This window comes from Calditerricola yamamurae, from assembly GCF_054654135.1.
This window is the reverse complement of sequence record NZ_BAAIFH010000006.1, coordinates 792,485-906,383: the sequence shown is the minus strand read 5'-3', so window position 1 is coordinate 906,383 and position 113,899 is coordinate 792,485. Positions and strand designations below refer to the sequence as shown.

General features: G+C 62.7%; 104 protein-coding genes, 2 other RNA genes and 3 riboswitches (2 of these 109 cut by a window edge). Of the genes, 85 read left to right on the top strand and 21 right to left on the bottom strand.

Annotated elements, in window-relative coordinates:
• Positions 1-1,019, bottom strand: partial view of a phytoene desaturase family protein gene (locus ACYQ0Z_RS10820; RefSeq protein WP_459867926.1) — the 5' portion only. Its footprint begins 262 nt before the window's first position; the window shows 1,019 of its 1,281 coding nt (coding positions 1-1,019); its start codon is at positions 1,017-1,019; its stop codon lies off the left edge, out of view.
• Positions 1,020-1,234: 215 nt separating this feature from the next.
• On the opposite strand from ACYQ0Z_RS10820, the gene ACYQ0Z_RS10815 reads away from it, so the two are divergent.
• From ACYQ0Z_RS10815 to ACYQ0Z_RS10770, 10 genes are all read left to right on the top strand, one after another.
• Positions 1,235-1,513 (top strand): hypothetical protein, encoded by a 279-nt coding sequence (locus tag ACYQ0Z_RS10815; protein WP_459867923.1) that lies wholly within the window; start codon positions 1,235-1,237, stop codon positions 1,511-1,513.
• Between the two features lie 9 nt (positions 1,514-1,522).
• Entirely contained in the window at positions 1,523-1,924 is a 402-nt protein-coding gene (locus ACYQ0Z_RS10810) for a hypothetical protein (protein WP_459867920.1), read from the top strand.
• 292 nt (positions 1,925-2,216) lie between these two features.
• A complete protein-coding gene (locus ACYQ0Z_RS10805) occupies positions 2,217-2,756 on the top strand; it encodes a hypothetical protein (RefSeq protein ID WP_459867917.1) in 540 nt (179 codons plus the stop codon).
• Positions 2,728-3,180, top strand: a complete 453-nt coding sequence (locus ACYQ0Z_RS10800) for a hypothetical protein (RefSeq protein WP_459867914.1) — start codon at positions 2,728-2,730, stop codon at positions 3,178-3,180. Before ACYQ0Z_RS10805 ends, ACYQ0Z_RS10800 begins: the two co-directional genes overlap by 29 nt.
• 292 nt (positions 3,181-3,472) lie before the next feature.
• On the top strand, positions 3,473-4,015 hold the full coding sequence (locus ACYQ0Z_RS10795; protein ID WP_459867911.1) for a helix-turn-helix domain-containing protein: 543 nt from the start codon (positions 3,473-3,475) through the stop codon (positions 4,013-4,015).
• Positions 4,016-4,049: 34 nt separating this feature from the next.
• A complete protein-coding gene (locus ACYQ0Z_RS10790; protein ID WP_459867908.1) occupies positions 4,050-6,092 on the top strand; it encodes a hydantoinase/oxoprolinase family protein in 2,043 nt (680 codons plus the stop codon).
• Between the two features lie 26 nt (positions 6,093-6,118).
• Positions 6,119-7,867, top strand: coding sequence for a hydantoinase B/oxoprolinase family protein (locus ACYQ0Z_RS10785; protein WP_459867905.1), 1,749 nt, complete (start codon positions 6,119-6,121; stop codon positions 7,865-7,867).
• Positions 7,864-8,199 (top strand): cupin domain-containing protein, encoded by a 336-nt coding sequence (locus ACYQ0Z_RS10780; RefSeq protein ID WP_459867902.1) that lies wholly within the window; start codon positions 7,864-7,866, stop codon positions 8,197-8,199. Before ACYQ0Z_RS10785 ends, ACYQ0Z_RS10780 begins: the two co-directional genes overlap by 4 nt.
• A 99-nt stretch (positions 8,200-8,298) precedes the next feature.
• Positions 8,299-9,654 carry an MFS transporter gene (locus ACYQ0Z_RS10775; RefSeq protein WP_459867899.1) on the top strand — a complete coding sequence of 452 codons (1,356 nt, stop codon included), beginning with the start codon at positions 8,299-8,301 and terminating at the stop codon, positions 9,652-9,654.
• A gap of 53 nt (positions 9,655-9,707) precedes the next feature.
• Positions 9,708-10,457: an aspartate/glutamate racemase family protein gene (locus ACYQ0Z_RS10770; protein WP_459867896.1), complete on the top strand. Its 750-nt coding sequence runs from the start codon at positions 9,708-9,710 to the stop codon at positions 10,455-10,457.
• A gap of 117 nt (positions 10,458-10,574) precedes the next feature.
• Here the strand turns inward: ACYQ0Z_RS10770 and ACYQ0Z_RS10765 are convergent, their stop codons facing one another.
• On the bottom strand, positions 10,575-11,804 hold the full coding sequence (locus ACYQ0Z_RS10765) for an MFS transporter (protein WP_459867893.1): 1,230 nt from the start codon (positions 11,802-11,804) through the stop codon (positions 10,575-10,577).
• A gap of 596 nt (positions 11,805-12,400) precedes the next feature.
• Here ACYQ0Z_RS10765 and glpK point away from each other — a divergent pair.
• From glpK to ACYQ0Z_RS10750, 3 genes are all read left to right on the top strand, one after another.
• On the top strand, positions 12,401-13,912 hold the full coding sequence (gene glpK, locus ACYQ0Z_RS10760) for a glycerol kinase GlpK (protein ID WP_459867890.1): 1,512 nt from the start codon (positions 12,401-12,403) through the stop codon (positions 13,910-13,912).
• A 241-nt stretch (positions 13,913-14,153) separates the two neighbouring features.
• Entirely contained in the window at positions 14,154-15,875 is a 1,722-nt protein-coding gene (locus ACYQ0Z_RS10755) for a glycerol-3-phosphate dehydrogenase/oxidase (RefSeq protein ID WP_459867887.1), read from the top strand.
• 2 nt (positions 15,876-15,877) lie between these two features.
• A complete protein-coding gene (locus ACYQ0Z_RS10750) occupies positions 15,878-16,447 on the top strand; it encodes a glycerol-3-phosphate responsive antiterminator (protein WP_459867884.1) in 570 nt (189 codons plus the stop codon).
• Between the two features lie 140 nt (positions 16,448-16,587).
• Here ACYQ0Z_RS10750 and ACYQ0Z_RS10745 read toward each other — a convergent pair whose 3' ends face one another.
• Positions 16,588-17,262 carry a protease complex subunit PrcB family protein gene (locus ACYQ0Z_RS10745; RefSeq protein ID WP_459868926.1) on the bottom strand — a complete coding sequence of 225 codons (675 nt, stop codon included), beginning with the start codon at positions 17,260-17,262 and terminating at the stop codon, positions 16,588-16,590.
• A gap of 162 nt (positions 17,263-17,424) precedes the next feature.
• On the opposite strand from ACYQ0Z_RS10745, the gene tkt reads away from it, so the two are divergent.
• Positions 17,425-19,434: a transketolase gene (gene tkt / locus ACYQ0Z_RS10740; RefSeq protein WP_459867881.1), complete on the top strand. Its 2,010-nt coding sequence runs from the start codon at positions 17,425-17,427 to the stop codon at positions 19,432-19,434.
• A gap of 149 nt (positions 19,435-19,583) precedes the next feature.
• Here tkt and ACYQ0Z_RS10735 read toward each other — a convergent pair whose 3' ends face one another.
• Positions 19,584-20,867, bottom strand: coding sequence for a cation:dicarboxylate symporter family transporter (locus ACYQ0Z_RS10735; RefSeq protein WP_459867878.1), 1,284 nt, complete (start codon positions 20,865-20,867; stop codon positions 19,584-19,586).
• Between the two features lie 221 nt (positions 20,868-21,088).
• Here ACYQ0Z_RS10735 and ccpN point away from each other — a divergent pair, with 221 nt between their 5' ends.
• The 8 genes from ccpN to ACYQ0Z_RS10695 all read left to right on the top strand — a co-directional run bounded on the left by ccpN (position 21,089) and on the right by ACYQ0Z_RS10695 (position 32,804).
• Positions 21,089-21,727 (top strand): transcriptional regulator CcpN, encoded by a 639-nt coding sequence (gene ccpN / locus ACYQ0Z_RS10730; RefSeq protein WP_459868923.1) that lies wholly within the window; start codon positions 21,089-21,091, stop codon positions 21,725-21,727.
• A 69-nt stretch (positions 21,728-21,796) separates the two neighbouring features.
• Positions 21,797-22,597, top strand: coding sequence for a pyruvate, water dikinase regulatory protein (locus ACYQ0Z_RS10725; protein WP_459868920.1), 801 nt, complete (start codon positions 21,797-21,799; stop codon positions 22,595-22,597).
• Positions 22,597-25,257 carry a pyruvate, phosphate dikinase gene (gene ppdK, locus ACYQ0Z_RS10720; protein WP_459867875.1) on the top strand — a complete coding sequence of 887 codons (2,661 nt, stop codon included), beginning with the start codon at positions 22,597-22,599 and terminating at the stop codon, positions 25,255-25,257. Before ACYQ0Z_RS10725 ends, ppdK begins: the two co-directional genes overlap by 1 nt.
• A 322-nt stretch (positions 25,258-25,579) precedes the next feature.
• A complete protein-coding gene (dnaG, locus tag ACYQ0Z_RS10715) occupies positions 25,580-27,412 on the top strand; it encodes a DNA primase (protein ID WP_459867872.1) in 1,833 nt (610 codons plus the stop codon).
• 21 nt (positions 27,413-27,433) lie between these two features.
• On the top strand, positions 27,434-28,561 hold the full coding sequence (gene rpoD / locus ACYQ0Z_RS10710) for an RNA polymerase sigma factor RpoD (protein WP_459867869.1): 1,128 nt from the start codon (positions 27,434-27,436) through the stop codon (positions 28,559-28,561).
• Between the two features lie 425 nt (positions 28,562-28,986).
• Positions 28,987-30,135, top strand: coding sequence for an acyl-CoA dehydrogenase (locus ACYQ0Z_RS10705; RefSeq protein WP_459867866.1), 1,149 nt, complete (start codon positions 28,987-28,989; stop codon positions 30,133-30,135).
• A 63-nt stretch (positions 30,136-30,198) separates the two neighbouring features.
• Complete coding sequence (locus ACYQ0Z_RS10700) at positions 30,199-31,884, top strand: AMP-binding protein (protein WP_459867863.1); 1,686 nt, start codon at positions 30,199-30,201, stop codon at positions 31,882-31,884.
• 158 nt (positions 31,885-32,042) lie between these two features.
• Complete coding sequence (locus tag ACYQ0Z_RS10695) at positions 32,043-32,804, top strand: tRNA (adenine(22)-N(1))-methyltransferase (protein ID WP_459867860.1); 762 nt, start codon at positions 32,043-32,045, stop codon at positions 32,802-32,804.
• 21 nt (positions 32,805-32,825) lie between these two features.
• Here the strand turns inward: ACYQ0Z_RS10695 and ACYQ0Z_RS10690 are convergent, their stop codons facing one another.
• Positions 32,826-33,341, bottom strand: coding sequence for a hypothetical protein (locus tag ACYQ0Z_RS10690; protein ID WP_459867857.1), 516 nt, complete (start codon positions 33,339-33,341; stop codon positions 32,826-32,828).
• A gap of 103 nt (positions 33,342-33,444) precedes the next feature.
• On the opposite strand from ACYQ0Z_RS10690, the gene ACYQ0Z_RS10685 reads away from it, so the two are divergent.
• The 12 genes from ACYQ0Z_RS10685 to ACYQ0Z_RS10630 all read left to right on the top strand — a co-directional run bounded on the left by ACYQ0Z_RS10685 (position 33,445) and on the right by ACYQ0Z_RS10630 (position 44,646).
• The gene (locus ACYQ0Z_RS10685) at positions 33,445-34,563 is read left to right on the top strand and encodes a Nif3-like dinuclear metal center hexameric protein (RefSeq protein WP_459868917.1); all 1,119 of its coding nucleotides are present in this window, start codon (positions 33,445-33,447) and stop codon (positions 34,561-34,563) included.
• Positions 34,564-34,604: 41 nt separating this feature from the next.
• Positions 34,605-36,422 carry an oligoendopeptidase F gene (pepF, locus tag ACYQ0Z_RS10680; RefSeq protein ID WP_459867854.1) on the top strand — a complete coding sequence of 606 codons (1,818 nt, stop codon included), beginning with the start codon at positions 34,605-34,607 and terminating at the stop codon, positions 36,420-36,422.
• Positions 36,423-36,578: 156 nt separating this feature from the next.
• Entirely contained in the window at positions 36,579-37,145 is a 567-nt protein-coding gene (locus tag ACYQ0Z_RS10675; protein WP_459867851.1) for a DJ-1/PfpI family protein, read from the top strand.
• 164 nt (positions 37,146-37,309) lie between these two features.
• Positions 37,310-37,738 carry a hypothetical protein gene (locus ACYQ0Z_RS10670; protein ID WP_459867848.1) on the top strand — a complete coding sequence of 143 codons (429 nt, stop codon included), beginning with the start codon at positions 37,310-37,312 and terminating at the stop codon, positions 37,736-37,738.
• Between the two features lie 42 nt (positions 37,739-37,780).
• Entirely contained in the window at positions 37,781-38,011 is a 231-nt protein-coding gene (locus ACYQ0Z_RS10665; RefSeq protein WP_459867845.1) for a hypothetical protein, read from the top strand.
• Positions 37,990-39,246 carry a sodium:solute symporter family transporter gene (locus ACYQ0Z_RS10660; protein WP_459867842.1) on the top strand — a complete coding sequence of 419 codons (1,257 nt, stop codon included), beginning with the start codon at positions 37,990-37,992 and terminating at the stop codon, positions 39,244-39,246. The genes ACYQ0Z_RS10665 and ACYQ0Z_RS10660 overlap by 22 nt, the downstream gene beginning before the upstream one ends.
• 38 nt (positions 39,247-39,284) lie before the next feature.
• Positions 39,285-40,880 carry an acyl-CoA synthetase gene (locus ACYQ0Z_RS10655; protein ID WP_459867839.1) on the top strand — a complete coding sequence of 532 codons (1,596 nt, stop codon included), beginning with the start codon at positions 39,285-39,287 and terminating at the stop codon, positions 40,878-40,880.
• 44 nt (positions 40,881-40,924) lie between these two features.
• Complete coding sequence (locus ACYQ0Z_RS10650) at positions 40,925-41,287, top strand: carboxymuconolactone decarboxylase family protein (RefSeq protein WP_459867836.1); 363 nt, start codon at positions 40,925-40,927, stop codon at positions 41,285-41,287.
• A 203-nt stretch (positions 41,288-41,490) separates the two neighbouring features.
• Positions 41,491-42,750: a CaiB/BaiF CoA transferase family protein gene (locus tag ACYQ0Z_RS10645; protein WP_459867833.1), complete on the top strand. Its 1,260-nt coding sequence runs from the start codon at positions 41,491-41,493 to the stop codon at positions 42,748-42,750.
• 117 nt (positions 42,751-42,867) lie between these two features.
• Positions 42,868-43,587 carry a 3D domain-containing protein gene (locus tag ACYQ0Z_RS10640; RefSeq protein ID WP_459867830.1) on the top strand — a complete coding sequence of 240 codons (720 nt, stop codon included), beginning with the start codon at positions 42,868-42,870 and terminating at the stop codon, positions 43,585-43,587.
• 102 nt (positions 43,588-43,689) lie between these two features.
• Positions 43,690-44,112: RNase P RNA component class A (rnpB, locus tag ACYQ0Z_RS10635), an RNA gene on the top strand.
• A gap of 234 nt (positions 44,113-44,346) precedes the next feature.
• Positions 44,347-44,646 (top strand): LysM peptidoglycan-binding domain-containing protein, encoded by a 300-nt coding sequence (locus tag ACYQ0Z_RS10630; protein ID WP_459867827.1) that lies wholly within the window; start codon positions 44,347-44,349, stop codon positions 44,644-44,646.
• Between the two features lie 80 nt (positions 44,647-44,726).
• Here ACYQ0Z_RS10630 and ACYQ0Z_RS10625 read toward each other — a convergent pair whose 3' ends face one another.
• Positions 44,727-45,491, bottom strand: coding sequence for a flagellar motor protein MotB (locus ACYQ0Z_RS10625; protein WP_459867824.1), 765 nt, complete (start codon positions 45,489-45,491; stop codon positions 44,727-44,729).
• Positions 45,457-46,269, bottom strand: a complete 813-nt coding sequence (locus ACYQ0Z_RS10620; RefSeq protein ID WP_459867821.1) for a flagellar motor protein — start codon at positions 46,267-46,269, stop codon at positions 45,457-45,459. The genes ACYQ0Z_RS10625 and ACYQ0Z_RS10620 overlap by 35 nt, the downstream gene beginning before the upstream one ends.
• A 194-nt stretch (positions 46,270-46,463) precedes the next feature.
• Here ACYQ0Z_RS10620 and ACYQ0Z_RS10615 point away from each other — a divergent pair, with 194 nt between their 5' ends.
• The 3 genes from ACYQ0Z_RS10615 to ACYQ0Z_RS10605 are packed head-to-tail and all read left to right on the top strand — an operon-like array spanning position 46,464 to position 49,203.
• On the top strand, positions 46,464-47,240 hold the full coding sequence (locus ACYQ0Z_RS10615; protein ID WP_459867818.1) for a GDSL-type esterase/lipase family protein: 777 nt from the start codon (positions 46,464-46,466) through the stop codon (positions 47,238-47,240).
• 29 nt (positions 47,241-47,269) lie between these two features.
• The gene (locus tag ACYQ0Z_RS10610; protein ID WP_459867815.1) at positions 47,270-48,220 is read left to right on the top strand and encodes an ABC transporter ATP-binding protein; all 951 of its coding nucleotides are present in this window, start codon (positions 47,270-47,272) and stop codon (positions 48,218-48,220) included.
• The gene (locus tag ACYQ0Z_RS10605; RefSeq protein WP_459868914.1) at positions 48,220-49,203 is read left to right on the top strand and encodes a DUF2705 family protein; all 984 of its coding nucleotides are present in this window, start codon (positions 48,220-48,222) and stop codon (positions 49,201-49,203) included. The genes ACYQ0Z_RS10610 and ACYQ0Z_RS10605 overlap by 1 nt, the downstream gene beginning before the upstream one ends.
• 12 nt (positions 49,204-49,215) lie before the next feature.
• Here ACYQ0Z_RS10605 and ACYQ0Z_RS10600 read toward each other — a convergent pair whose 3' ends face one another.
• Entirely contained in the window at positions 49,216-49,554 is a 339-nt protein-coding gene (locus ACYQ0Z_RS10600; RefSeq protein ID WP_459867812.1) for a hypothetical protein, read from the bottom strand.
• Positions 49,555-49,703: 149 nt separating this feature from the next.
• Here ACYQ0Z_RS10600 and ssrS point away from each other — a divergent pair.
• A non-coding RNA gene (gene ssrS / locus ACYQ0Z_RS10595) (6S RNA) lies at positions 49,704-49,886 on the top strand.
• A gap of 26 nt (positions 49,887-49,912) precedes the next feature.
• Here the strand turns inward: ssrS and ACYQ0Z_RS10590 are convergent.
• On the bottom strand, positions 49,913-51,133 hold the full coding sequence (locus ACYQ0Z_RS10590) for an ISL3 family transposase (protein WP_459863420.1): 1,221 nt from the start codon (positions 51,131-51,133) through the stop codon (positions 49,913-49,915).
• 173 nt (positions 51,134-51,306) lie between these two features.
• A riboswitch (SAM riboswitch) is annotated at positions 51,307-51,429 on the top strand.
• A gap of 89 nt (positions 51,430-51,518) precedes the next feature.
• Between ACYQ0Z_RS10590 and ACYQ0Z_RS10585 the strand changes: the two genes are divergently transcribed.
• Genes ACYQ0Z_RS10585 through ACYQ0Z_RS10570 form a run of 4 tightly spaced genes read left to right on the top strand, consistent with a single transcriptional unit; the run spans position 51,519 to position 54,717 of the window.
• Entirely contained in the window at positions 51,519-52,736 is a 1,218-nt protein-coding gene (locus tag ACYQ0Z_RS10585; RefSeq protein ID WP_459867809.1) for a 2,3-diketo-5-methylthiopentyl-1-phosphate enolase, read from the top strand.
• The gene (locus ACYQ0Z_RS10580; protein WP_459868911.1) at positions 52,736-53,461 is read left to right on the top strand and encodes a 2-hydroxy-3-keto-5-methylthiopentenyl-1-phosphate phosphatase; all 726 of its coding nucleotides are present in this window, start codon (positions 52,736-52,738) and stop codon (positions 53,459-53,461) included. The genes ACYQ0Z_RS10585 and ACYQ0Z_RS10580 overlap by 1 nt, the downstream gene beginning before the upstream one ends.
• A complete protein-coding gene (locus ACYQ0Z_RS10575) occupies positions 53,458-54,108 on the top strand; it encodes a methylthioribulose 1-phosphate dehydratase (RefSeq protein ID WP_459867806.1) in 651 nt (216 codons plus the stop codon). Before ACYQ0Z_RS10580 ends, ACYQ0Z_RS10575 begins: the two co-directional genes overlap by 4 nt.
• 54 nt (positions 54,109-54,162) lie before the next feature.
• Positions 54,163-54,717 (top strand): 1,2-dihydroxy-3-keto-5-methylthiopentene dioxygenase, encoded by a 555-nt coding sequence (locus ACYQ0Z_RS10570; protein ID WP_459867803.1) that lies wholly within the window; start codon positions 54,163-54,165, stop codon positions 54,715-54,717.
• Between the two features lie 9 nt (positions 54,718-54,726).
• Here ACYQ0Z_RS10570 and ACYQ0Z_RS10565 read toward each other — a convergent pair whose 3' ends face one another.
• From ACYQ0Z_RS10565 to ACYQ0Z_RS10555, 3 genes are all read right to left on the bottom strand, one after another.
• Positions 54,727-55,623 carry a hypothetical protein gene (locus ACYQ0Z_RS10565; protein ID WP_459867800.1) on the bottom strand — a complete coding sequence of 299 codons (897 nt, stop codon included), beginning with the start codon at positions 55,621-55,623 and terminating at the stop codon, positions 54,727-54,729.
• Between the two features lie 68 nt (positions 55,624-55,691).
• A complete protein-coding gene (locus ACYQ0Z_RS10560; protein WP_459867797.1) occupies positions 55,692-56,534 on the bottom strand; it encodes a YqhG family protein in 843 nt (280 codons plus the stop codon).
• 4 nt (positions 56,535-56,538) lie between these two features.
• Complete coding sequence (locus ACYQ0Z_RS10555; protein ID WP_459868908.1) at positions 56,539-58,242, bottom strand: DEAD/DEAH box helicase; 1,704 nt, start codon at positions 58,240-58,242, stop codon at positions 56,539-56,541.
• Between the two features lie 102 nt (positions 58,243-58,344).
• Positions 58,345-58,448: riboswitch (glycine riboswitch) on the top strand.
• A gap of 3 nt (positions 58,449-58,451) precedes the next feature.
• Positions 58,452-58,539, top strand: a riboswitch (glycine riboswitch).
• A 109-nt stretch (positions 58,540-58,648) separates the two neighbouring features.
• Here ACYQ0Z_RS10555 and gcvT point away from each other — a divergent pair.
• The 4 genes from gcvT to ACYQ0Z_RS10535 all read left to right on the top strand — a co-directional run bounded on the left by gcvT (position 58,649) and on the right by ACYQ0Z_RS10535 (position 64,015).
• Positions 58,649-59,755 carry a glycine cleavage system aminomethyltransferase GcvT gene (gene gcvT, locus ACYQ0Z_RS10550; protein WP_459867794.1) on the top strand — a complete coding sequence of 369 codons (1,107 nt, stop codon included), beginning with the start codon at positions 58,649-58,651 and terminating at the stop codon, positions 59,753-59,755.
• A gap of 44 nt (positions 59,756-59,799) precedes the next feature.
• Complete coding sequence (gene gcvPA / locus ACYQ0Z_RS10545; protein WP_459867791.1) at positions 59,800-61,146, top strand: aminomethyl-transferring glycine dehydrogenase subunit GcvPA; 1,347 nt, start codon at positions 59,800-59,802, stop codon at positions 61,144-61,146.
• Positions 61,143-62,627 (top strand): aminomethyl-transferring glycine dehydrogenase subunit GcvPB, encoded by a 1,485-nt coding sequence (gene gcvPB, locus ACYQ0Z_RS10540; protein WP_459867788.1) that lies wholly within the window; start codon positions 61,143-61,145, stop codon positions 62,625-62,627. The genes gcvPA and gcvPB overlap by 4 nt, the downstream gene beginning before the upstream one ends.
• A gap of 98 nt (positions 62,628-62,725) precedes the next feature.
• On the top strand, positions 62,726-64,015 hold the full coding sequence (locus tag ACYQ0Z_RS10535; protein ID WP_459867785.1) for an MFS transporter: 1,290 nt from the start codon (positions 62,726-62,728) through the stop codon (positions 64,013-64,015).
• A 75-nt stretch (positions 64,016-64,090) separates the two neighbouring features.
• Here the strand turns inward: ACYQ0Z_RS10535 and ACYQ0Z_RS10530 are convergent, their stop codons facing one another.
• The 5 genes from ACYQ0Z_RS10530 to coxB all read right to left on the bottom strand — a co-directional run bounded on the left by ACYQ0Z_RS10530 (position 64,091) and on the right by coxB (position 69,391).
• Positions 64,091-64,696 carry an SCO family protein gene (locus ACYQ0Z_RS10530; RefSeq protein WP_459867782.1) on the bottom strand — a complete coding sequence of 202 codons (606 nt, stop codon included), beginning with the start codon at positions 64,694-64,696 and terminating at the stop codon, positions 64,091-64,093.
• Between the two features lie 355 nt (positions 64,697-65,051).
• On the bottom strand, positions 65,052-65,666 hold the full coding sequence (locus tag ACYQ0Z_RS10525) for a DUF420 domain-containing protein (RefSeq protein WP_459867779.1): 615 nt from the start codon (positions 65,664-65,666) through the stop codon (positions 65,052-65,054).
• Positions 65,667-65,699: 33 nt separating this feature from the next.
• Entirely contained in the window at positions 65,700-66,665 is a 966-nt protein-coding gene (gene cyoE, locus ACYQ0Z_RS10520) for a heme o synthase (RefSeq protein ID WP_459867776.1), read from the bottom strand.
• 79 nt (positions 66,666-66,744) lie between these two features.
• Complete coding sequence (gene ctaD / locus ACYQ0Z_RS10515; RefSeq protein WP_459867773.1) at positions 66,745-68,391, bottom strand: cytochrome c oxidase subunit I; 1,647 nt, start codon at positions 68,389-68,391, stop codon at positions 66,745-66,747.
• A gap of 55 nt (positions 68,392-68,446) precedes the next feature.
• Positions 68,447-69,391 (bottom strand): cytochrome c oxidase subunit II, encoded by a 945-nt coding sequence (gene coxB, locus ACYQ0Z_RS10510; protein ID WP_459867770.1) that lies wholly within the window; start codon positions 69,389-69,391, stop codon positions 68,447-68,449.
• Between the two features lie 256 nt (positions 69,392-69,647).
• Between coxB and ACYQ0Z_RS10505 the strand changes: the two genes are divergently transcribed.
• The 10 genes from ACYQ0Z_RS10505 (at position 69,648) to ACYQ0Z_RS10460 (ending at position 82,866) form a co-directional block, all read left to right on the top strand.
• Positions 69,648-70,541, top strand: coding sequence for a polysaccharide deacetylase family protein (locus ACYQ0Z_RS10505; protein ID WP_459867767.1), 894 nt, complete (start codon positions 69,648-69,650; stop codon positions 70,539-70,541).
• A gap of 100 nt (positions 70,542-70,641) precedes the next feature.
• Positions 70,642-70,983, top strand: a complete 342-nt coding sequence (gene ytxJ / locus ACYQ0Z_RS10500) for a bacillithiol system redox-active protein YtxJ (protein ID WP_459867764.1) — start codon at positions 70,642-70,644, stop codon at positions 70,981-70,983.
• Between the two features lie 207 nt (positions 70,984-71,190).
• Positions 71,191-73,014, top strand: a complete 1,824-nt coding sequence (locus tag ACYQ0Z_RS10495; RefSeq protein WP_459868905.1) for a sigma 54-interacting transcriptional regulator — start codon at positions 71,191-71,193, stop codon at positions 73,012-73,014.
• 263 nt (positions 73,015-73,277) lie between these two features.
• Positions 73,278-74,054, top strand: coding sequence for a 3-hydroxybutyrate dehydrogenase (locus ACYQ0Z_RS10490; protein ID WP_459868902.1), 777 nt, complete (start codon positions 73,278-73,280; stop codon positions 74,052-74,054).
• A gap of 67 nt (positions 74,055-74,121) precedes the next feature.
• Positions 74,122-75,582 carry a CoA-acylating methylmalonate-semialdehyde dehydrogenase gene (locus ACYQ0Z_RS10485; RefSeq protein WP_459867760.1) on the top strand — a complete coding sequence of 487 codons (1,461 nt, stop codon included), beginning with the start codon at positions 74,122-74,124 and terminating at the stop codon, positions 75,580-75,582.
• 64 nt (positions 75,583-75,646) lie between these two features.
• On the top strand, positions 75,647-76,834 hold the full coding sequence (locus tag ACYQ0Z_RS10480) for an iron-containing alcohol dehydrogenase (RefSeq protein WP_459867757.1): 1,188 nt from the start codon (positions 75,647-75,649) through the stop codon (positions 76,832-76,834).
• 41 nt (positions 76,835-76,875) lie between these two features.
• Positions 76,876-78,177, top strand: a complete 1,302-nt coding sequence (locus ACYQ0Z_RS10475; protein ID WP_459867754.1) for an MFS transporter — start codon at positions 76,876-76,878, stop codon at positions 78,175-78,177.
• Between the two features lie 185 nt (positions 78,178-78,362).
• Positions 78,363-79,196 carry a lipoate--protein ligase family protein gene (locus ACYQ0Z_RS10470; protein ID WP_459867751.1) on the top strand — a complete coding sequence of 278 codons (834 nt, stop codon included), beginning with the start codon at positions 78,363-78,365 and terminating at the stop codon, positions 79,194-79,196.
• Positions 79,197-79,292: 96 nt separating this feature from the next.
• Positions 79,293-81,521 carry a DEAD/DEAH box helicase gene (locus tag ACYQ0Z_RS10465; RefSeq protein ID WP_459868899.1) on the top strand — a complete coding sequence of 743 codons (2,229 nt, stop codon included), beginning with the start codon at positions 79,293-79,295 and terminating at the stop codon, positions 81,519-81,521.
• Positions 81,505-82,866 (top strand): ribonuclease H-like domain-containing protein, encoded by a 1,362-nt coding sequence (locus ACYQ0Z_RS10460; protein WP_459867748.1) that lies wholly within the window; start codon positions 81,505-81,507, stop codon positions 82,864-82,866. The genes ACYQ0Z_RS10465 and ACYQ0Z_RS10460 overlap by 17 nt, the downstream gene beginning before the upstream one ends.
• Here ACYQ0Z_RS10460 and dat read toward each other — a convergent pair.
• Positions 82,863-83,723 carry a D-amino-acid transaminase gene (gene dat, locus ACYQ0Z_RS10455; RefSeq protein ID WP_459867745.1) on the bottom strand — a complete coding sequence of 287 codons (861 nt, stop codon included), beginning with the start codon at positions 83,721-83,723 and terminating at the stop codon, positions 82,863-82,865. The genes ACYQ0Z_RS10460 and dat overlap by 4 nt on opposite strands.
• A 290-nt stretch (positions 83,724-84,013) precedes the next feature.
• On the opposite strand from dat, the gene ACYQ0Z_RS10450 reads away from it, so the two are divergent.
• From ACYQ0Z_RS10450 to ACYQ0Z_RS10400, 11 genes are all read left to right on the top strand, one after another.
• Positions 84,014-86,578: an adenosylcobalamin-dependent ribonucleoside-diphosphate reductase gene (locus tag ACYQ0Z_RS10450; protein WP_459867742.1), complete on the top strand. Its 2,565-nt coding sequence runs from the start codon at positions 84,014-84,016 to the stop codon at positions 86,576-86,578.
• Positions 86,579-86,718: 140 nt separating this feature from the next.
• Positions 86,719-87,504 (top strand): GTP-sensing pleiotropic transcriptional regulator CodY, encoded by a 786-nt coding sequence (codY, locus tag ACYQ0Z_RS10445; protein WP_459867739.1) that lies wholly within the window; start codon positions 86,719-86,721, stop codon positions 87,502-87,504.
• 102 nt (positions 87,505-87,606) lie between these two features.
• Complete coding sequence (locus ACYQ0Z_RS10440) at positions 87,607-88,173, top strand: O-acetyl-ADP-ribose deacetylase (RefSeq protein ID WP_459867736.1); 567 nt, start codon at positions 87,607-87,609, stop codon at positions 88,171-88,173.
• Between the two features lie 203 nt (positions 88,174-88,376).
• A complete protein-coding gene (mntR, locus tag ACYQ0Z_RS10435; protein ID WP_459868896.1) occupies positions 88,377-88,838 on the top strand; it encodes a transcriptional regulator MntR in 462 nt (153 codons plus the stop codon).
• Between the two features lie 27 nt (positions 88,839-88,865).
• Positions 88,866-89,786, top strand: a complete 921-nt coding sequence (locus ACYQ0Z_RS10430; protein ID WP_459867733.1) for a patatin-like phospholipase family protein — start codon at positions 88,866-88,868, stop codon at positions 89,784-89,786.
• A gap of 193 nt (positions 89,787-89,979) precedes the next feature.
• Positions 89,980-90,987, top strand: a complete 1,008-nt coding sequence (locus ACYQ0Z_RS10425) for a sugar-binding protein (protein WP_459867730.1) — start codon at positions 89,980-89,982, stop codon at positions 90,985-90,987.
• Entirely contained in the window at positions 90,984-92,537 is a 1,554-nt protein-coding gene (locus ACYQ0Z_RS10420) for a sensor histidine kinase (protein WP_459867727.1), read from the top strand. Before ACYQ0Z_RS10425 ends, ACYQ0Z_RS10420 begins: the two co-directional genes overlap by 4 nt.
• Entirely contained in the window at positions 92,480-94,075 is a 1,596-nt protein-coding gene (locus tag ACYQ0Z_RS10415; RefSeq protein WP_459867724.1) for a response regulator transcription factor, read from the top strand. Before ACYQ0Z_RS10420 ends, ACYQ0Z_RS10415 begins: the two co-directional genes overlap by 58 nt.
• Positions 94,076-94,316: 241 nt before the next feature.
• Positions 94,317-95,432, top strand: coding sequence for a D-xylose ABC transporter substrate-binding protein (gene xylF, locus ACYQ0Z_RS10410; protein WP_459868893.1), 1,116 nt, complete (start codon positions 94,317-94,319; stop codon positions 95,430-95,432).
• 116 nt (positions 95,433-95,548) lie between these two features.
• Positions 95,549-97,075 carry a xylose ABC transporter ATP-binding protein gene (locus tag ACYQ0Z_RS10405; protein WP_459867721.1) on the top strand — a complete coding sequence of 509 codons (1,527 nt, stop codon included), beginning with the start codon at positions 95,549-95,551 and terminating at the stop codon, positions 97,073-97,075.
• Positions 97,072-98,253 (top strand): sugar ABC transporter permease, encoded by a 1,182-nt coding sequence (locus tag ACYQ0Z_RS10400; RefSeq protein ID WP_459867718.1) that lies wholly within the window; start codon positions 97,072-97,074, stop codon positions 98,251-98,253. Before ACYQ0Z_RS10405 ends, ACYQ0Z_RS10400 begins: the two co-directional genes overlap by 4 nt.
• 150 nt (positions 98,254-98,403) lie before the next feature.
• On the opposite strand, the gene ACYQ0Z_RS10395 is transcribed toward ACYQ0Z_RS10400, so the two are convergent.
• Together ACYQ0Z_RS10395 and ACYQ0Z_RS10390 are read right to left on the bottom strand one after the other, a co-directional pair.
• Positions 98,404-98,709: a hypothetical protein gene (locus tag ACYQ0Z_RS10395; RefSeq protein WP_459867715.1), complete on the bottom strand. Its 306-nt coding sequence runs from the start codon at positions 98,707-98,709 to the stop codon at positions 98,404-98,406.
• 7 nt (positions 98,710-98,716) lie between these two features.
• Positions 98,717-99,661, bottom strand: coding sequence for a DUF1385 domain-containing protein (locus ACYQ0Z_RS10390; protein ID WP_459867712.1), 945 nt, complete (start codon positions 99,659-99,661; stop codon positions 98,717-98,719).
• Positions 99,662-99,823: 162 nt separating this feature from the next.
• Between ACYQ0Z_RS10390 and ACYQ0Z_RS10385 the strand changes: the two genes are divergently transcribed.
• From ACYQ0Z_RS10385 to ACYQ0Z_RS10365, 5 genes are all read left to right on the top strand, one after another.
• Entirely contained in the window at positions 99,824-100,330 is a 507-nt protein-coding gene (locus ACYQ0Z_RS10385; protein WP_459867709.1) for a YqhR family membrane protein, read from the top strand.
• Between the two features lie 118 nt (positions 100,331-100,448).
• Complete coding sequence (gene aroQ / locus ACYQ0Z_RS10380; RefSeq protein ID WP_459867706.1) at positions 100,449-100,907, top strand: type II 3-dehydroquinate dehydratase; 459 nt, start codon at positions 100,449-100,451, stop codon at positions 100,905-100,907.
• Positions 100,904-101,992 carry a M24 family metallopeptidase gene (locus ACYQ0Z_RS10375; RefSeq protein ID WP_459867703.1) on the top strand — a complete coding sequence of 363 codons (1,089 nt, stop codon included), beginning with the start codon at positions 100,904-100,906 and terminating at the stop codon, positions 101,990-101,992. Before aroQ ends, ACYQ0Z_RS10375 begins: the two co-directional genes overlap by 4 nt.
• A 34-nt stretch (positions 101,993-102,026) precedes the next feature.
• A complete protein-coding gene (gene efp / locus ACYQ0Z_RS10370; protein ID WP_459867700.1) occupies positions 102,027-102,584 on the top strand; it encodes an elongation factor P in 558 nt (185 codons plus the stop codon).
• A gap of 50 nt (positions 102,585-102,634) precedes the next feature.
• Entirely contained in the window at positions 102,635-103,078 is a 444-nt protein-coding gene (locus tag ACYQ0Z_RS10365; RefSeq protein WP_459867697.1) for an OsmC family protein, read from the top strand.
• A gap of 188 nt (positions 103,079-103,266) precedes the next feature.
• Here the strand turns inward: ACYQ0Z_RS10365 and ACYQ0Z_RS10360 are convergent, their stop codons facing one another.
• Positions 103,267-103,899 carry a nitroreductase family protein gene (locus tag ACYQ0Z_RS10360; protein ID WP_459867694.1) on the bottom strand — a complete coding sequence of 211 codons (633 nt, stop codon included), beginning with the start codon at positions 103,897-103,899 and terminating at the stop codon, positions 103,267-103,269.
• 276 nt (positions 103,900-104,175) lie between these two features.
• Here ACYQ0Z_RS10360 and ACYQ0Z_RS10355 point away from each other — a divergent pair, with 276 nt between their 5' ends.
• The 13 genes from ACYQ0Z_RS10355 to ACYQ0Z_RS10295 form a co-directional block, all read left to right on the top strand.
• A complete protein-coding gene (locus ACYQ0Z_RS10355; RefSeq protein ID WP_459867691.1) occupies positions 104,176-104,379 on the top strand; it encodes a tautomerase family protein in 204 nt (67 codons plus the stop codon).
• Positions 104,380-104,419: 40 nt separating this feature from the next.
• Positions 104,420-105,184: a 2-keto-4-pentenoate hydratase gene (locus tag ACYQ0Z_RS10350; RefSeq protein ID WP_459867688.1), complete on the top strand. Its 765-nt coding sequence runs from the start codon at positions 104,420-104,422 to the stop codon at positions 105,182-105,184.
• A gap of 26 nt (positions 105,185-105,210) precedes the next feature.
• Complete coding sequence (locus ACYQ0Z_RS10345) at positions 105,211-106,650, top strand: aldehyde dehydrogenase (protein WP_459867685.1); 1,440 nt, start codon at positions 105,211-105,213, stop codon at positions 106,648-106,650.
• A gap of 29 nt (positions 106,651-106,679) precedes the next feature.
• Positions 106,680-107,156: a flavin reductase family protein gene (locus ACYQ0Z_RS10340; protein ID WP_459867681.1), complete on the top strand. Its 477-nt coding sequence runs from the start codon at positions 106,680-106,682 to the stop codon at positions 107,154-107,156.
• The gene (locus tag ACYQ0Z_RS10335) at positions 107,153-107,962 is read left to right on the top strand and encodes a 2-keto-4-pentenoate hydratase (protein WP_459867678.1); all 810 of its coding nucleotides are present in this window, start codon (positions 107,153-107,155) and stop codon (positions 107,960-107,962) included. Before ACYQ0Z_RS10340 ends, ACYQ0Z_RS10335 begins: the two co-directional genes overlap by 4 nt.
• Before the next feature lie 3 nt (positions 107,963-107,965).
• A complete protein-coding gene (locus ACYQ0Z_RS10330; RefSeq protein ID WP_459867675.1) occupies positions 107,966-108,850 on the top strand; it encodes an acetaldehyde dehydrogenase (acetylating) in 885 nt (294 codons plus the stop codon).
• A gap of 35 nt (positions 108,851-108,885) precedes the next feature.
• On the top strand, positions 108,886-109,914 hold the full coding sequence (gene dmpG, locus ACYQ0Z_RS10325) for a 4-hydroxy-2-oxovalerate aldolase (protein WP_459867672.1): 1,029 nt from the start codon (positions 108,886-108,888) through the stop codon (positions 109,912-109,914).
• 5 nt (positions 109,915-109,919) lie between these two features.
• A complete protein-coding gene (locus ACYQ0Z_RS10320; protein ID WP_459867669.1) occupies positions 109,920-110,150 on the top strand; it encodes a tautomerase family protein in 231 nt (76 codons plus the stop codon).
• A gap of 147 nt (positions 110,151-110,297) precedes the next feature.
• A complete protein-coding gene (locus ACYQ0Z_RS10315; protein ID WP_459867666.1) occupies positions 110,298-111,851 on the top strand; it encodes a 4-hydroxyphenylacetate 3-hydroxylase N-terminal domain-containing protein in 1,554 nt (517 codons plus the stop codon).
• 28 nt (positions 111,852-111,879) lie between these two features.
• Complete coding sequence (locus ACYQ0Z_RS10310; protein ID WP_459867663.1) at positions 111,880-112,317, top strand: GlcG/HbpS family heme-binding protein; 438 nt, start codon at positions 111,880-111,882, stop codon at positions 112,315-112,317.
• Entirely contained in the window at positions 112,310-112,645 is a 336-nt protein-coding gene (locus ACYQ0Z_RS10305; RefSeq protein WP_459867656.1) for a 2Fe-2S iron-sulfur cluster-binding protein, read from the top strand. Before ACYQ0Z_RS10310 ends, ACYQ0Z_RS10305 begins: the two co-directional genes overlap by 8 nt.
• Before the next feature lie 40 nt (positions 112,646-112,685).
• Positions 112,686-113,612: a catechol 2,3-dioxygenase gene (locus ACYQ0Z_RS10300; protein WP_459867653.1), complete on the top strand. Its 927-nt coding sequence runs from the start codon at positions 112,686-112,688 to the stop codon at positions 113,610-113,612.
• Positions 113,613-113,746: 134 nt separating this feature from the next.
• Positions 113,747-113,899: the 5' portion of an FAD synthetase gene (locus tag ACYQ0Z_RS10295; RefSeq protein ID WP_459867650.1), read on the top strand. Its footprint extends 390 nt past the window's final position; only the first 153 of its 543 coding nucleotides appear in the window; it begins with the start codon at positions 113,747-113,749; its stop codon lies beyond the right edge, outside the window.

Here is a 113,899-nt window from a genome sequence, read left to right as displayed (position 1 = left end):
ATGCGCTCCTTGTTGCCCACGTCCTCGCGGTTGAGGTAGAGGATGGCCTGCAGAAGCTGGCCGCCTTCGGGTACGGACGTCTCGTCGTAGTAGGAGATGTCGGTGATGAAGCACTTGTGAGCCTTATCGTAGATGTAGGTGTAGGGCACGTCGATCCGCTCGCGCAGCCCCACGTCGTACACCAGGGCGTAGGTGGGGTGGTACTGGGCGTACTGGGCCACGAAGTGCTCGATGTGGGTTCCCTGGAAGATGGTGAGCAGCTCCTTCGGCGGAATACAGAAGAGGAACAGGTCGGCCGTGTAGGTCGCGTTGGCCGTGTGGACGGCACGCACCCGGTCGCCCTCCACCGTGACCCGCTCCACCTTCGCCTTCGTGTGGATGGTGCCGCCGTGGGACTCGATCACGCGCACCAGCTCGTCGATGAGCGCCTGCCAGCCGCCGCCGATGTAGGTCACCGGCTTGCGGGTGGAGAAGATCGTCTTGTAGTAGCGGAAGAAGACATCCGACGGGATCTTTTCCGGCTCTCGGGTGAAGAAGTTCGATGAGGCCAGGGTGAGCATCATGTCCTTGACGTCGGGGTCGAGCTGCTTTTCGTCCATCCACCGCCCGATCGAAAGGTGCGGATGCCCTGTCTCCACGCCAAGGAGCGTCTTGAGGACCTCGAACGCAAACTTTACTTTGTCCGGATAGGTGAGCAGCTTGGTTTTGAACAGCCCGCGGATGTTGGCCGGCAGGTCGGTCAGCCCGTTGCCGACGTCGTACTTGGCCCGTTCGGGGCTGAAGTCACGCCAGTCGATGGACAAGCCTAGCTCCTGCTCCAGTGTGGTGAGCACCGAGCGGTCACGGCCGTAGATGGCGTGGGCGCCAAAGTTGAAGGCGAATCCCTTGATGCGCAGCGTCACGGCCCGGCCGCCGAGAGCCCCGCGTTCCAGAACGGTGACAGGGAGCCCGTGCTTGGCCAATCGCGCCGCGGCGGACAAGCCGGCCAGGCCGCCGCCGACGACGACCACGGATGCCATGAACGATCACCTCGAGTGTCCGTTTTGATGGGCGGATTTCGTTTGGGAGCCTTCCTTATTGTAAATGAAGAGCGGAGAATTTGACAGATTGGTGACCGACAAGGATGAGGATCTCACCATTCGAAATTGTTTGTGTTGCGTTGAAACGGTTGTGTCCTCCGGATAGAATGGGATCGAGAGGCTGAAATGGTCTGTCTGTTCGAGGAGGGATTCCCATGCGTTGGGTGGCGGTCGGGTTGGTTGCGGCGGCGTGGGTCCTGGGTGTGGCGACGGTGTGGACAGGAGGGTGGGGCGACTGGTTTCCGGACGGTACCGGATACTGGACGGCCAACCTTCTCGCCATCGCCCTGGCGGCAGGTGGCGTGATTGTCGCGGCATGGCAATACCTGCGCCGCCAGTGGTCGACGGTTGCGCTGCTCCTTCTCGGCATCTCCGCGGCGCTGTTAGCGGTGCCCCTCGCGTTCTGGATGCTGCTTGTGTCAAAGGGGGTGTGAGGGTTGGGGATGGGATGGAAGTGGGGGCGGCTCATCGCATTGGGCTTGGTCATCGGTGTGGTTGGCTGCCAGGCTCCGGTGAATTCGCAGGTTGGTGGCGATGCGAAAGGCCAATGGATCGATGTGCCGCTGGATCCGGATCAGGCGCGGAAGCTGCAGGAAGAGGTGGACAACGGGCATCGCGTGGGGTTAATGGATCCGTCGCAGGTGGCGTTGGAGTTTTTGGACCACGTTTTGAAGGCCAAAAGTGCTCGTTCCGAGGTGGTGGAGGTGCGGGACAAGGACATACGAGTCGAGCGCCACACGTTAGAGGACGGCCGCGTCGTCGAGCTCCGGTTGGTGCAGCCCGTGCGCAAGGATGCCACGGGAATCTGGGTGGTGGAGAACTACCGGTTTGTTACAGGAAAATAGGTAGGACGAACGAGAAGGTTTCATTATGAACCGTCTGCCGGTGGGTAGGCGGTTTTTATTTATCTTGTAACAGAATGGTGAAGTTTTAGCAAAACCCAATGGAAAAATTGAAATCTAACTTTGGAATAACAATTGGTTATGTCGAATGATGTCGAGATAAAAGAATAGACAAGTTAACTAACAAAAAGTTATAATCAGTATAAATCTATTGAATAATCCATTAAGTAGGTGAAAATGAAATATTTCTTCTCATCGTTCTAGGTAAAAGAAAAAGGAAAAGGGAGGGATTATCATGAGAAGAAAAACGAATTCCCTTCTGTTGGCGGTTTTTCTTGTACTTGCTGTAGCGTTTGTTCCGAGTCATTTCGCTCTGGCTGTACCGAGCAACTCAGCGTTGAGTAACGAGGAAGATCCCTGGGGACAAAAAGAAGTCCTCAACTATCTGTTGTGGACGGCGGATGAGAAGCTTGAGGCCGATGTCAAAAAGTTGCAATCGGATTTGGGCTTGACGGATGAGCAAATGGAAAAATTAAAGGAACTGGCGTTGCAAGAACACCAGCAAGTTGCAAAGACTAAACATCACAAAAATACGGCAGTTTTTAACCAGAACGTTAACGAAATTTTCGCAGGTATCGACAAAGAAGTCAAAGTTCTGTTAGGGAAAAAGTACAATGAATTCCGCAAATGGATCAAAGCGTGGTGGAAAGATGAGAAAACATATCGCCTAAATTGGTTGGCGGAAAAGCGAAAGAAAGTAAAGGAAGAAATAGGAATAATGGCTACGGACGATCGTGAGCTGGTCTATGCGACACAATATAACGGATATTACTGAAAATGAGATTGCACTGCCCGACAAATATGTGAAGTTTGCTAATCTCGGGTGGTGGGGCAACATTCCCGATACCATTGAACCTTATTACAAGAACCCGCCGTATACGGCGAATGTTTATTACGAACCGACGAATAAAGCTGTTCTTGATGTGCTGGTTCGGGAAGTAGGCCCGTGGAATGAAGACGACAATTATTGGGATGCAGCGGACGACGCCAATCCCCGACGAAAGTTTACGGATTTGGCATTGGGTGAACCGGAGGCTGAAGCGGCTTATTTCCGAGGATACAATGGCGGGAAAGACCAATTTGGCCGAACGGTAACCAATCCGGCGGGCGTTGATCTTACCCCGCAAGTTGCGGCCAAGCTTGGGTTGGGTTATTTGCAGAATGCGTGGGTGTGGGTTCGTTACAGTGACTTGCCATAAGAAAAAAAGCCCCGCAGCGGAAGGGCAACGGTGGCCTTTCCTGCGGGGCTTAGTTTTTCGTAAGCGCTCTTTCCTGTCGGTGTCCTTACCTGCGGTGCAGAAGGTGGCCCATGCCCATTGGAGGTTGTCCTGGGGGGATGTGCCGAGATTGATGGCGTGCCGAATACCGTGATTGCTCGGCCTCGTGAATGGCCGAGTTTTTTTTCCTCTTGACATAATCCTCTTTTCCGTCTAATAATTTAGTCAAACTAAAATGGTTTTACTCATATCAAAATCCATTCAGGAGGACCGAATGGAGGAGATCAGCCGTAAGATTCGCACGCTGCGCCGAGCCAAGAACATGACGCTGAAGGAGTTGAGCGAGCGCACCGGGCTGTCAATTGGCTTTCTGTCGCAGGTGGAGCGCGGAACCAGCTCGCTGGCGATCACCTCGTTGCAAAAAATCGCCGAGGCCCTTGGGGTTCCCATTGTCACGTTCTTTCAAACCGAAGAGAATCCGAGCTACGTGGTTCGGGTCGGAGAGCGCAAACCGTTTCGCATTGAGGGATCGCCGGCGAGCTACGTGCGGTTGAGCGGCCGATTTTCCGGCTGTGCCTTGGAGCCCCTGTTGGTAGAATTGGCGCCCCGTCAAGCGCAAGAGATGCCCTTTTCCCACCCCGGAGAAGAATTCTACTTTGTGCTCGAAGGGCGCGTCGTCCTGGAGGTAGAGGGAAAATCTTATGAGCTTTCGGCCGGCGATTCCATCCACTTTCCCTCTACCCTTCCCCACGCCTGGCGGAACGATTCCGACCAGCCGGCACGGGTCCTGTGTGTGTTGACGCCCGCCATTTTTTAACCAATTGCAGGAACGCAAAGGGAGGGATTGTAGCATGCGCGTGGCGACGGACATTGGTGGCACGTTTACCGATCTGGTGTACCTGGATGAGCAAGGCCGGGTGGGGATGGCCAAGGCGGACACCACGCCGTCTGATTTTGAGGAAGGGGTGGTGAACGTCCTCCGCCATTCGGGCATTGACCCGCGTTCCGCCACCACGTTGATCCACGGGACGACGGTCATCATCAATGCCCTGACCGAGCGCAAGGGGGTCAAGACGGGGCTGCTCACCACCAAGGGTTTCCGCGACGTGCTGGAAATCGGCCGGGGGAACCGCCCGGATCTGTTCAACCTGCGCTACCAAAAACCCGTTCCCTTTGTGCCGCGTTATCTCCGCCTCGAAGTGGAAGAGCGCATCAATGCCAAAGGGGAAGTACTGGTTCCGCTCAACCGTGAAGATGTTCTTCGCGCGATTGAATTTTTCAAACGTGAAGGCGTGGAGGCCATTGCGGTGGTGTATCTCCATGCCTACGCCAATCCGGAGCACGAACGCGAGACCGTGGCGCTGATCCGCGAGCGGTGGCCTGAGGTGGCGGTTACCGCGTCGCACGAGGTGACGCGCGAATGGCGTGAGTATGAGCGGACGAGCACGACCGTGTTGAACGCTTATGTCAAGCCCATTGCGGCCAACTATGTGGACCGCCTGGAACAAAAACTGCGGGACATGGGTGTTCCTGGAAAGTTGTACATCATGCAATCCAACGGTGGAACGACCACCTTTGCCCAGGCAAAGGAAACCCCCATTAACATGGTGGAATCGGGGCCGGTGGCCGGCATTTTCGGTGCTGCCATGTTGGGGAAACTGCTGGGCCAGCCCAATGTGATCGCCTTTGACGTGGGCGGTACGACGGCCAAGTGTTCGCTGGTGGACAACGGCGAGGTGACCATCACCACCGAATACCGTATCGAACGGGACGAGCGGCACGCCGGGTACCCGATTAAGGTACCGGTAGTGGACATTGTCGAGATTGGCAACGGCGGCGGGTCCATCGCCTGGATTGACGAGGCCGGGGCGTTAAAGGTGGGACCGAAATCGGCAGGGGCCAATCCGGGGCCGGTAGCCTACGGGAGGGGCGGAACGGAGCCCACCACAACGGATGCCAATTTGGTCACCGGCCGCCTGAATCCGGCGAACTTCCACATGCCCGTGGACATGGACGCGGTGCGCCGGGCCATTGACGAGAAGATCGCCCGCCATTTCGGCGTCTCGGTGGAGGAAGCGGCGCTGGGGATCCTGCGTATCGCCAACGCCAACATGCTGAACGCGCTGAAGTTGATTTCCGTCCGCAAAGGGTACGACCCGCGCGACTTTGCCCTGGTTGCCTTTGGCGGTGGCGGGGCCCTGCATGCCACAGCCCTGGCCCGGGAACTGGGCGTGAAGAAGGTGATCGTTCCCGTGGCTGCCTCGGTCTTCTCCGCGTGGGGCATGCTCATGACCGATTTGCGCCGCGACTGGTTGCGCACGGACATCCGGCGCGTGCAGGATCTGGATTTGAACAAATGGAACGCCTTGTGGAACGAAATGGAACGCGAGGCGCTCCAGTGGTACCGTGAACAGGGCTTTGCCGACGACCAGGTGGTGTTCGTGCGCCATGCGGACATGCGGTACCTGGGCCAAGAGCACACGGTGAAGGTGCCGGTTCCGGGCGGCAACCTGACCCCGGACGATGTGGAAGAAGTGGTGCGGCGCTTCCATGCGGCCCACGAGAAGCGGTACTCCTTTAAGCTCGAACACATGGCAACGGAGATCGTAAACATCCACGTGGTGGCCTTTGGACGGGTGCAAAAGCCTGAACTGGCCAAGCTTCCGCCCGCTTCCGGAAGCGTAGAGGAAGCCAAGAAAGGCGTTCGTCCCGTGTATTTCGAGGAGGTCGGCTGGGTGGAGACGGCGCTCTACGAGCGCGACCGCCTGGGCCCGGGGATGATGGTTGAAGGGCCGGCGATTGTGGAAGAACCCACAACGGCGACGGTGCTCTATCCCGGCCAGACGCTGCACGTCGATCCGTACGGCAACCTGATCGTGGAAACGGGCGCCTAAGGCGAAGCAACAGGAGGTGTTGAGCTGTGGCGAAGACGCACGTGGATCCGTTTACGCTGGAAATCGTGAAAGACTCGCTGATCGCCATCGGCGAGGAGATGTTTTACACCTTGGCCCGCACGTCGATGAGCCCCATCATTTACGAGGTGCTCGACTTTGCCAGCGGGCTGACCGACGCCAAGGGGCAGCTGCTCACCCAAGGCAACGGCGTTACCGGTTTCATCGGCATGCTTACCTTCATGGTGAAGGAAACGCTGGCTAAGTACGGCGCGACGGGGAACATCAAGCCGGGTGACGTGTTCCTCATCAACGATCCTTACGGTGGAGGCGGGTCGCACCTGTCGGACGTCGGGCTGGTTCTGCCCATCTTCGTCGACGGCGAGCTTCTTGCCTTTGCTGCCAACAAGGCCCACTGGACCGAAGTGGGCGGCAAGGACCCCGGCTCGTGGACGACCGATTCGACGGAGATTTACCAGGAAGGGCTGCAATTCCCCTGTGTCAAGCTGTACGAGGAAGGCAAATTGAACCAGGCGATTGTGGAGATCATTGCTGCGAACGTCCGCTTCCCGGATCTGTCGCTGGGCGACATGTGGGCCCAAGTGGCGGCGTTGCGGACCGGGGAGAAGCGGTTTCAGGAGCTGTGCGCCAAATACGGGAAAGAAACGGTGAAGGCGTCGATCGACTACCTCCTTGACTACGGTGAGCAGATGGCCCGCCGGGAACTGGCCAAGCTGCCGAAGGGCGTCTTTGAAGCGGAAGACTTCATTGATGACGACGGGCTGGGCAACGGACCGATCCGCGTCAAGGTGAAGGTCACGATCACCGATGACGAATTCATCTGCGACTTTACCGGGACCGATCCGCAGGTACCGGGCCCCATAAATTGCTCGTATACGGGACTGGTTTCCGCCGTGCGCACCGTGTTTTTGGCGGTCACCAATCCGTCTCAGGACGTGAACGACGGCGTGTTTCGCCCCCTCAAGGTGATCGCACCGGAAGGGACGGTGCTCAATGCCAAGCGGCCGGCGCCCGTGTCGACGTATTGGGAATCGATGATCTTTGGGGCGGATGTGATCTGGAAGGCACTCGCTCCGGTTCTTCCCGATCGCCTTACCGCCGGCCATCTCTTGTCGGTTTGCGCCGTCATTCTCGGCGGCACGCATCCCGACACCGGTGAGCCCTTCCTCATTGTCGAGCCTTCTGTCGGCGGATGGGGGGCCGGCCGGGGCATGGACGGGCAAAGCGGCCAATTCTGCATCGGCGACGGCGAGACCTATAACGTCCCGGTGGAGGTGGCCGAAACGCGGTACGGCGTGCTGGTGGAGGAGTATGCGCTGCGCACCGACGGGGCGGGGGCCGGCGAGTGGCGCGGCGGCTGTGGCGTCGTTCGTGCCTACCGCGCGCTGACGGACGGGCAGTTTCTGACGGCCACCTTTGGCCGCCACAAGTACGTGACGTGGGGTGCCGGCGGCGGCCATAACGGGTCTCGCAACGAGATCGTGGTGATTCGCGCTGACGGCACCGTCGTTGGACCGTTTGGCAAATGCGCGCGGCTTCCCTTGAACAAGGGCGATGTGGTGCGGCTCATCACCGCGACGGGCGGCGGGTACGGCGATCCCTTCAACCGTCCGCCGGAGCGGGTGGCCGAGGACGTGAAAAACGGATACATCACCGTGGAGCAGGCCCGCGACCTGTACGGCGTGCGGGTCAACCCGGAGACGTTTGCCGTGGAAGGCGTGACGCCACAGCGCGCCGCACGGGAGGCGAATGGATGATGCGCATCGCGCGAAAACCCGAGAAAGATGCAGATGCGCCGGTGACCACGCTGTTTGCGGAAGGAGACGTGCCGGGTGGACGAGCCTCCTTTGGGATCGCGGTACTCCCCCCTGGCGACCGGATTCCCGCAAGCGGCGTAAGCGTGCACGCCGACTGTGACGAGTACACCTATGTGGTGAAAGGGACGGCTCTTGTTCACGTTCAAGGGGAAACCGTTCGTCTTCATCCCGGGGACGGACTGCTCATTCCCGCCGGAGCGGCCCATTGGGCGCTCAACGACGGCGATGCACCTTTGGAAGTTGTGTGGGCGTTGGTTCAGCGGGGACGTTAAGGTTGTCTGCGGGGGCAATGGAAGGGGCAACCTGGCAGGGGTTGCTCCTCCATCCGATCATCTTTCCTAAAATTCTGTGAATAGAGAGGGATTTTGAACATGGTGTTGTCCAAGGCGTACGGGCAAAAAGGACAAGGTGAGCACGTCCAGATTCCGGTTGGACGCTTGTTTGCGCAAATGCCGCTAACCAAGCGGCATTGGCAAGCAGGGTTTGGCCTGTTTTTCACGTTTGTCATTGAAGCGTGGGAATTGATGGTCATTGTTTATGTGGCGGGGATGATTGGCCAAGATTTCGGTTTGAATCAGGTGCAGATTGGCTCCCTCATGGGCGTGATCTTTCTGGGGATGATCCCGGGGTGTTTGTTGTGGGGGCTTCTTGTTGACCGCCTGGGGCGAAAGCGGACCGTGATGTGGTCGTTGATCTTGTACGGGATTTTGTCGGGCATCAGTGCCTTTTCCGTCAATTATGCCATGCTTATGGCGACGCGGTTTTTGTCCGGTTTGGCCATCAGCGGCTGCTTCATTACCGTTTTTCCCTACTTTGAGGAGCTTCTGCCGGTGAAACAGCGCGGCCGTGCCACCGTATACCTGGCCTCCGGTTGGCCCATCGGGACGCTTCTGGCGGTGGCGGTCAGCTATTTGGGGATGAAGTTGGACTGGTCGTGGCATGCCATTCTGTTTGTCAGTTCCCTTGCGGCACTGTGGTTTCTGGTTGTCTGGCGTTATGTACCCGAATCGCCGTATTGGCTGGTGGCGAAAGGAAAACAAGAGGAGGCGAAGACCGTTTTGGCCGATTTGTCGGCCGGGCGTATGGCGGTTGAGGACGGCGTAACCCTTGTTGTTGAGGGGAAACAAACCGGCAACTATCTGTCCATTTTCCGGCGCAATGTGCGCAATACCACGCTGTTGCAAACGCTTATCAATTTTTGCTACTCGTGGGGGTATTGGGCTCTCTTTATGTGGATGCCCTACATGCTTGCTGAATCCAAAGGGATTGCCTTTGTGAACAGCCTGGGTTTTGTTGTCGTGTCGGCCTTGTTCCAGTTCCCCGGCTACATCGCGTCGTCCTCTTTGACCGGAAGATTTGGCCGCAAAAAAGTGATGATTGCCTTTGTGCTGGGGGCGGCCGTCGGGACTTTCGGGTTCGCGGCGTCGGATACGACTGCGGTGCTGCTGGCGTGGTTGGCCATGCTCTCCTTCTTTAATCTGGGCGGTTGGGGCGTCTGGGACACCTGGATGGGTGAGCTGTATCCTACGGAAACGCGGACTGCAGCCTATTCATGGGGAGCGATGTCTCAGCGCGTGGCCAACTGGCTGGCACCGTCGGTGATTGGAGCCTTTTTGGCGTCGAACCAAAGTTTCCTGGTGACCAACGCCTTTATCGCTTTGTTCCTCGTGGTGACCGCTATCGCTGCCCTGTTCCTGCGGGAAACCGAGGGCGACATCTTGCATTGACCGTTGTTGCAGGCTGACAAGACGTGATGCAAGCAAGTATGGAGGTGAAGGCTGTGAAACTGCTGTGGATCAATCCCATCGCGACGAATGTGTACGACGAGCCGATTCGCATCTATCTCGAATCGGTCAAAGAACCGGGCACGGAAATTAACGTCGTCTCCTTTCCCCCGCCCGGCCCTACGCATTTGGAGTACAATTGCTACGAAATGTGGATGATGCCCCAGTTGCTCAGAACCGTGCGCTGGGCGGAGCAACAGGGTTACGACGCGGCCGTGATCGGGTGCTTCTACGATCCCGGCCTGCGGGCCGCGCGGGAGCTAACCCAGCGGATGGTCGTCACGGCTCCCGCGGAAGCCTGCCTCCGCATTGCCGCTACCCTGGGTGAATCGATGGCCATCTTGGTGGGGCGGCAGAAATGGATCCCGGAGATGAAGGAAAACGTGCACAAATACGGGTACAAAGAGAAATTAGCCGCATTTAAGGTCCTCAATATGGGCGTCCATGATTTCCAGACGTGTCCGTCCGAAACGAAACGGCGGATTGTGGAAGCGGCCCGCGAGGCGGTTGAACGGGACGGCGCCGACGTGATCGTATTGGGTTGCACGGCGGAATTCGGGTTTTACCAGGAGATTCAGCAGGAAATCGGCGTACCGGTCGTGGACGCGGTCGTGGCTCCGGTTAAGTTTGCTGAGTTTTTGGTGAAACTTCGTCAGTTGGGCTGGGGGCATAGCAAGCGAATGGGCTATGAAGGGCCTCCGGAGAGTGAACTGAATTCCTGGGCTATCCTTGGGCCCTGCCGATGAACAACGCTGTCTACCGGCGCGCATGGGTGTGGAAGAGGGGCGCGTCTCGCAAAAAAAGAAAAAGGGGCGACGGGCGCCCCTTTGAGATGGGTGGCAAATCCCTGTGCGTAAAAGCGATCAGCCTTGGTCCTTCGATGGGAAGGTTTCCGGTGCATTGGCCGCGGCCGGCAACCGAATCATCGGCAATAGGAACAGGGAGCCGAGGAAAAAGAGCAGCGCGGACAAAACATAAATGACCTCAATCGGCAGCTGAGCCTTGAGGACCCCGGCAATGCTCATCGTGGCCACCATTCCCCCCATGAAGAGGGGGTTGAGGATGCCGTTTACCCTTCCGACAAAGGCTTCTTCTGTGAATTGCAGAATCATGGTGCTAATGGCGATATGGAGCGACGGGATGGCAATTCCGACGAGCACTTCAAGCAGTAGGGTAAGCCAGAGCATGGTGGAGAGACCCGCCCCTGCAATGCCCACTGCGATGAGGGCCATGGCGAGCATCAGCAGCCGTTGCGGGGCGAGCGCCTTCGACACCGCCATTGCCACCGCGCTTCCGAGAATCATCCCGATTCCATTGGCGGTCAACAGCCATTGCAAGGCCTCCTTTTCGAGCCCCAGCCGTTCGGTTACCAGGAAAACGGCCAGCGGTTGCGTCAACCCCAGCGCCAGCCCTGCAGACAAAAAGCATCCGCTGAGCAGCGTCAACGGCTTGTGGGAGAGCACGTAGCGAATCCCAGCAGCCAAGTCTTGTAAAATCGACTGGTCTTCGGTCTTCTCCTTCTTGCGGTCTTCCGGCAGCCCAAACAGGACCGCCGCAGACAAGGAAAAGGCGACCCCCATGATGGCGATGGCCACGTGGATGCCGAACGTTTCGTAGACGACCGTGCCCAGGATCGGACCAAAAATCATGAACACGGCGATGACCGTTTGATACAACGACATCCCCATCTGCGTCAGTTCCGCCGGAACATGCATCTTAAACAGCTTCATTCCCGAAGGTTGGGAGAACTGGGAGAGAATAGAGGAAATGAGGGTCGCAAAGAATACGGCTTTCCACGAAAAGAACAGGATCGCGATCAGCACGAGGAGGGTGGTTACGGCACTCAACGCGTCACACCAGATCATTGTCCGTTTTGGTCGCCAGCGGTCCGCGTAGGCGCCACCGATAAAGGAAAAAAGGAAAATCGGCAAAAACTCGGCAATGGAGATCATCGAAACGGCGATCGGGTTTCCGTCGGTCTGGTCAACAACAAACAGGAGAATGGCGAAGTTCCGTACCCAAACCCCGATCTGCAAGAATAACGTGGACAGGACGGTAACTTGAACGACGCGATTGCGAAGCAATTGTTCCATCTTACAATCCCCCTGGGTGTCTGGTGAAAGGGAAATCTCAGCTGAGCCCGAGTTGCGTGATGGCCTCTCCGGTTGAGCGAAAGCGCCATGTCGGAAGGAAGTATGGGGGTCTCAAACTCATCTATTTTAACATGGAACTTGGAAAGAGTAAATGCCCCGTATAAACGGGTGTGGAAACCGCTTTGAATGGTACAAGACATTACATTTCGTAATGGGGCCGCTATCGAAGCATGAATGCAGAAGAGAGGATAAAGCCCTCTTGACATTTCTGTGACAAGGGGTTACACTAATTGTTGAAAAGTTCAGATGGGCGGAGACGTGGAGAGAAGACCGGATCCCTGCGCAAGGAGAGGGGAGGTCTTCTCTTTTTCGTTTGAAGCCGCAAGGAGGGTGAGAGCGCGACGCGACGAAGGCGATCAGCAGCATCCCGCGTGCACAAGTCTTGCGCAGGTTGAAAGCGCATACATATGAACAATCTGGCGGTGGTTCTCGCCGGTGTTAGGCAGGAGCGGACAGCCCGGCGCGTTATCCAAACGGACGCGATTTCGTCACGGTAACGGCAACGGATACCAGATCTGTGCACGGGAGGCGATCGCATGCGGTACCTGCTGGCCCTTGACCAAGGCACCACCAGCTCGCGAGCCCTCTTGTTCGACGAAGATGGCAGGCTTGTGGGCATGGCCCAGCGCGAGTTTGCCCAGCTCTTTCCCCAGCCGGGATGGGTCGAGCACGATCCGCTGGAAATCTGGGAGACGCAGATCGGCGTGGCCCGGGAGGTGTTGCTGCAGTCCGGCGTAGACCCGCGCCAGGTGGCGGCCATCGGCATCACCAACCAGCGGGAGACGACGGTGGTCTGGGAGCGCAAGTCTGGCCGCCCCATCTACAATGCCATCGTGTGGCAGGACCGTCGGACTGCGCCAATCTGCGATGCCATCAAGTCCGACGCCGACCTGTCGGACCACATCCGCGCGCGGACCGGGCTGGTGGTCGACGCCTACTTTTCGGGCACCAAGGTGAAATGGCTGCTGGATCACGTGGAGGGGGCGCGGGAGAAGGCCCGGAACGGTGAACTGGCCTTTGGTACCATCGACACGTGGCTGATCTGGAACCTCACCGGTGGTCAGGTGCACGTGACCGACGTGACCAATGCCGCACGGACAATGCTCTTTGACATTCACACCCGCGCCTGGGACGAGCGGTTGCTCAACGCCCTCGACCTCCCGCCGTCCCTGCTGCCAGAGGTGAAGCCGTCGAGCGCCGTGCTGGCCCACACCCGTCCTGACCTGTTCGGTGTCCCCATTCCCATCGCCGGCGTGGCCGGAGACCAGCAAGCCGCCCTGTTCGGTCAGGCCTGTCTTCGGCCGGGGATGGCCAAGAACACCTACGGTACGGGCTGTTTCCTGCTCATGAACACCGGCGACCGGCCCGTCCCGTCGCAGGCCGGGCTCCTGACCACCATCGCCTGGGAGGTAGGGGGGCGGGTGACCTACGCCCTCGAGGGCAGCGTCTTTATCGCCGGGGCGGCCATCCAGTGGCTGCGCGATGGGCTGCGCATCCTTGATGCGGCGGCCGACTCGGAATACTTTGCCGCCAAGGTGCCCGACTCCGGAGGGGTGTATGTGGTGCCGGCCTTTGCCGGGCTGGGTGCGCCGTACTGGGACATGTATGCCCGCGGGGCCATCTTCGGCCTGACGCGCGGCACGCGCAAGGAGCACCTTATCCGCGCCACGCTGGAGGCGCTGGCGTACCAGACCAAGGACGTCCTGGACGCCATGGAGCAAGACGCCGGGGTGCCCCTTGCCGCGCTGCGCGTTGACGGCGGGGCGGCGGCCAACAACCTGCTCATGCAGTTTCAGGCCGACATTCTGGGCGTGCCGGTGGAACGACCGGCCATCGTGGAGACGACGGCCTACGGCGCCGCGGCGCTCGCCGGGGTGGCGGTTGGGTTGTGGGATGTGGCGGAGCTGGGAGCGCGGTGGACGGCCGAGACGCGCTTTGTCCCGGCCATGGGCGAGGCGGAACGGAAGAAGCGCTACGCCGGGTGGAAAAAGGCCGTGGAGCGGGTGATGCGCTGGGCAAGCGAAGAGGACGGGGAGGCGCGCTCCTAGCCTGGAGTGCTGGGCAAGGGGCAGGCGCGTCGGGGCAGGCCGGCTGGCCCGGTGCGGAATTCTCGCCCCGGCGCGTTGACAGCCTGCCGTCCCCTCGCGTATCCTGAAAAGGCAGAGGACAACATAATCGTGTGGAGACGTGGAGAAGGCCACAGCGCTCTCACACCGGGGGCGATTGTGGCCTTTTTTGCATGGAGACCCATGGTGTATCCCATTCGGCCGATCCTTGGGAGGGAGGACCATGCGCGTTCGTTTGGCGGCAACGGAACGGACGGCGATTTTGCAGGAGATGGCGGCCAAGCCCCTCGATCTCCTCGTCATCGGCGGGGGGATTACCGGTGCCGGCATTGCCTGGGATGCGGTGCTGCGCGGGCTGCGGGTGGGGCTGGTGGAAAAGCAGGACTTTTCCGCTGGAACGTCGAGCCGCTCGACCAAATTGATTCATGGCGGGCTGCGGTACCTCAAGCAGGGGGAGTTCAGGCTTGTGCGCGAGGTGGGGCGGGAACGGGCCATTGTATACCGCAACGCCCCCCACGTGGTGTACCCCGAACCGATGCTCCTGCCGGTGGTCAAGGGCGGGTCCCTGGGACGCTTCAGCGCCTCCTTCGGCGTGTGGCTGTATGATCGGCTGGCGGGTGTGAACAAGGCCGAACGGCGACGCGTGCTGTCGCGCGAGGAGGCCCTGGCCGTCGAGCCGCTGCTCCCTGCCGAGCGGCTGAAAGGGGCCATCCTGTACACCGAGTACCGCACCGACGATGCGCGGTTGACCCTGGAGGTGCTCAAGGCGGCCGCAACCCGGGGAGCACTGGCCGTCAACTACGCCGAGGCGGTGGACTTTCTCTACGAGAAAGGGCGCATCGCCGGCGCCGTGGTGTGCGACCGGCTGAGCGGTCAGTACTACGAGCTGCGCGCCGCATGTGTGGTCAACGCGGCCGGGCCGTGGGTGGACCGCTTGCGCGAAAAGGACGGCTCACTGGTGGGCAAGCGCCTGCACCTGACGAAGGGCGTCCACCTGGTGGTGCCCCATGAGCGCTTTCCCGTGCGCCAGGCCGTCTACTTCGACGTCTTCGACGGCCGGATGGTCTTCGCCATCCCCCGTGACGGCAAGACGTATATCGGGACGACGGACACCGACTACCACGGCCCCCTGGAACACCCCGAGGTGACGCCGGAAGATCGCGACTACCTGCTGCGGGCGGTGGGGGACATGTTTCCCACCGTCCACCTGCGCCCCGAGGATGTGGAGTCCTGCTGGGCGGGCCTCAGGCCGCTCCTGCACGAGGAGGGGAAGGCGCCGTCGGAGCTGTCCCGCCGCGACGAGATATTCCTCTCCCCGACGGGGCTGATCACCATTGCCGGGGGCAAGCTGACCGGCTTCCGCAAGATGGCCCAGCGCGTTGTCGACCTCGTGTGCCGGCGGCTTGCCGAAGCCGACGGCCGCCGGTTTGGCCCGTGCATCACCGACCGCATGCCCCTGTCCGGTGGCGACGTGGGTGGGCCCGAGGGGCTCTCTGCCGCCGTCCGACGCTGGGCCCGCGACGGGGAAACGCAGGGGCTGTCTCCTGCGGAGGCCGAACGTCTGGCACGGCGGTACGGGTCCAACACGCCGGCGGTGCTAAAGGGCATTGGCCGGGCCCGGGAAGCGGCTGCCCGCCACAACCTTCCGCTCGACCTGGCCCTGGAAGTGTTGTACGGGGTGGAGGAGGAGATGGCCGTCACGCCGGTCGACGTGCTCCTCCGCCGCACGAGCCTGCTCCTGTTTGACCGGCCGCGCTGTGAGGTGGTGGCCGACGGCGTGGTGCGGTGGATGGCCGAACTGCTCGGGTGGTCGGCAGAGGAGGTCGCGCGCCATCGCCGGGAGCTGGCGCGCGAGCTGGACCACGCGCGGCGTGCAGGAATGGCCCAAGAGGCGTCGAAGAAGGAGGGAGAGGAAGGGGCAACGCCAACGAAGGGGGCGCAATGAGGATGCAATGGACGCAGCGGCTGGTGCCGGCCATCCGGAAGCTGAAGGACTTTGAGCGCCTGATGGATATGGAGTACCGCTACCTCATCTTGCTAGAGGCCCATCTCGGCCATGTGAAGCAGCTGGTGGCGTATGCCCGAAAGCGGGGCAAGGAGTTGCTTCTCCATGCCGACCTGATCGCCGGCCTCAAGCCCGACGAGGCGGCCGCCGTGTTTCTCGCCCAGCAGGTCAAGCCGGCGGGGATCATCTCGACGCGCAAGCAGGTGGTGCAGGCGGCAAGAAAGCATGGCGTTTTGGGCATCCAGCGCATCTTCCTTCTCGACTCGATGGCCCTGGAAACGAGTTTTCAGCTTCTGGAACACGCCCACCCGGATTGTGTGGAAGTGCTGCCCGGCGTGATTCCCCGCGCCATCCGCCGCATCGCCGAGCGCGCGAAGGTGCCCGTTTTTGCCGGCGGGCTCATCGAAACGGAGGAAGACGTCGAGCGTGCCCTGGCCGCCGGGGCCACGGCGGTGACGACGTCGAACCGCGAGATGTGGGAGGCGTACCGCCACCGCGCATTCGGCACGTAATGCAAGTCGACCTCGACCTACAGCCCGCATGCCCTTTCCTTTCGCAGCTTGTCATGAGTCCGCGGCCAGAGGAGTTTCCCTCTGGCCGTTGATTCCGATTAGGGGACGACCGGTTCGGTTCCCTTCCCGTGCCGTCGGCTTCACCGGAGCGGGATTTCCCGTCCGTCGGTGGTGGTGACGCGCACCGGTTGCGAAGAGGGCTCCAGCTCCACCACCACGTGCGGATAGGTGATCACTTCGGCGACGATGTCACCCGGTTGGGGATCGGTGGTCCGCACTGTCACCACGACTCCCCGGTCATCGCGGGCCACCGTTTGGACGGCGATCCCGTAGCCGGCCGTCGGCTTTTCCCCGCGGGAAATGAGGACGTAGAGGGCGTTGGCGGTGCGATAGGTATACGTCCCTTCCTCCCGGAAATGGCGGTCGATCCACTGCTGGACGTTCGGCGGTGCCTCGTGGCGCGGAATCACACGGCAGGAAATGGCTTCCGCTCCCCCTCGCTTCGTGTCGATGGCGATGGTTTTCGTTTGCGGGTCGTAGGTAACCGTATGGCCGAGCAGCTCGCTCACGAAACGGATCGGCACGTAGGTGGTGCCGTTGTACAGGAAGGCGCTCGGCACGTATGCGGTTCCGTTATAGATGAAGTTCGGGCGGTCACTCGGCTGCACCGGCTGTCCGTCAACCCGCCATTGGAATGCCGGAATGGTCACCGGGAGATGGATGACGTTTTCGCCGGCGGCAAAGGCCAGCCCGCCTACGAGCAAGCTGCCGGCCAAAAACCCGGTCACCATGCTTCGTCTCGATGGACGCGTCATGCGGGGCACGGCGGTTCCTCCTTTCTCCGTGACGGATGTTCACCCTTACAGACGGGTGGGAGGTGAAAAAGGTTTCACCTTCATCGCGTTGTCCCCTTGCCCTTTGTGGTCGATTTGTGAGACAAAATAAAGGAGGATTCGTGGCAAAGGAGGAAGCGCCGAATGATAGCATCCCGTTCAATCGAACAGCTGGCCGTCACCACCCTTCGCACCTTGTCCATCGACGCCATCGAACAGGCCAAGTCGGGCCATCCGGGCATGCCAATGGGCGCGGCCCCCATGGCCTATGTGCTGTGGACAAAGTTTTTGCGCCACAATCCGGCCAACCCGAAGTGGTTTGACCGCGACCGTTTCGTGCTCTCGGCCGGTCACGGGTCGATGCTGCTCTACAGTTTGCTCCATTTGTGCGGGTACGATTTGCCCCTGGAGGAGCTGAAAAACTTTCGTCAGTGGGGCAGCCGCACGCCGGGGCACCCCGAGTACGGCCACACGCCCGGTGTGGAGGCGACCACCGGTCCCCTCGGTCAGGGCATTGCCATGGCCGTGGGCATGGCCATGGCCGAACGTCACCTGGCTGCCCGCTTCAACCGCGACGGGCACGCCATCATCGACCATTACACCTACGTCATCTGCGGTGACGGCGACCTGATGGAAGGGGTGGCGGCGGAAGCGGCCTCGCTGGCCGGCCACCTCAAGCTGGGCAAGCTGATCGTGCTCTATGACTCCAACGACATCTCCCTCGACGGCGAAACGGCGCTCGCCTTTACCGAGGACGTGCGCCGGCGCTTTGAGGCCTACGGCTGGCAGGTGCTGCGCGTCGACGACGGCAACGACCTGGAGGCGATCGCCCGAGCCATCGAGGCGGCGCGGGCCGAAACGACGCGGCCGAGCCTGATCGAGGTGAAGACGGTCATTGGGTACGGGAGCCCCAACAAAGGCGGAAAGGCGGCCGCCCATGGCGCTCCCCTTGGTCCCGATGAGGTGAAGCGAGTCAAGGAGTTCTACGGCTGGCCGCAGGAACCCGCCTTCTACATTCCCGATGAGGTGCGCGCCCATTTTGCCGAGGTGAAGGAACGGGGGCAGGCCCTTGAAGCCGAATGGAACGCGCGCTTGGCCGCGTACGAGGCGGCCTATCCGGAACTGGCCGCCGAGCTGAAGCGGGTGATGGCCGGTGAGCTGCCCGCGGACTGGGACGCAGACCTGCCGTCCTACAAGCCGGGCGACCAGTTGGCCACGCGGGCGGCGTCGGGACAGACCCTCAACGCCGTAGCCAAGCGCATGCCGGAGCTGATCGGCGGATCGGCCGACCTGGCCAGCTCCAACCAGACGACGCTGAAGGGGTATCCGGTCTTTTCCGCCGATGACTATGCCGGTCGCAACATCTGGTTCGGTGTGCGCGAGTTCGCCATGGCCGCCGCGCTGAACGGAATGGCCCTCCACGGCGGGCTGAAGGTGTACGGCGGGACGTTCCTTGTCTTCTCCGACTACCTGCGCCCGGCCATCCGCCTGTCGGCCCTGATGAAGCAGCCGGTGGTGTACGTCTTGACCCACGACAGCATCGCCGTGGGGGAAGACGGGCCGACGCACCAGCCCATCGAGCACATCCCGTCACTGCGGCTCATTCCCGACCTCACCGTGATCCGCCCGGCCGACGCCAACGAGACGGTGGCCGCGTGGCGCTATGCCCTGGCCCACGCGCGGGGACCGGTGGCCCTCGTGCTGTCGCGGCAAAACCTTCCCGTTCTGCCGGGGACGGCGGAGCGGGCCGCCGACGGCGTGAGGCGCGGTGCCTACGTGCTGGCCGACGCCGAGAGCGGGACGCCCGACGCGATTCTCATCGCCACGGGGTCCGAGGTCAGCCTGGCCCTGGAGGCCAAGGAGCGCCTTGCCGCGGAGGGCGTTGCCGTCCGCGTCGTCAGCATGCCGAGCTGGGAGCTGTTTGAAGCCCAGCCCGAGGAGTACCGCCGCGCGGTGCTGCCGCCGGAGGTGACGGCGCGCGTGGCGGTGGAGGCGGCCCACCCGATGGGGTGGGAGCGCTACGTCGGTCCGCAGGGGGCGGTGATCGGCATCGATCGCTTCGGCGCCTCGGCGCCGGGGGCGCGGGTGATGCAGGCGTTCGGTTTCACCGCGGACAACGTGGTGGCGACGGTCAAGCGCGTTCTCGGTCGCTGAACAACGGTTTGCCGCGGAGACCGGCCCAAACGACTGCGGGAGAACACGGCACGAAGAGGACATGCGAAACGGCGCGTCTGCCGCGTGAGGCAAGACGCGCCGTTTTGTTGTGGGCATGTGGCGGCTGTGCTGCCAGTCGTAATGGTGTTTTAGGAATGGGCAGGCCCTGCGGGTTCCGACGCCACCGCGTGGGCCGCCGGCGGGTGGAACTGGCCCTCCCACTTGGCAATCACCACGGCGGCCAGGGCGTTGCCGATCACGTTGACGGCGGTGCGGGCCATGTCCAGCACGCGGTCGATGGCGGCGATGAAGGCCACGCCTTCCACCGGAAGCCCGACAGAGCCCAGCGTGGCCAGCAAGACGACCAGCGAGGCGCCGGAGACGCCGGCGATGCCCTTTGACGTCACCATCAGGACGAGGACGACGAGAATCTGCTTGCTCAAGGGCATGTCCACGCCGAACATCTGGGCGATGAACAGGGTGGCGAGGGCCTGGTACAGCGTCGAGCCGTCCAGGTTGAAGGTGTACCCGGTGGGAATGACGAAGGAGGTGATGCCGCGGGGGCATCCGAACCGCTGCATCTTGTCGATCAGCCGCGGCAGCACCGTTTCCGAGCTGGCCGTGGAGAAGGCGAGGAGCACTTCGTCCTTCAGGAGCGCCAGCAGCTGGCGCAGCCGGATGCCGCACCAGCGGGCGACGGCGCCGAAGACGACGAGGACGAAGAAGGCCATCGTGACGTACACGGTGAGCACGAGCTTGCCCAGCGGCAGGAGCGAGGCGATGCCGAACTGGGCCACGGTTACCCCGATGAGGGCGAAGACGCCAAGAGGGGCCAGGGCCATGATCCGGTTCGTCATCCAGAACATCGCTGCCGACACGCCTTCAAAGACGCGCAGCACCGGTTTCCCTTTCTCGCCGACGGCCGCTACGCCCAGGCCGAACATCACGGAGAAGAAGACAATCGCCAGCATGTTGCCGTCGGCCAGAGCCTCCACGATGTTTGTCGGCACGATGTTGAGGAAGGTGTCGACCATGCTGTGGCGCGCCGTTTCCGCCGTGTCGACGTATTTCTGGATGTCGGTCTTCGTCAACTGGGACAGGTTGATGCCCGATCCGGGCTTGACCAGGTTTGCGGCCAGCAGGCCGACGACGATGGCGATGGTGGTGATGATTTCAAAGTACAACAGGGTTTTGACGCCCAGCCGGCCCACATTTTTCAGGTTCCCCGAACCGGCGATGCCCACCACGAGGGTGGAGACGACGATAGGGACGACGATCATCTTGATGAGCCGGAGAAACAGGTCTCCGATCGGTTTCAGGATGGCGATGGCCGTGGCGTTTTGGTAGAACACGGCCCCGACCGCAATGCCGAAAGCCAGTCCGACCGCGATTTGCGCGGCCAAGCCAAAGGATTTGCGCGTTCGTTGTGCCACGTGCGGTTCCTCCTTTTGGTGCGGCATAGTTCGGCAGAATAGGTGCGGCATGCGTTCTGCAAGACGATACCATGCTCTGTGGCGTCTCGTCAAGGTGCAAGCGGTTTCCGAACGCGAACCAAGCATTGATTGGGTGGGGGCGTTATGTTATATACTAAAAGTGGTTTGGAGCGATATAGTATGACACATTTTCACGCGGTAACGCAAGGGGGTGACCCGCCATCGAGCTGACCAAGCGCCAAGAGCAGATCCTGCAAATTGTCAAGGACGAAGGGCCCATTACCGGCGAAAAGATTGCCGAGAAACTCAACCTGACCCGTGCCACGCTGCGGCCCGACCTGGCCATTCTCACCATGGCCGGCTACCTGGATGCCCGGCCACGGGTGGGCTATTTCTACGCCGGCAAAACGGGCAACCAGCTCCTGGCCGAGCGCCTGCGCAAAATGAAGGTGGGCGACTACAAGGCGCGCCCCGTCGTGATCCGAGAGGCGTCGTCGGTCTACGACGCCATCACGATGCTGTTTCTCGAGGACGTGGGTACCCTGTACGTGGTGAACGAGGAGGGGCTTTTGGCCGGCGTCGTCTCCCGGAAGGACCTGCTCCGCGCCGCGCTGGGTGGCAAGCGGCTGGAGGATTTGCCGGTGGGGGTGATCATGACGCGCATGCCCAACATCATCACCGTGACGCCGGAGGATTCGCTGTACGACGCGGCCAAGAAGCTGATTGACTACGAGGTCGACTCCTTGCCGGTGATCGTCGAGGTGAAGGAAAAGGGGCCGCGCGCCTTCGAAGTGGTGGGCCGTGTCACGAAGACGACGATCACCCGTGCCTTTGTCGAACTGGGGCAATCCGATCGCTAGCGGCGGGGATGCTGCCATTTCCGAATTGACACGGGGGAGGGATCTGCCATCGACGGGAAAAACCCAACCATTGTGTATGTTGTCTCCGATTCTATCGGGGAAACGGCCGAGTTCGTGGTGCGTGCCGCGGCGAGCCAGTTTAACGGGATGAGCGTTGACATCCGGCGTGTGCCGTACGTTGAGGACCAGGAGATGCTGCTCGACGTCGTGCAGATGGCCAAGGATGCGCAGGGGCTCATCGCCTATACGCTGGTGGTCCCGGAAATGGCCGCCTTTTTGCGGGAGAAAGCGCGGGAGGCGGGTGTCCCCGTAGTCGACATCATGGGGCCGATGCTCGAGGCCCTGGAGAACGTGATGCGTATGCCGCCCAAACGGCAGCCGGGACTGGTGCGCAAGCTGGACGAGGACTATTTCCGCAAGGTAGAGGCCATCGAATTCGCCGTGAAGTATGACGACGGCCGCGACCCGCGGGGGCTGTTGCGCGCCGATGTGGTGCTCATCGGCGTGTCGCGCACGTCGAAAACGCCGCTGTCGATGTACCTGGCCCACAAGCGCCTGAAGGTGGCCAACGTTCCCCTCGTCCCAGAAGTGGAGCCACCGGAAGAGCTGTTCCGCATCTCGCCGAAAAAGGTGGTGGGCCTGACCATCAGCCCGGAAAAACTGAACGAGATTCGCCGGGAACGGCTCAAGGCCCTGGGCCTGGACGCCCAGGCCAACTACGCCAGCATGTCGCGCATTCTGGAAGAACTGGCGTATGCCGAGAAGATCATGAAGCGCATCGGCTGCCCGGTGATCGACGTGTCCAACAAGGCCATCGAAGAAACCGCTACGATTATTCTCGACCTTTTCCGGGGCAGGAGGAATGGATAATGGTAGACAAACTGGTCTACTTGTTCGAGGAAGGCCACGGCGGTCTGCGCAACCTCTTGGGCGGCAAGGGCGCCAATCTTGCCGAAATGACCAGAGCTGGGCTGCCCGTACCGCCGGGCTTCACCGTGACCACGGAAGCGTGCAACCGGTACTATCAAGCGGGGCGCACCCTGTCCGAGGAGCTGAAGGGGCAGATCGAAGCAGCCCTCGCGAAGCTGGAGGCGAAGACGGGCAAGCGCTTTGGCGATCCGGAACGACCCCTTCTCGTCTCCGTCCGCTCCGGCGCGCCCGTCTCCATGCCCGGCATGATGGACACCATCCTGAATCTCGGCCTCAACGACGTGACAGTGGAGGGGCTGGCCCGCCTGACGAACAACGCACGTTTTGCCTACGACTGCTACCGCCGTTTCATCCAGATGTTCGGAGACGTGGTGCTGGGCGTGCCGCACCACCGCTTCGAGCAGGTGATCGACGAGGTGAAGCAGCGGCGCGGCGTGCGCCACGACCCCGAGCTTACGGCCGACGACTGGCGGGCGGTCATTGAACGGTATAAGGCCTTGATCCAGCGCCACACCGGCGAGCCGTTTCCCCAGGACGTCAGGGCCCAGCTGTTTGCCGCCGTGCAGGCGGTGTTCGACTCGTGGAACAACCAGCGGGCGATCATCTACCGCAAAATCCACAACATCCCCGACCATCTCGGCACGGCGGTTAACGTGCAGCTGATGGTGTTTGGCAATATGGGCGAGGATTCGGGTACCGGCGTCGCTTTCACGCGTGATCCCAACACCGGCGAAAAGCGGCTGTATGGCGAGTACCTCATCAACGCCCAGGGTGAGGACGTGGTGGCGGGCATCCGCACGCCGCAGCCGATCGCGGCCCTCCGCGAGGCGATGCCGGCGGTGTACGAGCAGTTTGCCGCCATCTGCGAGCGACTGGAACGCCACTATAAAGACATGCAGGACATCGAGTTCACCATCGAGCGGGGGAACCTGTACGTGCTGCAGACGCGCAGCGGCAAGCGCACGGCCCAGGCGGCGGTGAAGATCGCCGTCGACCTGGTGAAGGAAGGCATCCTCACCCGCGAAGAGGCGCTTATGCGCGTCGACCCCGACCAACTGACCCAGCTTCTACACCGGCGCATCGACCCGAAGGCGCCGCGTCTCGTGCTGGCCAAGGGCCTGCCCGCGTCGCCGGGCGCGGCCACGGGCCGGGTGGTGTTCGACGCCGACGATGCCGAGGCGTGGTCGAAGCGTGGGGAACGGGTCATTCTCGTGCGGCCGGAAACGACGCCGGAGGACATCCACGGCATCGTCGCCGCCCAGGGGGTCCTCACCAGCCGTGGGGGCATGACGAGCCACGCTGCCGTGGTGGCCCGCGGGATGGGCAAGCCCTGCGTGTGCGGGTGCGAGGCGCTGCAGATCGACCTGCGTGCACGGACGTTCACGGTCGGTGAACGCGTTGTGCGGGAAGGGGACGTGATCACCATCGACGGAGCGACGGGCGAGGTGCTTGCCGGAGAGGTGCCGCTTGTCGATCCAGAGTTGTCACCAGAGTTCCACGAACTCCTCGCCTGGGCCGACGCGGTTCGCCGCCTCGCCGTGCGGGCCAACGCCGATACGCCGGAAGACGCGGCCAAGGCGCGCGCCTTTGGTGCCGAGGGCATCGGGCTGTGCCGGACCGAGCACATGTTCATGGCCCCCGACCGCGTCCCGGTGGTGCAGGAAATGATCCTCGCCGAGACACCCGAAGAGCGGCAGGCAGCGCTGAAGAAGCTGCTGCCGATGCAACAGGGGGACTTCTACGGCATCCTCAAGGCGATGGCGGGTCTACCGGTGACGATTCGCCTCCTCGATCCGCCGCTGCATGAGTTTTTGCCCAACCTGGAAGAGCTGATCGTCGAGGTGACCAAGCTGCGCCAGGATCCGCACGCCGATCCGGAGCGCCGGATGGAGAAGGAAGCGCTTCTGGCCAAGGTGCGCAAGCTGCACGAATTCAACCCCATGCTGGGTCATCGCGGGTGCCGCCTCGGCCTGGTGTTTCCCGAGATCTACGAGATGCAGGTGGAGGCGATCTTCCGCGCCGCGGCGCAGCTCGTAAAGGAAGGGATCGACGTGCGGCCGGAAGTGATGATCCCCCTCGTTGGCCACGTTAACGAGCTGGCGCGGTTGCGCAAGGTGGTGGAAGAGGTAGCCCGCCGGGTCATGGCGGAAACGGGCACCCGCGTGGCCTACACCGTAGGGACGATGATCGAAGTTCCGCGGGCGGCTCTCACCGCCGATGAGATTGCCCGTGAGGCGGACTTCTTCTCCTTCGGCACCAATGACCTGACGCAGATGACCTTTGGGTTCAGCCGTGATGACGCCGAAGGGAAGTTTCTGCCGCACTACCTGGAACACGGCATCCTGCCGGACAACCCCTTCATCACCCTTGACGAGCGCGGTGTGGGCAGGCTGATTGCCATGGGCGTCGCCGAAGGGCGCAAGACCCGCCCCGACTTGAAGGCGGGCATTTGCGGCGAGCACGGCGGGGAAAAGCGTTCAATCGACTTTTGTCACCGTGTCGGCCTCGATTACGTCAGCTGCTCGCCGTACCGCGTGCCGCTGGCACGTCTGGCGGCGGCGCAGGCCCGGCTGCGCTACGAGAACGGATCGACAACGTGAGGCGGTTTGCCGGATTGGCGCACCGAGACGTCGTGCCGGTTCGACAAACGCGGGGGAAGCGCCCGACAAAATGCGGGCGCTTCCCCCTCTATATTATGGAAAATTGAAAACATTGAAACTTATATCGGTCAGGAGGTAATCGGGCGGGGGACGTAGAATAACCTTATAACCTAAAGCCCCTGGATTTGGTTGTGGGGTGTGTTTTTGAGGATCTTCCCGCGTTGGAAACGGTTTTCAGCAGGAGTTTCCCGTGTTGCGCCGAATTGTATGGGTACGGTTTTGATGTGTTCGCTCCCCTTCCAGCACGAGAGGGGGGAAACCGGTGCCGCGCATTCCCGAGTCGTTCCTTGACGAAATCCGCAACCGTGTGGACATTGTCGAGCTGGTCAGCGAATACGTGCACCTCAAACGGAGCGGGCGGAACTATTTCGGCCTGTGTCCCTTCCATGCCGAGAAAACGCCCTCTTTCTCCGTGTCGCCCGAAAAGCAGATCTTTCACTGTTTCGGGTGTGGCGTCGGTGGGAACGTCATTACCTTCATGATGGAGATCGAGAACCTCGACTTTGTCGAGGCGGTGCGCGTGTTGGCGCGCAAGGCGGGCCTGCCCTTTCCGGAGCCGGAAGGGACGGAAGGGGAAACACGCGCCGACCGGGAACGGGCGTCCATGCGCGAGGCATACCAGTTTGCCGCCCGGTTCTATCAGTATCTCCTCATGCATACAGATTATGGGGAACGTGCACGTACCTATCTGCGCCAGCGCGGTGTGGCGGATGACACGATCACGGCGTTCCAGTTGGGGTACGCGCCGGATGCGCCGGACGCCGTGGCCAAGTTCCTTGCCCGCCGAAAGTTTTCTCTGCCGCTCATGGAAAAGGCGGGGCTGGTGTTCCGCTCGGCTTCGCGCGGAACCTACGTCGACCGCTTTCGCCGCCGGGTGATGTTTCCCATCTGTGACGGGAAAGGGCAGGTTGTCGCTTTTGGCGGCCGGATCATCGGGGAGGGGGAGCCGAAATACCTGAACAGCCCGGAGACGCCGCTGTTTCAAAAGAGCGCCCTGCTTTTTAATTTGCATCGGGCGCGCAAGGCGATCCGCAAAAAGCAGCAGGCGGTGCTGATGGAAGGCTACCTCGATGTTGTCGCCGCGCACCAGGCCGGTGTCGAAAACGCCGTAGCCACGCTGGGCACCGCGCTTTCCCCGGAGCAGGCGCGCATCCTGCGACGCAATGCCGAGCAGGTGGTAATCTGTTATGACGGGGACGACGCGGGGATGGAGGCGGCGCGCAAGGCCGGCCTTCTCCTGCGTGAAGCGGGGTGCTTGGTCAAGGTGGCTCTCTTGCCGGATGGCATGGACCCCGACGACGTCATCCGGGAACGCGGGGCGGCGCATTTTCGGGACCGCATCTTGGGAGAAGCTGTCTCCTTTATGGCGTTCACCCTGCGTTACCTGCGCAAGGGTCGCGATCTGCGCGACGAGGTTGAGCGAATGCGATACATCCGGGACTGCTTGGCGGAACTCGCCCAGGTACCGAGCGCGGTCGAGCGCGACCACTACCTCCGCCAACTGGCGGAGGAATTCCATCTCTCACTGGACGCCCTGAAGCGCGAGCAGTGGCAAGTGTACAAGCGCCTGAAAGCGAAGGCGCAAAGGGTTAATCTTGCTAGTGAAGGGAATACTAGTAGAAATCCTGGTGGTTCTTTGGTCGTCAAACCGACCTATCCGGCTTTCCAAAACGCCGAACGGATGCTTCTCGCCCTCATGATGCGGGATGCGTCGGTTGCGCGTCTCGTGCAGGAGAAAATCGGCGATGCGTTTAATTTGGATCAACACGCGGCGCTTGCAGCGTATTTGTACGCGTATTATGCGTCCGGCAACGAACCCGATCCCGGACGCTTCCTGCAGACGCTTCGCGACGAGGCGCTGCTTGAACTCGCGTCGGAACTGGCCATGCTGGAGGGTGTCGAAACCGTTGACGAGCGCCAGGTTCACGATTGCATCCGTCGCGTGTTGGATTACCCCCTTGAACGCGAAATTGCCCGGCTCAAGGAAGCGCAGCGGGAAGCCGAGCGGGCGGGGGATCCTGCACGGGCTGCGGCCATCGGGACGGAGATTATTGCCCTTAAGCGGCGGATGAAATCGGGCGAAGCGCTTGCATAAACCCGGGAAGGAGGGAGTATCATGGCGAAAGGGAAAGAGAAGAAACAACGGGACGAAGAACTAACCCTGGAGCAGGTCAAAGAGCAGCTGGTCGAATTAGGGAAAAAGCGCGGCGAGCTGACCTACCAGGAAATCATGGATCGGCTTTCTCCTTTTGAACAGGACCCCGACCAGATCGACGAGTTTTTTGAGTACCTGAACGAACAGGGTATTGAAGTGGTCGGCGAGGGGGACGGGCCGATCGATCTGGAAGGCAGCGAAGAAGCACTCGATCTTGACGAGTCCTTTGATTACGACGATTTGAACTTGCCGGCTGACATCAAGATCAACGATCCCGTTCGCATGTACCTGAAGGAGATCGGACGTGTGCCGCTTCTGACCGCCGAGGAGGAAATCGAGCTTGCGAAGCGAATTGAACAAGGAGATGAGGAAGCGAAGAAGCGGCTGGCGGAAGCCAACCTGCGGCTAGTCGTTTCCATTGCCAAGCGATACGTGGGACGCGGCATGCTCTTCCTCGATCTCATTCAGGAGGGGAACATGGGCCTGATCAAGGCCGTGGAAAAGTTCGACTACCGCAAGGGCTACAAGTTTAGCACCTACGCAACGTGGTGGATCCGGCAAGCCATCACGCGGGCCATCGCCGATCAGGCACGTACCATCCGCATTCCCGTGCACATGGTGGAGACGATCAACAAGCTGATTCGCGTCTCCCGCCAACTGCTGCAGGAACTCGGGCGCGAACCCACGCCGGAAGAGATCGCCAAGGAGATGGGGATGACGCCGGAAAAGGTGCGGGAGATCATGAAGATTGCCCAGGAACCGGTTTCCCTCGAGACGCCGATCGGCGAAGAAGACGACTCGCACCTCGGCGATTTTATTGAGGATCAGGACGCACCGGCACCCGCCGATGCCGCCGCGTATGAACTCCTCAAGGAACAATTGGAAGAAGTGTTGAGCACGCTGACCGAGCGCGAGGAGAACGTGTTGCGCCTGCGTTTTGGGTTGGACGACGGGCGAGCGCGGACGCTAGAGGAAGTGGGGAAGGTCTTTGGCGTCACGCGCGAGCGCATTCGCCAAATCGAGGCCAAGGCGCTGCGGAAACTGTGCCATCCAAGCCGAAGCAAGCGCTTGAAGGATTTCCTGGAGTAAGCAATCGCCCGGCGACGGGCGCGCCGCCGATGTGTCCTTCCGGCGCGTTGGCGGCCTTTCTTCTTGCGTTTTCCTCGGTTGTCGGTGGATCCGTGCGGACGGACGTGAGGTTCCGTCCGTTTTTGTTTGTCTTGCCAGATTTCTTCCGTTTTGGTTCTCATTTTACCGGGTTTTGGTCGCTATTGCAAATCTCAATTGTGACGGGGAGGGGAAAAATTCGCCCGTCTGTGGGCAGATTGAAGCGTTTACACCGCCTAGCGGAAAATTGACAGAATCGGCGATTCGCCCATGTAGTTTTGAATATTCTTGAATACACGAACTTACGGAATTATAATGGTATTGTAAGCGATTGCCGCGAGGGTGGGAACCGTTTCTGAGCAAACGCTCAGTCAGGCAGGACCGGCGACGGAAAGGAGGAGACCCGGATGAATTTCGAGCTTACCCCCGAACAGAAGATGATCCGCAACCTGGTGCGGGATTTTGCGGAAGGAGAGGTGGCCCCCGGGGCCGACGAGCGGGACCGGACGGGACGGTTTCCCCGCGAGATCTTCGCGAAGATGGCCGAGCTGGAGCTGATGGGGCTGCCGTTTCCGGAGAAGTACGGAGGAGGCGGGGCCGACACGATCAGCTTTGCCATCGTGGTGGAAGAGCTTGGCCGGGCCGACGCCTCGGTGGGCATCACCTATTCGGCGCACATTTCCCTCGGGGCGGCCCCCATCTACCAGTTTGGCACGGAAGAGCAGAAGCAGCGGTACCTGGTTCCCCTGTGCCGCGGCGAGACGCTCGGCGCCTTTGGCCTGACCGAGCCGGGTGCCGGGTCCGACGCGGGGGGAACGCGCACGACGGCGGTGCGCGAAGGCGATGAATGGGTCATCAACGGGACGAAGTGTTTCATCACCAACGCCAGCTACGCCAAATTCCTGGCCCTGACGGCGGTGACCGACAAGGCCAAGGGCAAGCGGGGCATCAGCGCCATCATCGTGCCCACAGACGCGCCCGGCTTCCGCGTCCTCGCCAACTACGAGAAGATGGGCCTCAAGTCGTCCAACACGACGGAGCTGGTCCTGGAAAATGTCCGCGTCCCCGTCGAGAACCTGCTGGGCAAGGAAGGGGAAGGGTTCAAGCAGTTCCTCGCCACCCTTGACGGCGGGCGCATCGGCATCGGGGCCATGGCCGTGGGTATCGCCCAGGCAGCCTTTGAACGCGCGCTGGCCTACGCCAAGCAGCGCCGCCAGTTCGGTCAGGCGCTCTCACGGTTCCAGGCCATCCAGTTCAAGCTGGCCGACATGGCCATGAAGATCGAACTGGCGCGGAACATGGTGTACAAGGCGGCATGGCTGAAGGATCAGGGGCGGCCCTTCACCAAGGAGGCGGCGATGGCCAAGCTGTATGCCTCGGAGATCTGCACCGAGGTGTGCCACCAGGCCATCCAGATCCACGGCGGCTACGGGTACATGCGCGACTATGAGGTGGAGCGTCTCTACCGCGACGCGCGCTTGTTGGAAATCGGCGAGGGGACATCAGAAGTGCAGCGCATGGTCATTGCCCGGGAAATCGGGTGCTTCGACGACTGAGGGCGGCCCGTACACGGGGCGGTGTGGGCGGGACCTTCACGCGTAGAGGAGGAGGTTCGAAAGATGACGGAGTTGGTGCACAAGACCATCGGCCAATTGCTCGACGAGACGGCGGAGCGGTTCGCCGACCGCGAAGCGCTCGTTTATCCGGAGCTGGGGTTGCGCCTGACCTACCGCCAGTTTCGCGAGCGTGTGCGCGAGGCGGCCAAGGGGCTTTTGCGGTTGGGAATCCAAAAGGGCGAGCATATCGCCGTCTGGGCGCCAAACGTTCCCGAGTGGGTGATCCTGCAGTTTGCTTCGGCCACCATCGGCGCCGTGCTGGTCACGGTGAACACCAACTACCGCACGTCCGAACTGGGGTATTTGCTTGAACAGTCGGACAGCGTGGCTCTCTTTTTGACCAACGGCTTTAAGCGTAGCAACTACGTGGCCATGCTGGAAGAGCTGTGCCCCGAGCTGGCCGCGGACGCACAGCCACCGGAGGGAGTTGCCGGCGGTGCCGTCCGGTGCCGGCGCCTGCCCAAACTGCGCCATGTGGTGCTCCTTGACGAGCCACGTCGCCCCGGTTACCTGCACTGGTCGGACGTGGTGGCCCTCGGCGCGGACGTTTCCGACGTGGAGCTTGAGGCGCGCGCCGCCCAGCTCGACCCCGATGACGTGATCAACATGCAGTACACGTCGGGGACGACGGGATTTCCCAAGGGCGTGATGCTCACCCACGTCAATATCGTCAACAACGGGCGCCTCGTCGTTGCTCAGATGCGCCTGACCCACGAGGATCGGCTGTGCATTCCCGTGCCCTTCTTCCACTGTTTCGGCTGTGTCATGGGTACGCTGGGCTGCGTTTCCGTCGGGGCGACGATGGTGCCGCTCATCACCTTCGACGCGCAGAAGGTGCTGGAGGCGGTGGAAAAAGAGCGCTGCACGGCCCTCTACGGTGTCCCGACGATGTTCATTGCCGAGCTGGCCCATCCCGACTTTGATCGCTACGATTTGTCGTCACTGCGCACGGGCATCATGGCCGGGTCGCCGTGCCCGATCGAGATCATGCGCCAGGTGGTCGAGCGAATGGGCTGTCGGGAGATCACCATCGCCTACGGGCAGACCGAGTCTTCGCCGGTCATCACCCAAACGTCGGTTGACGATCCGCTGGAGCGGCGCGTTACCACCGTCGGGCGGCCGCTGCCGCACACCGAAGTGAAGATCGTCGACCCGCAGACGGGCCAGACGCTGCCACCGGGCGTGCCCGGGGAGCTGTGCACGCGGGGGTACCACGTCATGAAAGGTTATTACAAGATGCCGGAGCAGACGGCCCAGGCCATCGACGCCGAGGGGTGGCTGCACACGGGCGACATCGCTGTGATGGACGAGGAGGGCTACGTCAACATCACCGGTCGGCTGAAGGACATGATCATCCGCGGTGGGGAAAACATCTATCCGCGGGAGATCGAGGAGTTTCTCTACACAAACCCGAAAATTCTGGACGTTCAGGTGGTGGGGGTGCCGGATCCCGTCTACGGCGAGCAGGTGATGGCCTTCATTCGCCTCAAGCCGGGGGAGACGATGACGGAGGACGAGGTGCGTGCCTACTGCGAGGGGAAGATCGCCCATTACAAGATCCCCAAATACATCAAGTTTGTCAACGAGTACCCGATGACCGCGTCAGGAAAGGTGCAAAAGTACAAACTGCGCGAGATGGCCATTCGCGAATTGGGCCTGGAGGCGGCAAGCGACATCGAGACGGCGTGAACGCGAAGGGGCCAGATTCGCGCGCCACCGGGGTGTTCCGTGGGGAGGCTGGCGTCCCGCCTTGGCAGCGGGGCGCTTTTTTCGCGCCCCGCTTCCGCGCTGCGGTCTGGAACCCGACATGCTATAATGGGAGCGGAACAGGAAAAAGGAGGATGGTCATGGCCGCCGTTACCCTCTCGAAACGCCTCCAGACCCTTGCTCGCTTTGTGCCCGCCGGGAGCAGAGTGGCCGACATCGGCACCGATCATGCGCTGCTCCCGGTGTATCTGGTGCAGACGGGACGCGCGACAAAGGTTGTGGCTACCGACGTGCACCGCGGCCCCTGGGAGGCGGCCCGCGCGCAAGTGGCGCGCCACGGCCTGGAGGGGCGCATTGACGTGCGGTTGGGTGACGGCTTGTCCGTGCTGTTGCCGGACGAGGCCGACGTCATCGTCCTGGCCGGCATGGGCGGAATGCTCATCGAGCGCATCCTGTCCGCCCACCCCGATCGCCTGCGCGGGGTGACGCGCCTCGTGCTGCAGCCCAACACCGATGCGGCTAGGGTACGGCGGTGGCTCCGCGATCACGGTTTCTGCCTGGTGGACGAGGAGCTCCTTGAAGAGGACGGCCGGCTCTATGAGGTGTTGGTGGCCGAACCGGGCGACGGCCGTGCACCATACCGGGATGGGGAGCTGCCCGAGGAGGAGCTCCTCGAAGTCGGCCCGCACCTGTGGCGCAAAGCCGCGCCGCTTCTCTTGCGCAAGTGGGAGGCGGAGCGGGACCATCTGGCCCGCATCTGCGCGCAGTTGGCGCGAGCGGAAAGCGCGGCAGCGGTGGCCAAGCGGGCCGAACTGGAGCGGCAGCGGTCGGCCCTCGACCGTTGGATGGCCCTCCTGCAGCAAAAAGAAGCGGCCCCGCCCGGGCGGGATGCCCTCCCCTGAACCGGAAGGGTACCCGATGGACTAGGGGCCGTATATCCGTTCAAAATGGGTAACCAGCTGGCGCGCGATTTCGATCGATCGGCGCAAGCCGAGCTCCTGCCCCAACAACACCTGATGCTCGCCCGCCGTGCGCGCCGGTGTGCGGCGGACCTGTTCCTGTTCCTGCTCCAGGTACTGGATGAGGATGGCCAGCTGTAGCTTCCCCAGGTTCTGGTCGCCACGTTTTTCTTGCTCCGCGGCTTGCTTCTGCGCCAGGGCCGCTTCCACGTACTTGTCAATGTCGGCTTCGGCAAAGCGTCGGCCGGTGCGGAGGATGCGGCCGTAATCGTTGGTGCGGTTGGGCAGCAGGCGCACCAGGTGTCCGGTATGGGCAAGCAGGAAACGGCACAAAAGCTCGGTGCTTTCGGTGAAGGCGTTGTGGAGGAGGGAATACTCCCCGCGGAAGCGCCCAGCTTTGGGATCGAAATCATGAAGCAGCGTGTACTCGTCGCAGGAGGGGCAGAACATCAGGTATTCCGTTTTCAGGGGCTGCGCCATGGTTGTCCCTCCCCGAGGATAGGGTTCGGTGCAGGTACCGTTACCCTATGCAGGGGGAAGGGGAAATGTGCAGACGCGAGTCTACACGAAGGAGGCGATGCCGATGGCCGTCTGCCACGGACAAACCGTGGTCCAATACCTCGAGGCGTTTGCGCCCAAGCACCTGGCCGTGCCGGACGATCGCATCGGGCTGCAGGTGGGGACGCTGGACAAGGACGTGAAACGGGTGATGATCGCCCTCGACGTGCTGGAGCCGGTTGTCGACGAGGCCATCGCCAAGGGTGTGGACCTGATCATCGCCCACCACGCGCCGATTTTCCGCCCACTTTCCTCCTTGCGCACCGATCTGCCCCAGGGGCGGCTCTTGGCGAAGCTGCTCCAGCACGACATCGCCGTGTACGTGGCCCACACCAACCTCGACGTCGCTCCCGGCGGAATCAACGACCTCATGGCCGAGCGACTGGGGCTTGTGGAGACGGAGGTGCTCGACCCGCTCCATGAGGAGAAGCTGAAGAAGATCGTGGTGTTCGTGCCCAAAACCCACCACCGTCAAGTGCTCGATGCCATGGCCGACGCCGGGGCGGGATGGATCGGCAACTACAGCCACTGCACGTTCAACGTGGAAGGGACGGGCACGTTTCTTCCGCGGGAGGGGGCCAACCCCTTCATCGGGCAGCCGGGGAAGCTGGAGACGGTTGAGGAGATTCGCCTAGAGACGATTGTGCCCGAGCCGCTTCTCAAACGCGTCATCCAAGCCATGCTGAAAGCCCATCCCTATGAGGAAGTGGCGTTCGACGTCTACCCGGTGGAAAACGCCGGACGCGTCTATGGACTGGGCCGTATCGGCAAGCTGCCCAAGCCCCTTTCCCTGCGTGCCCTGGCGGAGAAGGTGAAGGCGGTCTTTGATGTGCCCGCCGTGCGCGTTGTCGGCGACCTCGACCGCCAAGTGGAAACGGTGGCCGTTTTGGGCGGCGACGGGAATAAATTTGTGGCGAAGGCGGCCCGGCGCGGCGCCGACGTGCTCATTACCGGTGATGTCTACTACCACACGGCCCATGATGCGCTGGCCCTGGGTCTTTCCCTCATCGACCCGGGACACAACGTGGAGCGCATCATGAAGGACGCCTTGCGCGCGTACCTTGCCGAGCAGCTCCGGCGCGCGGGTTATGACACCGAGGTGATTGCCTCGGAGGTATCCACCGAGCCGTTCCAGTTTGTGTGAACGGCGGCGGTGGCGACGCATGGTCAAGGGGGGGACCGTTCATGGCCAAGGAGGCGGCCAAGTCCAAAACACTACCCAAACGGGAAGAGATTCCCGAACGGTACAAGTGGCGGCTGGAAGACCTGTTTGCCAGCCGGGAAGAGTGGGAGCGCGTGTTTCGGGAAGCGCAGGCGCTCATCGACCAAATCGCCGCCTACAGCGGGACGCTGGGCCAGTCGGGGCAGCGTCTCCTCGAGGCGCTCAGGCTGCGCGACGAGCTGGAAGTGCGGGTGGAGCGGCTGTATGCCTACGCGCGCATGCGCCGCGACGAAGACGCCACGCGGGCCGAGCACCAGGCCTTGAGTGACCGGGCGACCACGCTTCTCGTGCAGGCAGAGGCGGCCCTTTCGTTTCTCGAACCGGAGATCCTGAGCATCCCTGAAGAACGGCTGCGGACGTGGCTCGAGGAAGTGGAAGGCCTGGCCCTTTACCAGACGGCGCTGGAAAACCTGCTCGTGCTCAAACCCCACGTGCGTTCGGCGGAGGTGGAGCGGCTCCTGGCCGAGGCCGGCGAGCTGGCCGACGCGCCACGTACGGTGTACGGCATGCTGTCCGACGCGGATCTGCGCTTTCCGACCATTCGCGATGAACGCGGCGACGAGGTGGAGCTGACAAAGGGGCGCTACCTCACCTTTCTGGAAAGCGCCGACCGGCGTGTGCGCCGGGAAGCCTTTACCGCCCTCTACCGGGTCTACGAGAGCAAGATCCACACCTTTGCCGCCTTGTTTGCGGCCAGCGTCAAGAAGGATGTCTTTTTCGCCCGCGCCCGTAACTACCGCTCCGCCCTCGAGGCCGCGCTCACGCCGAATCGCATTCCGGTGGCCGTCTACACGCAGCTCATCGACACCGTGCGCCGCCACCTGCCGCTTCTCCACCGCTACCTGGCGCTGCGCAAGAAGGCCCTTGGCCTTGATGAGCTCCACATGTATGACCTGTACGTCCCCCTGGCGCGCCTGGAGCGGACCGTGCCATACGAGAAGGCGGCCGAGCTGGTGACGCGGGCGCTGGCGGTGCTGGGGAACGACTACGTGCGGGTGCTGAAAGAAGCCTTTGCCTCGCGGTGGATTGATGTTTACGAAAACCGCGGCAAGCGTTCCGGGGCCTATTCTTGGGGCGCCTATGGCACGCACCCCTACATCCTTTTGAATTACCAGGGAACGCTGCACGACGTGTTCACGCTGGCCCACGAGATGGGTCACGCTCTCCACAGCCACTACTCGTGGACACACCAGCCCTACGTGTATGCCCACTACCGCATCTTTGTCGCCGAAGTGGCGTCCACGGTGAACGAGATCCTGTTGGTTCGCTACCTGCTGGAACGGACCACGGATCCCACCGAGCGCCTGGCCCTTCTTCACCACCAGCTGGAACAGTTCCGCACGACGGTGTTTCGCCAGACAATGTTCGCGGAATTCGAAAAATGGGCCCACGAGCAGGTAGAGGGCGGCCAGCCGCTGACGGCCGAGACGCTCTGCGCCCGGTACCGGAAGCTCAATGAGGAATACCACGGCCCGGCGGTGACGGTGGATCCGCAGATCGCCTACGAGTGGGCGCGCATTCCCCACTTCTACTCGCCCTTCTACGTGTACCAGTACGCCACCGGCTATGCGGCGGCCATCGCCCTGGCGCAGGGGATCCTGGAGCGGCCGAAGGAGGCTGTGCCGCGCTACCTCGCGTTTCTCAAGGCGGGTTCGTCCGACACGCCCATTGCCCTTTTGCAGCGCGCCGGTGTTGATATGACGCGTCCCGAGCCTATCGAGAAGGCCTTGGCCGTGTTTGCCGGCCTTGTCGATGAGTTGGAGCGGCTCGTGGGTGCCTAGCAGATGCGATCCGGCGACGCGATACCGTTCGAGCACGTTTCGCGGTTGAAGATGTACCGTCCGTTTTTTTACAATGATATAATGGAGTCCGCGACGGGTGTGTGACCGTCTGGCTGGTCATCCACCGTCGAATTGTGTCGGAGGAGGGGATGGTTCATGGCCAAGGTCTTGATTCTCACCGGTGACGCCGTTGAGGCGCTGGAAGTTTTTTACCCGTTGTACCGCCTGAAGGAAGCGGGACACGAGGTTCATGTGGCGGCGCCGACCAAGAAAACCCTGCGCACGGTTGTGCATGACTTCGAGCCTGAGTGGGAGACCTTTACGGAAAAACAAGCGTATCGCCTGGAAGCCGATATCGCCTTTGCCGATGTCAAGCCGGAGCAGTACGACGGCCTGATCCTGCCCGGCGGCCGGGCGCCGGAATACATCCGGCTGAATGAACACGTGCCGCGCATCGTGGGCCACTTCTTTGAGGCCAACAAGCCGATCGGGGCCATTTGCCATGCTGCGCTGATCTTTGCGCGGCTCAAGGAACATTTGGCCGGCCGGAAACTGACGGCGTACACGGCTTGCCGCCCGGACGTCGAGGCCCTGGGCGCGTCCTACGTGACCGAGCCGCTCCATGTCGACGGCAACTTGGTGTCGGCCCACGCTTGGCCCGACCTTCCCGGGTTCATGAGGGAGTTCCTGCGGCGGCTTGACGAATCTGTCGCCAACCGATAAGGCGAGCACGTCCTCACCTGCACGGGTGAGGACGTTTTTTTTCGATATCTGCCGGGCGGCAGAGCGCCTTGTCCTTTCTTTCCGAGCTCGAAGCTGGTCTATTTTTGTCACACGGCGAATACATGAACCTACACAAGGCTACGGACGGCCAAATGGCAAAGCGGATGACGGGATGGGAGGGATGTGCTGGTGCGTGCGGCCGACCGAGCGATGTTGCGCTCCTTGTCCTCATGGTTGTGATGCTCATCGGCATGCTTACGGGATCGTGGCGGGCGGTGCTGTACCCCTACCTCGTCGTGATCGGCCTCTGCCTGGCTGTCGGGTTGGTCAAGGCGATCTGCCGGTGGAAGCACCTCATCGCCCTGCCGGTGGCGGTGCCGGTGCTGTATCTGGCGCTCTTTGTCGTCCTCGATGTGTTGACGGTGAAGGAGCCGACCGGCGGGAGCGGCACCGTTTTTGGCCTCGTGCCAAGCACCGCCTTGTATTTGCTGGGCATCTGGCCTCTTGCCCTCGTCCTTACCTTGCTCTATGCGTGGACGTTTGACCACGCCAGCCGGGCGGCGGAGATGTCCGACATATGCAAAGACGATTGACAACACCTCGCCATTCTTTTGGAGCAATGCGGGGGGAACCGGATGGAGATAACGATTTTTCTCGTCGGCACGGTGTACTTGCTGATCTGCATCCTGATCGGCGCATGGGCGACGAAACGAACGAAGTCGAGCCGCGATTTTTACATTGCCGGTCGCGACTTGGGGATGTTTGTCATGGCCATCGCCGCCTTCTCATCGGTGCAAAGCGGTTTTGGCCTCATTGGCGGCACGGCGCTGACATTCAAGGGGGGGTGGGTTTTGTCGCCGGTGTGATGGTGGCTGCACCCCTTGGTTTTGCCTTGACGTGGTACCTCGTGGGCCGCCGCATCTGGGCGCTGGGCGGCCGCGGGGATGTTTATACACTGGGGGATATCGTGGAACGGCGCTACCACAGCAAGGCGGCGCGCGGATGGATCGCATCGGCTGTCGCCCTGGGCGTCATCGGCTACCTCGGCACACAGGTACAGGCCATGGGCGTGGTGATGAACACGATCTTCGGCGTGTCTCCGGAGGTTGGAGCAATCATCGGTCTGGTCATTCTCGCCTTTTATTGCGTAGGCGGCGGGATGATTGCCGGGGTGTATACCGATCTCTTTCAAGGGGTTTTGATGATTGTGGTGTCGGTGCTCGTCTTTTTTGCGGCTCTCCAAGCAGGGGGAGGAATGGCGGCGATCACTGAGACCCTTGCGCAGAAAGATCCGCTTCTGGTCTCCCCCTTCGGTACATTTCCATTGCTGACGATCGCCTGCTGGTTCTTCCTATTTAGCCTGGGCGCAGCCGGTCAGCCGCATTTGATCACCAAGTTTTTGATGGTCCGCGACACGAAGGAGCTCAAGTGGGGAGCGTTCACGGCCAGCCTGGCGTACATGATCACAACACTGCTCGTTATCGGCATTGGCCTGGCCGCGGCAGCGCTTTCCGCCCAAGGAACGCTTCCCGCTCTCCCGTCGGCCGACGATGCCTTGATCGTTTTCCTCATGCGTTACACTTCGCCGATCGTTGCCGGATTGGTAATTGCCGGGCTGCTCGCCGCCATCATGTCAACGGGCTCAAGCTTCGTAACCCTCAGTGCGGCCAGCCTCGTGCGTGATCTGCCGAAGGCCTTCGGCCGGGAAGTGAAACGGGAGCTCCTCTGGAGTCGTGTCGCCGTTGCCGCGTTGCTTGTCCTCTCGACCTTGTTTTCGTTTTACATGGACACGTTGGTGGCACTGCTTGGCGTCTTTGGCTGGGGGACGTTTGCCGCGGCGATCGTTCCTGCCGTCGTACTCGGTCTGGTGTGGCGGAAGGCAACCAAACAGGGAGCCGTGGCCAGCATCGTCATCAGCCTCGTTTTGAATTTTGTTTTGGAAGTGGGGGCCAAGCATGGGCTACACCTGCTTCCGGAAGACGTGGTGAACGGCGCCTTCGCCCTGGCGGTTTCCATCGCGGTTTTCATCGTTGTGTCGCTCGTTACCCATCGCGCGACGGAAGAGTCGAGTGTCGAACTGCGCGGGATTCTCGATGGATAACGGCTACAAGGAAAAATCCAACCAAAGGAGGACGGATCGTGGTGGACGTCGGTTACCTGACACGTCGCGTTCGCAGTCCCTGGGGGACACTGGATCCGCACAAGTGGGCCATCAAGCTGGAACGCGAGCGAGCATGGACCTATGCGGAGTTGCACCAGCGCTCGAACGCGTATGCCAATGCCCTTCGCCAACTCGGTATCGGCAAGGGAGACCGCGTGGGGATCTTGCTTTACAATAGCCTCGAGTACTGGGGGCTGTACTTTGCCGCGGCGAAACTGGGCGCGATCGCCGTGCGGCTCAACTTTCGCCTCTCGAGCCCGGAATTCGCGTACGCCCTGAGCGACTCCGGCACCAAGGTGCTTTGCTTCCACACCAGCCTCGCTGAGCGGCTGGCGCCGATTCGCGCCGACGTTCCCGTGATAACGTATGTGGGCCTGCCCCATGATGGTCATCCCGTTCCCGCCTGGGCGCTGCCGTGGGACGTTCTCGAGGCGGGAGACCCTGGCGAGGTGGAAAACGTTTCGATTTCCCCGAACGATCCCGTCATGCTCATGTATACCTCGGGGACGACCGGACGACCCAAAGGGGCATTATGGACCCATGCGAACACGATGTGGTTTTGCGCCATGCAGGTCATGAAATGGCGCCTAGATGCAGATACGGTGGCGATGACTACCGGTCCGCTTTACCACGTGGGAGCTTTGGAAGATCTCGCCCTCCCCACCCTCCTTGCCGGCGGTACGGTGGTGATGACAAAAAGCAGGGGCTTTTCCATCGAGCGCGTGGTGGATGTCATCGAGCGGGAAGGCGTGACCGACTGCCTGCTTTACCCCTTCATGATCTACGACCTGCTCCGGTCGCCTCGCCTTGACGACTTCCGGCTGACGTCCCTGCGTCGCATCTTGTCCGGCGGCGACCCGGTAATGCCATGGGCCATCGAGCGATTGCGCGAGCGGTTCCCCCACATCGGCCTGGTGCAGATTTACGGTCTCACCGAAGGGACGCCCATCGCTGCGTGCCTTGATCCGCAAGACGCGGTGACCAAGGGGCACACGGTCGGCAAGCCGATGCCACTGACGGAGATCGCCATTGTCAACGACGACGGGCGAAGGGCGGAGGTAGGGGAAGTGGGCGAGATTTGCGTACGGAGCCCTGCCGTGTCGCAAGGATATTGGCGGAAACCCGAGGACACGGCGGCCACGTTTCTCGACGGCTGGTGCCGTACCGGCGATCTGGGCCAAATCGACAAAGACGGGTACCTCATCGTTGCGGGACGCAAGAAGGACATGATCCGCAGTGGTGGGGAAAACATCTACCCTGCCGAAATCGAAGACGTGCTGATCCGTCATCCGGCCATTAAAGATGTGGCTGTCATCGGCGTGCAAGACCCGAAGTACCTCGAGGCAGTATGTGCCGTTGTCGTCAAAGCGGAGGGTGCCCAGCTAACCGAAACCGATGTCATCGCGTACTGCAAGGAACACCTGGCCAGCTACAAGAAGCCGAAGAAAGTGGTGTTCGTCGACCGCATTCCGCGTACGCCGTCCGGCAAGATCCAGAAATACCTCCTGCGCGAGCAATTCGGAACCGTCTTGTTGGAAGAGGGGAAAACGGAACAATCCGGCGGGGCAACCTAAGGGGGCAGCATCATATCTTCCAGACGAACAAGGGGGATTTGTGCATGAATCCGTTTGAAGCGGCGATCCGCGACTATCGCGAGGGGCTGGGGAGCCTCCGCGAGCGGATGCCCGAGGTCGTGGACGCCTACCACACCTTTACTGGCGCCTGTTTTGCCCCGGGTGCGCTCGATCAGAAGACGAAGCACCTGATGGGGCTGGCCATCAGCCTGTGCACGCAGGACGAGTACTGCATGATTTACCACACCGATCAGGCCGTGCAGCACGGGGCCACGCGTCAGGAGATCGAGGAGGTCGTTGCCGTGGCCGCAGCCCTCGGAGGCGGCGTGGCCCTGTCGCAGGGTGTTACCCTCGTGCAGGATTTGCTCAACCACCTACAGGGCGCCCGTGGAAAGGCGGTGCAGTGAGGGCGGGGCCGTTCCCGGTCTCGCGGCAAAACGGGAACACCGGTGCGCGCCGCTCTGCCGGCGGAAGGAGTTCTCCGGGCGGGGAACTCCTTTTTTTATCGCGCACAAACTGGAAAAACGGGAGCTTCGCTTGTTTCCGCGGGCGATTGCCTCCATAATGGCGGTAGAGGCAATCACAACTACAGCGTGCAAGGGGGATGGAAATGACTGAACATTCGGTCCAATTGCAAACGAGGCCTTCCCGGAAGGGGCTGCTGAGCGGCATTCGCGTGCTCGATTTTTCCCGTCACCTGCCGGGGCCCTTTGCCACGCGACGCCTGGCCGAAATGGGTGCGGAGGTGGTGAAGGTGGAGCAGCCCGGCGGCGACCCGGGGCGCCACATCGGACCTCGCGTCGGTGAAGTGGGCGCGCTGTTTGCGGTTAGCCACCTCGGGAAGAAGAGCATCTGTCTCGACTTGCGGAAGAAGGCGGATCGCGATACGGCCCTGCGCCTGGCAGCTGCGGCCGACGTGGTGGTAGAAAGCTTCCTCCCCGGGAAGATGGCCGAATGGGGCCTTGATTATGCCGCCGTCCGGGCTGTCAATCCGGGCGTGGTCTATTGCTCGGTCACCGGGTACGGGCAATCTGGTGAATGGGCGGATCGCCCGGGTCATGACCTGAATTTTCTGGCGGCAAGCGGCCTCCTGGCGGCCTTGGGCGGCCCGGGGGCGCCGCCGTCGGTGCCGGGTCTGCCGCTGGCCGATCTGATTGGTGGGATGGCGGCGGCGGAGGCCATTGTGGCGGCCCTGGTGCGCCGTGAACGCACGGGGGAAGGGGCCCATCTGGACATTGCCGTGACCGACCACCTGATGGGGCTGGCAGCATTGCCCATCCTGCTGGCGCAAAGCGGGGGTTCCGAGGCGCTGGCGCGGTTTTTGCGCGGCACGGTGTGCTACAACGTGTACGCGACGCGCGATGGACGTCACGTCGCGTTGGCCGCGTTGGAAGAAAAATTTTGGCGTGCCTTTTGCGAGGCGAATGGCCGTCCGGAATGGCTGCCCCACCAATTTGCCCCGGCCGATCCCGACAATCCCGTGTACCGTGCCGTGGCGGAACTATTTGCCGCGCGCACACGGGATGAATGGGCGGCCTTCGCGCGCGGGGTGGATTGTTGTCTGACGCCCGTCTATGCGCCGGAGGAGACGCTGGACGGCGAATATGCAACCTCGCGGCGTCTGGCCGTGCGGGTCATGCCGGATGGGAACGCGTCCGCCCGCGGGGCGAGGGCGGAAGGGACAGGAGGAGGCATGCGCATGCCGTGTACGGCTGCCGGGCGACTGGTTGAAGGGAGGGAAGAGGAAAGCGGCCGGTGGCCCGGTCTGCACGAACACGCCGAGGCGGTACTGCAGGCATGGTTGGCGTGGGGGAACGGTTCGGCCGAACCCGAACAGCGGGCAACGCCTTCTGCGCGACGCCCCGGTTGACGCCGGGGCGTTTGGCATTTTCGGACAGACGGGCGATCGGAAGGAACAGAAAACGGTATAGTTTTCGCACAAATTGGACATGGTATGTAACAAAGCCCAGAAGAGGTGATGCATACCATGTTCAAGATGCGTGTGTTTCGGCTGCTTCTGGTTGCAACGCCCTGCATGGCGCTGGTGTTGGGAACGGTCGCCTATGGCGCGCCGGCTCCCTATGTGGAGGGAGGATGCGTGGAAGAGGTCGGCCTGGCCACAGGCGAGCGTTCCCAAACGTCCGATGCGGCTGTCGTGCACGTTGTGCAGCCGGGGGAGACGGTGTTTCGGCTGTCCCGGATGTATGGCGTGACCGTTGAGACCCTTGTGGCAGCCAACCACCTGTCGTCCGACGCCTTGATCCGTGTTGGCCAGAAACTGCGTATCCCGAACCCGGAAGGTGGCGTAACGCCTCAGCCGCGGCTAGAGGAAAAAGGGGATCGGCATACCGTTTGGGCCGCTTCGTTGCCTGCCCCGTCGAGATCCGGTGGCGAGAAGGCCAAAGTGTACACCATGACGCTGACGGCCTATACCGCCGGACCGGAGTCGACCGGTAAACGTCCCGGCCATCCGGCGTACGGGATTACGGCCAGCGGGGAACGGGCGGTTGAGGGGGTAACCATCGCCGTCGATCCGCAGGTGATTCCGCTGGGATCGCTGGTGTACATCGAAGGCCTGGGGTATCGCGTTGCCCAGGACACGGGGAGCGCGATCAAAGGGAACCGCATCGACGTGTTCATGGACGACGTGGGAGAAGCCCTTGCGTTCGGCGTGAAGAAAAATGTTCGGGTGTACGTGATCGAGTGACCCCTTCCATAACCCCCCTCTTGTTCGACGGCCTGCTTTATGGTAAGCTAATCATGGCGCGGTGACGAGAAAGACCGCGCTTTTGTTCTTGTGAAAATCGGGAAAGCAATCCGGGCAACCGCTGGCGGAGTGGCGCAAGCCCCCGCTGGAGGAAAGTCCGGGCTCCACAGGGCAGGGTGCTGGGTAACACCCAGTCGGCGCGAGCCGAAGGATAGTGCCACAGAAACCAGACCGCCGATGGCGACCGGTTTCGGTCGCACAGGCAAGGGTGGAACCGTGAGGTAAGAGCTCACGAGGTCGACTGGCGACTGTCGACCTGGTAAACCCCACCCGGAGCAAGGCCTAGTAGAGGGACAGCCGCGCATTCCGCGCGGCACACGTGGCCCGCGTGGTCCCTGGGTAGGCCGCTTGAGCCGTTCAGCAATGGACGGCCCAGATAGATGGTTGCCGCCCCAAAGGGTGGGAGGCTTGCAGGCCGTTGAACCACTCGGGGAACAGAACCCGGCTTACAGGATTGCTTTCCCGTTTCCATACCCTTCGAATAATGGGGGGCGCGCGTGGCGAGAACGCGCGCTCTTCTTTTATTTTTCGTTCACTCCGGGATTATGCCTTTTGTTTCTTTTCCGCGGGGCGAAACCGATGTGGGTGATCAACCATTTTCCTTGAATTAGGTAAACAACCATCAATACGAACCGGCCGAGGCCATACAGTAAAAGGGAACAAGGCGGTGGAACCGCCCAGACCAAGGAGGGAATACACGTGATCGAGCATATTGTGCAACCCGGTGAAACCCTGTGGGCGATTGCCGCGCAATACGGAGTGCCGGTGGAGGTGATTCTGGAAGCGAACCGCCTGCTCGACCCGTATGCGCTGTCGGCCGGCCAAATGCTGTATATTCCCCCTGCCCATTCTTTCGTTCCCGTTCAGCAGCCGCCCTTTTTCCCCGGTTTTCCCGGCCTCGAACGCCGCGTGACACGGTTGGAACGAGAGGTCAACCGGCTGAATCAACGTGTCAACCGGCTGGAGGAACGCGTGCGGCGCCTCGAACAGCGACGTTAACGGGCGGAAGACGCCGCCGTCCATCCCTACGCACAACCCCGGGCTTGGCCCGGGGTTGTGTGTTCGCGTTTGCCTTTTCGTTACCGGAGGATGACGATTTCTACGCGCCGGTTCATTTGCCGGTTGTGGTCGGATGTGTTGGGGACGAGGGGACGGTATTCCCCGTACCCGACGGCGACAAATTTGTGCGGGTCTAACCCTTTGGTTTCTGTGAAATACCGGACGACAGACAGGGCTCGGGCGGTGGACAGTTCCCAGTTGTCACGAAAAGGGGAGCGCGGGCCGATGGGGATGTTGTCCGTGTGGCCCTCCACGCTGATGGTGCCGCGGATCCGGGCGAACAGCCGGGCCATCTCGTCGAGCAGCGGACGCGCTTCTGGACGCAAATCGGCCTTTCCCAATTCGAAGAGCACGAGGTCGTTGAGGCGCAGGACGATGCCCCGCGGGGTGTTGGCGACGGAAACCTGTCCTTCCAGGCCGTGGGCACGGATGGCTTTCTCGAGCTCCGCCTGGGTCTCTTGCAGCTCCCGTTCCCGCTGGAGCAGGCGCTGTTTCCGCTCCGACGGGATCGAATCGGGACCTTCTCCCGTTAGGGGAGTCGGCGCAACATCCACCGGGCTGGTTGGCAGAAACGCGGAGGCCGAGGGGGCTTCCATGATCGCGTCCGACCTCTGGAATTCGGCCTGCAGGGACTGGGCGAACACGGCATATTTGTTTTGGTCAAGCTTGCTCAGCGCGTACATCACGACGAAAAAGATCATGAGCAAAGTGATGAGGTCGGCATACGTGATCAGCCAGCGCTCGAGGTTTTCATGCGCTTCGGGAGCTCTGCGCTTGCGCCGCATAGGTCTTCTCCTCCGTCTCTGCTTTGGACGGGATGTGTCCTTGCACGAACGCCGCCAGCTTCGTCTGGATGAGCTGCGGATGTTCGCCGGCTTGCAGGGAGAGGATGCCTTCCAACATCATTTCCAGTTCCAGCCGTTCTTCCTGCAGGCGGGCTTTGAGTTTGTTGGCGATGGGCAGATACAGCACGTTGGCGCTGGAGACGCCATACAGCGTGGCGATGAACGCCATGGCGATTGCCGGGCCGAGGTTGCTGGGGTCGTTGATGTTGCTGAGGACGTGGACAAGCCCCATCACCGTGCCGATGATGCCCATGGTAGGGGCGAACCCGCCGGCCGCCTCGAAAATGCGGACATAGCGGAGTTTTTCCTCTTCCTTCGTGTCGATGGTGAGCTCGAGAATCTGCTTCAGCGCTTGCGGATCGACGCCGTCAACGGCCATCATCAACCCTTCGCGCAGAAACGGGTGGGGATGTTCCATGGCGCGCGACTCGAGCGCGAGCAGCCCTTCGCGCCGCGCCACGGTGGCCAGCTCCACCAACTCCTCGATGAGTTGATGGAGATCCCGCTTGGGTTCCGTAAAGGCCTCTTTCAACACGCGCGGGATGTTTTTGAGCTGGGACCAGGGGAAGCTGACCGTGACGGCCCCGATCGTTCCGCCGAAGACGATGAGCGCTGCGGTCAGCTGAAAGAGTGAACTGACGTGACCGCCCTCGAGCACGAAACCGAGGACCAGCGAGGTGATACCAATGACAATGCCGAGCAGTGTGGTGCGATCCATTCCTGTCTGTTCCTCCCCTTGTTGCTGGTGATGTTGGGAAGGGCAGGCATCCCGATGCGGTCGGACGCTGTCGTACCTGCGAAGAAGGCCTTACTCTTTATATCGGTTTGCGAGGAGAAAAATTTTACGGGAAAATGGGGACACGGGAAAATGAGGACGATGACCCGATTGCGTGCTGCAGGAGGAGGGAAACCGTGTATCGTCCAGGGATCATCGCGTTGGGGATGGTTGCGCTGGTGCTGACCCTCGTTTGGGCAGGTGGCTTTGCCTTTGCCGTGTACGATGTGGTTTCCGCGCATCCGCCGGCGGCTCCGCCCGAGCGCCCCTCGTCGGCCATCTCGCCGGGTTCCGACACAGCTATTCGCCTGGTGGGGCTGGGGGACTCCCTGACGCGCGGGGCCGGGGATCCCGAAGGCCTCGGGTACCTCGGACGGTTGCGCCAGCAGGTGGCCGAGGCGCGAAAGCAGCCCGTGTACGTCCACAACCTGGCCGTCAACGGATACCGGTCGGACCAGCTTCTCAACCGTCTGCGGACGGAACCCGCCTTCCGCCAGACGGTCGCCCGGGCCGACCTGATCACGTTGTCCATCGGCGGCAATGATTTGCGCGTGGCCGCCCAGGAGACGGGGGTTGACCTGGCCCATGCCCAACGCGTTTTCGACGAAACTTTGGTGCGTGTGGTACAGATTGTGACGGAGCTGCGGGCGATCAATCCCCGCGCCCCGATTGTCTACGTCGGCCTGTACAATCCGTATGCGCGTTGGCCGGAGGGAGAGGCGATCACGGCGCTGATCGAGCGGTGGAACGCCGAAGTGGCCGCGCGGACGGCCCATATTCCCAACGTGGCCGTCGTGCCGCTCGTGGACGTGTTCCGGTTTCACCTCGACGAGTACCTGGCTGTTGACCGCTTTCATCCGAATGACGCCGGTTACGCCGCCATCGCCGAACGCCTCTGGCAGGTGGTGCGGTGAGAAGCATCGGCCAGCGAGGAGGGGAGTCCATGAACGCAGGCAAATCGCGAACCCCCGTTCTGTCCGTGCGGGGGTTGTCCAAGCGGATTGGCCGGCGCCCCCTTGTGGAGGGCGTGGAATTTGATGTGTACCCGGGGGAGGTGCTCGGGTTCCTCGGGCCCAACGGAGCCGGGAAGACGACGACCATCCGCATGCTGGTCGGGCTGATCCGTCCGTCAAGCGGATCGGTGACGATCGCCGGCTATGACGTGCACCGGCAGCCGGAGGAGGCCCTTCGCCGCATCGGATGCATCGTGGAGAACCCGGAACTTTACCCCTTCTTGACGGGGCGGGAAAACCTGCTCCACTTCGCGCGCATGATCGGCGACGTGTCCCTTGCGCGCATCGATGAGGTGGCGCGCATTGTGGGCCTGGAGCGGCGCCTTGACGACAAGGTGAAGACCTACTCCCTGGGCATGCGCCAGCGCCTCGGCATCGCACAGGCCCTCCTGGCCCGTCCGGAACTGCTCATCCTCGACGAGCCGACCAACGGCCTGGATCCGGCAGGGATCCGCGAAATGCGCGAGCTGATCCGGTCGCTGGCGGCCGAAGGCTTGGCCGTCTTCGTATCGAGCCATCTCCTGTCCGAGGTGCAGCTGATGTGCGACCGGGTGGCCCTCATTCACCGCGGGCGGATCCTGCGCGTCGGCCGGGTGGACGAGCTGTTGGCCGGAGAGGAAGGACGCGTGGTGTGGCACGTGGACAACGCCGAGGAAGCGCGGCGGGTACTGGCCGCTGTTCCGGAGGTGCAGGTGCTCGAAGGGGATGAGGGAGCGGCGGGCGGCGAGCAGGCCGTCGTGTGCCACATGCCCTATCACCGCATTCCGGAGGCCAACTGCCGGCTTGCCAATGCGCACGTGGCGGTTTACGGGATCGTGCGCAAGATCCCGTCGCTGGAAGAATGGTTCTTGCGCCTAACGGAGGGAGAGGGAATCGCGTGATGCTCGGTCTGGTGTACAACGAAATCCTGAAGGTGGTGCGGAAGAAGCGGTTTTATGTCGTGCTGGCCATCTTGGCCGTCCTGATTCCCGTGTTTACGTACGCCCAATACAAGACAACGGTGGAGCAGCAGGAGCGCCTGGGGACGAAGGACTGGCGGATCATCGTGCAGCAGGAGATCGTCGATCTGCAAAACCGGCTCACCAGCGCCCGCCTGTCGGACGAATGGCGGCGCCTCCTCCAGATTCGGCTCCAGCAACGGCAGTACTACCTGGAGCACGACATCAACCCCCTCGCCCCCGGGGCGGTGACCTTCGCCCGCGTCTTTTTGGAGCGTTCCGCGTCCCTCTTCGTTCCGCTCCTCGTCGTTGTTGTCGCGGCGGACATGGTTTCGGGCGAGCACACCGGGGGGACGATCAAGCTGCTGCTCACGCGCCCGGTGCGGCGGTGGAAAATCCTGTTGAGCAAATACCTGGCCCTGCAGCTTTTCGTGTCGTTGATCATCGCCGTGACGGTGCTGTTGGCGTACCTCATCTCCGGTGTGGTGTTCGGGTACGGCGGTTGGACGATGCCCGTTTTGACCGGTTTTCAAGTCACCGGCGAGGGGGTGCTGACCGATCGGGTCCACGTCCTGCCGCAGGGGCTGTACCTGCTGATGCAGGCGGGGCTGGTGTGGTATGCCACGGCCGTCGTGGCCACGCTGTCGTTTCTCTTGTCCGTGCTGCTGCGCAGCACAGCGGCGGCCATGGGAACGATGCTGTCCGCCCTCATCGCCGGTGTCATCCTGACGGAGATGGTCTCCTCGTGGCAGACGGCCAAATACCTGTTTGTGGTCAACCTGCAGCTGACGGACTACCTGGCGGGGAACGCCCCGCCCATTGAGGGGATGACCCTGCCCTTCTCCCTCGCCGTGCTCGGTGTTTGGGGGGCAGCCGCACTTCTTGCCGCGTTCTGGGTGTTCACCCGGCAGGACATGCTGACCTAGGCGGGCGCGGCATCATTTCTCCCGCTCGCGGTGTTCGGCGGCGATGTCCGGGTCCGGTTCGACGTCGGGCTGGGTACGGTACCAGTTGTTCAGATCGTTGATGCGGCTGGCGTAGTCGCACACCGCCGCCCACAGGCGGTCGATCTCCTCTTCCCGGTCGGCTGCGTGAAGCTGCGCCTGCAAGGCCTCGATTTTGGCTTCCAGCTCCTTGATGCGGTCGGGAATGGTACCGCGAATGCGTTCCCACTTTTCAAGAATGGCCTCGCGCTCTTCTCGGGTGTAGGCGGCCCACGGCTTTTCGAGGGCCGGCACTTCAATGCCCAGGCGTTTGTCTACCCGAAACACGTGCACGGTCGGTCACCTCACTTGGTTTCCCTCTCAGTGTACCAAATACCCCCACCGGTGGGGACGGCCGAAAACCGGCCGGCATATGGCCCAAAACGCACATTTATCCTTGACGCGCAGCCGTTCTCCGTGCCATACTAGTAACACGCACAAGGCGCTTCCTGCGATGTGCGTCACACCATTGTGTGTCTCGAACCACAGCCATGACAAAGGGAGTCTTACATCCGCTGGTGGACGCTATGCCGCCTTCGAGTGGACAGCGGAAGCCAGCGTGCGGACACCCACCTGCGGGAGAGCAGGTTCGGAGACAACAAGGTGGACGGCATGCGCGGGGGCGCCCGCCTTGTTTTGTTTCCTCTCGGCTCTAAGTCAATAACTGTGGATGGGAGGTCAACCAAGCCAAGGGTATAAAAGCGAGGAGCATCTTCCGCACATAGATTTCGCGGTTGCGGAACCCGTAGCTGATTCGTTTGAGCAGCTTGATCTTGGTGTGCACGCCTTCCGTGTAGCCGTTCGAAACACGCCAGGTGTGGTAAGCCAGAATCGCCTCGCGCCAGCGGCGGAGCGTGCGTCCCCACTGCAGGAGCGCGGCATCGCTTGCCGACTGGGCCTCAAAGATCACGCGGTCCAGGATGGCTGCGGCTTCGTCTCGATTGGAAGCACGGTAAACGTCTCGCAGCTGCTCTTTGACCCAGTGAAAGTGGGCCACGTTCTTGTGATGCTTCCGAATGGCGGCAAGCTGGGCAGCTTGGCGTTCGGTGAGGTCGTCCTCGTTCTTCAAAAGCGGCCATCGAGGCAGGCGTACCCCGGTCACCTGCTGTTCCACAAGCCGTGCTTCGTCAACCCGCCGATTCGCGTCCTGGATGACGTGAAACGGATCCGCCACGATGACAGCGCCGGGCAAAGCGCGCTTCACGGCATGGCGCCAAGCATCCTTCAGGTCGATGCACACGGCCCGAATCCGCCGACGAACCGTCTCCGGCAGCTGGCGCAAAAAGCGCTCCAGTGTTTTCATGCGGTCATCCGGCAAGATGGCCAAAAGGCACCGTTTTGGCCACACGCATGTGACCGTAACCATCATGTCACGGCCACGATAGCTGTGTTCATCAATGCTAAGCACGAAGGCATCGACATCCCGGAGGGCTTCCTCGAGATTTACCTGCTGGTCTACGTACCGAAGGAGCAGACGGCGCAAGGTGCTGCTGCTTGTTCCGCTTTCCTGGGCGGCACGACGGAAACTGCCCGCTTTCAGGCGCTGGAGCAAAAGGGCTTCGGCCCGTTCGGTCCTGCGTGCCCAGGGGCGAATACCAGGAAAGCGTTCGGTGAACACTTTTCGACAGGCCGTGCACTGGAAGCGCCGGGGACGTACCCAGAGGTAAACCGGTTTCTCGTTGCACCAGGTGTGCAGCTTCCGTTTCCATTCGCGCGCACGATCGTAGACGCGGCGTGTCAGCTGTCCACAATCCGGACACCGCGCTTCCTTACGCGGCCGACCGGCGTAGATGTGAATACCATCGGATTGATGCACGATACGGTAAACAATCCACGATTGTAAGCCGAACATTTCTGCGGTAAGCTTGTTCATAGGCGGTCGCGAGCCTCCTTCGGGATGTGATGTGCCTAACTATCCCTTGGCTCGTCGACCGCCTTTTCCTCTTAGATCCCACACTTTTTAGCGTAGAGCCTTTCCTCTCTTGACAAGAGGCCGATCCTTTAGTACTTTTTGAATCAATCGAATACGCAAGCAGGAAAGCCCGGATCTCATCCAGAGCAGGCGGAGGGACTGGCCCGATGAAGCCCGGCAACCGGCGCGCCCGCTATGGCGTGCACGGTGCTAACTCCTGCGGAAGACGGGACAACCCGTTTTCCGAGAGATGAGAGCCGCGGAACGTCAACGCGTTGCGCGCCTCTCTCGGATACGGGAGAGGCGTTTTCGTTTTTCATCATCGTCGCGAAGCGGGGTAAGGACCATGACGAACGAGTGGGTTGTGGCCATCTATCAGGTGCCGGATGACGGCGACCTGTCCCGAAAGGCCGAGTCGATCGCCATGGGGCTCACGGTGGGTACCTGGACGGACCTTCCCGCCGCCCGTCGCGCGGAACTGGAGCCATACAAGGGCGTGGTAATGGACATCCGCCGCGGTCAGGTGGCCGCCGACGGCTCGCGGGTGGCCCATCTGGCGATCGGCTACCCGGTGCGGAACCTGCGCGCGGACATCCCGTCGTTGCTCACGACGGTGTTCGGCAAGCTGTCGATGGACGGGCGCATTCGCCTTGTCGACCTCAAATTGCCCGATACCTTCGTGCGTGCCTTTCCCGGCCCGCGGCTGGGGATCAAGGGCGTGCGTCAGCGGCTTGGGGTATGGGACCGGCCGCTCCTCATGAGCATCTTCAAATCGTGCATCGGCCTGCCCCTCGCCGAACTGCATGCGCAGTTTGTCGCCCAGGTGGAGGGCGGCGTCGACCTGGTGAAGGACGATGAGATCTTCTTTGTCGACGACCGGGCGCCCTTTTTCGAGCGCATCGCGCTCTTTCGCGAAGTGCTTGACGCCCATGAGGCGAAGACCGGCCGCCGCGTGCTATACGCCGTCAACCTGACCGGCCCGGTTGACGAGATGGTGGACCGGGCGCGGGAGGCCGTGCGGCAGGGGGCCACAGCCCTGTTGCTGAACGTGTTGCCGTACGGGTACGACATCCTGCAGCGCTTGCGCGAGGACCCGGAGATCACCGTTCCGATTCTCGCCCATCCGGCCTTGTCCGGGGCCCTGTACGCCTCACCGCACCATGGTATCGCGGCGCCGATTGTGCTGGGCATGCTCATGCGCCTGGCCGGGGCGGACCTGGTGCTGTTCCCGGCGCCCTACGGCACCGTTTCCCTCGCCGCGGCGGAAGCCTTTGCCCTGCGCGACCGTCTCGTCGAGCCCTTCGCCGGCCTGGCCCCGGCGTTCCCGGTGCCGTCGGCGGGCATTCACCCGGGCATGGTGCCGCGCCTGCTGGCCGACTTCGGCCTTGACCACGTGGTCAACGCCGGCGGTGGCATCCACGGCCATCCCGACGGGCCGCGCGGCGGTGGCGAGGCCTTTACGGCGGCCATCGAGGCGGCGGTGTCTGGAGTGTCGCTGGAAGAGCGGGCCAAGACGTGCCCGGCGCTGGACAAGGCGCTGGCCAAATGGGGGGTGCTGGTATGATGCTGCCGCCTTTGGAGGGCCGCGCGCCGGTGTTGTTTGTCGACTTTGACGGCACCATCACCGAGCGGGACTGCATCGTTGCCATCATGGAGGCCTTTGCCCCGCCCGGGTGGGAGGCGATCAAGGACGCCATTCTTGCCCGGCAGATCAGCGTGCGCCAGGGCGTGGGCGAGCTGTTTGCCCTCCTGCCCAGCGCCAAACGTGACGACATCGCCGCGTTTGTCCGCCAGACGACGCGCATCCGTACGGGGTTTGACCGCTTCGTTGAGTATGCCGCGGCGCGGGGCGTGGAATGGTACGTGACCAGCGGGGGGATTGACTTCTTCGTTTACCCGCTGCTGGCCCCCTTTCGCATTCCCCGGGAGCGGATCTTCTGCAATGGGAGCGACGTTTCCGGCGAGCGGATCCGCATCACATGGCCTCACCCGTGTGACGAGGCGTGCACCAATGATTGCGGGCTGTGCAAGGTGTCCATCATCCGCCGCTTTGACCCGGCGCACCATTACCGGATCGTGGTGGGGGACAGCGTGACCGACCTGGCCGGGGCCCGGCTGGCCGACCTGGTGATCGCGCGCGATTACCTGCTGGAGCGGTGCCGGGAGCTCGGGCTGCCGCATGTGCCCTTTGCCACCTTTGACGACGTGGTGGCGGTTCTTGCGCGGCTGCTTGACGCTGCACCGTTGCAGTGTCCAGGCGGCAAGGGGGAGGAGGGGAAGGTCTCGTGAGCGGAGCGCTGACGACGGAGGCGCGGCAACAGGCGTGGATGCGCCTGGCTGCCGTCAAGGAACAGTTCGCGGCGCGGGGCTGGTTTCCGGCCACCAGCGGGAACCTCTCGCTGAAGGTGCAGGAGGACCCGCTCGTGTTCCTCGTGACCGCGAGCGGCAAAGACAAGACGGAATCGGGACCAGACGACTTCCTGCTGGTCGACGGTGACGGTCAGCCCGTGGAGGCGACGGCGAATCGCCCCTCGGCCGAAACGCGCGTGCACGCCGCCCTGTACCGCGCCTTCCCGGAGGTGGGTGCCGTCTTTCATGTGCACACAGTGGCCAACAATGTCATATCGGAACTCTACTTTTCACGGGGCCGCGTTCGCATTGGGCCGCAGGAACTGATCAAAGGTCTGGGCATCTGGGACGAGGACGCCGTGATTGAGGTGCCCATCGTCGAAAACTTCGCCGACATTTCCTGCTTGGCTGAGGCGGTGGCCCGGGTGGCCAACCCGCGCGTGCCGGGGGTTCTGATCCGCAACCACGGCATTTATGCCTGGGGGGAAAGCCCCCTCGCGGCCAAGCGCCACCTGGAAGCGTTCGAATTTTTATTTCAGTACTGCCTGGCGCTGCTGCAATGCCGGGCGGCGCTGGTCGGCGTCTAGCGCGCCGTTACCCGAAACGAGCGCATCCATAACTTGAAAAGGAGGCAGTTTCGCATGGCCATTCTTCGCGTGCGCAAAACGGGAGAAACCATTACGGGGGCCGAAAATGTGCGAGCCTTCCTCGATCGGCAAGGGGTTCTGTACGAACGCTGGGACACGGGGAAACTGCCGGCCCATCTGCGCGGCAAGTTCAACCTGACCGATGCCGAAAAAGACGAAATCTTGCGCGCCTTTGACGCGGACATCCGTTCCCTGGCCGAACGCCGCGGCTACGTCAAGTGGGACGTGGTGGCGCTGTCCGAGGCGACGCCCAATCTCGAGGAGCTGTTGCGCACCTTTGCCCAGGTGCACACCCACACCGAGGACGAGGTACGCGCCATCGTCGCCGGGAGCGGCGTGTTCGTGATCAAGGGCCCGGGCGACACGGGCTATTTCGACTGCGAACTGGAAGCGGGTGACGTCATTTCCGTCCCGGAGCGGACACCGCACTTTTTCACCCTCACCGACGAGCGGCGCGTCGTGGCCGTGCGGCTGTTTATCGATCCGTCGGGCTGGGTGGCCCATCCGTATGAAGACCCGGAGTTTGCGGCGACAAGCCCGACGGCGTAAGGGTTCGGCTTAGCGCCTCGTTGTCCCTCCGGGAAAAAACCCGCCGCGTCGGTTGAGCTCCGGCAGCGGGAGGAAGCGAACCAATCCTTCGGCCCAGGGGTCGCGCAAGGCCACGAAGACCGTGCCCCCGTCCCAGCGGTGGAAGCCGTCAAGGGAGTAGAAGGCGGTCACGGTTCCCGCATACAGCGAGGCGGCATAGCCGGTCCAGGGCAGGGGGCGCCGCGGATCAAAGTCTGTGGCCTGCGGATGCGCGCCAGGCTTTCGGCCAGCCACCGCTGCCAGCGCGTCGCCGTCCGGCCGCTTTGCCCGGCGCGCCGCGTCGAGCACGGATAGGCGGTATCCCGGGACCTCCGGCGGTGTAAAATGCGCCGGCACCGGGAGGGTTTCACCGGTTACCGGGTCGACCGCGGTTTCTCCGGCGCGCCAGAAGCTTTCCAAGCCGCCGTAAACCTTTTCCGCCGCCTTCGTCCAGGGGACCGGGGTGGCGGAGGAAGGGGCGTCGAAGGGCACAGGGGTGCCCACGCCGTACTCTAGGACGGCAACGGCAAACGGCGCATGGGCGTCTTGCCTCACGATGGCGTACACGGGCGCCAGGTGGGCCCTAGGGGTGGTGGGCGGCGACGGGGGCGCCGGTTGAAGGCGCAACCGGTACGTGTGGGCCGGGTGGGCCAGCGGCTCCACAGCCACGGCCGACGCGGCGGAAAGGGGAAAAAACCGGGGATCGGAGCGGGCGAGCTGTGCGGTCCATCCCTGCAGGAAGGCGGTGAGGGCCTGCTGCTTGGGGATAAGCGGCTCGCCCGTTCCAGGTTCGGCGACCAGTGTCCAGGCGGCGAACGCGAGCAGCGCGGCGAAGACCAGTGCCCGGCCCCACGGCGGGCGATGGGGCCTGAAGGGGTTGAAGACCATCGCGGGCCACCTCCCGACAGTTTGGCTCCATTATAGGCGGCCGGAGCTGCGAGAGATGTCGGGAGCTGTCAGGTGTCCGCCGCAAGTTCTCCCCTTTCGTCTGCCGTTGCGACAGGGGTAGACAGGTAAAAGAGCCCCGCGTTGACCACGTCGACTTCAATGCGCGGCGTAAACAGGGCCTGCAGTTCGTCCAGCCGCTGCTCCAGCTCGTTGCGCCGTTCTTCCGGAGGGTTCTCCCCGTAGTACGCCCGCAGCAGCGCCTGTTCCTCGGCCAGGCGCGCCAGGGCGTCGCGCGCCCAGTGGTTATCCTCGGCGGCAACGGTTGCGGTGACCGCCGCCTCAGCCCGATCGACCGCTGCCTCCAGCGTCAGGCTCCAGGGTGCCACTACGGTGTGGGGCGGCATGACGGGCGTGAAGGGTCGCGCGGCGATGCGCGGATAGAAGCCTTGGGCGACTTGGCCGGTCTCGAGGTTGACGCCGACGGGCAGGAGGCGCTCTTTCTTGCGGTCGCACCGGAAGCTGATGCGATAGTTGATCGCCAGCCACGGGACGAGGCGGACGGCCGGCTCCGATGCGGGGCTTGTTGCCGGCACTTCGTACAGCCGGACGAACCGTCCCCGCTTTTGCGCGGAGCGAAAGAGCTGGGCAAGGCGCATCGATCCAAAGGTGATGGGTTCGCCGCGACCGTCGGGCGGCGGGCGGTCGGGGTCGAACACCAGTGTCAGCACGGCCGGAACGGGTTCGAGGCCGAACTGCTCCACGTAGCTCCAGTAGAAGGGCCGGTTCATCAAGTCCTTGTCCATGTCCGGGGTGAGGCGCACCCGGACATAGGAGGGGGTGTCCTCCAGGATTTCCCCGCCCATTGCGGCGATGTAGCGGCGGACAAAGGCGGTCACGCGCGCGTGCTCCACGGCGTCATCCCCCCGTTTCCGCTGTCGCACCGGTCCACGCGGAACCAGCCGTCTCCCGCGCCCTGGCCAGCGCCTCCCCAAACCGGCGCAGTTTCTCGGCCGCTTCGCGGTCGTCTTTGGAGCGGAGGACGATGTCGGCCAGGGTGCGGTCGAAGGTTTTGCTGAGGTTGGCCTGGGACACGATGGCGTCCAACTCCCCGACCACGAGTTCAAAGAGGCGGATCTTTTCCGTCAGCAGGTTGAGGATGTGTTCCTCGATCGTGTCCTTGGTGGCGAGGTTGAAGATCGTCACGTCGCGGGTCTGGCCGAGGCGATGGATGCGGCCGATGCGCTGCTCGACGCGCATGGGATTCCACGGCAAGTCATAGTTGATCATCTGGTGGCAGAACTGCAGGTTGATCCCTTCCCCGCCGGCCTCGGTGGCGATGAGCACGCGGGCGCGGTTTTCGAACAGCATGCGCATCCAGTCCTTCTTGTTGCGCCCAAATCCGCCCCGAAAGAGGACGGTGGTGATGTCCTGCTTGGCCAGCTCGGCCTGCAGGAATTCCTGGGTTGCCCGGTATTCGGTGAACAGGATAACCTTGCCGTCGAGGCGGCGCAACAGTTCTACCACCTTGCACGCCTTGGTGTGCGTGTTGACCTCCTTGGCAAGGAGGAGGAGTTCGCGCAGGCGGCGCTTGAGTGGCGAACCGTCCTCGGCCCGTTTGTACCACTTGAAAAGGGAAACCATCGCCGCGTCGCGGGAGGAGCAGACTTCCCGCTGCAGGGTGAGCAGGGTGAACGCGCTGCGCAGCGAGCGGGTTTCTTGGGCCCGCTCACGCACAAAGTTGGTGACGGCGTCGTACAGTTCCCGTTCCTTTGGGGACAGCTCGAGGGCCAGGGTTTCCACGTGGCGTTTGGTGAAGGCGATGCCGCCGTCCGCGCGCCGGTTACGGATCATCACCTTGCCCAGATCGGCGCGCAGCTTTTCTTCGTTTTTGGGCAGGCGCTTGTGGACGACGTAATTCTGGGCAAAGGTGGCGTCGTTCCCGAGATGGCCCGGTTTCAAGAGGGAGATCATGTTGAAGAGTTCCGTCAGGTCGTTCTGAACGGGTGTGGCGGTGAGGAGCAGGCAGTATTTTTTCTTGATGGCGTTGACGAAGGCCCAGTTTTGGGTGCGCGCGTTCTTCAGCTTGTGGGCCTCGTCGACAATCAGCATGTCGTAGGCGATGTCGAGCACCTGCTCACGATGGGGCGCGCGCTTGGCCGTGTCGAGGGAGGCGACGAGGATGTCGTACTGGCGCCACATGTAGGCTTTCTTTTGGGCCACGGCGGGGATGGCGAACTTCTGGTTCAGCTCCGCCGTCCACTGCGTCACGAGGGACGACGGCACGAGAATGAGTGCCTTCTTGACCAGCCCCCGTACCAGGTATTCCTTCAGCACCAGCCCGGCTTCAATGGTTTTGCCCAGGCCCACTTCGTCGGCCAGGATGGCCCGTCCGCGCATCTCGTTTACCACGCGGCGTGCCGTTTCCACTTGGTGGGGCAAGGGGGTGAAGGCGTGAAGGTGCCGCAGGCACTCGAGGTCGTCAAACGAGGGGACCAGGGTGGCCTCGGCGGCCTCGTAGGCGAGTTGAAACAGGGCCCAGGTGTCCCAAGGGGAATCGGCGCGCACGCGCGCGGAAAACTCCTCCAGCCACTTGCGGTCGAAGATTGGGCGGATGCGCATCACGTGAGCACCTCCCGTTGTGCGGGAAGTTCTTTGCTGCCCGCCGCGGGTTGTGATAGGATGAAATTAGTATGGCTAATCGGGAAAATTGGCATACGGCGGAGGATGGCAGGGGGAGAGACCGCCTATGTGGCGGCGCCGAAGGAGCAAGCCCGGCAAAGTCGCGACCGGGTGAATCTCTCAGGCAAAAGGACTCCTGCCGGACGCAACTCTGGAGAGTGTCCGCCAGCGGGCGGGCCGCCAAAGGGGGAATCCCGCGTGGGTACGCGGGAGACACTCTCAGGTCAACGGACAGAGGGAAAGCGCGCACGGCCCTGTCGTGTGCCTTTCGCTCTTTTTTGTTTCCTGAAGAGTGGAAACGCTTTTCTTCGGGTACGATGGATATGACCAAAAGGGAGGTGCGGCGATGGCCGAACTGAAGCGTACGCCCCTCTATCCGGTGTACGCCAAGCACGGGGCGAAGACCATCCCCTTCAGCGGTTGGGAGCTGCCGGTGCAGTTTACCAGCATTCTGGAGGAACACCAAGCGGTGCGCAGCCGCGCAGGCCTGTTCGACGTGTCGCACATGGGTGAGATCGAGGTCAGCGGTCCCGATGCGCTGGCGCTCATCCAGAAACTTACAACCAACGACGCGTCGGTCCTCGCAATCGGCCAGGCCCAGTATAGCCTCATGTGCTATCCCGACGGTGGGACGGTGGACGATCTCCTCGTCTACCGTCTCGCCGAGGACCGCTACCTGCTTGTCGTGAACGCCGCCAATACCGACAAGGATGTCGAATGGATCCAGAAGCACGCCGAGGGCCACGTGACGGTGACGAACCGCTCGGCGGAAATGGCCCAATTGGCCTTGCAAGGCCCGCTGGCCGAAACGGTGCTGCAAAAGCTGACCGACGTTCCGCTAGCGGAGCTGGCGCCGTTCCGCTTCGTCCAGGAGGCCACGGTTGCCGGCGTCGAGACGTTCATCCTCTCCCGAACCGGCTATACCGGGGAAGATGGGTTTGAGATCTACCTGCCGAACGAGGGAGCCATTCCGTTGTGGGAGGCCGTCCTGGAGGCAGGGAAGGACGCCGGGGTGCTGCCCTGTGGCCTGGGGGCACGGGATACCCTGCGCTTTGAGGCGCGGTTCCCCCTCTATGGCCAGGAGCTGGGTCCCGACATCTCGCCCATCGAGGCTGGCGTGGGGTTCGCCGTCAAGATCGACAAGCCGGTCGACTTCATTGGCAAGGAAGCCTTGAAGGCGCAAAAGGAGCAAGGTCCGCCGCGGAAATTGGTCGGCCTGGAGATGGTCGACCGCGGCATCCCGCGAACCGGCTATCCGGTGTATGTCGGCGACGAGCCGGTGGGGCGGATCACCTCCGGAACGCAGTCGCCGACACTGAAGAAGAACGTGGGCCTTGCGCTGATAAAGGCGGAACACGCCGCCGTGGGCACCGAGGTATGCGTAGACGTGCGCGGCAAAAAGCTCAAGGCCGTCGTGGTGAAGACGCCGTTCTACCGGCGTCCCAAGGCGTAGGGAAGCCGGGAACCATAATGCGCGAGGAGTGAGGGGGAAACACCGTGAAGTTCCGGTACCTGCCCATGACGGAAGACGACAAGAAGGCGATGCTGGCCACGATTGGGGTGGAATCCGTCGAGGACCTGTTTGCGGACATTCCGCAAGCGGTGCGGTTTACCGGGCGGCTGAACCTCCCCGAACCGCTGGCCGAGCCGGACCTTGTGCGCCACATGCGCGCGCTGGCGGCGAAGAACACGACGCTGCACCAAATCGTGTCTTTCCTCGGGGCCGGCGTCTACGAGCACTACATTCCCAGCGTGGTGCACCATGTGATTTCCCGCTCCGAGTTCTACACGGCCTACACCCCATACCAGCCGGAGATTAGCCAAGGGGAGCTCCAGGCCATCTTCGAGTTCCAGACGATGATCTGTGAGCTCACCGGCATGGACGTGGCCAACTCTTCGGTGTACGACGGGTACACCGCCATCGCCGAGGCGGCCAACCTGGCCTTTGGGCACACCAAGCGGCCCAAGATGGTGGTCTCCCGGACGGTGCACCCCCAGGCCCGCGAAATCCTGCGGACGTACGCCAAGGGGCTGGGCTTTACGGTGGTGGAGGTGCCGGCCAGGGATGGCTTGACCGACCTGGAGGCCCTGCGCGAGGCGGTGGACGGCGAAACGGCGGCGGTGATCGTCCAGTACCCGAACTTCTTTGGCTGCATTGAGGACCTGTCGGCCATCGCGCCGATTGCCCACGAGCAGGGGGCCCTCTTTGTGGTCAGCGCCAATCCGCTCGCCCTGGCCATCCTGGAGCCGCCGGGGGCGTTCGGGGCGGACATCGTCGTCGGCGACACCCAGCCGCTGGGCATCCCTCCGTCCTTCGGCGGTCCGCATTGCGGGTATTTCGCCGTCAAGAGCGCGCTGGTGCGCAAAATCCCCGGCCGTATCGTCGGGCAGACGGTGGACCGGGAGGGGCGGCGCGGTTTCGTGTTGACCCTTCAGGCGCGCGAGCAGCACATTCGCCGCGAGAAGGCCACCTCTAACATCTGTTCCAACCAGGCCCTCATGGCCCTCGCTTCGGCGGTGTTTCTCAGCGCCCTTGGCAAACGGGGCTTGCAGGAGTTGGCCCTTCTGAACGTGCACAAGGCGCACTACGCGAAACAGCAAATCGAGCGGCTCCCCGGGTACGCTGTTCCGTTTTCGGCGCCGTTTTTCAACGAGTTCGTCGTGAGGACGCCTCGTCCGGCCCGCGACGTGATTCAGGCCCTGCTCGCGAAGGGGATTCTGGCGGGCTACGACCTTGGGCGTGACGATCCGCAGCTGGAGGACCACCTGCTCGTCGCCGTCACCGACGCCCGGACGAAGGCGGAGATCGACCAATTCGCGCGCGAGCTGGAGGGATTGGCATGAGTGTCACGAAGGAGCAAACGGGCAACGCCGACATGCCGCTGATCTTCGAGCGCTCGAAACCGGGCCGCATCGCGTATAGCCTGCCCGCCCCCGATGTCCCCGAGGTGAACGTGGCCGACGTGATTCCTCCGCATCTTTTGCGCCGGACGCCTGCCGAGCTTCCGGAAGTGTCGGAGCTGGACCTCATCCGCCACTACACCGAGCTGTCGCGGCGCAACCACGGCATTGACATCGGGTTTTATCCGCTCGGTTCGTGTACGATGAAATACAACCCGAAGGTGAACGAGGATGTTGCCCGCCTGCCGGGGTTCACCGAGGTCCACCCCCTGCAGCCGGAGGAGACGGTGCAGGGGGCCCTGGCCCTGATGTGGCACCTGCAGGAATATCTGGCCGAGATCACCGGGATGGATGCCGTGACGCTACAACCGGCTGCCGGTGCCCATGGTGAGTGGACGGGGCTGATGATGATTCGCGCCTATTACGAAGCGCGGGGGGAGAAACGGACCAAGGTGCTCGTCCCCGACTCGGCCCACGGGACCAACCCGGCCAGCGCCACGGTGGCCGGGTTGGAGACGGTCACCGTTCCCTCGAACGAACGCGGACTGGTGGACTTGGAAGCCTTGAAACGCCTTGCCGACGAAAACACCGCCGCCCTGATGCTGACCAACCCCAACACGCTGGGGCTGTTTGAAGAGCAGATCGTGGAAATCGCCAAGATTGTCCACGACGTTGGTGGCCTTCTGTACTACGACGGGGCCAACGCCAACGCCATTATGGGCATCGCCCGTCCCGGCGACATGGGCTTTGACGTCGTGCACCTCAACCTGCACAAGACGTTTACCACCCCCCATGGAGGCGGGGGGCCGGGGGCGGGGCCGGTCGGCGTGAAGAAGGCCCTCATCCCGTTCCTGCCCGTCCCGGTGGTAGTCAAGGAGGGCGACCGCTACCGGCTCGACTACGATCGCCCGCAGTCGATCGGGCGCGTCAAGGGCTTTTACGGCAACTTCGGCATGCTTGTGCGGGCCTACGCCTACATCCGCACGATGGGCCCCGACGGCCTGCGACAGGTGGCGGAGAACGCTGTGCTGAATGCCAACTACCTCATGCGGCGCCTCGCCCCCTACTTTGACCTGCCCTACGACCGGCATTGCAAGCACGAGTTTGTCCTTTCCGGGCGCCGCCAGAAAAAGCTGGGCGTCCGCACGCTGGACATGGCCAAGCGCCTTCTGGACTTCGGGTTTCATCCCCCCACGATCTACTTCCCGCTCATTGTCGACGAATGCCTGATGATCGAGCCGACGGAAACGGAGTCGAAGGAGACGTTGGACGCGTTTGCCGACGCGATGATCCAGATCGCCAAGGAAGCCGAGGAAAATCCGGATATCGTCTTGAGCGCGCCGCATACCACTGTGGTAAAACGGCTCGACGAGGTGAGGGCGGCGCGAAAACCCATCTTGCGCTGGCGAAAGTCTGAGCGGTAAATTGGAAGTGCACAACCGAATGCCAAAAACCCCGCGCCCACCCGGGTGACGGGGTTTTTTGCCCCACTTGTGTATCAGTCGCGTGAAAGGGTGACATCATGCCGTCTTTCCGCGCAACGGTTCACGTGCTGTGGCAGAACCGGGCGTTCCGCCAGTTTTGGGCGGCAAGTACCGTTGCCATGTTGGGCCACCAGCTGTCGTGGGTGGCGCTGGCCTGGTTCACGCTACAGCAGACCAACTCGTCATTGGCCATCGGCGGGTTGATGGGGATGTACCTTGTCATGTCCGTCGTGGCCAGTCCGTTGGCCGGATACCTCTTTGACCGCTATGCACGAAAACGCCTTCTCGTAGTCGATCACGTTGCCCGCGGTTTCCTGTATGCCCTCGTTCCGTTGCTCCATTGGACCGACCTGCTGTCCTATCCGCTCCTCGTGTTCCTCCTCTCGCTTGCCGGCCTTCTTGCTCCTTTGTCGACCGTTGGCAGCCAATCGGTGTTGCCTAACTTTGTGCGGGCCGACCAGTTGGAAGCGGCCAATGCCTTCAGCCAATTGTCCTGGCAGCTGGCAGTTCTCGTCGGCCCGGCTGTCGGCGGCGCCCTCACCGGCCTCGTCGGCGCGCCGGGCACCATGCTGGTCAACGCCGCCCTGTTTGTCGTGCCGGCGGTGATGTTGACCGCTATTCCGGCAAAGGTGTTTGAAGGCCGGCAACGCGAACGGGACTGCGGGCGGGCCGACCGCGTTTCCTTCCGCGATGGGCTGCGGTTTTTCCTCGCGTCGCCGGCGCTGGTGGCGCTCACGTTGGCCTCGCTCCTGTTCAACTTCGCCTATGGTCCCCTGGAGCCGGCGCTTCCGGCGCTGGTGCGCGATGACTTGAGCGCCGGGCCGGAGACGCTGGGGCTGTTGTGGTCGGCCCTCGGCATCGGAACCATTGTCGGTACCGCTTTGTGGACGCGGTGGCCCCAGCGGTGGGAACCCGCCCACACGCTTGGCGGTGTCATGGTGGCCTGGGGGATCTTCACCGGGGCGCTCTTCTGGGCTGACGATCCCGTTTCGGGTATGGTCCTGCTCTTTCTGGCCGGGCTGACGGTATCCCCGTACAACGTTGTCGCTGTCACGCTTGAGCAGCGCCTCGTGCCGCCACACCTGCGCGGCCGGGTCTTCGGTCTCACCACGAGTCTGGAGCAGGTCGGCCTGCCGCTGGGCATGCTCGTCGGGGGATGGCTGGCCTCCACCCTGGGCAACCGGGAAACCCTTCTCCTTGCCGGCGTTGTCTGTGCCGCGGTCGGAGCGGCTGTGATGATGAGCCCATGGCTGAAAGGGGGATGGGAAAAAGGGGAACGAGGGGCGGATTCCCGTGCTGCGCAGGCGCCGAGAAAAGGGTGGGCGTGAGCGCCTGCCGAGAAGCGTAAAAGCGCGCCGCCGGGCATTGATCGCCCGGCGGCGCGCAAACGTGCAGGGAACGGGTCAGTCCTCGAGGAGGTTCATGATGTCCTGTTTCACGGCTTCTTCGTCGAAGGTGTCGCCCATGCCGTAGATCTTGCGGATGTTGTGATCGCCGTCGACGAGATACGTGCGGTTGGAGTGGATGACGAGGTCCCCTTGCCTCTGGACCACAAACCCAAACCCGTTGGTGATTGACTTGGTTGCTTCCGCCGAACCGCGCAGGAAATACCAACCGCTGAGATCGGCCTCAAATTTCCCGGCGTACTCCTTTAACGCGTCGAGCGTGTCACGTTCCGGATCGATGGTGATCGTCACGAACACAACGTCGCGGCCAAAAATCCCCTCGCGTTTGAGCTCATTTTGCAGCTTGGCCATTTTCGCTGTCGTGGGCGGACACACGTCGGGGCAGCGGAGGTAGATGAAGCTGACGAGTTTGATCTTTCCATCCAGATCGCGCAGCGAAAGGGATTGACCGTCAACCCGGGTCAGGGTCACGTCCGGCACGCGCCCGATGACGGGCAGCCGGCTTGAGCCCCACCAGATGTTGTAGGCGATGCCGCCAACGACGGCGAGCACCAGGACGCCGGCGAGAAGGGCGAAGCGGTAGTTTCGGAACCAGGTGGCCACGGAGCGGATCCCTCCTTTTGCGTTAAACAGTGGTGATCCCATGGCGATCCCACGCCGTTGCGAAGGATGTCCCACGCCTGTGCATCGCGGGACACCCGATTGATTCTATCCTTGATTGTAGGCGTGAAAACACGCGTGGATATGACACAAAGGGGCTATTTTGTGACCAATTCGTGGCAGACGAAACCGAACGGAAAGGGGAAAGGAAAAAAGCGGGCCTCCACGTTGAGGCCCGCCTTTTGTTTGTCAATCGCGCGTGGCCAGTTTCGACGAGTACCAGAAGATGGCGAACATCACCGCCACGAAGGCGAAAAGGCCGAGCGCAAAGCCAATGAGTCCCATTTTCCGTCCCTCCTTACTTGCCAAACGCGCCGGTCAGCTTCGTGCCGCACCACTCGGCGAACTCGCTCACCGAGACCACGTCGGTGATGACAAAGACGGCCAACCCCGTGATCGCGGTGTACAACCACACGCTCATGCCGGTTGGCACGAGGCGCTTAAGCGCTTGCTCCTTCCCGGCAAAGGCGAAGACCAACGCCACGGCGAGCAGGATGAAGTTGAACAGCCCGAGCAACCAGTGCAGTCCGTAGACGGTCAAGTACGCCGTCCACACCGCTTTGCCGAGGCCGGTCATTTCCAGAACCAGCTGCCCCCCCAGCACGGCGTAGGCCAAGGCGAGCAGCGTGGCCAATGCAAGGGTCACGATGAACGCGCCGTTCATCCGTTTGCGGAAAGCCTGGCCGGCGATCAGCGCCAGCACGGCAGAACCGAGGAGGATCAGGGTGTTCAGGTAGGGAAGGTCCCCCGCTTTTCCGGCAAAATCGACGTTGAATACCTCCGGCGACCAGCCGCGCAGGTAGACGTTGGCGGCGACGAAGGTGCCGAAGAAGAAGGTGAAGGCGATAATCCCGAGCCAGGTGGCGAGTTGGGCGTTGTCCTTGATCCCCGTGCCCGGCGTGTAGTCATGCATGGCGTGCTCTCCCTCCTTCGCGACAAATGCGTCTCAATTGACCATCCGCCACAGCGAATCGACGAAGATGAGAGCAAGGATGGCGTTCAAGTAAACCAGCGAGAAAGCGAACATCTGCTTGGCCCAACGCAGGTCGTCATGGACGTGAAAACCGCGCAATGACATCACCAGGTACGCCAGTCCCAAGAGGGCAGCACCGATGAAGTAGAGCTTCCCGACGACGCCAAACCCATAAAGGAAGAAGGAGGCGGGAATCATGGCTGCGACGTACTGGAGAATCTGCCGCTTGGTCGCCGCAAACCCGGCGACGACCGGCAGCATGACAAAGCCGGCGGCGCGATAGTCGTCCGCACGCAACATGCCGAGCGCGAGAAAATGCGGCGGTTGCCAAAGGAACATCAGAACAAACAGCACCCACACTGCGGGATGGTCGAGCGTTCCCGTAACCGCGCTCCAACCGATCATGGGCGGGATGGCACCCGAGATGCCCCCGATCACCGTGTTCAGTGTCGACGTGCGCTTGAGCCACGCCGTGTACACCCAGACGTAAATGAACAGGCCAGTGAGGGCAAGCAAGGACGCGACCGGACTGGCGAACAAGGCCAGTATCGTGACACCGGCAATTCCGAGCGCCGCGCCCAGCCGCCAGGCCACACGGGGCGCGAGGCGGCCGTCGGGCAAGGGACGGTTTTTCGTCCGCTCCATGCGCTGGTCGAAGTCGCGGTCGAGGTAATTGTTGAGGGTGCACCCGGACGCGATGACAAGCGCCGTACCCAACAGGGTGACGAGGAGCAGGGGAACGTCCGGCCATCCAGACTGTGTCGCGCTCCAGGCCAGCCAAAACCCTATGAACGTCGTCAGGAGGTTGGGTGCAATTAGGTTGGGCTTGGTGACCGCAAGATAATCCTTCCACGTTTGACGCTGAGGCATCGCACCGGGGCCTGTTTCCATGTCGGGGAACGTGTCCGCGTGGGGGTGGTAGCTGGCGCGTTGATTCATTACAAACCCCCCCTTTCACCGATACGCGGCCGCGGCGCCGGAAACGGTCCGGACGCCGCGTCGCGTTCCAAGTTGACGATTAGCCCGAGATCGTCTCGCCGCCGACGGTCTGCCCGTACTTGAACCGCTTGCGCGGCGTTTCCGGTTCGCCGTACTCGTACGGGCCCGAGGTGACGACCGGAATTTCCTCGAAGTTCTCATGCGGCGGTGGCGAAGAGGTCTGCCACTCGAGGGTCAGGGCACCCCACGGGTTGGCGCTGGCTTTTGCACCGCGCACGGCCGACACGACCAGGTTTACGGCCAGCAGGATCGCACCCAGGCCCGTGATGTACGCCCCAATGGTGGAGAGCTGGTTCAGCAGGGTCAGGCTCGGATCATATGAGTAGTCGAAGTAGCGGCGCGGCATGTTCAGCATGCCCATGAAATGCATTGGGAAGAAGGTCAGGTTCACCCCGATGAAGAACAGGGCGAATGTCCATTTCCCGAGGGTCTCATTGTACATCCGCCCGAAGGCTTTCGGAAACCAGTAGTGCACCCCGGCCAGGATGGCCATCAAGCTGCCGCCGAGAATGACGTAATGGAAGTGGGCGACGACGAAGTACGTATCGTGAAGGTGCAGATCCAACGGCACGTTGGCCAGGTACAGGCCGCTCAAGCCACCAATTGTGAACAGGCCCACAAAGCCCAGCGCGCTGAAGAGCATCGGCGTCGTGAACTCGATTTGCCCGCGGTACAGCGTGGCCAGCCAGTTGAACACCTTGATCGCCGACGGAACGGCGATGATCATCGAGGTGACCATGAACGGAATCCCGGCGGACAGCTGCATCCCGGCGACGAACATGTGGTGCGCCCAGACGAAGAAGGCGAGCAGGGCGATGGTCAAGCTCGAATAGGCCACCGCCTTGTAGCCGAAGATCGGCTTGCGGGCGAACACCGGGATGATTTCCGACACAATCCCCATCGCCGGCAGGATCATGACGTACACGGCCGGGTGGGAGTAGAACCAGAACAGGTGCTGGTACAGCATCGGATCGCCGCCGGCGGCGACGTTGTAGAAGATCGTGCCGGCGTGCTTGTCGAGGAGCAGCGTCGTCACCGCGCCGCCGAGGGCCGGAACCCCGAACAGCTGGATGAACGCGGTGGCGAGGGACGACCACACGAACAGCGGCAGGCGGCTGAACGTCATCCCCGGGGCGCGCAGGTTGAAGATGGTAACGATGACGTTGATGGCCCCGAGGATCGACGACAGCCCGAGGATGTGCACGCTCGTAACCCACAGGTCAAGGCCGAGCCCCTTTGACTCAATGCTGTACGGCGGGTATGCCGTCCACCCGATGTCCGGCATATGGCCAATGAAGAAGCTGCTGAGGAGCACGAGACCGCCGAGTAGGAACAGCCAGTAGCTCAGCGCGTTCATGCGTGGGAAGGCCATGTCGCGGGCCCCGATCATGATCGGCACGAGGTAGTTGGCGAAGGCGCCGGTGAGCATCGGGATGACAAAGCCGAAGATCATGATCGTCCCGTGCATGGTAAAGAGCTGGTTGAACGTGTCGGGCGTCACCACGTCTTGCCCGGGCCAGAACAGCTCTGTGCGGATCACAAGTGCGGCGAGCCCGCCGAGGAACAGGAAGACGAGGGACGTGATGCCGTAGAGGATCCCGATCTTCTTGTGGTCGACGGTCAGGATCCATTCGCGCAGGAAGGAGGAACGATGTGCCGCCTCCACGATGATTCACCCCTTTACGTGTTTTGCTTGTGGCCGGCACGCGAACGGAGCGGGTTTACTTGAGCGACTTGATGTAGTCGACGAGAGCCTGCAGCTGTGCGTCGCTCAGCTGGGGATACGCCGGCATGGATGGGGCGTAACCCTTCACCACTTTGGCGTTGGGGTTGACGATCGACTCCTTCAGGTATTCGTCGTCCACCTTGACCTTGCTGCCGTCAACCAGCTCGCGTTCGGTGCCGTAGATGCCCTTCCACGACGGACCGGCCAGTTCGCGGCCGTCGATGGCGTGGCAGGCAAGACAGCCGAACTGCTGGGCCAGCTGCTTGCCGTCAAGCGGCTGCCCGCTCGGGTCGACCTTGCCGCCGGAGGCCACCCATTTCCCGAAGTGCTCTTCCTTCATGACCAGCGCGTCGGACACCATGTTGGCGTGGGCCGTGCCACAGTACTCGGCGCACAGCACCTTAAATTTCCCTTCCTCCTTCAGCGGCTTTACCCACACGCGTGTTTCGCGTCCCGGAACCGCGTCCATCTTGATGCGCAGTTCCGGAATCCAGAAGCTGTGGATGACATCTGTCGAGGTGATGCGGAACAGAATGGGTTTGTCTGCGGGAAGGCGCAGGTCGTTTAGCGTCGTGAAACCGCCGTTGGGTCCGTCGGGGTAGGTGAACTCCCATTTCCATTTGCTTGCCGTGACCTGAATTTCGTAGGCGTCGGCCGGCGGCTTCTGCAGCGCGTACACCATCTGCGCGCTGTAGATTCCCAAGACGACAAGGATGAGCGCGGGGATGACCGTCCAAATGATTTCCAGACGAGTGTTGCCATAGAGGCGAAGCCCTTGTTTCGTCGGATGCTTCCGGCGATACCGCACCAGAAAGATGAGCAGGAGCATCCACACCAGCAGGAAGATGACCACGGCAATGCCGGTGAGGATGTAGAACAGCACGTCGACATCTTTTGCCGTTTCACTTAGCGCGGCCGGTAAGAACAAGCTTCCTTCCACGGTTCCCACCTCTCTCTTATAAATTTTTAAGCCCGCTTCACCCCGAAATTTAGGACCCATACCCTTACTTAATCTTATCAAAATCGGGAAGCAAAGAGAAGTTCGTCGCCCGATGGTGTGACATTCGTCACACATTCGTCATACATATGGGCGTGCCGTTTCCGAGGCCGGTCCGGGAGTGGTTTTCCGTACGTGTCGTGCATACTTTCTGCCGCGGGAAAGCAGCCTAGGTAAATAGCCGACAAAATGGGAGGGAATGAAGGTGAAGGGACGGAGGCGTATGGGACGCCTGACGCTGTTCAGTGTCCTTGTCCTTTTCGTTGCCCTTTCGGCGTGCGCGCCGGTGCCGTCGCGGGAGGAAACACAGCCCCACGCTTCCGACCAACGGATCGACCGGTCCGTGGATGGGAAGAAGGCGGCGAACCGGGGGAGCGAACCCTCCACGCCACGCCTTGCCGGTGGACCCGAACGGGCGGTACGGTTGCCGGCACCCATGACGCTGGCCGACTTGCGCCACAAATATCCCAATATTTTTATCCTGAACGGGCCGTCGAGCAAGCGGCAGGTGGCCCTCTCCTTTGATGACGGGCCGGACCGCACCTTTACGCCGCGCATTTTGGACGTGTTGCGCGAGCATGGCGTGAAGGCGACCTTTTTCGTCATTGGCAACCGCGTTGCCGCCCATCCCGACGTGGTGGCGCGCATGGTGCGCGAGGGGCACGTGGTGGGCAGCCATTCGTGGGATCATCCCAACTTGGCCAAGTTGGGCCCGGACAAGGTGCGGGAGCAGCTCGTGCGCGCCGAGGACGCGATTTACCGCGTGGCGGGGTATCGCCCGCGGCTGTTTCGCCCGCCGTATGGGTCGATTCAGGAATCGGGCATCTTGGAGGCCCGTGACCTGGGATACACTATTGTCAACTGGAATGTCGATTCGCTCGATTGGAAAGGGCTGTCGGCCGAACAGGTGGCGACGAACGTCTTGGCCCATGTGTATCCGGGGTCGATCATCCTGCTGCATAGCGCCGGTGGCGAGGGCAGCGACTTGGAGGGGACCGTCCGCGCGCTGCCCGAAATCATCCGCCGCTTGAAGGCCGACGGCGTGACCTTTGTGACCATTCCCGAGCTCCTGGATCTTCCCTATAAAAAGTAGCGGTTTGCCGCCCCGTGTGGTGCTGGCCGAATGCTCCCCGATGCGCTATGCTTAGGGTGAAACGGGTGAGCAATACCGCCGCCAGGGGAGGGGGACAGGCATGGTTCACCGGATTCGGACGCTCGAGGAGCTGGATACTGTTTTCGCCGCATCGGGCGAGCGGCCGACGTTGCTGCTGAAGCACAGCACGCGCTGTCCCATCAGCGCGGCCGCGCACGACGCCTTTCAGGCCGTTGCCCGGACGCATCCCGATCGGGCGCGCTATGCCGTGGTCTATGTGGTGGAGGATCGGCCGATTTCCAATGCTGTGGCCGAACGGACCCAGGTGAAGCACGAGTCGCCGCAGGCCCTGCTGGTCAAAGACAGTGCCGTCCGCTGGCACGCATCCCATTGGGACATCACCGTCGACGCCCTGGAGCGCGCGCTGGCCCAGTTCGCTTGAGGAACTGGGCCATCATACTCATTTTTTATCGAATATTTTGAATAAATTTTCTTTTAGGGAGGAGGGGTGGATTTGCGTCGCCCGGCACTATCCTTTCCTGCTTCTTGCTCTGCTTCGCATCCGGCGGGAGCGGAACGGTCTGGCAACGCGGGGATCGATGGCCGTGATGAAGCGGTAACGGAAGATCGCATCCGCGCTGGCACGTGGATGACCGCTCCGCCGCTGACGGTTCCCGCGCATGCGCTGCTGTCTGCGGCGGTGGCGTGCTTGGCCCGTTCGGCCGAGGAGGCGGTGCCCGTGGTGGATGACTCCGGCGCGCTGGTCGGCGTGGTGTCCAAAACGCGGATTCTGGCGTGGATTGCCGAGGGAGGCGACATGCGTACGCCGGTGGAAGCGGTAATGGAGACCGACGTGACGGCGGTGGGCCCCGATGCGCCGCTGGAAGCCGTCCTGCCGACACCCGGGACCGTGGTGCCCGTTGTCGATGACGCGCGACGGGTTGTCGGTGTGCTGACCCTCGGCGATGCGTTGCGCGCCGTGTTGCACGAGCTTGGCCGAACGTCGGTGCGCATCGACTCGGTGCTGTCTTCCGTGCACACCCTGTCCGTTGTCCTCGATGCGGCGTACGAGGGCATTGTGGTCGTGGACGCGCAGGGCATCATTCGCGAAATCAACAGCGCCTATTGCCGGTTTCTGGGTGTCCGGCGGGAAGAGGCGGTCGGCCGCCACGTGACGGAAGTCATCGACAACACGCGTATGCACATCGTCGTGCAAACGGGGATTCCGGAGCGCGGTTGTGTCCAGCGCGTGCGGGGCCAAGAGGTTGTGGTGCACCGCATTCCCATCTGGGATGGCGGAAAAGTGATCGGGGGCGTTGGCATGGTTGTGTTCCGGAGCGTCAGCGAGCTGGTGGACCTGCTCGAGCGGATCCAGGAGACGATCAGGGCTGAATCGGAGACGAGGGCAAACGCTTCGGACGAATCGAAGGTGGTATCCGTTCCGGTGGGGAACCGGGAGGGGCGCGATCCCTTTGCCACGCTCTTGGGGCGCAGCGAGGCGCTGGAGACGGTCAAACGCCTGGCCCGCAAGGCGGCCCGCACGCCGGCGACGGTGTTGATTACGGGAGAGAGCGGTACAGGCAAGGAACTGCTTGCCCGTGCCATCCACGCGGCCAGCCCCTTTGCTAATGGCCCGTTTGTCAGCGTCAACTGCGCCGCGATTCCAGAGAGCCTGTTGGAAGCGGAGCTGTTTGGGTACGAGGAGGGGGCCTTTACCGGGGCGCGCAAGGGCGGCAAGCCGGGCAAGATTGAGCTGGCGAATGGGGGAACGCTGTTTCTGGACGAGATCGGGGACATGCCGCTCGCCATGCAAGCAAAGCTCCTTCGCGTCTTGGAGGAACGTCGGGTCGAGCGGGTGGGTGGTGTGACGAGCCGACCGGTGACGGTGCGGGTGGTGGCCGCTACCAACCGCTCCCTTGAGGAAATGGTACGCAAGGGGGCGTTCCGCGCGGACCTCTACTATCGCCTGAACATCATTCGCTTGCACCTTCCACCGTTGCGCGAGCGCCGTTCGGACATCCCGCTTCTGCTCTCCCATTATCTGGAACGGATTGTTCGTCGCTATCGGTTGCCGGCGAAATCCTTTACCAAGGAAGCCGTCTCCGCCCTCATGGCCTATCCCTGGCCGGGAAACGTGCGCGAACTGGTGAATACTGTTGAGGCACTGGTGAATCTGGTGGACGGTCCGGTCATTCGTTCGGAGGATCTGCCGCCCCATATCCGTTCGGCGGCGGAGATGCCGGGTTGCCGGGATGCGGAGGAGGCGAAGGGAGATCGGTCCCTCGTGCAGGACGTCAAGCGGGCGGCCGAAGAGCGGGAACGCGAGCGGATCGTGGAGGCCTTGTCCCAGGCAGGGGGAAACAAGGCCAAGGCGGCACGGCTACTCGGCATTCACCGCTCCACGTTGTACGAGAAGCTGCGGAAATACGGCTTGCTCCCGTCCGCAGCTCCGCCAGCCAAACGGGCAACATGACAAATCGAGGTTCCCGACGGCCCTCCGACGGGCTCTTTTTTTGTGGGCGAACGGATCCGGTGAGGGTTTGGTTTGTCGGTTGATTCCGACACGTTTCCGACACGTGTCGGGGATAGCCGACACCGGATAGGGGGCGATGCGGCATCTGCAGGCCCTCGGCAGCCGGCTCAAGTTGGCATTGTTTTTGCACTATTCCGTAATCAGAGCGGGTTGGATGTGCATCCAAACGAAACGGAAAGGGAGGTGCGAGGGGGATGGCGGGCCTGATGCGCGACAAGGTGGTGCTGATTACGGGCGCGGCCAGCGGTATCGGCCGGGCCATGGCCGAGGCCTTTGTCGCCGAGGGAGGACGATGCGTCCTGTTGGACCATCGTGAGGAAGCCGTGACCCAAGTGGCGCGGGAACTGGCGGCCGGCGGCAGGGAGGTGCTGGGTCTGGTGTGTGACGTCACCGACGAGACGGCGCTGAACGCATGCATCGACCGCGCGGTGGAACGGTTCGGGCGTCTGGACGTGCTCATCAACAGCGCCGGTCTGCAACACGTTGCGCCGATTGATGCCTTTCCCACCGAGGCGTTCCGGCGACTGGTGCACGTGATGCTGGTGGCCCCCTTTATGGCCATCAAGCGCGCCTTTCCGGTCATGAAGCGGCAGCGCTATGGGCGCATCCTGAACATCGCCTCGATCAACGGTCTGGTGGGCTTCGCCGGAAAGGCTGCCTACAACAGTGCCAAACACGGGGTCATCGGCCTGACCAAGGTCGCGGCCTTGGAGGGGGCCGCATACGGGATCACCGTCAATGCCTTGTGTCCCGGCTACGTCGACACGCCGCTGGTGCGCAACCAGCTGGCCGATCTAGCCCGCGCGCGGGGGGTGCCTGTCGAGCGCGTCATGGAAACGGTGCTGTACCCCCTGATTCCGCAGAAACGGCTGCTTACCCCCCAGGAGGTGGCCGACTACGCCCTGTTTCTCTGCAGCGACAAGGCGAGTGGGGTAACCGGCCAGGCTGTGGTGGTCGACGGCGGGTACACGGCCCAGTAGCCTAGCCCCGTCGGGGAAACTCGTCGTGCTGGCGTGAAAGGCATCTTGGGAAAGGAGAGGAGATCCCATGGCAAACGTCATCGAGGTGAAGGTGCTGAAGCATTTTATTGGCGGCCGGTGGGTGGAGGCGCAGGCGCCCGCCACCCAGCCGGTGGTCAACCCGGCCACGGAAGCGGTGCTGGCCCACGTGCCGCTGGCGACGAAGGACGACGTCGACCGCGCGGTGGAGGCGGCCAAGGAGGCGTTCCCGGCGTGGAGCCGCACGCCGGTTCCGAAGCGCGCGCGCATCCTGTTTCGCTTCCAACAGCTCTTGGTGGAGCATTGGGACGAGCTGGCCCGGTTGATCACGCTGGAAAACGGTAAGACGCTGAAGGAAGCCCACGGCGAGGTGCAGCGCGGCCTCGAGTGTGTGGAGTTTGCCGCCGGCGCCCCCACGCTGATGATGGGCCGGCAGCTGCCCGACATTGCCACCGAGATGGAGTCGGGTCTGTACCGCTACCCGCTGGGGGTGGTGGGGGGCATCACCCCGTTCAACTTCCCAATGATGGTGCCCTGCTGGATGTTCCCCCTGGCCATCGCCTGCGGCAACACCTTCGTGCTGAAGCCCTCCGAGCGCACGCCGCTCCTGGCCAACCGGCTGGCGGAGCTGCTTGCGGAGGCGGGGCTGCCCGACGGCGTGTTCAACGTCGTCCACGGCGCCCACGACGCGGTGAACCGGCTGCTTGAGCACCCGGACGTCCGGGCCGTCTCCTTCGTCGGGTCCCAGCCGGTGGCCGAATACGTGTACAAGACGGCGGCGGCCCACGGCAAGCGGGTGCAGGCCCTCGCCGGGGCCAAGAACCACACCATCGTCATGCCCGACGCCGACCTGGACCTGGCCGTGCGCGAAATCGCGAATGCCGCCTTCGGGTCGGCCGGCCAGCGGTGCATGGCCTGCGCCGTCGTCGTGGCCGTGGGCGGCATCGGTGACGAGCTGGTGCGCCGGCTGGTGGAGGCAGCGGACCGCATCGAGATGGGCAGCGGCCTGGAGGAGGGGGTGACCCTCGGGCCGGTTATCCGCGCGGCGCACCGGGAGCGGACGGTGCGGTACATCGAGCTGGGCGAGAAGGAGGGGGCCATCCTGGTGCGCGACGGGCGCCGCGACGCGGCCACGTGCGCCAGGGGCTATTTCGTCGGCCCGACCATCTTTGACCGCGTGACGCCGGAGATGACCATCTGGAAGGACGAGATCTTCGCGCCGGTCTTGTCTGTCGTCCGCGTCGACACCCTCGACGAGGCCATTGCCGTGGCCAATCGGTCGCGCTTTGCCAACGGGGCGTGCATCTTCACGCGGGACGGGGGTCACGTGCGCAAGTTCCGGGAAGGGATCGACGCGGGGATGCTGGGCGTGAACGTGGGCGTGCCGGCGCCGATGGCCTTTTTCCCCTTCTCGGGGTGGAAGGACTCCTTCTACGGCGACCTTCACGCCAATGGGATGGACGGGGTGGAGTTCTACACACGCAAGAAGATGGTTACCGCGCGTTGGTAAGGCGCGGATGGCAGGCAGGGAAAACCGATCATCGGCCTCAAACAGAACCCAGGGAGGAATGGCGATGGAACGCGTGGCCCGGTTTCGGATTCCATCGGTGGTGGTGTATGGGCGCGGCGCCTTGGGGCGCGTCGGGGAAGAAGCGCGGCGGCTCGGCGTTAAGGCACTCATCGTCTGCGACGCGGCCATGGAGCGCTTGGGGGTTGTGGCCCAATGCCGGTCCCATTTGGCGAAGGTGGGTGTGGAGGTTGCCGTCTACGCCGGCGTCAACACGGAACCGGTCGACACCTACGTGGACGAGGCGCTGGCCTGCTACCGGGAGGAAGGGTGTGATCACCTGATTGCCCTTGGCGGCGGCAGCGCCATCGACACGGCCAAGGCGGTAGCCCTCGTCGCCGAAAACGGGGGACGCATTGCCGACTACCACGCAGGGGCACGGCCTGTCTGCCGTCCTGCGGCACCGCTGATTGCCGTGCCGACGACGGCCGGGACCGGTTCCGAAGTAACCGACGTAACGGTGATCACGAACACGGCCACCGCCGTCAAGATGATGATCAAGCATCCGGCGCTGTTGCCGACGGTGGCTCTGGTCGACCCTTTGCTTACGGTCTCGTCTCCGCCGGCGGTGACGGCGGCCACAGGGATGGATGCCCTGTGTCACGCCATTGAAGCCTACCTCTCGCGGCGGGCACAGCCCCTGACTGATGGGCTGGCCCTCACGGCGGTGCGGCGGATTGCGGGCCATCTGCGCCGCGCCTATACCAACGGCCAAGATCTGGAGGCGCGTGAGGCGATGGCGTTGGCGGCGATGGAGGCGGGCATGGCCTTTTCCAATGCCTCCGTGGCGCTGGTGCACGGCATGTCGCGGCCCGTGGGCGCGCTGTTTCACGTTCCGCATGGCATCGCCAACGCCATGCTCATGCCTGCTGTGTTGGCGTACACCAAACCGGCATGCGTGGCGCGCCTGGCCGTCATTGGCCGCGCGATGTGTCCGGACGCATCCGGCGCCTCCGACGAGGAAGCGGCGGACGAAGCCATCCGCGAGATCAAACGACTGTGCCGGGACTTGGCCATCCCCAACCTGCAGGCTTGGGGGGTGGCGGAAAAGGACTTGTGCGAGAAGGCGACCAAGATGGCCGACGACGCCTTGGCCAGCGGCAGTCCCGCCAACAACCCTCGCGTGCCGACGCGGGAAGAGATCATCAGGCTTTACGAGGTTTGTTATGCTTACGATTTTTCGGCGGAAACGTAGATCCCCCACAATCCGGATGAGGAAGCAGGAGGAGAGGGGCAATGGAACGGAGGCCTCAGGCGGTGAAAGCCGCGCTTTCCAGTTTCGTGGGTTCGGTGATCGAATGGTACGATTTCTTCCTCTACGGTACGGCTGCGGCGCTGGTGTTTCCGCAGCTGTTTTTCCCCAATTCCGACCCCCTGGTGGGCACGCTTCAATCCTTTGGCACGTTTACCATCGGGTTTATTGCCCGTCCGGTCGGGGGAATGCTTTTCGGGCACTTTGGCGACAGGCTGGGTCGTAAATCGATGCTTGTCCTCACCCTGTTGATCATGGGGATGGCGACCGCCTTCATCGGGATTCTGCCAACCTACGAGACCATCGGAATCTGGGCACCCGTCCTGCTGGTGGCGTTGCGGATTTTGCAAGGGTTCGCGGTGGGGGGAGAATGGGGAGGAGCCGCCCTCGTGGCTGTCGAGCACGCCCCCAAGGGCAAGCGGGGGCTTTACGGAAGCTGGACGCAGATGGGCGTTCCCGGCGGGCTCTTGCTGTCGACGGCCGTGTTTGCCCCCTTTTCTGCATTGCCGCAAGAGCAGTTTCTGGCCTGGGGATGGCGCGTGCCGTTTCTGCTGAGCTTCGCGCTCGTCGTCGTGGGGCTGTTCATTCGCCTACGCGTAGAGGAAACCCCCGCGTTCCAGCAGGTGAAGGAAGCCCGGAGCGAAAGCCGCATGCCGGTCGTGGAAGTGCTGCGCACGTATCCGAAGCAGGTCCTTCTGGCCATGGGCGCGCGGTTTGCCGAGAACGGCGCGTTTTACATCTTCAGCACCTTCGTGTTGTCCTACGGAACGAAATACTTGGAAATGCCCCGCAGTGCGATCTTGAACGGCGTGTTGCTCGCGACCGCCCTCGAATGCCTGGCGATTCCGCTGTTCGCGGCCCTGTCCGATCGCATCGGACGCCGACCGGTCTACATGGCCGGCGCCGCGTTTACGGCGCTGTTCGCGTTCCCCTTCTTCTGGCTGATGGGCACCAAGAGCCTGCCGCTGATCTGGCTGGCGATCGTATTGGCGCTGGCCGTTGGACACGCGGCGATGTATGGGCCCCAGGCGGCGTTTCTCGCAGAATTGTTTGGAACACAGGTGCGGTACAGCGGGATCTCCATTGGGTACCAGCTGGCGTCCGTTTTTGCAGGGGGTCTCGCGCCGCTGGTGGCGACCGCACTGTTGGCCTGGACGGGAGGGGCGCCCTGGGCGGTTGCCTTGTACGTGAGCGGAATGGCATTGGTCACGCTGGCGGCCGTTTTCCTCGCTACGGAAACCCGCGAGCGGGAGTTGCGAACCGTTGGCCGACCGCAAGCCCTTTGATGGCTGGGGTCCCGGGTGCGGGAGGGGGGCCCCCGTTTTTTTTTTTCGCCCCTTCCTTGACCAATCGGTTTCACTGCCTCCGCCCGCCAGGTGCCGTGCGCGGCGGACGAAGAAGCGGCGGTTCATGATAGAATAAGGAAGCTGGAAGACGAGTTTCGGTGGCAGTGCGGAAGGAGCGAGCGGAAATGGCGGAGCAGTGGCGATTTGTGGACACCGGAAGCCGTTCCCCGGCGGAAAACATGGCGATTGACGAGGCCATCCTGCGGCTGCATGCCGAAGGGAAAGTGCCGCCGACGGTCCGTTTCTACACGTGGGACCCGCCGACGCTGTCCATCGGCTACTTTCAGAAGGCCGAGCGGGAGGTGGACCTGGCGGCGGTGCGGGCGATGGGATTGGGGTTTGTGCGCCGGCCCACCGGCGGGCGGGCGGTGCTTCATGACCGGGAGCTGACGTACAGCATTGTCGTGCGGGAAAGCCATCCCCTCATCCCGCCGTCGGTGACGGAAGCCTACCGCGTCCTGAGCATGGGGCTCCTTGAAGGGTTTCGCGCTCTGGGTCTGCGGGCGGAGATGGTGTCCCTGTCCGACCCGGAGGAGAAGAAGAAGTTCGCCGCGCCCAGCTCAGCGGCCTGTTTTGATTCCCCCTCGTGGTACGAGCTGGTGGTCGAGGGGCGCAAGGTGGCCGGCAGTGCCCAGACGCGCCAACTGGGCGTCGTGCTGCAGCACGGATCCATCCTCCTTGAGCTGGATGTGGACAAGCTGTTCTCCTGCCTGCGCTTTCCCTCCGAGCGTGTCCGGGCGCGCCTGCGGGAGGACTTTACGCGCAAGGCGGTGGCCATCAATGATGTCGCGCCGCGTCCGGTCACGCTGGAGGAGGCCAAGACGGCCTTCTTTGCCGGCTTTGCCAAGGGGCTGGGCGTGGAATTGGTGCCGGGTGCCCTGACGCCGGAAGAAGAGGCGCTGGCCGCCGAGCTCGTAGTCACGCGCTACGGGACGGAGGCGTGGAATTTGCGGCGATAGTCCTACGCGAAGGGGATCGCCATTCATTGGAAGGGGGGGAAGCGCGTGGGCGACGTGCGGGCTGTTCTAGAGGAACTGCGCCGGGATGCGGCCTTCATGGCCAACGTGACGCACTGGGAGGTGCTGCCGCCGCGGGAGGCGCGCCTGGCGCCGTTCCCCGCCGAATTGGATCGGCGATTGGTCGACGTGCTAACCGAAAAAGGCATTTCCGCGCTGTACACCCACCAGCGCGCGGCCTTCGACGCGACGCGGCGGGGCGAGCACATCGTCGTCGTGACGCCCACCGCGTCGGGCAAGACCCTGTGCTACAACCTGCCCGTCTTGCAGGCCATTCTGGAGGACGATCACACGCGGGCGCTGTACATCTTCCCAACCAAGGCGCTGGCCTACGACCAGATGGCCGAGCTGAACGATCTAATTGCCCGGCTCGGTGTGGACATCAAGTCCTACACCTACGACGGTGACACGCCCGCCAGCGCGCGCCAGGCCATCCGCAATGCCGGCCACATTGTGGTCACCAACCCCGACATGCTCCACTCGGCCATCCTGCCGCACCACACCAAGTGGGTGAAGTTGTTCGAAAACCTGCGTTTTGTCGTCATCGACGAACTGCACGCCTACCGCGGCGTGTTTGGCAGCCACGTGGCCAACGTCTTGCGCCGGCTGAAGCGCATTTGCCGGTTTTACGGGTCGAATCCGCAGTTTCTCCTCGCATCGGCCACCATCGCCAACCCGCGCCAGCACGCCGAGGCCCTTATTGAGGAGGCGGTGACGCTCATCGACGAAAACGGCGCGCCGCGCGGGGAGAAGCACTTCATCTTCTACAACCCGCCGGTGGTGAACAAGCCCCTGGGCATTCGCAAGAGCAGCGTGCTGGAAAGCCGTGACTTGGCGTTGCGCATGCTGAAGAAGGAGATCCAGACCATCGTGTTCGCCCGCAGCCGGGTGCGTGTCGAGGTGCTCACCTCCTACCTTCAGGAAGCGTTCAAGCACAAGGTGGGCAAAACGCGCATCCGTGGCTACCGCGGCGGCTACTTGCCCAAGGAGCGCCGCGAAATCGAAAGGGGACTGCGCAGCGGGGAAATCCTCGGCGTGGTCAGCACCAACGCCCTCGAGCTGGGTGTTGACATCGGCCAGTTGGAAGCGTGCATCCTCAGCGGCTATCCCGGCTCCATCGCCAGCACGTGGCAGCAGGCCGGGCGCGCCGGGCGGCGGTACGGGACATCCGTGGCCATCCTCGTGGCGTCGAGCAATCCGCTGGACCAGTTCCTTATCCAGAACCCCGCCTTTTTCTTTGGGCGATCGCCGGAAGAGGCGCGCATCGATCCCGACAACCTCATGATCCTGGTCGACCACATCAAGTGCGCCGCCTTTGAACTGCCTTTCCGGCGCGGTGAATCCTTTGGCGGGGAGGACCTGGAAGAAATCCTGTCCTACCTTGCCGAGGAACAGGTGGTGCACGCGGGACCCGATCGGTGGTACTGGATGGCCGACGCCTTTCCGGCCCACGAGATCAGCCTGCGTTCGGCCGCGCGGGAAAACGTGGTGATCGTTGACATCACGGAGGGGGCCAAGGTGATCGGCGAGGTGGATCGCTTCAGTGCCCCGATGCTTGTCCATGAGGAGGCCATCTACATTCACGACGGTGTCCAGTATCAGGTGGAAAAACTCGATTACGAGGAAAAGAAGGCCTACGTGCGCCGGGTGAAGGTGGACTATTACACCGACGCCAACCTCGCCGTCGACCTCAAGGTGCTGACGGTGGACCGCGAGGAGCATCTGGGAAGCGTCACGAAGGGCTGTGGAGAGGTGATGGTGACGGCCATGGCCACCCTCTTCAAGAAGATCCGCTTCCACACTCACGAGAACGTCGGTTCCGGGCCCATTCACCTGCCCGAGGAGGAGCTGCACACGACGGCCTACTGGATCGCCCTGGACGACGCGGCCACGGCAGCGCTGCCCAAAGCCGACCTGCCCTTTGCCCTTCTGGGACTGGCCAACGTCCTGGTCCATACCGCCCCGCTTTTTCTGATGTGTGACCCCCTCGACATCCGCGTCGTGCCGCAGGTGAAAGCGGTGGCCACGGGACGGCCGACGATCTTTCTCTACGACCGCTACCCCGGCGGCGTGGGGCTGGCCGAGCGGCTGTATGAACGGCACGAGGAGCTCCTTGCCCAGGCCGAGACCCTCATTCGCGGCTGCGGATGTGAGGGCGGATGCCCGGCCTGCGTGGGGCCGGTGCAGGAAGTGGGCCCGCTCGGCAAGCGGCATGCCCTGGCGCTGCTGGAGGCGGTGCGGGGGACCACCCATGGCCAGCCTGCGTGACCGGCTCCGGCGCATGCTCGGGGCGGGAGGCCGGTCGCAAGGGGGCGCTGCGGTGCGGCCGGTGGAAAGGGGCGATCGTTCCTGTGCAGGCCGCGGCGAGGCGGACGGCGCCATGGAGGAGACCGACGGACGGTGGGCGGCACTGGGCCTTCGCGAGACGGCGATCAACGGCCGGCGGGTTCTCGTCCGCCGTATGGCCGTTTCCCTGGACGCCTGCTACGGCCGCGTGCGGCTCGGCGATGTGCTGGCCCTGTCCCCCGAGGCGGTAGGCCGGCTGGGCGGTGCGGCCCAGATGCCTGTTGCACCGCGGGATCTCGTGTTTCTGGACGCCGAGACGACGGGGTTGGGCAGCGGAGCGGGGACGTTTCCGTTTCTCTATGGCCTGGCCCGCTTTGCCGGGGACCACGTGCTTCTCGAGCAGTTCCTCGTGCCCGCGCCGGAAGAGGAACCGGCAGCCCTCGAGGCGGTGCGCGCAGCGGTGGAGGCCGCGGGCGGAGTGGTGACCTTCAACGGCAAGGCGTTTGACTGGAACCAGCTGGTATCCCGCTGCGTGCTGTGCGGCGTGGCCGCACCACGCGATCCCCAGGTGCACCTTGACCTGCTGTATCCCGCCCGGCGGCTCTGGCGTGCCGAGCACGCCTGCGACCTGTCCACGCTGGAGCGGCTCCAGCTCGGCGCCTCGCGCGCGGGCGACGTTCCCGGCGCCCTCGTGCCGGAGTACTATCGTCGCTATTTGGCCACCGGCGAGCCCGCCCATCTGGCGGGGGTGCTGAGCCACAACGAGCGCGACGTGTTGGCCCTCGTGGCCCTCCTGGTCCGCTTGGGCCGCCTGCTGGAAGCGGTGGAGCGCGGCCTGGCGGATGCCGAGCGGGCGGGGGACCTGTCGCCCGGCGCGTGCCTGGGCCTGGCGCGCATACTGGAGCGCGACGGGCGATGGGAGGAAGCCGCCGCCCTGTACGAGCGGCTCCTCGAGGTGCCCGGTTACCGGCGCGAAGCGCGCCAAGCGCTCACGGTGCTGTACAAACGGCTGAAGCGCTGGGAGGAGGCCGTGGCGCTGTGGGAGGCGTGGCTGCGTGAGCCGGACAACCGCTCCCTCACCCCCTATGTCGAGCTGGCCAAGTACCTGGAGCACCAGGCGAAGGACTATGACGCGGCCGCGGCCGTGGTGGAAGAAGCGCTGTGGCTCGTGCGCCAGCGCCGACGCCTTGCGCGCCGACGTGCGCCGACGCCGGAGGAACAGGACTTGCTGGCCCGCGCCCAACGGCTGGCCCAAAAACGCGAGCGGCACGCGGGGGGCGGTACCCTCCGCATGCCGCTCGACAGGGCGCAGCCGCCGGGAACCTAGACCTCTTGCTGGGTTGTTGCCTGCACCGCTGCGTGGAAGGCCCGCAGCAGCTTGCGCGTAATCGGGCCGGGCACGCCGACCCCGATTGAGTGGCCGTCCACCTCAACGATGGGCACGATTTCCTGCGTTGTGCTGGTGAAAAAGGCTTCGTCGGCATTCAGCAGGTCTTCGCGGGTAAAGGGCGCCTCGACGGTGGAGATGCCTTCCCGCGCGGCCAGGTCCAGCACGAAGCGGCGCGTGATGCCGTCGAGAATCAAATGGTTGGCCGGATGGGTGCGCAACACGCGGCCCTGCACGATGAAGACGTTGGAAGCGCTGCCCTCCGTCACCGTCTCGCCGCGGTGGAGGATGGCTTCTTGGGCCCCGCGCTCGACGGCGGTCTCCTTGGCGAGTACGTTGGCGAGGAGGTTCAGGCTTTTGATGTCACAGCGCAGCCAGCGAATGTCCTCGACAAAGGTGGCGCGCACGCCCCTCTCTTGCGCCTCGGTCGGCCGCGACGCGGGGAGCGGATAGGCCACCAGTACCGGTTGGCTGGCGCGCGGGAAGGCGTGCGCGCGGGGCGCGACGCCACGCGACACCTGCAGGTAGACGGCGCCGTCGACGAGGCGGTTGGCGGCCACGAGCTCCCGCAACTGGTTCGCCAGTTGCGACGGAGACCACGGAAGGTCGAGGCGAATGGCCCGTGCGCTCCGTACCAGGCGATCGAGGTGGGGGTTGAGCAGGAACAGCTGGCCGCCATAGACGCGGATCACTTCGTACACGCCGTCCCCAAACTGGTAGGCACGGTCCTCCAGGTCAACCTGCACTTCGGTGCGCGGGAGGAGCTGTCCGTTCCACAGAACAAGCAACGGCTTCATCTCCTTTCAATGGCTTGGCAAACTGTGGATAGTCCCATTATACTGGGGATCGTTGAGGCCGCCAAGGTGGTGGGTCTGCACAAGATGTAGTGTCGAAAAATATTAAACACCCCAATATATTGATTGTTGGGGGAGGGTGTGATAAGCTTGTCCTGCCCCCTCCTTTCCGCACGGTCGGCGAGGGGGCGGGGGACGGTATTACCGATCGGGGAAATCCGCACCGCCACACGGAACCCCTATCACCGACCGGTGCCGACCCGGTCATTATCTTGATCCTGGAGGGTGCCCGCATGGAGAAGAGCACGCTGACGCGGAAATTCGAGCGCAAGACGGTTCGCCTGGAAGGGCTGAGCGAGAAAATCTTCCTCGACCGCTACGCGCGCAAGGATTTGAAGCCGGAACGGCTCGAACCGGGCGATACGGTGCTTGTGCTGACAAAGGACGACCCGCGCTTTCCGCAAAAAGAAGTGGGCGAAGTGATCGAGGTGGGCCTGACGGGGGACGCGGTCAGGGGCGTCGTGCGCGAGCAGGTTCGCGTACGCCTTCGCAGCGGCCAGGAAATCGTTGTCGACAAGGAGAAACTGGTCAAGCCGCTGGAGACGACGCCCGATCAGATGTGGGACCGCATCGCCAAGGCCGTTGCCGCCGCCGAGGCGCCGGAAAAGCGTGCCGAGTGGGAGGAGAAGTTCCGCTACCTTCTCGACGACTGGAAGATGGTGCCCGGCGGGCGCATCCTGGCCGGCGCCGGGGTGACGGAGGAGCTGACCCTGTTCAACTGCTATGTGCTGCCCTCGCCGAAGGACTCCCGAGGCGGGATCATGGAGACGCTGACGCAGATGACGGAGATCATGTCCCGCGGGGGCGGTGTGGGCATCAACCTGTCGTCGCTACGCCCGCGCCGGGCCCTTGTGCGCGGCGTCAACGGTTCCTCGAGCGGCGCCGTGTCGTGGGGCGGCCTGTTCAGCTACACCACCGGTCTCATCGAACAGGGCGGGTCGCGCCGCGGCGCGCTCATGCTCATGCTTAACGACTGGCATCCCGATCTTCTCGAGTTCATCACCGTCAAGACGCAGATGGGCCTGCTCACGAACGCCAACCTGTCCGTCTGCATCAGCGACGCCTTCATGCAGGCGGTGAAGGAAGACAAGGAGTGGCATCTGGTCTTCCCCGACACGTCCGACCCCGACTACGACGAGGTGTGGGACGGCAACCTGGAGAAATGGAAGGCTCTCGGCAAGCCGATCCAGGTGTACAAGACGGTGCGCGCCCGCGACGTGTGGCATACAATCATCGAGTCGGCCTGGCGCAGCGCCGAGCCGGGGGTCGTGTTTATCGACTATTACAACAAGATGTCGAACAGCTGGTACTACAACCCGATCATATGCACCAACCCATGCGGTGAACAGGGCCTGCCGGCGTGGGGCGTGTGCAACCTCGGCCACATCAACCTGGCCAAGTTTGTGAAGGATGGCGAGGTGGACTGGGAGGCCCTCGGGGAGTGCGTTCGCTACGCCGTGCGCTTCCTTGACAACGTCATCGACATCACCCCGTATCACTTCAAGGAGAACGAGGAGAACCAGAAGGGCGAGCGGCGCGTCGGCCTGGGCACGATGGGCCTGGCGGAGATGCTCATCCGCCTGAAGATCCGCTACGGCAGCGAGGAGTGCCTCGCGTTCCTGGACAAGCTGTACCACTTCATTGCCCGAGAGGCGTACCTCGCGTCGACGGAGATCGCCGCCGAGAAGGGGCCCTTCCCCAAATTCGACGCCGAGAAGTTCCTGCAGAGCCGCTTCGTCCAGCAGTTTGAGGACGACGTGAAGGAGGCCATCCGCACCCGCGGCATCCGCAACGTGACGCTGTTGACCCAGGCCCCGACCGGTTCGACGGGGACGATGGTCGGCACGTCGACGGGCATCGAGCCCTTCTACGCCTTCGAGTACTACCGGCAGAGCCGCCTCGGTTTCGACAAACAGTACGTGCCCATCGCCAAGGAATGGATGGATCAGCACCCGGGCGAACCGCTGCCCGACTACTTCGTGACGGCGATGGACCTGACGGCGGAGGACCACATCCGCGTGCAGGCGGCCATCCAAAAGTGGGTGGACAGCTCCATTTCCAAGACGGCCAACGCCCCGGCCGACTTCACCATTGAGGAGACAAAGAAGCTGTACGAGCTGGCCTACGACCTTGGTTGCAAGGGCGTGACCATTTACCGCGACGGCAGCCGCGACGCCCAGGTGCTGCACACGAAGAAGAAGGACGATAAGGCGAAGGAAGAGAAGGGTGCGGCCGCCGGCGGCACAGGCGATGTCAAAGCGTACCGCCGTCGACCGAAGGTGCTGCGCGGGGCGACGTACAAGATGAACACGCCCCTCGGCAAGGCGTACATCACGATTAACGACGTCGACGGCAAACCCTTTGAGGTGATTGTCAACGTCGGCAAAGCCGGCAGCGACGTCTTTGCCATGTCGGAGGCCCTTGGCCGTGTGTCGACGCTGTTTTTGCGCTTTGGGGAGCTCCCCGACGGCAACAAGGCGCGCCTCCTGATCAAGCACTTGAAGGGCATCGGCGGATCCGGTGCCGTCGGCTTCGGGCCCAACCGCGTCGAGTCGATCCCCGACGCCGTGGCCAAGGCCCTCGAGTTGCACCTCAGCGGCACGGCGGAGGAGGCAGCCGAGGAAAGCAGCAACGCGGGAGAGGAAGCCACCGGCTATGCCGGATACGCGCCTGTGCGCGACGAAGACGGCGATCTGGCCGTGGAAGCCGACCTTTGCCCCGAGTGCGGCGCGGCGGCGCTGATCGCTGAAGAAGGATGCAAGCGCTGCGTGGCCTGCGGCTACGCCAAGTGCAACTGAATGTGGCGCAATCCGGCATCTGATGGCGTTGCCGTCAGGTGCCGTTTTGTGTGGAATGAAAACGAAGCAAAATGGTCATAATGCTAAAAACAGGTTATGAGATGTTTCTGGAAATTCATTCATGGAGGTTGAAGTGGAAGATGAGCTTGCTCCAGAAAACACGCAAAATTAACCGTTTGCTCCAAAAAACCGGAGGGCATCCCGTCAACTTTATGGAGATGGCTGACGTGCTGCGCGACGTGCTGTCGGCCAACGTGTTCGTGCTGAACCGGACAGGGAAGATGCTCGGATATGCGATTGCCCAGGAAATCGACAACGAGCGCCTGCGCCGCATGCTGGAGGAACGGCAGTTTCCGGAAGAGTACGTGCGCAAGGCGATGAAGGTGGAGGAGACGACGCCCAACATCCCCATTGCGCATGAACTGACCGTCTTCCCCGTGGAGCTGCGCGACGTGATTTCGGAAGGCTGGACGACGATCGTGCCCATTGTCGGCGGCGGTGACCACCTGGGGGTACTCGTTTTGGGGCGGATCAGCCAACCGTTTACGGAGGATGACCTCATCCTCGCCGAGTATGGGGCGACGGTAGTCGGGACAGAGATCTTGCGCGAGCGGGCGGAGAAAATTGAGGAAGAGGCGCGCAGCCGGGCCATGGTCCAGCTGGCCCTGGAGACCCTTTCCTACAGCGAGCTGGCCGCCGTGGAGCACATCTTCGAAGAGCTGGAGGGTAAGGAAGGGTTCCTTGTTGCCAGCAAGATTGCCGATCGCGCCGGCATCACCCGCTCGGTGATTGTCAATGCCCTGCGCAAGCTGGAAAGCGCGGGGGTCATCGAATCGCGCTCCCTGGGCATGAAGGGCACCTACATCCGCATCTTGAACGAGAAACTGCTGCCGGAACTGAAAAAGCTGAAGATGTCCGTCTCGTGACGCGGTGGTCCAACCTCTGTTCCCTCTGGCGGAACAGAGGTTTTTTAGCGGCTGCCCCTTTCGCTATGATAAAAGGAGAAAAGGCCACATGAGGAACGGGGGATGGAGATGGAGCAGGTGCAGATTGGCAAGACGGTGCTCCGCCTCGTCCAGGGCGATATCACCCAGCAGGCGGTGGACGCGATTGTCAATGCCGCCAATCGCCATCTTGCCGGCGGAGGCGGGGTCGACGGGGCCATCCACCGTGCCGGCGGACCGGTGATTGCCGAGGAATGCCGCGCGATTCGCGAACGGCAAGGCGAGTGCCCGCCGGGGGAGGCGGTGGTGACGAGCGGTGGCAACCTTCCGGCGCGGCACGTCATTCACGCCGTGGGTCCCATCTGGCAGGGAGGCACGGCGGGGGAAGACGAAACGCTTCGCCGGGCGTACCAAAACAGCCTGCGGCAGGCTATCGCCTGCGGGGCGCGGACGGTGGCCTTCCCGTCGATCAGCACCGGCGCCTACCGGTTCCCCATCGACCGGGCGGCGCCGATCGCCCTGAAGGCCATCGCCGACTTTGTGGCGGCGCATCCCGACGCTTTTGACGAGGTGTGCATGGTGCTCTTTTCGGCCAACGACTTTGCCGCGTATCGCGACGCGCTGGCGCGGTTGTTCCCGCCAACGAAATGAAGCGCGCGAACGATGCGGTGGCGTGCATAAACATGGGAGAAACGGCGACGTCTCGACGGCGGCGACGCCGGAGGAATGCGCGCGGATCGCGAGCATGACAAGGCGGGTTTGGGTACAATTTGGTGAACGGGTTGATGTTTGCAAGAAAAACCGCTATGATCGATTTGCGTGTAGCAAGACCGGCGAGGAAGTGAGGGATGATCGTGCCGACGCCCAGCATGGAAGACTACCTGGAACGCATTTACCGCCTGATTGAGGAGAAGGGATACGCCCGTGTGTCCGACATCGCCGAGGCGTTGGAAGTGCATCCCTCGTCGGTCACCAAGATGGTGCAAAAGCTGGACCAGCGCAAATACCTCGTCTACGAGAAATACCGCGGCCTCGTGCTGACGCCCAAGGGGCGGAAGATCGGCAAGCGCCTGGTTGACCGCCACGCGCTTCTCGAGGAATTCCTGCGCATCATCGGCGTCAATGAGGACCAGATCTACGCCGATGTCGAAGGGATTGAACATCACCTCAGCTGGGATTCCATCACCTGCATCGGCTACCTTGTGCAGTACTTCAAAGCAAATCCCGAGCGAATCCAGGAATTGCGCCGGCTCAAGGAAGCGGACGAGCAGGAGATGGACTCGGGCGAAGCAAACCCGTCGAGCCTCGAAGGCTGACGGGTTTTTTTGCCAGGGGGGAGGCGTATGCGCGCAGACGCGGTGTTTGAGGGTGGCGGGGTGAAGGCCATCGGCTTTGTGGGAGCTGTGGCGGAGCTGGAGCGAAACGGATACACATGGGAACGGGTGGCCGGCACGTCGGGTGGAGGATTGGTGGCCGCCCTGTTGGCCGCCGGGTACCAGGCACAAGAGATGCAGAATCTTTTGAAAGAATTTTCTTTCCCCAGCTTGAAGGCGCCCACGGTATGGCACCGGTGGGGGCGCATCGGTGTGGCCCTGCGCTTCTGGCGTCGCCTTGGCCTGTATACCGGACAGTACCTGGAGGCATGGACGTACCGGACGCTCAAGCAAAAGGGGGTGGTTACCTTTGGCGATCTGCCGGCGGGCAAGTTGCGTTTGGTGGCTTCAGATATTACCAACGGTCGGGTGGTGGTGCTACCGGACGACCTTCCACAGTACGGCGTCGATCCGCAACGCTTTCCCGTTGCCCGCGCCGTGCGGATGAGCGGCAGCCTGCCCTTTGCCTTTGATCCGGTGATCCTCACCACCGGCCGCCGGCGCATCGTGTTTGTCGATGGCGGCCTGCTCAGCAATTTTCCCGTGTGGTTGTTTGACGTCAAAGGCCGGCCGCGGTGGCCGACCTTTGGCTTCCGCATGGTGGCGAAGCATGAGGGGCAGGCGCGCACCATCACCGGGCCCGTGTCCTACGTGAAGGCGCTCATCTACACGATGCTCGAAGCCCACGACAAGCGGTATGTCGAGAAGGCTGACGCCGTCCGCACCATTTTCATCTCCGACTGCGGCATCCGCACCACGCAGTTTGACTTGACCGATGCGGACAAGGAGAACCTGTACCAGGCGGGCGTACAGGCGGCGAGCCGGTTTCTGTCCCGCTGGGATTTCGAGCGCTACGTGCGGGTGTACCGCACCGATTCGGTGTTGGTGTAACGTGGGGTTGGGGCAAGGGAGGGGAGTCCGGTGCGTGTCGAGGAAACGACTGCCGACGGCGCAGTCGTGCTTTTTTTGGATGCCGGTACTGAATTTTATAATGAAGTTGACAAAACCGACGGCGCAAAACCGGACCGCATCGTCGCGGCCCACGGTGAACACGGTGCATCGAATCGGCGGGGGTGGCATGGCCATGGACAGAAAGGCGCTTTGGGCCTTGTGTGCGCTCGTCTCGTGTGTTGCGGTGGCCGGCGTGATCGCCCTGGCCGTCGGCGTGTTGCGCGATGACCCCGTTCCGCGGGCGACCGTCTTGCCTGCGCCGCGTTTCCACATCGTGTTGATCGCCCAGGAGCGCGGCAATCCCTATTGGCAGAAGGTGCAAGCCGGCGCCGAAGCGGCGGCGCGGGAGCGCAACGCCTTCATCGAGGTACGCGGTCCCGTGCAGACGGACATCGAGGAGCACGTCAAACTGCTCGACATGGCGATCGCGTCCCGCGTCGACGGGATCATCACCCAGGCCCTGACGGAGAAGGCCTTTGCCCCGGTGATCAATAAGGCCCGTGAGAAGGGCATCCCCGTCATCACCATCGACACCGACGCGCCCGCGACGAAACGCCTCGCCTACGTGGGCAGCGACAATTACCGAGCGGGCGTGCAGGCGGGGCAGGCGCTGATCCGGGCCACCGGTGGGAAGGCCACCGTTGGCGTCATCACCGGAAGTTTTGAGGCCGAGAATATGATTCAGCGCCTGAAAGGATTCCGTGACGCCGTCAAGCATGCACCGGGGATCCGCGTGGTCGCCGTCGAGTCGTCCAACATCAGCCGCATCTATGCCGCGGAAAGGGCCGAGCGCATGTTGAAGGACCACCCGGATCTCACGGCACTGGTCGGCACCAGCGCGCTGGACGGGTTGGGCATCGCGGAGGTGTTGGAGAAGAGGGGACTTGCGGGCCGCGTGACGGTGATCGCCTTTGATGACCTGGCCGAGACGCTGGCGTACATCGAGAAAGGCGTCATTACCGCCACGGTGGTGCAAGCCCCCTATGCCATGGGCTACCGCAGCGTGCACCTGTTGGTTGACGCGCTGGAAGGCAAACCGGTGCCGCCCCTCACCTACACGGACACGTACATCCTCACGCGCGACACGCTGGCCCTCCACCGCGCCGCGGCCTCCCGGGAAAGCGAGGCGGATCGGCCATGAAGACCATCCAGAGCAAGTTGCTGGCCTTTTTTTTGGCCCTGCTGTTGTTGTTGTCCGGCGTATTCGCCCTCCTCCACTACGGCACCCAAAGGTCGATCGCCCTGTACGACACCATTGTGCAGCGTTTCTTGCTGGTAAACGAAATCTCGCAGCGCACGCAGCTCCTGATGCAGGCCCTGAACGCCTATCTGGTGGACAAGTCGCCCCACATTCTGCGGGAGTATGAGCAGCACAAACGCGTGCTCCTAGCCGACCAGAACGCGCTCACGCGTACGCTGGCGACACCGGAAAATTGGGTGACGGTGAAAAATTACCGCAACCTGATTACCAGCTTGATTGAGGAAACCGACCAGACGCTGCGCGTCTTTGCCGAGGGGGATATCGACCGCTATTCGGACCACTACCGGGAAGCGCAGAACATTGCCCTGTACATACTGGAAACCACCCTGCAGTTGATCGATCGGGAGCTCACCGCCTACCACCAGGTGTATGCCCAGCTGCGCGACACCCACCGCGCCTACGAAACCATGGGCGCGCTCGTGTTCGGGGCCACCCTGTTCTTGAGCGTCCTTTTCGCCTACCTGTTTGCGCGCGGGATTGCGCGTCCGATCCGCCGCTTGGCCCTTGCCGCCAAGGAGATCTCGCAAGGGAAGCTGGATGGCCCGGTGGTGGAGGTGCCCACCCGTGACGAAGTGGCCTTGCTCGCCGAGGCATTCAACCGCATGCGCGACAGTTTGCGCCGGCTGATCGACGAGATGAAGCAGAAAGCGGAGCTGGAGAAGGCCTTGCACGCGCATCAGCTCAAGGCCGTCGAAATGGACCGCCTGCTCAAGGAGATCGAGCTCAGAAGCCTTCAGAACCAGATCAATCCGCACTTTTTGTTCAACACCCTCAACACGGTGGCCAGGATGGCCTACCTGGAAGGAGCGGAGCGGACAAGCGAGCTGATTGTCGCCGTCTCCGGTCTGCTGCGCTACTCGCTGCGCGGGCTGGACCGGCCGGTGACATTGGAGGAGGAGCTCCGTCACGTGAAGGACTACTGCTTCATCCAGAAAACGCGGTTTGGTGACCGCGTTGCCGTGGAGTTCGACGTCGACCCGGGATGCCTGCGGCAGGCGGTCCCCTCCCTCACCCTACAGCCGCTGGTGGAGAATGCCTTCATCCACGGAATTGAGCCGTTGGAGCGCAACGGGCGTATCCGGCTGACCGTGCGGCGCGCGGCGAACGGGGTGGTGGTGGAGGTGGCCGACAATGGCGTGGGCATGGATGAGGCCACCCTTGCGGCCCTCACCAGCGGTGAGGAGCCCCCGGCAGGGGAAAGGCAAACGGGCCATTCTACCGGCATTGGCCTGGCCAACGTCCGCGACCGGCTGCGCCTCTTTTACGGGCGGGACGACGTGATGGAGATTCACGCCACGCCGGGGAGCGGGACGACGGTACGCCTGGTGCTTCCCCACCGAACGATCCGCGATGGAGGAGAGGAGGGAGGGTCATGTATCGGCTCCTCATCGTTGACGACGAGGGCATTGAACGCGAAGCCCTCCGGATGATTGTCCGCCGGCACGTACCCGAGGTGACGGTGCTGGAGGAAGCAGCGAATGGACGGGAAGCGATCGAGAAAGCCGAGCGCTTGCGCCCCGACATCATCACGATGGACATCAAGATGCCCGGAATCGACGGCTTGGAGGCGGTCCGCGAGATTCGGACGATCCTCCCCGATGCGCAGGTGATCGTGGTCTCGGCCTATGACACCTTCGACTACGCGCGCCAGGCCCTTTCCCTCGGCGTGCGCGAGTACGTGCTCAAGCCCAGCAAGCCGGAGGAAATGGTGGCGGCTCTGCGCCGCGCCCTCGACGCGGTTGCCCACAAGCGGCGGCAGCGTCGCCAGCTCCTCGAGCTCAAGGAGCGTTACTACCGCGTCCTGCCCCTCGTGGAGACGGAACTGGTCGCCTCCGTCATTTTCGACCAGGTGCAGGAGATCACCATGGAGGAACTGAGCGAGCTCTTGGGCGTGCGCATCGACGCGGGATACGCCGTGGTGCTGCGGCTGTGGGGCGAGGAGGCGGAGCGCCTCGATGCCGCCGCCAAGTGGAACGTGTACACGGCGGTCAAGGGCCAGGCCAAGCGCCTGCTCCGCTGCCTTGTGGGCCCGATGATCGGCTGGCACCTTCCCCTGTTCGTGCTCCTGGACGCCGACCGGCGCCAGAAGGGGCTGTCGGGGAAAGCGCACGCCGCCGTCTTCGTCCGTCGGCTTCTCGACCGCCTGGCGGCACAGGAGGTGACGCGCGCGGTGCGGGTTTTCGCCGGTGTCGGGCGGGCGTACGCCTCCCTGGAGGGGCTGCGGACGTCCTACCACGAGGCCCTGTTGGCCTCGCGGGACGTGTTGGCCAAACCGGCAGCCGTGCGCATGTACGAGGATCTGGAAGCGGACGCATCGGTCCGCATTCCGCCGCTGGAAAAGGAAAAAGCGTTGCTTGAGGCGGTACGCCGCCGCGACGCCGAGGCGAGTCGTGCCCTGCTGACGTCGATCTTCGATGAGGTGGAAGCCTCGTCGGGCGGCGATGCGGAGGCGATCCGGCGTTACGCCATCGAATTGTTTGCCGTGCTCACGCGTGCGACCGAGAGCGAGGGGCCATCGGTTTCGCCGTTTGAGTGCTTCGAAGGGGCGGCCACGGTGGCCGACATCCGCGAGACGGCCCACGCCTTGCTGATGCAACGGGTCAACCGTGTTGCCGGTGTGGACGCCGCCCTTGCGCGTGGCCGGGACCTCATCCACCAGGCCAAAGCGTTTATTGACACGCATTTCCATGACGACCTCCACCTCGAAACGGTGGCCAACCGCGTCCACCTCAGCCCGTATTATTTCAGCAAGCTGTTCAAGGAGCGTGTCGGCCTCACGTTCATCGACTACCTCACGCAGGTGCGGATCGAGAGGGCCAAGCAGCTGCTGCTAACCTCCGCGCGCAGCGTGAAGGAAATCTGTTTCGAGGTGGGCTACCGCGATCCCAACTACTTCAGCCGGGTGTTCAAAAAGGCGACCGGCCTTACGCCGACCGAATTTCGCCAGCGGTTTGGCGGCCGGACGTGAGGAATGGACGGGCAAGTTCCGAGCGGGACCACCCCGGTGGACACCACGGCAAAAAAAATGCGGGATGACGCCAACGTTGTGCGGGCATCCCGGTTTTTTTGCCTCGAGGGGCAGGGGAGAACAAAAAAGCAGAGACGATCGAAAAAAAAGGAAAGAACGGGACGCGGGAAGCGACGGAATGTTCGTGGTTCAATGAAAATCGAAAGCGTTACCATGCGGAGGAGGAGGGAGACCCGGAATGATGAAAGCGATTCCCCGTCTCACCCGTTTCGCGTTGTGCACCCTTCTCGTGTTCTCGCTGGCGGCGTGCGGGAACCAAACCGGCGTGCCGGCGGGCGAAAACGGGTCGGAAAGTGCAGGCGGCGATGACGACATCGTGATTGGCTTCTCCCTTGACACGCTGGAGGAAGAGCGCTGGCAGCGCGACCGCGACCTGTTCGTGGCCAAGGCCGAGGAATTGGGGGCCGAGGTTCTCGTTCAGGCCGCCAATGGGGACGATGCCGCCCAACTGGCCCAAGTGGAGAACATGATCAGTCAAGGCATCGACGTGCTGGTCATCGTGCCGCACAACGCCGAAGCGGCCGCCGCGGCGGTGGAAAAGGCCCATGCCGAAGGGATCAAGGTCATCTCCTACGACCGCTTGATTCGCAACGCCGACGTCGACCTGTACGTGTCCTTCGACAATGTTAAGGTAGGCGAACTGCAGGCCAAGGCCATCGTCGAGCGCGTTCCGAAGGGCCGGTATGTTCTGATCGAGGGGGCCGACACCGACAACAACGCCCACCTCTTCAAACAAGGCCACCTGAACGTGCTCAAGCCGCTGGTGGAGAAAGGCGACATCCAGATCGTCTACGACCAATGGACGAAGGAATGGGCGCCGGAGAACGCTATGAAGAACATGGAAAATGCCTTGACGGCCAACAACAACCAGATTGATGCCGTCATCGCGGCCAACGACGGCACGGCGGGCGGCGTCATCCAGGCCCTCGCCGCCCAAGGGTTGGCCGGCAAAATCCCCGTTTCGGGCCAAGACGCGGAGCTGGCGGCCTGCCAGCGTATCGTGGAAGGGACGCAAACAATGACCGTCTACAAACCGGTCAAACGGTTGGCGGAAACGGTGGCGGAGCTGGCCATCCGGTTGGCCAAGGGCGAGACGGTGCAGCAACTGGCCGGCTCGGTGAAGGGAGCCAAGTTTGCCACCGTCAACAACGGGAAGATTGACGTCCCGTCGATCCTCCTGGAACCGATTGCGGTGACAAAAGAGAACATGGTGGAGACGGTGATCAAGGACGGCTACCACAAGCTCGAGGACGTCTACCGCAACGTGCCCAGGGACCAGTGGCCGAAGGTGCAATGACGGCAACGGCTGAAACGACGAACGCGGCTGTGCGGGGGAAGGAGCGGGGAGCGTCCGCCCCGCTCCGCCCGTGGCCGCGGCGGACCGCGGTGCGGGGAACGGAGGCGAGGGAGGCCATGCACGCATATGCCCTGGAAATGCGAAACATCACCAAAACCTTTCCCGGCGTCAAGGCGTTGGACCATGTCAACTTGAACGTCCGCAAAGGGGAGATCCACGCCCTGTGCGGGGAAAACGGCGCCGGCAAGTCGACGTTGATGAAGGTGTTGAGCGGTTTCTACCCGGCCGGTTCGTACGAAGGGGAAATTGTGATCCACGGGGAAGTGCGCCGGTTTCAGGGCATCAAGGACGCCGAGCGGGCGGGCATTGCCATCATTCATCAGGAACTGGCCCTCGTTCAGGGGATGTCCGTTGCCGAGAACCTCTTTCTCGGCAGCGAACCGGCCCGCTATGGGATCATCGACGAGCCGCGTCTGTACGCCGAGGCGCGACGGTGGCTGGATCTCGTTGGGCTCTCGGATGTTTCCCCCAACACGCCGGTGGCCCAATTGGGCATCGGCCAGCAGCAGCTCGTCGAGATCGCCAAGGCGCTGGCGAAGCGAGCGGACATCCTCATCCTCGACGAGCCAACGGCGGCCCTGACGGAGAGTGAGGTCGAAAGGCTCCTGCGCCTGTTGGAGGACCTCCGCGCCAAGGGGGTCACCTGCATCTACATCTCCCACAAGCTGAACGAGGTGTTCCGGCTGGCCGACACCATCACGGTGCTCCGCGACGGCAAAACGGTGGGAACCTACCCGGCCGCCGAATTGGATGAAAACCGCGTCATCGCTCTGATGGTCGGGCGGGAACTGACGGAGCGTTTTCCCCGCGTTGCGCGACATCCGGGAGATGTGGTGCTGTCGGTGCGCCATTTTTCCGTGTATGATCCCCACAATCCGCGCAAGCGGGTGATCGACAACGTTTCGTTTACCGTGCGCAAGGGAGAGATTGTCGGCATTGCGGGGCTGATGGGGGCCGGGCGGACCGAACTGGTCAGCAGCCTGTTCGGCGCGTTTCCCGGGCGGACCGAGGGCGAAGTCGTCGTGGAGGGGACGAGGGTCCGGATCGCCAGCCCCCGTGACGCCATTGCTGCCGGGTTGGCCCTCGTGCCGGAGGATCGAAAGCAACTCGGCCTCGTGCTTGGGATGGACGTCAAGGCGAACATCAGCATGCCCAATTTGCAACGGCTGTCCCGCTACGGTGTGATCAACGAGAACGAGGAGATTCGCGCGGCCGAGACCTCTGTCCGGGAGTTGCGCATCAAAGCGGCGTCGCTGGAGACGCCCGTCGGTGCCCTGAGTGGGGGCAACCAGCAGAAGGTGGTCCTCGGCAAGTGGCTGCTCGCAAAGCCCAAAGTTCTGCTTCTGGACGAGCCGACGCGCGGCATTGACGTCGGGGCCAAATACGAGCTGTACACCCTCATGAACGAACTGGTCCGGCACGGGGTGGCCATCGTGATGGTCTCGTCGGAACTGCCGGAAATCCTCGGCATGAGCGACCGCATCCTCGTCATGCGCGAAGGGCGCATCGTGGCCACCTTCAACCGGGAAGACGCGACCCAGGAGAACATTATGCTCGCCGCAACGGGAGGTGTTGGCGCATGAAACCGTCGGTGCCGTCGCAACCCCTCGTCCAGGAAAGGCGTTCCCTCCGGGCGCTCGTGGGACGGTTCGATCTCCGTGCCTACACGATGATCCTGGCCCTCGTCGTCATCTGGGTCTTTTTTGCCCTTTTAAACGATGCCTTTTTGACGCCCCGCAACCTGTCCAACCTGTTCCTGCAGATGTCGGTGACGGCCATTTTGGCCATCGGGATGGTATTCGTCATTGTGGCGGGCCACATCGACCTTTCCGTCGGGTCGATTGTCGGTCTGACGGGCGGAGTGGCGGCCATTTTGCAAGTGTGGTACGGGTGGCCCACCCTGCCTGTCGTGGTGGTCACCATCCTGCTGGGCATCGTCATCGGCCTCGTGCACGGATGGTGGGTGGCCTATCAGGCGGTGCCCGCCTTCATCGTTACCCTCGGGGGCATGATGGCCTACCGGGGAATCCTGATGGGCATCACCAAGGGGCAGACGGTCGCGCCGCTGGAGGACAGCTTCAAAGCCATCGGCCAGACGTATGTTCCGGCGACCGTCGGGTGGATGGCCGCCGCCGCGATTGTCGTGCTCCTGTACGTTGCGGCGTTCCGCCGGCGTGCGGCACGGCAGCGGTACGGCTTTGCCGTTCCCTCGCTGGCCGCTGACATGGCCAAGACGACGGCCATTGCCGCCCTGGTTTTGCTGTTTGTCTTCCTCATGAACCAGTACAAGGGCATCCCGGTCCCCATCGTCCTCGTGCTGGCCTTGGCCGTGCTGTTTACCTTTCTGGCCCGTCGGACGACGTTCGGCCGTCACGTGTATGCCATCGGGGGCAACGTGGAAGCGGCGCGTCTGTCGGGAATTCCCATCCGGAGGCGCATCCTCACCGTCTTCGTCCTGAGCGGGATGCTGGCTTCCCTCGCCGGGATTGTGCTAACGGCTCGGGTCAACGCGGCCACGATCGGGGCCGGCACGATGTACGAGCTCGACGCCATCGCCGCCTGTGTGATCGGCGGCACCAGCCTGATGGGCGGTTCGGGAACGATCCTCGGCGCGGTGCTGGGTGCCTTGGTCATGGCGAGCCTCGACAACGGCATGAGCATCATGAACCTGGAAACCTTCTGGCAATACATCGTCAAGGGAACGATCCTGGTGTTGGCTGTGTGGGTGGACATGTACAGCCGCCGCCGTCAGAAGGCCTGACGGCAGGTGTCTCCCTTCGCGGAAACGGGATCGATCGGATTGCAGGGTTGTTGGCAGGCCATCTGCCAACAACCGATTTTTTTGTACCCGAGGCGGAAAAAAACAAGGGTTGAGACGTTTCCGGTCTCAACCCCAAGGTCCAGACGGTCGTTACTGGAGCCGCCGCTCACGTTTGTCCCTGTCCTTGTATCCCTCGATGACGCGGAAGGGGATGTCGGAGCGGGAGCGGCGCTTCCAGCGAAGCGGCCGTTCCCGCCCTTTCTCCTTGCGCTGCGGGCGGGATCGTCGTCCCGCCTGCCGCGCGCGTGTTTGCGAGCGGGTCAGCAGCCACCCCACGAGGACCAGGGCCACGAGCGTGCCGAAGACAGCTAGCGGGCGGGACAGGAACGTCACGGCAAAGCCGATGGCGGCGAGGATGCCGATGAACAGGACGAGCGCCTGGGGTTTTGCGGCCACTTCATGTTCACCTCGCTTGACAAACTCCGGCCGGTTGACCTTTGGCCTGCTCCAGTTCGCGCATGCGCAGAAACGCGGCGATGGCCACCTCCACTTGCTCGTCGTCGGGCTCGCGCGTGGTCAGCTTCTGCAACCACAGTCCTGGATAGCCGAGGTATCGCAGAACCGGCACGTTCCGCCAACGGTTGGTCAGCTGCAGCACTTCAAAGGAGATCCCGATGACGGCGGGGAGCAGCGCAATGCGAAGCACAACGCGTTCCCACACGGTTTCCCACGGAAAGAAGGAATAGACGGCCACGCCGACCAAAATGGTAAAGAGGACAAAACTGCTTCCGCAGCGGTAGTGAAGGGTCGAAAATTGTTGAACATTTCGGACGGTTAACGGAGCTCCAGCCTCATAGGCGTTGATCACCTTGTGTTCGGCGCCGTGGTACTGAAAGAGGCGTTTCACCATCGGGGTCTGGCCGATGGCCGCCAAGTACCCGAGCAGGAGCAGCAACTTCAGCGCGCCTTCCAGCAGGTTGTTAAGGAGCCGGTTTTCCACCCAGGGGTCGAACAGCACCCCGGCCAGGAAGGCGGGAATGGCGGTAAAGAGCACTTTTCCGGCAAAGAACGCCAGCACACCGGATACGGCCACCCCGAGGATTAGGGTGAGCCGCGACGGTTTGCTTCGGGAAGCGGCCTCCCCGTCCTCGTCGGCGCTGTACCGCTCGGCCGCGAATTGAAGGTGTTTGACGCCGTTTGCCGCTGCATCGACGAGGGCGATGATCCCGCGGAGGAAGGGAATGCGGCGCAAACGTTGCCACGTCGGATGGGTCGACAGGAAGACCTCAAAGGTTTCGATCCGGCGATCCCTGCGCCGAATGGCGGTGACGGCAACCTGAGGGCCGCGAAACATGACGCCTTCGATAACGGCTTGGCCACCGTATGTGGCGTACGATTCCCGACGCACGCGCCCCACCTTCCCACATTTGGATTTTGTTTTCATTGTATCATGAAGCCCAGCCGGATGCCACCGTGATGCGCGGTCGGGGTAAGTCCGTGGCCGGCCGGTCATACTACCCCTATGGAAAAACTGCGCACGGAAACTCGTTCCGGCAAGGGAGGATACCGCATGGACGACCGACGACGGCTTGGAATGCCGTCCGAGCAGCAAGAGGACCAGCGGGTGCGCGCCGAGGGGCGTTGGGGAACGGCTGTGACGGTGGGCATCGCCGGGGGGCTGTTCTTTAGCACCCTTCACTACCTGGCGTACTTGTTACGGTTTACCTCGGTTTCGCCCGCACTGTGGATCGAGTGGGGGATGGGAAAGCCCTTTGGTCGCGCGGCGGCCGGGCTGCTCTTGAGTATCGCCGTCTGGACGGTGCTGTCGGTGGCCGTGGCCGTTTTGTACGACCGGGTGGCCGGCGAGCGCCTCAACCCGATTGGCGGCGGCGTGACGCTGGGGGTGGTGCTGTGGGTGCTCTTGTTTATCGGCGGCCCCATGCTCGGGTTCGTGCCGGACGTCCGCCAGCTGGATATCGACACGTTGAGCACGGAGCTGGCACTGTTCCTCGTCTACGGGCTGTTTGTCGGGCATTCACTGTCCGACCGCTTTCGCGCCGAGCGAACCGCATCGTGACGTTTCCGGCTTCCGGTGCCCCGGGGCGGTTGCGTAAGCCGCCCGCTGTTCAGGATGTTCGGCCTGTGATACAATGCTAGCGGATTCCGTAAAAACCCATGGGATGGAGAGAAACGGCATGTACCGCATCTTGGTCCTCCATGGCCCCAACCTGAACTTGTTGGGGGTTCGGGAACCGCAGCATTACGGGCGGGAAACCTTGGCTGAGGTCAACGCGCGCATCGAGCGGGCCGCGGCGGAGCTGGGCGTATCTGTTGACTGCCGCCAGTCGAACCACGAGGGACAGCTCATCGACTGGATCCACGAGGCGCGCGGGAACCGGGACGGCCTGATTCTGAACCCGGGCGCGTACACGCACACCAGCTACGCCATTCGCGACGCCGTCGCCGCCGTGGGGCTGCCCACCGTGGAGGTGCACCTGTCCAACATCCACGCGCGGGAGCCGTTCCGCCATGTCTCGGTCATTGCGCCGGTGGCCCTCGGCCAAATTTGCGGGTTTGGGCCCTATGGGTACGTGCTCGCCCTCAGGGCCCTCATCCACCATCTGAACGGGCGAACGAAGGAGGGGTCGCGATGACGGATCGCTTGGCGCGGTTGCGGGCGCTGATGACCGAGCAGCAGGTCGAAGCGCTCCTGGTGACGGGGGAGGCCAACCGGCGGTACCTTTCCGGGTTTACCGGCAGTGCCGGGGCGTTGCTGATCACCCCGGACGATGCCCTGCTACTGACGGACGCCCGGTATGTTGAACAGGCCGCCCAGCAGGCCCCACACTTTCGGGTGGTGCCTGTGACGCACACCACGTATGGCCGCACCGTGGCCGAGGAAGCGCAGAAGCGGGGCGTCAGGAGGATTGCCTTCGAGGCGCACCGCCTGACCTATGCGGCCTATTCCGCTTACCGCGAGGCGCTGCCGGAAGGGGTGGAGCTGGTGCCTATGGGTACGGGCGGAATGGGGCTCGTCGAGCGGCTGCGTGTGGTGAAGGACGACGGGGAACTGGCCCTCATTCGGAAAGCGGCAGCCATTGTCGATGCGGCTTTTGAACACATTCTGTCCGTGTTGCGCCCCGGTCTCACCGAGCGGGAAGTGGCGTGGGAACTGGAGGCGTTCATGCGCAAACAGGGAGCGGAACGGGCGGCTTTTCCCATCATTGTGGCCTCGGGACCGCGCTCGGCCCTGCCACACGGGGTGGCCTCCGACCGCGTTATCGGCAAGGGGGAGCTCGTAACGCTGGACTTCGGCGCTGTTTACCAGGGATACTGCTCCGACCTGACGCGGACGGTGGCGGTGGGCGAGCCACCGGAAGAGCTAAAGAAGATCTACGAGATCGTCCGGCAGGCGCAGGAGCGTGGCGTGGCCCACGTGAAGGCGGGCATGACCGGGAAGGAGGCCGACGCGCTGTGCCGCGACGTGATCGCCGCCGCCGGGTACGGGGAGCAGTTCGGCCATTCCACGGGGCACGGCATTGGCCTGGAGGTGCACGAGGCGCCGTCCTTGAGCGCGCGCAGTGAGGAGCCGCTCCCGGCGGGAGCCGTCGTGACAGTGGAACCGGGCATTTACCTCCCCGGCGTGGGCGGCGTGCGGATTGAGGATGACGTTGTCCTGACGGCCACGGGGAGCGAATGCTTGACACGCGCACCAAAAGACCTGATTATGGTGACGTAGGACTTTTTTGCGTACGTTTAGGGAGGGCATACGCATGATTTCGGTGAACGATTTCCGTACCGGATTGACCATTGAATTGGACGGCGATCCGTGGCAAGTGCTTGAATTCATGCACGTGAAACCGGGCAAGGGAGCGGCCTTTGTCCGATCCAAGTTGCGCAACCTGCGCACCGGGGCGATCCAGGAACGCACCTTCCGCGCCGGGGAAAAGGTGAACAAAGCCCACGTCGAAACGCGACCGATGCAGTTTCTCTACGCCAGTGGCGACGAGTACACGTTTATGGACATGGAAAACTACGAGCAGATCACCCTCCACAAGGAGCAAATCGAGCGGGAAATCCTTTTCCTGAAGGAAAACATGAACGTGCACCTCGTCATTTTCCAAGGCCAGACCATCGGGATCCAGCTGCCCAACACCGTGGAACTGGAAGTGGTGGAGACCGAGCCGGGCATCCGCGGCGATACGGCATCGGGCGGTTCCAAGCCGGCCAAGCTGGAGACGGGCCTGGTCGTGCAGGTGCCGTTCTTCGTCGACGTGGGCGATAAGGTGATCGTGAACACGCAAACCGGTGAATACGTTGGCCGGGCGTGAGCGGAGGATGCGCTCACCCTGAGGCTAAAAAATATAAAGGAGAGGTATGCATGGCCAAGGTAACGTTTTCCTCCGACGTGGTATGGACCGGCGAGGGGGTTCGCTCCGTAGCCCACATCCGTGACAAGCAGGTGGTGATCGACGAGCCGCCGTCCCTGGGCGGCGACGATTTGGGCCCCAATCCGGTGGAGCTGATCCTTGCTGCGCTTGGCGGCTGCCTGAACGTACTCATTGCCAGCTTTGCCAAGCTGCACGGCGTCGAGCTACGCGGCGTGCGCGTGAAAGTGGAAGGTGACCTTGATCCCGACGGCTTTACCGAACGGAACCCCAACGTACGTCCCGGTTTTCTGGAGATCCGCTATCACATCGAGATCGATTCGCCGTCGGCGTCGGAACGCATTCAGGCGCTCTTGGACCATGTGCAGCGCGTCTGCCCGGTCAAGGACACGCTGAAAGGCGTGCCCGTGGTGGCCAAGGAGACGGCGCGCGCGTGATCGGGGCGGTGCGTTGTCTCCTCGAGCCAGAACAGCGCACCGGTAGGCAAAAAACTTCCTCTGCTTTTGGGCAGAGGAAGTTTTTTCATTTTGTTTGCAGAAGCCGGCATCCCTCGTTGTTGAAAAACTATTCCGGCAAAATGAAAGGAAAAGGGCCCGTCGGGGGACGGGCATCCTTGAGGGTACCGTCAGAAGCTCTCCCAGACGACCAGTTTTTCCAGCGGGAATCGGCTGGTCGGGCGGGCTGGAGCGGCCGCTTTGCCGATGGAGATCAGCATCACCGGGATGTACCGCGGCGGGATGTTGAGCGCTTGGATCAGCTTTTGCCGGTCGAACCCGCCCATCGGGCACGTGTCATATCCTTTGGCTTTGGCCGCCAGCATCAACTGCATGGCCGACAGGGAGGCGTTGAGGATCGCCTCATCGCGGGCGAACTGCGGATTGTTGGCATACGCACCCTTGATCTGGCCGAGCAGGATATCGTATACCTGCTGGGGGATTTGTCCCGCTTCCAGCGCCGGTTTGTACACGTCCTCGGCATTTTTGTCCGCTTCCAGGTCCCCCAGAATGACGACAACGGCCGAGGAATCCACCACCTGCTCTTGGTTGTAAGCGATCGGCAGGATCTTCTCCTTCATCTCCTGTGAGGTGATCACCACGTAACGCCAGTGCTGCAGGTTCCAGGAGGACGGAGCTTTCGCTGCCAGCTCAAGGATCTCTTCCAGGTCCTTCTTGGGAATCTCCACACCCTTTTGATACTTTCGTACGCTGTGGCGTTCGTTTATCGCATCGACGACCGACAGTTTCAACTCGGTGGTCATGATCCAACACCTCTTGCTCGTAGACTGGGCTGTTGCCCTTCGTAATTATAAAGCATTTTACCCGGTCTGCGCACGACGGTGAGCCCGCAGCGAAACGCTGCGGAATGTGACGAAAAAATCATAAAAAGATGAGAAAAAGGACGATAGGACGTCCTAATCGTTGTAGATCGCCTGTAAACCGCAATTTCGCGTCAATTTTGGGCGTGACGTCGGATCAAATATGTCAAAAAATAAAGGCAAGTAAGATCGTATAAGATATATGATCAGGAGGGCGTCATGCCGTTTATCGAGGTGATCCTGGAAGACGGAAAGTTTTCACAGGCGACCAAGCAGGCGTTGGTTGAGGGGGTTGCCGGCGTCGTGAAAAGGGTTCTTCAGTCGAAGCCGGAACAGATCCGCATCGTCCTGTACGAGATTCCCGCGGGAAACCTGTTTGACGGCTCAAAAACAGCACCGGGAGAGCTGATCGTTGAACCGTGAGGCGCGGTGGGAAAACAGGACAAACGGAGGTTCAGGTGAAATGTCCCGAAACGCCGTGGCGACCACCATCCGGCAATGCCGTCACCAGTTGACGGCGCGGGGCTCGATTGCAGTAGAGCATCCGCTTTCCCTTGAGGAGGCCTATCAGGTGCAGGTGGAGCTGGCCCGCGCCCGGGAGGCGGATGGCGATCCGGTCATCGGTTACAAGCTTGGGCTTATTAGCCGGGCCAAACAGGAGCAGATGAAGGTTTCCGAACCGATCATCGGTCATCTGCACCGTTCGATGCTCATCCAGCCGGGCGAGGCGATCGAGCGCCGCCGCTTCATCCAGCCCCGTGTGGAACCGGAACTGGCAGTCGTGTTTGATCGCACGCCGCCAGAGGATTTCCGGGCCGGCGACCTGTTGGCTTGCATTGCCTATGTGCAACTGGTGGTGGATGTGCTGGACAGCATCTACGACGGCTACCGCTTTACGGCGGCCGACGTGGTAGCCGACAACGCTTCGGGAGGAGCCGTTGTGGTGAGCGGGCGGGTGCTGCCCCCGGAAGTGCTGTGGCGGCAGGAAGGGGCGCTGCGGGTCTCGCTGGATGCGCGCGCGTGGGCGGAAGGGACGATCGCAGACCTGGGCGACCCGGTGGCACTGCTGGTGTGGGCGGCAGAGCAGGCCCGCCGGCTGGGCCGTGGCATCCGGGCGGGGGATATGGTGTTGCTCGGTGCGCCCTGTTCGGCGGCGCGAATCGGAGAGGCGCGCATGCTGGCAGCGGAAGGGCCGGCCGGATCCCGGTTGGTGGCGCCGATTGTCTGAACGACAACCAAAGGAGGAACCCGATGATGCCGTTTGACGTTCAACACTATATCAACGGGAAATTTGTCGATGGGGGAGAGCGTTTCTCGGTGTACTACCCTGCTACGGGCGAAGTGATTGGGAAGGCACCAGACGGCGGGCAAGATGAGGTCAACGCCGCTGTCGAAGCAGCGAAACAGGCCTTTGAGAAGTGGTCCCGAACCAAGCCGTCGGAACGGCGGCGCATCCTCAACCGGTTTGCCGACGCCATTCGCCAGCATGCCGACGAACTGTCCCGGATCGAAACGCTCGACGTGGGCCGTCCGATTTCGGAAAATCGCCATCACTACATCGAGCGGGTGGCGGCCAATATTAGCTTTTTCGCCGATTTTGCCACCATGGTGGGGTCGGAATGCTACCCCATGGAAAACGGGTATGTCAACTACGTGCTTCGCCAGCCGGTCGGCGTCGCGGCCCTCATCACGCCGTGGAATGTCCCGCTGATGCTGGAAACGTGGAAGATCGGCCCGGCCCTGGCCTTCGGCAACACGGTTGTGTTGAAGCCGGCGGAATGGACCCCGTTGGGGGCCTGGAAACTGGCGCAGCTGGCGCAGGAGGCGGACCTGCCGCCCGGCGTCCTGAACGTGGTCCACGGCCATGGGCCGAACAGCGCCGGGGAATTCCTGACCACCCACCCCGATGTGGCCCTCATCTCCTTCACCGGTGAGACCATCACGGGACAGACGATCATGCGCAACGGCGCGGCCACATTGAAGCGGTACTCCTTCGAGCTCGGGGGCAAGGGTGCCAACATCATCTTCGAAGATGCCGACCTCGACCGGGCGGTGCAGATTGCCAAGCGGGCGGCCTTTTTTAACCAGGGCGAGTTTTGCCTGGCCGGTTCGCGCATCTTTGTCCACGAGTCGATCTACGACCGTTTTGTGGCCGACTTTGTTGAGGTGGCCAAGGGAATTCGGGTCGGCGATCCGATGGATCCCGAAACCGAAATGGGCGCCCTCATCTCGCCGGAACACCTGGACCGGGTGTTGGGGTTTGTTCGCGGTTCTCGCGACGATGGGAACGAGATTCTCACCGGTGGCGAGCGGCTGCGCCTTTCCGGCGCCTTGAGCGGGGGCAACTTCATGGCGCCGACGGTCATCGCGGCAAAGCCGCAGGACCGGATTTGCCAGGACGAGGTATTTGGCCCGGTCGTCACGGTGACCCCCTTCCGGACGGAAGAGGAAGTGATCGCGTGGGCCAACGGAACCCGATACGGGCTCAGCGCCGTGGTGCAGACGCGCGACGTCAGCCGGGCCCACCGTGTGGCGGCGGCGATGAAGGCCGGTACGGTTTGGGTGAACGACTTTTTTGTTCGTGACCTCCGGGTTCCCTTTGGCGGGATGAAGCACAGCGGCATTGGGCGCGAGGGCGGCCACTATAGCATGGAGTTTTACACCGAGGCGATGAACATTTGCGTCGCGGTCTAACGGGCGCAAAGGGGAATGGAGGCGGGGAAATGGACACGCGAGCACTGCGTTCCTGTTTCGGTCGCTTTGCAACCGGTGTCACCGTGGTGACATACGCCGTGGGAGGAGAACGGTACGGCATCACGGTCAACGCTTTTACGTCGGTATCGCTGGATCCGCCCCTGCTCCTGGTTTCCATCGACCGGAGGGCCAAGGCCTGCAGCAAGCTGGAGGGGACGCCCTTTGCCGTGAACATCCTGTCGGCGGAGCAGCAGGATGTGGCGCTCCACTTTGCGGGGCGTCCGCAGGAGGCGCTTGTCCTGCAGTGGGAGGAAGGGGAAGTGGCACCCCGGCTGGGAGGAGTGCTCGCGTGGATCGAGTGTGTGCCGTGGCGGGCCTATGATGGCGGTGACCATGTCCTCTACCTTGGGAAGATCACGAATTTCCACTATCGCGACGGACAGCCGCTCATCTTCTACACCGGAACGTTTACCCACCTGCCGACGGTTGTGGAGGGATCGCCATGACGCTGCCGGTGGAAGCGATCGCCGCGCAGCTGGACCGGGCGTGGCGGACGCGCGAGCCCATCGAACCGCTCAGCGACGCGTACGGCCTTCAGGATGTAGCGGAGGCGTACGCGATCCAGCAAGCGTGGGTGCGGTTACGCCTGGCTACCGGTGACCGGATTACCGGAAGAAAAATCGGCCTGACCAGCCGCGCGATGCAGCAGATGATGGGGGTTCACGAGCCGGATTACGGCACGCTGTTGGACAGCTTGTCTGTGCCCGTATACCACGGTGTGGGGGAGGTGGACGTGGGGCGCCTGCTGCAACCCCGTGTGGAAGGCGAGATCGCCTTTCTGCTCAACAAGCCGCTGCGCGGACCGGGGGTGACCGTTCAGGATGTGTTCCAGGCCACCGAGGCGGTGGCGGCGGCCATCGAGATCGTGGATAGCCGCATTCGCGATTGGAAGATCAAGCTGGTCGACACCGTGGCCGACAACGCCTCGTGCGGCGCATACGCCATCGGGCCGTGGCGCACCCGCTGGCAGGATCTCGATCTGGCCCTGGCCGGGATGGTCCTGTACGTCGACGGCCGCATCGAGGCGGTCGGCGCGGGGGCGGCGGCCCTGGGCCATCCGGCCGTGTGCGTCGCCTGGCTGGCAAACAAGCTGGGTGAGATGGGCGAGGGGATCGATGCGGGAGACATCGTCCTCTCAGGGGCCCTGGCTGGCGCGGTGCCGGTTCAGCCGGGCCAGAACGTGCGCCTGGAGATTGCCGGTCTCGACGCTGTCATGCTGCGATTCCCCACCATGGACGAAAAGGGAGCGTGAACCATGCCGGTCAAAGTCGGAATTTTGGGGTCCGGGAACATCGGGACGGACCTGATGTACAAGATCCTGCGCAGCTCCTCCCTGGAGTTGGCGCTGGTGGCGGGTATCGATCCCCAGTCGGATGGTCTGGCCAGGGCTCGTGACCTGGGCATCCCCACCAGCACCGAATCGATCGACGCCATTTTGGCCAACAAGGAGATTCAGATCGTCTTTGACGCCACCTCGGCCAAGGCCCATCTGCGCCACGCCCCGCTCCTGAAAGCGGCGGGGAAAATCGCCATCGACCTGACCCCGGCTTCGGTGGGAGACCCGGTGGTGCCGGTTGTGAACCGTAACGCCGATCTGCCGCCGGACAACATCAGCCTGATCACCTGCGGTGCCCAGGCCACGGTGCCTATGGTCTACGCTGTGAGCCGGGTGGCCGCGGTGGAGTACGCCGAGATCGTCGCTACGGTGGCCTCGAAGAGCGCGGGTCCGGGGACGCGGGCCAACATCGACGAGTTCACGCAGGCCACGGCGCGCGCCCTCGAGCGGGTGGGTGGCGCTAAGCGGGGGAAAGCGCTCATCATCCTCAATCCGGCCGAGCCGCCGATCATGATGACCAACACCATCTACGCCCTGGTGCGCGAGGCGGATGAGGCGGCCATTGTCCGTTCCGTCGAGGAGATGGTGGCCGAAGTCCAGCGGTATGTGCCCGGTTACAGGTTGAAGGTGCCGCCGCTTGTTGAGGATTCTCCGATCGGAGAAGGCAAGCTGGTCACCCTCATGATCGAGGTGGAAGGCGCCGGCGACTACCTGCCCAAATATGCCGGCAATCTGGACATCATTACGTCTGCGGCCGTGCGGGTGGCCGAAAAGCTGGCCGAAGAGCGGCTGGCGGTGTCCTAAGGGGAGCCGAATGACAAAGGGAGAGGATCAGAAGAATGACGGTAAACAAGACGATCACGCTTGTCGACGTCTCGCTGCGGGACGGCAGCCATGCGGTTCGGCACCAGTTTACCGCCCAGCAGGTCGGCCGGGTGGCGGCTGCCCTGGCGAAAGCCAAGGTTCCGGTCTTCGAAGTGACGCACGGCGATGGCCTCGGGGGATCCTCGCTTCAGTTTGGCCTGTCGAAGGAACCGGAGCTGGACTGGATCCGGACGGCTGTGGAGCAGGCAGGAAGTTCGCGTGTATCCGTTCTCTTGCTGCCGGGAGTCGGCACGCGCACGGAACTGAAGCAGGCGCGCAAGGCCGGCGCGTCGGTGGTGCGGGTGGCCACCCACTGCACCGAGGCAGACATCAGTCCGCAACACCTCGCCATGGCCAAGGAACTGGAGATGACCGCCGTCGGCTTCCTGATGATGTCTCACATGGTGCCGCCGGCGGAGCTGGCCCGGCAGGCCCGCATCATGGAGGAGGCCGGCGCCGACGTGGTGTACGTGGTGGATTCGGCGGGGGCGCTGCTCCCCCACGAGGTCCGCGACCGGGTGCGGGCCCTGCGGGATGCCCTCACCTGTGAGGTGGGGTTCCACGCGCATAACAACCTTGGCTTGGCGGTGGCCAACACCCTCGTCGCCATGGAAGAAGGAGCCACGTGGCTCGACGGTTCGCTTTGCGGCCTGGGGGCGGGTGCCGGCAACACCCAGCTGGAGGTGCTTGTGGCGGTGCTCGACCGGCTGGGGGTGGAGACGGGCGTCGACCTCTATGCGGCCATGGATGCAGCCGAAGAGGTGGTCAAGCCCCTCTTGCCCCGACCCATCGTAATCGACCGTGATGCCCTGGTGATTGGATACGCAGGGGTTTACTCGACCTTCTTGCTCCATGCCCGGCGCGCTGCGGAGAAGTTCGGCGTTGAGCCGCGGGACATTCTTATCGAGCTGGGCCGGCGCAAGACGGTGGGCGGACAGGAAGACCAGATCATCCAGGTGGCTTACGAATTGGCGCAGCGGAAAGCGGTTGCGCAAGGCAGGTAGAGGCTATGGTCATCGTGCGTGTATACCTGCTACGCGGCCGCAGCGCGGAGTTGAGGCGTAAACTGTTGCACGACCTGACGGAACAGGTGGCGACTGCCCTTGGTGTGGAACGGGAGACGGTGCGCGTGTTCATCGTCGAACTGGAGCCGGAGAACTGGGGAATCGCCGGCGTGCCGGCCAGCCTGATCCGCGGGCGAGCCGTGCCCGGAGACGAGGAACATGCGACCAAGGCGTAGGGGGCTGTAGTGGACGGTGGAAGGTACCGGATAGAACCTGATAAGGAGGTGAGGTATATTTAACGGAATATTCTGTATATTCAATCTAAAACGGAACCCTGTCGCCCTCCTTACGCGGACAAGATCGAAAACGAAGGGGGTATCCCGATGACCATTAGCAAAACCTTAAATCGCCCGCTGACGGGAGCGGAGTACTTAGAAAGCCTGCGGGATGGGCGGGAAGTGTGGATCTACGGGGAACGGGTGCAGGACGTGACCACCCATCCGGCGTTTCGCAATACGGCACGCATGATTGCGCGCATGTATGACGCGCTGCACGATCCCAAACAACAAGGCGTTTTGCTCACGGACACCGATACGGGCAACGGGGGCAAAACCCATCCGTTCTTCAAAGCCCCCAAGAGTGCACAGGATCTGGTTGCCGCGCGCGATGCGATCATGGCCTGGCAGCGGATCGCTTACGGGTGGATCGGGCGCAGCCCGGACTACAAGGCCAGCTTCCTGGGCACATTGGGCGCCAATGCCGCGTTCTACACGCCCTTTGAGGAAAACGCAAGAATTTGGTACAAGCGCGCACAGGAACAGGTTCTCTTCATGAATCACGCTATTGTCAATCCGCCCGTGGATCGGAACAAACCGATACACGAGGTTGGCGATGTGTTCATGCACGTGACGAAGGAGACCGATGGTGGGATTTATGTAAGCGGTGCCAAAGTGGTGGCAACAGGATCGGCGTTGACCCATGCCAACTTCTTGGCCCACTATGGGCCGCTGCCGATCCAGAAAGAAGAATTCGCCCTGGTCCTAATTATCCCAATGGATGCCCCGGGGGTCAAGTTGATCTGCCGTCCCTCCTACGAATACACCGCCGCGGTGATGGGAAGCCCGTTCGATTACCCGTTGTCCAGCCGCCTCGATGAGAATGACGCGGTGCTGATCTTTGACAACGTTTTCGTTCCGTGGGAGAACGTATTGGTTTACCGCGATGTGGAGAAGGTGAACACCTTCTTCCCGCGCTCCGGCTTTACCGAGCGCTTTACATTCCATGGCTGTACGCGATTTGTGGTCAAGCTGGAATTTATCGCCGGGCTTCTCACCAAGGCGCTCGAGTCAACGGGGGCCAAAGATTTCCGCGGTGTGCAGGCCCGTTTGGGCGAGGTGATTGCCTGGCGCAACCTGTTCTACGCCATCACCGAAGCCATGGTGCACGCTCCGGTGCCCTGGGTGGGGGACTATGTCAATCCGGATGTTCGCCATGGATTGGCCTATCGCGTCTTTGCCCCGCTGGCCTATCCGCGGATCAAGGAGATCATCGAGACGGACGTTGCCAGCGCCCTGATCTACATGAATTCCAATGCCGTCGACTTCAAGGTGCCCGAGCTCCGTCCGTATCTCGACAAGTACTTGCGGGGGTCCAACGGCTATGACGCCGAAGCGAAGATGAAGGTCATGAAGGCGCTGTGGGATGCCATTGGCAGCGAATTCGGCGGGCGGCATGAGCTCTATGAGCGCAACTACGCCGGGAACTACGAGAACATTCGCATTGAAACGCTGCTGACGGCCCAGGCCTTGGGCGATATGGACAGCTTTATCGGCTTTGCCGAAAAGATGATGAGCGAATACAACCTGGACGGGTGGACGGTCAGCGATCTGATCAATCCGGATGACATCAACCTCCACCGGAAGATGGGCGTCCGGTGAGGAGAACGAGGAATTGGAGGGGGAGCCTGTGGAGTTGTACCGCACCGTCAGGCGCATTACCGATTCCCTTGCGGTAGCCATGCTGGAACGGGCTGTCGCCAAGGCGAAGGAGCTGGGCGTGGCGGTGAACATCACCATCACCGACGAAGCGGGTCATCTCAAGGCGTTTCGCCGCATGGACGGGGCTCCCCTCCTGTCCATCGGCATTGCCCAGCGCAAGGCGTACAGCGCCGCTGCCTTCCGCATGCCGACAGGGGACTGGTATGACCTCATTAAAGACAATCCCCGTCTCTTGCACGGCATTCCGCACACGCCCGATCTCACCATTTTTGGCGGAGGGTTCCCCATTGAGGTCGACGGGGAAGTCATCGGCGCCATTGGCGTGAGCGGGGCATCGGAGGACGAGGATGAGGCGATTGGCCGGGCGGCGCTGGAAGTGGTCAAGGAAGGGCAGAACCATGGATGACCGCTTCCGTATTCGTGTCGAACCGCACGGAAAGGAGGTGATCGGGCGGGCAGGGGAAACGGTGTTGCAGGCCCTGATGAACCACTATTACGGACGGGATGGCCGTCCCGCCTTTTCCGGATGCCGTCGGGGCGGGTGTGCCGCTTGCAAAGCGGAGCTCCTGTCCGGAGACGTGGACCATCGCAACGTCTATTCCCGCGCCGCGCTGTCCGATGCGGAGCGGGAGCAGCGGTATATTCTGGCGTGTCAGGCGTATCCGCGTTCCGATTTGGCCATACGCATTGTGAAGCGCGAGGGACCGCTTGTCCGAGTATGGAGGGCAATGTAAGGTGGTAAACATTTGAAAACTTCTGAAGGAGGACTCGGCTATGGGAGAAGGAATCTTGCGGCTCGGGTTTGTGGAGGTGCGGGTGACGGATCTGGAGGCGGCCCGCAAGCATTACGTGGACGTGATGGGCCTGGAGGTGACGGACCGGACGGAGGACGCGATTTATCTGAAAGGATGGGACGAGTACGACCACCATTCCATCGTGCTGCGGAAGTCGAACCGCGCCGGGCTGGAAAAGATGGCGTTCAAGGTGCACACCTACGAGGACATGGAGCGCTTGGAGAAACAATTGCAGCAGTATGGCGCATCGGTGACGCGCGTCTCCAAGGGCGAGAACCACAAGGTGGGCGAGGGATTGCGGTTCAAGTTACCGTCGGGACACACGATGGAGCTGTTCGTCGAAATGGAATACAAGGGCAAAGCGCTGCCGCAGGTGAACCCGGCGCCGTGGCCGGAGGGGCTGATCGGCGTGGGGGCGCCGCGGATTGACCATTTGCTCATCACGGCGGAAAAGCCGGTGGAAACCATTGACTTCCTCATGAAGGCGCTGAACTTCTACATGAGCGAGAAAGTGGTGGAAAACGAGAATTCGGAGACGCCAATTGCGGCCTGGCTGTTCCGCAGCAACACGCCGCACGACATCGCGATCATTCCGGGAAAAGACGAAGGGTTGCACCATTTTGCCTTCTGGCTGGATGAATTTAATGAGCTGCGCAAGGCCGGTGACGTATTCTCCAAGCACGATGTGCCGATTGATGTCGGGATTGAGCGTCACGGGATCACCCGCGGGCAGACCATTTATTACTTCGATCCGTCGGGCAACCGCAACGAGGTGTTCACCGGCGGGTACATCGCCTATCCCGACATGCCGGTGGTGAAGTGGACGGTTGACCAACTGGCACGGGGCATCTTCTACTTCAACCATCGCCAAGAATGGATCGAAGGCTTTACCGGTGTGACGACGTGACCATACGTTTTTGCCACCCCAGATCCCGTTGGGGTACGGTTGTTCCTTCAGCGGCCGCACCGGGTCGGGTGTTCCGGTGCGGCTGTGGCATTCTCTTGCCGGGTCTTCCCCCTGAACGGAAGGAGGTGAAGCGGATGCGCATTCACCCGGCCAACACGCTGGTGCTCCCGGCGTCTGTCGTGACGGTGGGCGCGTTTGACGGTGTGCACCTGGGCCACCAGGTCCTCATTCGGCAGGCCGTCGCACGGGCCCGGACCCTGGGTGTTCCGTCCGTCGTGTATACCTTT

Bases quoted from the DNA above. Each gene is read 5' to 3' on its own strand.
- ACYQ0Z_RS10815 (WP_459867923.1), top strand. From the start codon at position 1,235: ATGCGTTGGGTGGCGGTCGGGTTGGTTGCGGCGGCGTGGGTCCTGGGT.
- ACYQ0Z_RS10810 (WP_459867920.1), top strand. From the start codon at position 1,523: ATGGGATGGAAGTGGGGGCGGCTCATCGCATTGGGCTTGGTCATCGGT.
- ACYQ0Z_RS10805 (WP_459867917.1), top strand. From the start codon at position 2,217: ATGAGAAGAAAAACGAATTCCCTTCTGTTGGCGGTTTTTCTTGTACTT.
- ACYQ0Z_RS10800 (WP_459867914.1), top strand. From the start codon at position 2,728: ATGCGACACAATATAACGGATATTACTGAAAATGAGATTGCACTGCCC.
- ACYQ0Z_RS10795 (WP_459867911.1), top strand. From the start codon at position 3,473: ATGGAGGAGATCAGCCGTAAGATTCGCACGCTGCGCCGAGCCAAGAAC.
- ACYQ0Z_RS10790 (WP_459867908.1), top strand. From the start codon at position 4,050: ATGCGCGTGGCGACGGACATTGGTGGCACGTTTACCGATCTGGTGTAC.
- ACYQ0Z_RS10780 (WP_459867902.1), top strand. From the start codon at position 7,864: ATGATGCGCATCGCGCGAAAACCCGAGAAAGATGCAGATGCGCCGGTG.
- ACYQ0Z_RS10775 (WP_459867899.1), top strand. From the start codon at position 8,299: ATGGTGTTGTCCAAGGCGTACGGGCAAAAAGGACAAGGTGAGCACGTC.
- ACYQ0Z_RS10765 (WP_459867893.1), bottom strand. From the start codon at position 11,804: ATGGAACAATTGCTTCGCAATCGCGTCGTTCAAGTTACCGTCCTGTCC.
- glpK (WP_459867890.1), top strand. From the start codon at position 12,401: ATGCGGTACCTGCTGGCCCTTGACCAAGGCACCACCAGCTCGCGAGCC.
- ACYQ0Z_RS10755 (WP_459867887.1), top strand. From the start codon at position 14,154: ATGCGCGTTCGTTTGGCGGCAACGGAACGGACGGCGATTTTGCAGGAG.
- ACYQ0Z_RS10750 (WP_459867884.1), top strand. From the start codon at position 15,878: ATGCAATGGACGCAGCGGCTGGTGCCGGCCATCCGGAAGCTGAAGGAC.
- ACYQ0Z_RS10745 (WP_459868926.1), bottom strand. From the start codon at position 17,262: ATGACGCGTCCATCGAGACGAAGCATGGTGACCGGGTTTTTGGCCGGC.
- tkt (WP_459867881.1), top strand. From the start codon at position 17,425: ATGATAGCATCCCGTTCAATCGAACAGCTGGCCGTCACCACCCTTCGC.
- ppdK (WP_459867875.1), top strand. From the start codon at position 22,597: ATGGTAGACAAACTGGTCTACTTGTTCGAGGAAGGCCACGGCGGTCTG.
- rpoD (WP_459867869.1), top strand. From the start codon at position 27,434: ATGGCGAAAGGGAAAGAGAAGAAACAACGGGACGAAGAACTAACCCTG.
- ACYQ0Z_RS10705 (WP_459867866.1), top strand. From the start codon at position 28,987: ATGAATTTCGAGCTTACCCCCGAACAGAAGATGATCCGCAACCTGGTG.
- ACYQ0Z_RS10700 (WP_459867863.1), top strand. From the start codon at position 30,199: ATGACGGAGTTGGTGCACAAGACCATCGGCCAATTGCTCGACGAGACG.
- ACYQ0Z_RS10695 (WP_459867860.1), top strand. From the start codon at position 32,043: ATGGCCGCCGTTACCCTCTCGAAACGCCTCCAGACCCTTGCTCGCTTT.
- ACYQ0Z_RS10690 (WP_459867857.1), bottom strand. From the start codon at position 33,341: ATGGCGCAGCCCCTGAAAACGGAATACCTGATGTTCTGCCCCTCCTGC.
- ACYQ0Z_RS10685 (WP_459868917.1), top strand. From the start codon at position 33,445: ATGGCCGTCTGCCACGGACAAACCGTGGTCCAATACCTCGAGGCGTTT.
- pepF (WP_459867854.1), top strand. From the start codon at position 34,605: ATGGCCAAGGAGGCGGCCAAGTCCAAAACACTACCCAAACGGGAAGAG.
- ACYQ0Z_RS10675 (WP_459867851.1), top strand. From the start codon at position 36,579: ATGGCCAAGGTCTTGATTCTCACCGGTGACGCCGTTGAGGCGCTGGAA.
- ACYQ0Z_RS10670 (WP_459867848.1), top strand. From the start codon at position 37,310: ATGACGGGATGGGAGGGATGTGCTGGTGCGTGCGGCCGACCGAGCGAT.
- ACYQ0Z_RS10665 (WP_459867845.1), top strand. From the start codon at position 37,781: ATGGAGATAACGATTTTTCTCGTCGGCACGGTGTACTTGCTGATCTGC.
- ACYQ0Z_RS10650 (WP_459867836.1), top strand. From the start codon at position 40,925: ATGAATCCGTTTGAAGCGGCGATCCGCGACTATCGCGAGGGGCTGGGG.
- ACYQ0Z_RS10645 (WP_459867833.1), top strand. From the start codon at position 41,491: ATGACTGAACATTCGGTCCAATTGCAAACGAGGCCTTCCCGGAAGGGG.
- ACYQ0Z_RS10640 (WP_459867830.1), top strand. From the start codon at position 42,868: ATGTTCAAGATGCGTGTGTTTCGGCTGCTTCTGGTTGCAACGCCCTGC.
- ACYQ0Z_RS10625 (WP_459867824.1), bottom strand. From the start codon at position 45,491: ATGCGGCGCAAGCGCAGAGCTCCCGAAGCGCATGAAAACCTCGAGCGC.
- ACYQ0Z_RS10620 (WP_459867821.1), bottom strand. From the start codon at position 46,269: ATGGATCGCACCACACTGCTCGGCATTGTCATTGGTATCACCTCGCTG.
- ACYQ0Z_RS10610 (WP_459867815.1), top strand. From the start codon at position 47,270: ATGAACGCAGGCAAATCGCGAACCCCCGTTCTGTCCGTGCGGGGGTTG.
- ACYQ0Z_RS10605 (WP_459868914.1), top strand. From the start codon at position 48,220: ATGCTCGGTCTGGTGTACAACGAAATCCTGAAGGTGGTGCGGAAGAAG.
- ACYQ0Z_RS10590 (WP_459863420.1), bottom strand. From the start codon at position 51,133: ATGAACAAGCTTACCGCAGAAATGTTCGGCTTACAATCGTGGATTGTT.
- ACYQ0Z_RS10585 (WP_459867809.1), top strand. From the start codon at position 51,519: ATGACGAACGAGTGGGTTGTGGCCATCTATCAGGTGCCGGATGACGGC.
- ACYQ0Z_RS10580 (WP_459868911.1), top strand. From the start codon at position 52,736: ATGCTGCCGCCTTTGGAGGGCCGCGCGCCGGTGTTGTTTGTCGACTTT.
- ACYQ0Z_RS10570 (WP_459867803.1), top strand. From the start codon at position 54,163: ATGGCCATTCTTCGCGTGCGCAAAACGGGAGAAACCATTACGGGGGCC.
- ACYQ0Z_RS10565 (WP_459867800.1), bottom strand. From the start codon at position 55,623: ATGGTCTTCAACCCCTTCAGGCCCCATCGCCCGCCGTGGGGCCGGGCA.
- ACYQ0Z_RS10555 (WP_459868908.1), bottom strand. From the start codon at position 58,242: ATGCGCATCCGCCCAATCTTCGACCGCAAGTGGCTGGAGGAGTTTTCC.
- gcvT (WP_459867794.1), top strand. From the start codon at position 58,649: ATGGCCGAACTGAAGCGTACGCCCCTCTATCCGGTGTACGCCAAGCAC.
- gcvPB (WP_459867788.1), top strand. From the start codon at position 61,143: ATGAGTGTCACGAAGGAGCAAACGGGCAACGCCGACATGCCGCTGATC.
- ACYQ0Z_RS10535 (WP_459867785.1), top strand. From the start codon at position 62,726: ATGCCGTCTTTCCGCGCAACGGTTCACGTGCTGTGGCAGAACCGGGCG.
- ACYQ0Z_RS10525 (WP_459867779.1), bottom strand. From the start codon at position 65,666: ATGCATGACTACACGCCGGGCACGGGGATCAAGGACAACGCCCAACTC.
- cyoE (WP_459867776.1), bottom strand. From the start codon at position 66,665: ATGAATCAACGCGCCAGCTACCACCCCCACGCGGACACGTTCCCCGAC.
- ACYQ0Z_RS10505 (WP_459867767.1), top strand. From the start codon at position 69,648: ATGAAGGTGAAGGGACGGAGGCGTATGGGACGCCTGACGCTGTTCAGT.
- ytxJ (WP_459867764.1), top strand. From the start codon at position 70,642: ATGGTTCACCGGATTCGGACGCTCGAGGAGCTGGATACTGTTTTCGCC.
- ACYQ0Z_RS10495 (WP_459868905.1), top strand. From the start codon at position 71,191: ATGACCGCTCCGCCGCTGACGGTTCCCGCGCATGCGCTGCTGTCTGCG.
- ACYQ0Z_RS10485 (WP_459867760.1), top strand. From the start codon at position 74,122: ATGGCAAACGTCATCGAGGTGAAGGTGCTGAAGCATTTTATTGGCGGC.
- ACYQ0Z_RS10480 (WP_459867757.1), top strand. From the start codon at position 75,647: ATGGAACGCGTGGCCCGGTTTCGGATTCCATCGGTGGTGGTGTATGGG.
- ACYQ0Z_RS10475 (WP_459867754.1), top strand. From the start codon at position 76,876: ATGGAACGGAGGCCTCAGGCGGTGAAAGCCGCGCTTTCCAGTTTCGTG.
- ACYQ0Z_RS10470 (WP_459867751.1), top strand. From the start codon at position 78,363: ATGGCGGAGCAGTGGCGATTTGTGGACACCGGAAGCCGTTCCCCGGCG.
- ACYQ0Z_RS10465 (WP_459868899.1), top strand. From the start codon at position 79,293: ATGGCCAACGTGACGCACTGGGAGGTGCTGCCGCCGCGGGAGGCGCGC.
- ACYQ0Z_RS10460 (WP_459867748.1), top strand. From the start codon at position 81,505: ATGGCCAGCCTGCGTGACCGGCTCCGGCGCATGCTCGGGGCGGGAGGC.
- dat (WP_459867745.1), bottom strand. From the start codon at position 83,723: ATGAAGCCGTTGCTTGTTCTGTGGAACGGACAGCTCCTCCCGCGCACC.
- ACYQ0Z_RS10450 (WP_459867742.1), top strand. From the start codon at position 84,014: ATGGAGAAGAGCACGCTGACGCGGAAATTCGAGCGCAAGACGGTTCGC.
- codY (WP_459867739.1), top strand. From the start codon at position 86,719: ATGAGCTTGCTCCAGAAAACACGCAAAATTAACCGTTTGCTCCAAAAA.
- ACYQ0Z_RS10440 (WP_459867736.1), top strand. From the start codon at position 87,607: ATGGAGATGGAGCAGGTGCAGATTGGCAAGACGGTGCTCCGCCTCGTC.
- ACYQ0Z_RS10430 (WP_459867733.1), top strand. From the start codon at position 88,866: ATGCGCGCAGACGCGGTGTTTGAGGGTGGCGGGGTGAAGGCCATCGGC.
- ACYQ0Z_RS10425 (WP_459867730.1), top strand. From the start codon at position 89,980: ATGGACAGAAAGGCGCTTTGGGCCTTGTGTGCGCTCGTCTCGTGTGTT.
- ACYQ0Z_RS10420 (WP_459867727.1), top strand. From the start codon at position 90,984: ATGAAGACCATCCAGAGCAAGTTGCTGGCCTTTTTTTTGGCCCTGCTG.
- ACYQ0Z_RS10415 (WP_459867724.1), top strand. From the start codon at position 92,480: ATGTATCGGCTCCTCATCGTTGACGACGAGGGCATTGAACGCGAAGCC.
- xylF (WP_459868893.1), top strand. From the start codon at position 94,317: ATGAAAGCGATTCCCCGTCTCACCCGTTTCGCGTTGTGCACCCTTCTC.
- ACYQ0Z_RS10405 (WP_459867721.1), top strand. From the start codon at position 95,549: ATGCACGCATATGCCCTGGAAATGCGAAACATCACCAAAACCTTTCCC.
- ACYQ0Z_RS10400 (WP_459867718.1), top strand. From the start codon at position 97,072: ATGAAACCGTCGGTGCCGTCGCAACCCCTCGTCCAGGAAAGGCGTTCC.
- ACYQ0Z_RS10385 (WP_459867709.1), top strand. From the start codon at position 99,824: ATGGACGACCGACGACGGCTTGGAATGCCGTCCGAGCAGCAAGAGGAC.
- aroQ (WP_459867706.1), top strand. From the start codon at position 100,449: ATGTACCGCATCTTGGTCCTCCATGGCCCCAACCTGAACTTGTTGGGG.
- ACYQ0Z_RS10375 (WP_459867703.1), top strand. From the start codon at position 100,904: ATGACGGATCGCTTGGCGCGGTTGCGGGCGCTGATGACCGAGCAGCAG.
- efp (WP_459867700.1), top strand. From the start codon at position 102,027: ATGATTTCGGTGAACGATTTCCGTACCGGATTGACCATTGAATTGGAC.
- ACYQ0Z_RS10365 (WP_459867697.1), top strand. From the start codon at position 102,635: ATGGCCAAGGTAACGTTTTCCTCCGACGTGGTATGGACCGGCGAGGGG.
- ACYQ0Z_RS10360 (WP_459867694.1), bottom strand. From the start codon at position 103,899: ATGACCACCGAGTTGAAACTGTCGGTCGTCGATGCGATAAACGAACGC.
- ACYQ0Z_RS10355 (WP_459867691.1), top strand. From the start codon at position 104,176: ATGCCGTTTATCGAGGTGATCCTGGAAGACGGAAAGTTTTCACAGGCG.
- ACYQ0Z_RS10350 (WP_459867688.1), top strand. From the start codon at position 104,420: ATGTCCCGAAACGCCGTGGCGACCACCATCCGGCAATGCCGTCACCAG.
- ACYQ0Z_RS10345 (WP_459867685.1), top strand. From the start codon at position 105,211: ATGCCGTTTGACGTTCAACACTATATCAACGGGAAATTTGTCGATGGG.
- ACYQ0Z_RS10340 (WP_459867681.1), top strand. From the start codon at position 106,680: ATGGACACGCGAGCACTGCGTTCCTGTTTCGGTCGCTTTGCAACCGGT.
- ACYQ0Z_RS10335 (WP_459867678.1), top strand. From the start codon at position 107,153: ATGACGCTGCCGGTGGAAGCGATCGCCGCGCAGCTGGACCGGGCGTGG.
- ACYQ0Z_RS10330 (WP_459867675.1), top strand. From the start codon at position 107,966: ATGCCGGTCAAAGTCGGAATTTTGGGGTCCGGGAACATCGGGACGGAC.
- dmpG (WP_459867672.1), top strand. From the start codon at position 108,886: ATGACGGTAAACAAGACGATCACGCTTGTCGACGTCTCGCTGCGGGAC.
- ACYQ0Z_RS10320 (WP_459867669.1), top strand. From the start codon at position 109,920: ATGGTCATCGTGCGTGTATACCTGCTACGCGGCCGCAGCGCGGAGTTG.
- ACYQ0Z_RS10315 (WP_459867666.1), top strand. From the start codon at position 110,298: ATGACCATTAGCAAAACCTTAAATCGCCCGCTGACGGGAGCGGAGTAC.
- ACYQ0Z_RS10305 (WP_459867656.1), top strand. From the start codon at position 112,310: ATGGATGACCGCTTCCGTATTCGTGTCGAACCGCACGGAAAGGAGGTG.
- ACYQ0Z_RS10300 (WP_459867653.1), top strand. From the start codon at position 112,686: ATGGGAGAAGGAATCTTGCGGCTCGGGTTTGTGGAGGTGCGGGTGACG.